Here is a 115,343-nt window from a genome sequence, read left to right as displayed (position 1 = left end):
TTCTACTAAATATGGAAACTTAAGGGAACTATGGATTTTTAGAAACAAAAATGGCAAGTGGATTAAGTGGATTAAAACAAATAATGTGACCCGTAAAAGCACTGGAGGGGAAGTAATAAGTGATACGCTTGAAGAAATTGAAATAAAAAATAATGTTTTAAGTATTCATTTTTATGGTGGTACTAACTGGAAATGGGTTTATACCGACAAATATAAATTTCAAAATAATCAATTTGAATTGATAGGTTATACCCATTCAAATTTTAAAACGTGTGATTACTGGGATTATTTAGACTTTAATCTTTTAACGGGTAAAATAATTTTGAAAACGGGATATGAAAATTGCGAAAAGCAAAATCAAAAAAGATATACAGAAGAAATTGAAACATTTTATCATAAAGGAGTTAAAGTTACCTTACAAAAACGAAAGGAGAAGGAAATTAAAATTGTATCCCCAAATGGAAAAACAATCTATTTATTCTAATAACGCTTAACACTACATTAAAAATGAAAAAGAATCGAAGAATTGCTAAAGTTATGGTCTTTATAATCGGTATTTTGATTATTTCCTGTTCCAAACCCAGTAAATTCGATTCTCACATGATATCTGTTTCGGAAAATGGTTATGGGGTTTTAGTTACTAAAATAATTCAACATAACACTCCAGAAGTTCCTGAACAAAAAATTAAGGATAGTGTATACGTTACGTCTTCGATTCCTGGAGCATATGATAATACTACTTCTTTGCGGTCATCTTTACAGATTCCCCAATCCAAACTTCCTAATTTTATAACTTTTGAGTATCAGTTTATGGATTTATCTGACTGTAGCTTTTCCAGAGATAGTAAAATTGTAAAGTTAATTTTCTTGAAAAATTACAGCCCTCATGAAAAGGGAGATATTATAGAGGCTAGTGAAGAAAAAGCTGATTTTTTCATTAAAAAAGGCAAAGGCAAGATTGCTACTTTAGCTTCTGTTGCCGGTAAAGGGCTAAATATAATTGAGACCATAGAGCAGTACCAAAAAGAATTAAAAACATCAAAATTATTCCAAATAAATAGCGGATGTAAAAAATGGACCGCTATTGATTCTTTAAAGTTTACAAAAACAATAGACTTAAGGCCATATACAAAGGCAAAGGAAATAAAAAGGTTTAGGGAGAGAAATAAAAATACTTCAGGAGGTTACTACGGAACACGAATTACGTATCAATTTTATGACAATGGTGATATAAGATTAGGATTAGAGAATTATACTACCAATACTTGGAAATAATTTTGAGGTACACGGGTATAATACATTTCTTCTGATTTATCTTTCGAAAAATCCCCGTACTAAGTTATAGCCTGTTATTTAATATTAAATTAGTTGCTCGCAGTGCATTCATATTTAAAACCGCCATCAAATATTACCCTGTTGTGAGAGATTTTTTTTCTGCTGAAGAAACTATCTTATTTAATTTCTTCAATCAAGTTTATCCGCTTAGTGAAAACGACTTTAGGCCTTTAGCCAAAGCAATAAAAAAGAAAAAATTAAAAAAAGGAGAAAATTTGCTCAATATTGGGCAAATAGAAACTAAAACTAGTTTTGTTTTAAAAGGTTTTATTCATCAATATGTAACTATTGAAGGTGAATTGTTTACAATTGATTTTGCATTGGAAGGCATGAGTTTTAATAATTTTACCAGCTATATGGAAAATTCACCTTCTAATCAGGTACAAGAAGCGCTAACGGATACTGAAATCTTGTATTTTGAAAAAGAAGATATTGAGCATCTTTTGTTGCAAAGTCATCCATTTTCATATAGCTACACAAAATTATTTGAACAAGTTCATTTAGAACGAGAAAAAAGGTCTTTGTTGCTACAACATAAGAACGCCTATAAAAAGTATGAACTTTTTTTGACCACAATACCAAAGGCCAAAATATTTTTAGAGCAAGTACCGCAAAAATTAATTGCAAACTACCTAGGCATCACGGCAGAAACCTACAGCCGGGTAAAAAAAGAATACTTGAAAAATAAAAATTAATGTCATTACTTATTTTAAAATAAGTATTGGGTTTTAAAACTTTAAGAGTTTTGTACAAACTTAAAGTTATGAAACTATCTTATTATTTATTGTTGCCCATTATTCTTTATGGTTGTTCTAAAAGCAATGATATTTCTGATATCAACGGTTCTATTCAAGAGTTTGTAATAGAATCCACAATCCTAAAAGACAGTTATCCTATTTATGTTTACCTACCATACAATTATTCTAATAACACCAACAATCAATTAATTATTGGTTTAGATGGTGAGACCAGATTTAATGAAATTGCTACATTAATTTCCGAAAAAATTCAACACGGAAAAATAGCTTCTTCTGTCTTTATTGCTATTGGCAATAACCAAAAAAGAAACAGAGATTATACCCCAACTGCTTATGCACATGGTTCAGGAGGTGCTAATAATTTTTATCAGTTCATTAAAAATGAGTTAATACCAGAGTTACAATCTAGATATGATATAGATCCATCAAATAATAAAACACTTATTGGGCATTCATTTGGAGGCTTATTTACACAATACGTAATGGCACAAGAAAGAACGTCAAATCCCTTTGATAAATTTATAGCCAGCGGTACATCATATTGGTATGACGCTGGGGTTATTTTTGAATATGAACAAGCGTATGCCAATGTAAATACTGATTTAGACGTAAGCCTCTACAATGGAATGGGCACTTTAGAAGGTGGTGTTATGTTAGCTTCTTTTGAAGAAATGAATAAACGTTTAGCTAGCAGGGGCTTTCCAAATTTTAGACATAAAAGCGAATTAATAACAGGTAGTGGTCATAGTGGTTCTGCCATAGAAATATTCAAAAAAGGATTAGATTATGTATTCAGTAACTAGATTGCTTGTAATTATTTGCCTAATATTTGGAAGCAGCTCGTTACACGCTCAAAACACAAATAACAATTCGTTAGAAATAGGACTTTTAGGAGCTGGTGATGAAGCACTGTATTATGGTGCCTACAGTAAATATATAATGCCATTATCACAAAAAAAACACCCTTTTACCTTGGCATTCTCTTTAGTTGCTTATTTTGACTTTAAAGGAGAGTCTGAACCCGATGCCTATTTAAAGAATGACATTGATATGCGTTTAATACCTACAATGAATATTGGATATGCATTAAATTTCAATAAAATACAATTACATTTTGAACTTCCCATAGGTGCTACTTTCGCTCTTACAAAAGGAACTTTGGTGAATGAAAGGGTAGGATTTGAAAGAGGCTTTTCCAATAAAGAAATATTTTTTAATTATGGTTTATCTTTTTCTCCAAAATATAGACTTAACAATTCTAACAGTTTAGGTCTTTATAGTTTTTTCCCTTTTACAAGTGATAAAGCGCAATCTGGATATCAAATCGGAATTGGATGGACAAAAACTTTTGTTAACAGCGTAGATAAAGAATAGCAGATGGTAAAGCGAGTTGAAAATTCTTATTTTTTAACTTCTTACATATTTATTTTAGTACGCTGAATATTTACAACTACAAATCTAAATTTTACACCGTTAGTAATCGTGAAAAACATCATCTACCTATTACCGATTTTGATTTTAACTAGTTGTAAGTCTACCAAACTGCCACTTAAAAACTATGAATCCGAAACGCTGAAAATTCAAAAATTATCTAATCACATTTACAGACATATTTCTTACTTGGAAACTGACAGCTATGGAAAAGTCTCTTGTAATGGAATGGTATATCTTAACGGAAATGATGCTTTGGTTTTTGACACGCCAACAAATAATAAAGCATCGTCTGAATTAATTGATTGGATTGGAAAAAGAAAAATCAAAGGTGTAGTAGTAACGCACTTTCATATTGATTGTTTAGGAGGACTCAAAGAATTTCACTTGAATGAGATTGAGTCCTACGCTTCAAAACTCACGATTGAGCTTGCTAAAAAAGACGGTCAAGAATTACCTAGGCAAAGTTTTGACGATAAAATAGCATTTGTAGTAGGAAAGAAAATTGCCTACGCCCAATTTTTTGGGCAAGGGCACACTAAAGACAATGTTGTAGGCTACGTTCCAAGTGAAAAAGCTTTGTTTGGTGGGTGTCTAATAAAAGCTCTAAATTCTGGAAAAGGAAATCTTGTAGATGCAAATACAAACCAATGGTCTACAACTGTTGAGAGAATAAAAAACAAGATAGATGGAATTGAAGTTGTAATACCTGGCCACGGAAAGAATGGTGGAATTGAACTATTAGACTTTACAATTCAATTATTTAAAGAAAAATAACTACTGCCTACAAAGAACGGAGGTAAAAAAAGCTTTTTTGGCGTTGGGTTTACCTATCTGTTATTAAATGGTTTAGCGTTAACCTTTTTGGTAAAAGAGCTGTAAAGACCTTTAGAGGCATCCTTATTTTTGTTTTTTAGATTCAAAAATTGTAAAAATGACGGTAATCGTAATTCTCATGGTCTCTGCAGCACTAATCGTTGGTGCTCTTTGGGGAATCTACGGTACGCTCTCCAAAAACCTAGAAGGTTTTTTGGTTGCCTTGGCGGGTGGGGCATTGCTGGTATCCGCTTTGTTAGAATTAATACATACCGCTGTAAAAAACTATTCGGTACCCATTGCACTAAGTGTGGTTTTTTTAGGTGCTATTGTTTTTACCGTCTTAGATTACCTAATCAAGAAAAAATGGAGTGCGCCTAGTGGTACAGGTTTATTGGCGGCCATAACGTTAGACGGAATCCCTGAAAATTTAGCCCTTGGGGTAGCCTTGATAGGAGCAACCCCTCTATCTGTAGCCGCATTATCTGGCTCCATATTATTATCTAATTTACCAGAGGCTGCAGGTGGAGCAAAAGAAATGGTAGCCAAGTACTCAAAAAGCAAAGTTTTTTTGTTGTGGCTGGCAACAGCTTTAATCCTTGCGGCTGCTGCTTTGGTGGGGCACTATGCATTAGCCAATGTTTCTAAAGAATATTTAAGTTACTTAAAGTGTTTTGCAGGAGGCGCTGTTGTGGCTTCTTTGGCCCTAGAAGTGTTTCCAAAGGCGTTTAAACAAGATCAATATTGGACGGGCCTTGCCACGGCAATTGGTTTGGTGTTGGCTTTGTATTTAAATACGTTGGGAGATTAGCGTATACGCTCTTGGTTTTTGGTTGGTACCTAACTCTTTGAAAAAACACGATAGAACGCATTAACTTTATTTCCTAGCTTTAGCCACCAGTAAAAGCAAATTATTAAGTAGAAATGGATTTTCATCTAACGGCGAAAAAGCACTTTATAAGTACCTTGTTTCTGTTTATTGGGTTAAATACATTTGGTCAAAAAGTTACCTACAATCATTTAGTAGATGCATCACACGGTCCCACCCAACAAATTATGGCGCTTTTTGAGAATTACATCGGTTCCAATCCGCAACTAAAAGCAGAGAATCCTTATTGGAATAGTGAAGAACAGGCTACGTACAAAAATTTCGATTTTTTAGAAGAAGAATTTGAACCCTCACTTTACATGGGTTTACCTGCACATGTTTTAAGTATCTCGTTTAAGGAAGATGTTGCTTTTATAAAAGTACAATTCTCCTATTGTAAGGCCGATGGTACCCCTTATGTGCTAGCCATCGTAAACTATTTGGCTAAAAAGGTAAAAGGGAAATACAGACTGTTTAATAGGCTACCGTTAAATAGGCAATCTTGGAATTGTACCACTGTGGGCAGAGTAGATTTTTATTACCCGGACTACCATGAATTCAATTACGAAAAAGCAGGTGAACTAAACGTCTTTATAAACAACCTCTGCGTAAATTTTGGGGTTAAGCCCAAACCGTTTGATTATTACATGGCTGCTAATTATGATGAGATTCAGGTTTTAAAAGGAATCGACTATTATCTGGGTATGGGCGGCGTGGATAGACCAAGTGGTAAAGCTGCCGAAAACAAGGTGTATTGCGGAGGTTTAGGAGAATTCTATGCGCATGAGGTGTTTCATGTGCAATTGGAAGAACATTTTCCAGAGATGCACTTTTGGGTTTCAGAAGGTATTGCTACTTTTTTGGGTGGTAGTAGAGGTCAAAGTTTGGATTGGCACCTTAAAAAAACCAATGATTTCCTAGCGCAGAACCCTAAGATTGATTTGAGTGAATTGCTTACTCTTAAAAACCTAGATTCAGAAACTGCCTATCACTACAGCCTAGGTGGGCTTATTGCCAGAAAGTTTTGGGAAACAGGTAAATACCCTTTGCTTAAAAAGATCATGGCAACCGTAAAAACAGATGCGGACTATTATAAGGCCATTGAAACCTATTTGGAAATACCTAAAGACAAACTAAACCATTATTTAAGAGATCAATTGGCACACTTTTAAATCGATACAAATTTTCATTTCAACAAAAGCAATTTAAAACGTTTTGAGTTCTCTAAATTTGTTGCGGTTTAATTGGATTATAGATAGACCTGGGAAAATAGTTGGCATTGACAAAAAACTCAAAATTAGTAATACTTCCTGCCTTGGATCAACATCCAATTCCGGCGCAATTGGATTATCCACATTTTTATAGACCTTGCGCCCTGGCAAAAGAAGCGGCGGCTCATCTTCAAAATCAATTGCAACAGAAATTACCGGGAATAGAAACAGAACCTAAAGGGCGTATGCTAGGGGTTCTAGTAGTAAAAACCCAAGACGGTAACCTTGGTTATCTGTCCGCTTATTCTGGAGAACTGCAACCAGTTATGGAAAAAGTACCCTTTGTGCCACCGGTGTATCAGTTACCTAAAGGAGAAGATTTTCCAGAAATGCTAGCCATAAACGCTATTGGAAAACAAATTAAAGCCTTAGAAAATAGTATAGCATTTAAAGCGGCAAAGCTTGCGGTGGAGCAAGCTAAAACTTCCGTAGCACAAAATATTAAAGCAGCAAAAGCAGCTGCAAAAGTAGCAAAGGCCAAAAGGGACCAACAAAGAAAAAAGGCAGAAGAACTTTCTGAGGAAGCGCGAAAAACTATATTGGCGAATTTGGCAAAAGAGGGGGCTGGTGCGGGTATGGACCTTAGGCGTTATGTACGTTCAGAAAACCTGCGATTAGAAAAAGCGGAAGCCGCGTTAGAGGTGTTGCGGCAGCAAATAGAAACACTTAAAACAGCGCGAAAAAATAAATCTGCAGCCTTGCAAGATGCTATTTTTAAGTCTTACCTTTTTTTAAATGCAGAAGGAAATAGTAAGGATGTAAAAACGGTTTTTCATGAAGCAGGGGTAGAGATACCACCTGCAGGAGCGGGAGAATGTGCCGCGCCCAAACTGTTTCAATATGCTTTTAAACATAAGCTAACGCCTGTAGCTTTAGCTGAGTTTTGGTGGGGTGCTGCACCAGACTCGGAAATTAGGGAACATGGTACATACTATCCTGCCTGTAAAGGTAAATGTAAACCCATTTTGGCCCATATGTTAAAAGGGTTGCCCGTAAAACCGAATCCGTTACTAGAGAATTTTGGAGCCAATAAGAAATTAGAAATACTTTTTGAAGACCAACATCTTGTGGTGGTTAATAAACCCTCTGGTATGTTGTCCGTTCCGGGTAAAACCATACAAGATTCGGTCAAAACTAGAATTTTATCTTTATACCCCAATGCCACTGGCCCAATTACCGTGCATAGATTAGACCAAGATACCTCTGGTATTCTATTGGTAGCATTGACCAAAGAAGCCCACAAGTTGTTGCAAAGGCAATTTTTAGACCGTACCATACATAAAACCTACGTTGCTATTTTAGACAGGGCAATTGCTGTGACCCAAGGCAAGATAGAACTGCCTTTGATCTTGGATATTTATAACCGGCCCATGCAAAAGGTAGATGCCCTATATGGTAAACATGCACTTACCCACTATGAGGTTTTAAAAACCACAAAGTCGCAAACCCTTATTAAACTGAACCCGGTAACAGGGCGATCCCATCAACTTAGGGTGCATTGTGCCCACAAATTAGGGCTGCATGCCCCAATAGCTGGTGATAATTTGTATGGTACACCATTAGACCGTTTGTACCTGCATGCGCAGCAAATAGAATTTAAGCATCCCATAAAACAAGATAAAATGGTGGTTACGGCACCAGCGCCATTTACTATTTAGATGATCAAAAAGTAGGGTAAAGCTAGCATTTGTTCTAGGTGTACGTGTCGTTATATCTATGCCATTTTAGTAAAATTAACACTAGGTTTAACAGTATATTTGGCACAAATAGTTCACCTTTGATGCAAACTTACCTATAGGGATAAGAATTAAGAATTCTTAATTAAAAGACATCCTTATTAAATTTTGTTTTGTATTTTCACAAAAACATTAAACAATATTGTTTGTATAGCTTAAAGTTTTAAGAAGTACTCTTTATCGTTTATAACCAAGTTAACACCACCAATTATGATTTCTTATTCTGTTTACTATCTTGATGACGATGAGGACGATACCTTATTATTTGAAGAGGCCGTGATGGCTATTGCTGAACAGCAACCTTTTAAAATACAGCTTCATATTTCTGAAAATGGAACTGGTTTTATTGAACATATTGAAAACGATCAATCAAATAGCAAGGTTGTATTTCTAGATATAAACATGCCCGTAAAAAGCGGCTTTGATTATTTAAGTGAACTACGTTCTAACCAAACTTTATCTAGTGTGCCGGTGGTTATGTATTCTACTAGTTCTAATGAAGATAATATTTTTAAAAGTCAGCAACTAGGAGCCAATTATTACGCCATTAAGCCCAATTCTTTTAATGATCTAAAAAAGATTATTCAAAAAGCAATTAGTATAGATTTTAAAAAAGAAACTGCTCCGCCCAACAATTTTTTATTTAACCAATTGGTAGGTTAAGACATGGAATTTAGGGATATAGTTAACAGGGATATTGTTAATCTAGAAAACTGTGAGGACGAGGCTATTCATATACCGGGTCTAATACAACCGCATGGTTTTTTAATTGCCGTGGACGTTAATACCAGTATAATCAATGTTTGTAGCGAAAATATAAGCGAATTCCTAGCTATAGACTATACGGCGGTTTTGGGCAAACCCATCAATTCAGTTTTTGAGTTTTCTTTAGATAGCCATTTAAAGGACATACAAGAAGATACCGGGGAGCAAAAAATAACCTTTAACGAGGTCTGTGCGGGAAAGCTACTCGCGTTTACCATACATAAATCTGATAATACCATTATCGTTGAAGGGGAGACTACCGAAAACCATCCTAATGAAGAAGCCAAACTTTACAATGCTAGCAAAAAGCTTCTAAGCTATATAGAAGACACCAATAGTTTAAAAGATTTATGTAATTCCGTGGCCCAGGCTATTAAAGAAATTACCGGTTACGATCGCGTAATGATTTATAAGTTTGACCAAGAATACAACGGCGAGGTATACGCCGAAGTCAAAGAAGAACATCTTGAGCCGTTTTTGGGTTTGCATTATCCACATACAGATATTCCGCCGCAAGCTAGGGCACTCTATATCAAAAATTTATTGCGAATTATAGGAGACGTCAATTACCAACCCGTAAAGTTGTTTACCTATGATAAAAGTAATTTGGAAACTTTGGATTTAGGTTTGTCCGTACTTAGGAGTGTTTCTCCCATACACGTACAGTATTTAAACAATATGGGCGTAGGTGCCACCTTAACGGTATCTTTGTTACATAAAGGAAAACTTTGGGGATTAATAGCCTGCCACCATTACGGTACTAAGTTTTTAAGCCAAGAAGTGCGTAATACCGTTAAGTTACATGGGCACTTTATTACCTCTCAAATAGATGTTAGGATCTTAAACGAACAATATGAGATTTCCAACCAGGCAAACCAGTGTGTAGATAAACTCACCGCAAAAGAACTACCTTTTGTAAGGGCTTCGGTACAAGAATTGTTCAATGACGATGCCATCTACAATTTATGCAATAGTAATGGTGTGGTGGCTTTTATAGGCAGTGAGTATTATACTAAGGGCAATGTTCCAGAAGAGAACAAATTGGCGTCCTACATAGATTTATTGGTTAAAGAAAAAAATCAAAATACCTTTATATCCTCTAACATGCCACAGCTACATCAGCTAGAAAACGGCGTGCTACAAGAATTTCCTGGCGTACTTTTTTATAGGTTAGACAATGTAAATTATATTGCCTGGTTTAGGGTGCCTACCATTAAAACAATTACTTGGGCAGGTGATCCAAGTAAAGCCATAGAAAAAGACAAAAATGGTTTATCGCCTAGAAAGTCATTTCAATCTTTTGAAGAAAGGGTAAAAGATACCAGTAAGCCTTGGCTTACCCCAGAAATAGAAGCTGCACAAAAATTTAGATTGTTTTTACAGTCCTTGGTAAGGTCTATACTTACCAATGAGGATAAAGAGCGACAACGAATTTTAAGTGAAAATCTAAAAGCCGTAAATACGGAGCTTGAAAACATTAGTTGGATCAGCACGCATGATCTACAAGAGCCTTTGCGTAAAATACGGATGATGGCCTCTACCTTGTTAGAAAACCCAGAGCAATACCAAGTAACGGATATTGTGGTTAAGCGAATTACCAGAATGGCCAAATCTGCGGAGCGTATGCAGAATTTGGTAAGGAATATCTTGGATTACAACAAAACAAGTGCAGAGCTTCAAGAACTAGAAGATATAGACTTCTATGCACTAATGGTGAAAATAGAAGAAGATATAAAAGAGAGTTTAAAAGAAGAAGGGGCAACCATGCAAGTGTCTAAAGACTTACCAACTATATCTGGTATCCCATTCTTAATTAAACAATGTGTACTCAACATAATTAGCAATGCCTTAAAATTTAAATTTCCAGAACGGGATGTTGTTATACAGGTATATACAGATGTAGCAGATGAAAAGTCAGATTTATACCACGTTGTGGCAATTAAGGACAATGGTATTGGATTTGATCAAGAACATAAGGATAAAATTTTCAAGATTTTCTCAAGATTACATTCCAAATCAGAATTTGAAGGTACAGGGATAGGCCTCGCATTTTGTAAAAAAATAATGCTTAAGCACAACGGTTTTATACGGGCAGACGGTGTTAAGGATGAAGGGGCTATTATTCGCTTATATTTTCCAAAATAGAAGTGAGCTCTAGCCATTCTTTTAAGGAAGAAAAGGTTTCATTAGCTCCTTTAAAAACCTCTTCTTTATCCAAATGGGTTTCGTATTGGGCAATACTATTTTTAAAGGAAAGCCACATATCCATGGTTTCATCACTATACGAATCAAAATAATAGGTGCTAGTGTTGGCGCCCAGCTGCTTTTTAAGCATTTTAGAAATAATTTGGCCGCCCATGGTAGACCCTTCCATAACATACAAAACACCAACCGCGTAAGCGGTAGAAGTTATTTGTTGTGTTTTACTTTCTGTGCTCGTGTTTACGGTATAATTCAGTGCTTTTAGGTCTTTTAAAATCCACTGGGTGTGTTTTCTTTTTTCAATATCTGGTAGTATAGCTTGGTCTATGTATTGGTGTACTTTGCTTTCCAAAGGGTTGTAGAACAAAAACAAGCGCTCCAAAAGTTTACCATAGTCTTCAAGGCTATTTATAGCCTTAAGCTCTTTTACCATTACTTTTTCTACCCTAACGTGAGCAGCTTTAGTATCGTTCTTTAAGTTGGTTAGAATAGACATAGGCTTAAATTAGCAAAGAGCTCATAAATATAAGTAGAATAAGAAGTATTCTACCATAGAATTTAAATTGAAAAGAAGTAGGTTTTCTAATTTTAGTATCTTAAACCAATCTATGGTATTCAAAAAAAGGGTTAATAAACGTAAATTATTTCTGTTCATGGTATTTCGTATCTGTTTATGGGTGTTGGTGCTACTTCCCTTATTTGGTACAAGTCAAACTTTTAAGGTGCCAACGGTCTATGCAGGTGTAGAAATGGTACATGATGCTTTAGACTTTAGTACCGGCCGTATGGATAACGTATTTTATTTTAGAACAGATGGTAGTTTTACGGAAACACTTTATGAGGAGAAATGGAAATCTATAAAAGATGGAAGTTATAAGTTAACCGGAAAACATGTAATTTTAGAGTATGTAGAAGATAGGGAAAAGGATACCTTGTTTTTGGATGCAGATGGCAAAACAGGAAAATATAGGTGTTGCGGCCTATCCTTGGGTTGGGCTACAATGGTAAAGATGAAAAGTGTTAAAGAAATTCCTGCGGGTTTCTATAGTTATGAAACAGCTTCTAGTTTAAGCGCTACTACAGATTTTGCGCAAACAAGGGTTTTCTCTAATGATGACATTTACTTTCTGGCGGATAAGCGGTTTACCAGGGATAAAAAAAGCATGGTAGCCTTAACCAGTGCAAATACGGTGCTAACCGCTACCGGCGATGATTCTTTAACAGGAAGCTACACCGTTACCGAAGGTGCTTTAACCCTAATGTACGATGATGGAGAAATAGAAAAGGGAAGTTTTTTTTTGGATTCTAGATTAATGGATGGTAGCAAAGAAAAAGCATATTTAATGGCCTTTAAAGGCGATGTATTTGTATATCTCCCCACTGCCAATTAAGGTAATAGATGTTGTATTGTGTTGGCGATAGTGTGCTTTTAGATATGTTAACTGTTAATTTATAGATAGAATGGTGGCAACAGGGTTAAAAATTAGTGTGAACAAACTTTTGATCATCGGTTTGTTATGCAGCGTAATAGGCGGTCTATTGCTATTCCTTAAGTTGAATTATTTTTTTTGGAAGTCGGGTTTAGACTATCTTATATACATAGGCATAGGATTACTCCTAGTTGCTGCTCTTTTTGTCTTACTTGCCTTAATAAGTTCAACAATACAATTGTATACATCTCAGAAATTTGAATGGAACTGGTTAATCTGCGTTTTTCTTACGCTACTAATTAGTGTGTTTACCTACTACTATGCTAATTAAGAAAATAAAACAACTCATTTTATATTAAATTTTTCTTCCAGTTTATTACAAGAAGAAAAAGCATTGATAGTTTCTTATAGTTATTCTGGAGCTAAGATTTAGTAGTTTTATACAAAAGTGTTGTACACAAGCATAAACTAACTAAACAAAATGAATTATGGGTGTTTATTTAACCTTTAGTAGAATCACTAAGTCAGATGAATACAAGGTAAGTGAATATAAAATGTATGACATAATTGAAGCTGACTATGAAAAATTAGCAACCTATAGAAATGAATCTGTAAGTTTTAGAGGCGGAGCTGTTTCTCTTGATTATTTGTACAACTATGAATGGCTATCTGATTTAGGGATATACTTTCAATCAGACTTTCTATTCCACATTCTTGTTGTTTCAATAGGCGACCAATCATTCAGGTATGAAAACGATAGATTAATAATTGCACTTTTTAAAGTCGAGAAGATTCTAAAAATAATTAAAGTGATTATTGACAACCCATATATCTTCAAAGAATCAAAAGCTGATGAGGATGAAATTCAAAATATGAAATTGCTTTTAGAACTTCTTGAAACGGCTAAGTCAAATGATGACTTGATTGAATGTACAATTGGATAACTAAATAGCCAGTGTACAACACGCTGTATATTTCATAGCTGGTTAGTGGTTTTCCAAGCTTTGGTTCTTCGTAGAAATCCCGTCAATCTGCAAGATTGGCTAGCTTCGGAGGACAAATTTAGCAAGTCAATCTTGCAGATTGACTCCGTGGTAAACCGAAATTTCACTAGCTTGAAGTCAGCCACGAAAACATACAGTTAACGTTGTGCGTCATATAATCAGAACATATATTTAATGAATAGAATTACAGTTTTTTGTGGTTCAAGTTTTGGAACTGATAACGAATTTGAACTTAAAGCTATAGAGCTTGGTAAAAAATTAGCTCATCAAAATATTGAGCTAGTTTACGGTGGAGCGAATGTTGGACTAATGGGAGCAGTAGCAAATGGGTCATTAAAAAATTCAGGAAGAGTAATAGGAGTTTTGCCCCGTTTTCTAAAATCAAAAGAAATTGCTCATAATGAATTAACTGAATTGATTTTAGTTAACTCAATGCACGAGAGAAAAACTAAAATGAATGAACTCTGCGATGGAGTTATTGCTCTTCCCGGAGGTTTTGGAACTATAGAAGAACTTTTCGAAATGCTGACTTGGGGACAATTAGGACTTCATAAAAAACCTATTGGAATCCTAAATATTAATGGATTTTATGACAATCTGATTGCATTTTTAGACGATATGGTTACAAAAGGACTTTTGAAGGAAATAAACAGAAAAATGGTTTTAATTAGTGACAATATTGATGAATTGATTATAAAAATGAAAGCATACCAAGCACCTACAATTGGAAAATGGATTACGAAAGAAACCTCTTGAAAATAAAATACGAACGCACAACACAGTGTATAGTTAATTGCGGGCGGAATTTCCAACTGGAAATTCCTGCAATCAATTATCTTTAAAGTCAGGCGGACATTTTCCGTTGAAAAAGTCCGCAACGAAATCATAGCCGAGAAGGATATCCATCATATTACGGATATTCAATGTTGGTATAATTTGAAAAAAAAAAAAATATGAAAGCAGCTGTATTTGAGGAGTTTAAAGGAAATATTCAAATTAATAATGTCCCTTATCCAACACCAAAAAGTCACGGGGTAGTAATAAAGATTAAAGCAACAGGTATGTGTTTAAGCGATTGGCACGCTTGGCAAGGACACGATAGTGATATCATATTACCCCACGTTCCGGGACACGAATTAGCAGGAGAAATTGTGGAAATTGGAAAGGATATTAAAAATTTTAAAATAGGTGACCGTGTTACAGTTCCTTTTGTAGGTGGATGTGGTAGTTGCTATCAATGTCATTCTGGAAACCACCAAGTTTGTGACAATCAATCACAGCCTGGATTTACACATTGGGGATCATTTGCAGAATATATGGCCTTAAATCACGCAGATTTAAACCTTGTAAAATTACCTGAAGAAATAACATATGAAACCGCCTGTATACTTGGATGCAGATTTATAACTTCATTTAGAGCTGTTGTTGAACAAGGTGGGCTAAAAGGGGGTGAATTTGTTGCAGTACACGGTTGTGGCGGTGTTGGCTTATCTGCTATTATGATAGCAAATGCTTTAGGTGCACAAGTAATTGCAGTAGATATAAATGATAAAACTTTAAAGCTGGCAAAGGAACTTGGTGCAATAGAAACTATCAATAGTAAAAATTCAAAAGATATAATTGGAGAAATAAAGGAATTAACTAAAGGAGGTGCCCACGTTTCGCTAGATGCTTTAGGTCATCAAGAAACTTGCTTTAACTCAATTTCTAATCTTCGAAAAAGAGGAAAACATATACAAGTTGGCTTAATGGCTGGTGCTCATAAACATCCACAAATACCAATGGATAAAGTAATCGCTGATGAGCTAGAAATATTAGGAAGTCACGGTATGCAAGCATACAAATACCACGAAATTTTAGAAATGATAAAAACAGGAAAACTAACTCCAGATAAACTTTTAGAGAAAACTATTTCACTTGAAGAAAGTATAGCGTTATTACCTGAAATGAATAAGTTTAAAAGTAGTGGTGTAACTGTAATTAACTCCTTCTAAGAATATAACTATATTGACCTTATTTCTCTATTTCGTTCTTTCTTGTTATTACATCAATTTTAAAAGAATTAAACTTAAGTTGACTATAATTCATTGTGGGCGGATTTCCTTAAAAGGAAATCCTTAACTTCAAGCCAAGGTTTGATTTCGGGCGGGATGTTCACTGCGTGAAATTCCACAACGAAATCATAGCCGAGAACGTTGTGTTTAATTACAGCACCCTCTTAACTAATCTGAAAAAAATAAATATGAAGACCAAAATATGGCGGACTTAGAGAAACCTTACAATGTTGCCTACCTAAATTTTAGTATAATTGACGAGCTTGACTATGTAATTGGCGGGTATGGTAAACCCAAGCAAGAATTTATTTTCTCTCTAAATAGTTTTATAGAAAGTTATGTGCTAAATGAAACCTTTCATTTTTCTGTACTCGAATGGTTTCATTTTACAAATACCAATAAAATCACTTTCAAAAATGGAAGGCCTATTTATAATATACTGTTTAACAAAGGAGACAAGATAATCTTCAGAGACTGGTTAGGTCCATTTTATGGTAAGTGTCTTTTTAGTAAGCCATTTATTGAAGGTAAAGATGAAAGTCAATTCCATATAGATGATTTCCAGAAAAATTCCTCAGAAGAAATAAAGACAGAATACTTCAAACCCATAGTATTTTTGGAACCAGACGAAAAGTTTCCATATCTCTGGAGAAATTTCGGATTTAATATTTTACCGAAAGAGCCTAATTACTTAATTGTAGCTATTGGTAGGTCTCAAAAAGATATGCTACAAGGTCTTTACAATGAGAATTCAGATATAAATTGTCATTCCTGTATGCCATATAGCGGAATGAAGGCTCAAAAGGAAGTCAACTATTCATTATTACCTTCAAATCAATCCTTCAAAATCTTATCTGAATTTCACAATCAAAAAATTGAAACCTTAACTAAATATACTGGATATAAAAAAATCCCTATTCCTCCGTTAGTATCCATAGTTCTATCCCAATGCAAAGAATTGTCAGATATTCCTATTAAATTAAGGCAACTAAGAGAAGACTTTACAGACTTAAGAAATTCGTTTGGACTACTTGAAAAAAGGATTGATGAAGCCGATAACATCAAAAGTCAAATCGAAGCTATTGATGAAATAAGGGATTTTTGGAATTCATTTTCAAAAAAATATAACAATAACAGTTCTAGAATTCTGCATCATTTTTGGGATATAAAAAAATCTTCAGGAGTGGATGGTGCATTAGAAAAAGTTATAGATAACCAGGATACCGCGGAGGAGTTTTTATCAAACCTTAATTATGTTAGTCTCGCGGGGAAAATAACAAGTAAAGCTTACTCGTTTTTTAAAGAGAAAAAATCATTGAATCGATTTCAAGGAATAATTGATTTATGGGAATTATCTCAAAATACACCAGCATTAAAACAACAAGCAAAAGATTACGAACGATTGTTCAAAGTTAAAATTGACCTCAAAGCCCTACAACAACTCTATCTCAATACAGTCTAACTTTTACCAACAAATAAAAGATAACTAAACACAACAAAACCTATAAACAATACGGGCTTCAGGCTTAATCGAAAGGATTGCGAGATTTTATAAAGACCGCAAAATCTTATGGATTTTGCTCTGTACAGGAAAAATTAAATCAAAACAAAAAGATTTCGCTATATGCGTGGCGGATGGCTAACACCAGTTTACTCCCGTACTGTTCATAGCTCAACCGTCCTAAGCAAGCTAAAAATCACGCTCTAATAAAATTATAAACACCTTTTCCTTCCGCTACCAATACATCCTCTTGAAATGCTTTCATTTTCGTCACCATTATTCGATTTCCCATTCTAACCAGTTTTCCTTCAAAAACTAAATCTTTTCCATCTGCAAATCTCAAATAATCTACTCTCAAGTCTATTGTAGACAGTTTATCTTCTGGCGAATTGAAATTGGCAATTCCTATAGCACCACCAACAGAATCTAAAATGGTAGCAATAATTCCACCATGCCAATGGTTGGTACGAATATCACCAACTAAATCATCTCTAAATGGCACTCGTACTTTAATGAAATCCTTTTCTATTGTTTCAACTTTTAAACCAAAATGTTTATGAATTGGGATTTCTTCTTCTGCCAATTTTATCAATCGTTCTTTTGTCTTTACATCCATATGTTAGATTTATAGTATTTCACCTCTAGCAGGATAGCCTGACTGTACGATATAATCTACCGCCTTTACAAAAGAAGGCAAATAGGGTCTTCCCCAAGGGTTACTGTTTATTGCAGAATAATAAACTTGATTGTTATTGTCTATTAAAAATAATCCGGGTTCACTAAACTTGTTGGGTTCACCATCTTTTACACCTGCACTTAAATACAAAGCCCAATCTCTGGCCGTTTCTTCTGCTAAGCCATAACCCAAAGTAAGATTAGACAATTCCCACTTTTGACGAGAAAGTCTAGCTCTATTTTCGGTATCCATACTTACGGCTACTACATTAACCCCTCTTTGCTCAAATTCGGGTAACAATTCTTGTAGTTGTTGCAAATACTTTTTGCATAGCGGACAATGTAATCCTCTATAAAAAACAACCAAGGTAAAATTGTTTGGATTTTGGTCTGCCAAACTCCATTGAATTCCATCTAATAATGGAAAATGTAAATCTGGTGCTGTATGTTTTGGTGTTGGTCTATTCATAATAAATACGTTAAAAGTTTGCCTTTAAGTGATTTTCAAAACGAATAAAATCATTCGCTATTTCTGGATTTTTCATTACATCATATGCCATAAATGTTGGTAATGGTTCAAAACCAAACCATTTAAAATTAAGATGCATTGGCCTTAAAAGTTCATCTTCGCTTAATCCTTTAAAAAAGGTTTCCTCTGGATTATTAAATGCTTCTTTTGGCGCATTAGCGGTTACAGACATCATATACTTTCCGTTTAACTTTCCGCCCAATCCGTAATTCTTCTTAGGTGCTTCTTTACTTCTGCCATCACCATCAGACATTTCGCCCATCATACCCATCGAGAATACTTCATCTATGTATTTTTTGAACGACCAACTTACTCCCATCCAGTTTAATGGTGTTTGAAAAAAGACCACGTCTGCCCATTTGAATTTTTCAATTTCTTCGTTTACATCATAGTTGTCTTGCATGGTAGTCTTCTTGATGTTATAGCCGTTGCTCTTAAAGTAGCTTTCTGCTTTCTCTGTTAAGGTTGCGTTTAATTTACCTTCAGAAAATGGATATTTCTGATGACCGTTGATGATAAAAATATTTTTCATTTTAAAATTTTAATTACATTTGTTTCACAAAGAAACTATTATAAGTTTAAAAAAGAAACCAATATGTGTTCATTTGGACAAATAGTGGTAACTAAAAAGTAACCAATGGCAAGAAAATATATAGACAACCCCAATGCTTGCTCCCTTGTACATACCATGAACATAATTGGCAATAAATGGAAACCTATTATTTTGTACTTATTATCCAATGGTTCTATGCGATTTGGTATGTTGAATACCTTAATCCCTACTATCTCAAAAAAGGTATTGACCAATCAGTTGAAAGAATTAGAAAATGATGGATTGCTTTTAAGACAGTCTTTTGCTGAAATTCCACCTAGGGTTGAATATTCTTTAACCGAAAAAGCGGTTGGACTTTTACCCGTTTTAAGAATGTTAAGTGATTGGGCAAATGATGCTTATCCCGAAATGGATTTTGAACAGTGTAGAATAGTAGAAAATGGAAAAAGCCAGCTTACAACCCAGAACTGAGATAAACAAATGTTCGTAAAATGCTCATTTCTTAGAGCTCACTAATTATAATACGGCCCTAACTTAATCTGGCGTAACAGTTATAAAATTGGGCCTTGGAATTAGAAGAAAATCAAAAAAAAGAATTCCTTAAATGTTGTTTTGGATAGTAATAGTACTATTTGTTCCTGCGCTACTAAATACAATATCTAGTATTCTAACAGACCGTAAAAAGATGAAAAGGGCCAGTAAGCGATGGAAGCAACTAAAAGAAGGCGAAAATAATAGTTCGTAAGCGTGCTAAAATAAGTGGTCATGGTTGCTAACCGTTCAAATTTAGCAGGGATATGAAAATGTTGGCCGTTGGTGTAAAAGCAATCGACATTTACAAAAAGGCGGTATTAGAACAAGAAGATTAAACAATGCCGATGTAGATTTATACAGGGAATGAACAGTAAATAATTATTATGATAACACGAGTTTGGGAAGGAAAAACCAGAATTGAGCATTCAGAAACATATACTAAAATTATTGAGAAACGCGATATTTCCGATTACAAAAAAACGGATGGGTTCATAAAATTATCCTTTCTAAAACGGAGCGACTATGAATTTACATATTTCAAGCTATTGACCTATTGGACAGATTTGAATGCCATTAAAAATTTTACAGGACCAAATTTTAAACAGGCAGTATCCTATAAAGAGGATCAACAATATTTAGTTGACTTTCCAGGGAATGTAATACATTATGATGTGTTTGCTGAATAAGCCAGCGTACAATACTGTATTCGAAATCAACCTCCTATTTGGTTACCAAACTTCATATACTAACCGTTAACAGTTAAAATAAAGGATTTTTTACTAGTCTAAGATTTAGTAGTTTTAAATAATAGAGATATCCGTAAGTTTATGGTTATTAAATTGTTGTGGCTAATTTGAATCAACCAAATGAAATTATTTAGAAGAATAAGACATAAGCTGATTTTGGACAATAAAAAAGCTCAATATCTTAAGTATGCTTTAGGAGAAGTTGTGTTGGTAGTAATTGGGATTTTGATTGCCTTGCAAATTAACAATTGGAATGAATCTAGAAAAGGTGATATGGCCTTGAAAGAATTTTTAGTAAAAATCAAATCAAATACCTTAGAAGATATCCACGAACTAGACTCTTTAACAACAGGAAGAAGACAAATAGCTGAACTATGTAAAAAGGCTCGAACAAGTATTTTAAATAAAACTGAAGAAGAAAACACCATGCTTTTTATGTCTAGTGGTTGGGCGTTTATAGATCTCTATTTTAGTCCTAGTATTGCCGGGTACGAAGCTTTAAAAAATTCAAATTACTATGGAAAAATCAACAATACTGCCTTAGATTCACTTTTAACAAGATACCATACCATTATTGGCGAGATTGCATTAAATGAAAAAAGTTATAATGAATATGCGAAAAGTCAAGAGGCATATCTTTCCACTCGATTTGACAGGTCTTTGGTTTTAGCATATGCCTTTGTACCACCCGATTCCCTTAATATCAGAGCCACCAAAGAAAGTGAATATTATACTGATTTTAAGAAGTACACTTCATTTCCTGCCTACAGAAACGTAATTAGTTTAGCTGCTTGGCAGTTTGATACGATGATTCATCGGTACACCGAATTAAAGGATGTAGGCTTAAGTATAATCAAAGAAATAGATACTATTATCGAAGATTAAAAAATGATAAAAAACAAAAAAGCCAAATGGATTGTAAGAGCATTCTTGTTTATTGGAACTGTAGTTTCATTATGTTTTGTTCCTTGGATTTTGGTAAAGGCTTGGATTTTACCGTTACCGAATAGCATTCAAGAACAAGTAGATGAAGCAATAGGTTACGGTTTTGATGGTATGATTGTTTACATAGACCAAGCAGGCAAACCACCAATATTTTTCACAGGTGGTTGGAAAGATAGAGAAAAGAAAATACCAGCCGAACCAAAATCTTTGTTCAAAATTGCTAGTATCAGTAAGCTGTATACAGCTGTGGCAGCTACGAAGTTGGTTAAAGAAAAGCGTCTGTCTTTTGATAAATCACTAACCGATTATCTCCCTGAGCTAAAAGAAAGAATAGAAAATGCCGATGAAATCACATTGAAAATGATGATCCAACACCGCTCTGGGATTCCAAACTTTACCGATAATCCGGCGTTTTGGGAAAACGAAGAAGAAAATGGCAAAAATGCTTTAGATTTTGCTTTGGACTTGCCTGCTAGTTTTAAACCAGACAAAGGATATGAATATTCGAACACGAATTATTTGTTGCTTCGTAGAATTCTTGATGCGGTTTTGGGATACAATCATAACGAGTATATCAAAGAAAAAATTTTGAAACCTCTTGAATTGAAAAACACATTTTTTTCGATTAACGAGGTTGATTTAGACGATGTAATGAGCGGATATTATGTAGGAATTGAAGAAGATTTTAAGGCCCGCGACTTTGGAATGTTAGCAACCGCAGCGGATGTTGGAATATTTTTAAGAGCTTTAAATGATGGTTCTGTATTTGAAGAAGGTGAGGAGGAAATATATCCTTACGAATATAATCACGGTGGTTTAGTCATTGGTTATCAAAGCTTGGCAGAATATCACAAAGATATAGATGCAGTTGTCGTTCAATTTATTAACACAACTGATTTTGAAGGTTATGAATGGAATTTATCGGAAATTATAATTAACCGAATTGTGAAAATTGTTAAAAAGGAAAACTAGGCGCAATAAAGCATAAATTGCATTGAAAGGCAGTTTAGCCATAGTTTTGATAGTTCAAAAAAAAGATTTTCTGTCGGTGTAAGATTTAGTAGTTTTATACAAAAGAGATATACGTCATATGACGGATATTCAATTGTTGCCCACAATTATGAAAAATCTTGTCTTAATCCTTTATTTTCTAACAATTCTCAGTGGATGTAAGGAATCCTCAAAAAATGAATTAGATTCCAATCGAGAAATAAAAGAGAAGATTTCGTTGGAATATGTTGATGAGTGGAATCAAATTGAACTTACACAGACAGATGATAAATACGGTGAATGGGGTGGTGATTCTGATATAATAACGATTTACTCAGACGGAAAAACTCTTTATGCTAATTATTCAAGATTTTTAGGTTCCTTAGCCCCTCCGCCTCCACCTGCCGAGAATGAAGAATCCAAAAAATGGTTTGAGTATAAAGAATTAGATTTCAAGATTGACAGTATAAAATTGGATAAAGAAAAAATCAAACTGGTTGAAAATGCTATTGTGGGACTTATAAAACAAAAAATTCAAAATCAATCATATATTTCTCACTCAGGAATTTATAATAGTGTAATTACTAGGGATTCGAGTTTGATAATTGATGATTTCCCTTCTGGAAAGTGGATAACTTTTCAAGAGTTGAAAGAAAGTATAATTAATAAATAACTGTGGGCAACATTGGCTATAATTCATTGTGGTTTTGTGCCAAATCAAAGTAAAAGTATAAATCAAACGGCTGGATTTCGGCGGAATAATCCTGCGGATGATTCCACAACGAAATCATAGCCGAGAACGTAGAAAGTTCAAATAAACTATTTTTTTCCATTCCAATATTTAGTCGTTTTAAACAACATAGATTCCCGTAATTTGGCGTTGTGTAGATTAGCTTAAATTAGCCGAATAAAAGATCGGACCAATGAACAAAACCGCTATTCTATATTTTCTTTTTGGTCTTTTAACCGTATCCTGTAACCAAAAAAAATCAACAACCCCAGAAAACAAAACCGAAGCGCTAACGGCTAAAGATTCATTGACGGCAAAATTAGATTCTATTCAAAAGAATGGAAATATTATAGGATTTGGAGTGGCAATGGTAAATGAGGATGGCGTGCTTTATGAGAAAGGTTTTGGATTTTCTAACATTGAGACCAAAGAAAAATATACAAAAAATACGGTTCAGCACATAGCGTCCGTCTCTAAAACATTGATTGGGATTAGCTTACTAAAAGCTCAAGAATTGGGTAAATTACAACTTGATGACCCGGTTAACAACTACCTTCCGTTCAAGGTAACCAATCCTAATCGCCCCAAAGAAACCATAACCATTAGACATTTAGCAACCCACACATCTGGAATCAATGATTCTGAAATTTACATGAACACCTCTTGGTACTTAACGGAGAACCAAGACTTGTCTAGTATAAGAACGGATTATCCAGCACAACAGTTAAACCCAAACAGCAGTAAAGTGCCAATGGAAGAATACGTAAGGGGATATTTAGAAGAAAATGGGGCGTACTACAACAACAATAATTATATAGTCTTTGATCCGGGAGAACGATACAATTATTCAAATATTGGGGCAACGCTCTGTGCACTTGTAATTGAAAAAGCAACGGGTAAACCATTTGATGTGTTTACAAAAGAACATATTCTAAAACCTTTAGGTATGAATGCTTCGGGTTGGTCGTTAGAAGCTATTGATGTGTCAAAACATTCAAGACTCTATAGGAACGACTATTCTGTATTGCCTTTTTACTCCGCAATGACCTATCCAGATGGTATGTTCATATCATCACCCACCGATATGGCGAAATATCTAGCAGAATTGATCAAAGGATATGCCGGAAAAGGAACACTTTTAAGTAAAGAAAGCTATAGCGAATTATTAACCGAACAACTCCAAGAAGATAATTTTGAGCATAGAAATACTTCTAATCCTTACAATGGAGATTATAGCCCTGCTTTGTTTATAGGTTACAGTGCCAAAGGTTATGTAGGGCACTCTGGAGGCGATGCAGGAGTTGGTACTTGGATGTATTTTGATACGGACAAAAAAACGGGCAGATACATAGTCATAAATACCGATATGGGAAATGACAATAGGGCAAAGGAATTAGAGTATTATGCCATCTGGGATTTAATGAATACGTATTTTGACAAATTGAAATAGTGCTTCAGAACAATCAAAAGAGTGGGTGAATACTAGCTACTATACCTATTTAGATTTGTTTTTTTGCTGAATCGTGTACGGTAGTTTTTAAGATAAAATCAACTTCCCGGTTCGCTAACTTTTGTCTTGGCTAGTAATTAGAATTACCTTGTTTTAGATAGGGTGTAAAGATTCCATATTCTAAAATTAAACTTTACTTAATACCCTACTTACCTAAAGTGGCTATCATTGCTCTAAACAGATTAGACCACTATGACTGCGCCAGATTTAGAATTGTTTCAATTGATTAAGAAAGACAATCAATTGGCGTTTAAGCAGTTGTATGACCGACACTGGAAAAAACAGTTTTACTTTGCTGTTGGCTTTTTAAAAGATGAAACATTGGCCAAGGATGTTGTACAAGAGGTCTTTTGTATACTCTGGGAGAAACGTGATCATTTGAATATTCAACATTTTGGTTCTTATTTACACAGTATAACAAGAAATAAATGTTTGGAGCATCTTAAGAAATCTGTTGTGTTTAAAGATGTTTTACTACACATGGATGCTTTAAATGCAGAAAACACCACAGAACAGCATATACACTATTTAGAAACCAAAGAAAAAATAGAAAAAGAGATAAACAGTTTGCCAAATAAAACCAAGCAGATTTTTAGGTTAAGTAGACATCAAGAATTATCTCATAAAGAAATTGCGAAAAAAATGAATGTATCTACCAAGACCGTAGAATATCATATTTCGCAATCAATCAAGAAGTTATCTGCTTCAATGGCATCTTACCTATTCTTTTTTTAAAAAAAATAGCTTTTTCATTTAGGGTGCTCGGTCATTTTTAACTCTTAGTAATAGAGAACCAAAAGATGACTGAAAAAGAGTTACAAATTTTAATAGAAAAATACACTGCAGGTAATTGCTCCCAAAAGGAAAAAGAACTTGTGGACCGTGTTTTAGCTTCATATGAAAATAAAGAAGTTACTCCTTTTGATGTTGAGAAGGAAAAAGCTATTGAAAAGGATATTTTTTCAGCAATACAGGGTAAAATCAAAGCTACGGATAACAAGAAGTCTTTTTCTATAGGTATAAGACAAGTATTTAAAGTTGCCGCTTCTTTAGTCTTATTAATTGGTTTGGGTTATATGGTGGTGAGTAAGGGCCAAGAATATAATAAGGCGAAGGTGGCTCAAGTAGAAATGTTGGCACAACAAACAGATTGGGGCAAAAGAGCAACCATAAATCTAAGTGATGGTACTAAAGTAACCCTTAATGCCGGTAGTAAACTTAACTTCCCAAAATCGTTTAAAGGGCAAAAACTAAGAGAGGTCTATTTAGAAGGCGAAGCTTTTTTTGAAGTAGCAGAAAATAAAGAACAACCTTTCGTTGTGCATTCCAATGCTATAGATACCCAAGTGTTAGGCACTTCTTTTAATGTAAATGCATATTCCTTTAACGAGGCTATCGCTGTTACCGTAAAAACCGGCAAGGTAAAGGTATTTAATACAAAAGCAGGGACCAACAATATTTTGGAATTGAACCCTATGGAGTTGGCCTATTTCAACAAATCGGCAAATACGCTATCCAAATCAAAAGTATCCAATGAGAATTTTCTGGATTGGAAAAATGGTATCATCAGATTTAATGATATCAGCTTTGCCGAAGCGGCTAATATGTTGAGCAGATGGTATGGAATTACTGTCCATTTTAAACACCAAGGTTTAAAGAATTGTCATGTTACTGCCAGATATGAAAAAGCAAATTTAAAGGTGGTTTTAGAAAGTATAAAGTTTGCCACCAAAGGATTTGATTATGAAATTAAAGAAGGTAACCAAGTATTATTTAAAGGCCTTTGCAAGGAATAAATCCAAACAACAAACTCTAAAAAAATACACTATGTAAACACTATTATTTAAAACAAAAGCAGCCTGCGAAACTTTGGCGAGGATCTACAGACTGCAAAGCTTTTTAACGATTAATAATTAACCATTAAACATTCTGTGAAGATATGAATTCACTAACTATTAAGCAATTTATAGCGTTAACAATGAAAGTCTATTTTATTTGTGTGATTGTGGCGCTCTTGAATCCGCTTTTGGCATCCAATGTCAAAGCCCAAAAGTTGGATCAAGTAACGGTAGACCTGCATCTAAAACAAGCAACCATAGAAGAGGTAATAACCGCTATAGAATACCAAACCGATTTTAATTTTGTATACGGTAGATCCATAACCGGCATAAAAAATAAATATAACCTTAGTTATAATAAGGTGTCCTTGCGTTCTGTGCTAGAATTATTGGCCAAAGATGCTGGCTTGGCTTTTAGAAGACTTAATTATAATATTTCTATAGACAAAAGACCCAAGGCTTCTAAAGCAATAGTAGAAAGCATATTTCAAGAGATAAAAGGAAAAGTGCTAGATGAAAATGGGCAGCCACTACCTGGGGCGTCCGTTGTGGAACAAGGTACAACCAACGGTACCGCTACTGATTTTGAGGGAAATTTTGTTCTAGAGGTTAACCCTGGAGCCGTTTTGGAGGTGTCTTATATTGGGTATAATATGGAGCTGGTTACCGTGGGTACTCAAATAGAATATAGCATTCAATTAAGTCTGGCGTCATCTAGTTTACAAGAAGTTGTTTTAATTGGTTACGGGCAACAGGCTAGGGCAAAGGTAGTGGGTTCCGTGGCGGAAATGAACAGTCAAGAACTGCAAAATGTTACCGCTGCCTCTGTAGACCAGCAATTGGCCGGTAAATTATCTGGGGTTATAATCAATCAATCCAACGGACAACCAGGTAACGATTCACAAATAATAATAAGAGGTACGGGAACATTGACTGCAGGTTCTAATCCACTTATTGTTGTGGACGGCTTTCCCTTAACAGAAGGGAGTACGTTAAGCTCCGTTAATCCAAATGATATTGAGGATATTAATATTTTAAAAGATGCGGCATCTGCATCAATTTATGGTTCTAGAGCGGCTAACGGTGTAATCTTAATTACCACAAAGGCGGGTAAATTTAACCAGAAAACAAGAATTACCCTAGAAACATATGGAGGTATACAACAACAAAGCTCCGGAGTAGAATTGGTAAATGCATATGAGCATGCCCAATTCTTAACAGAGGCTAGAAATTGGGGATATGTTTCTAAAGACCCTTTAAATAGAAGTGAGGCAGACCCAAATAGTGTTAGGGTTACTAAACTGATAGACGGAAAGCAAATAGATGGTCGCGAATTATTTTTGCCAGAACTAGAACCTTACCTAAATGGAGAACCAGGATTATTGAACACAGATTGGTTAAATGAGGGGTTTAGGAGTGCTCCAATATCCAATTATGCACTTTCTATTTCTGGCGGAAACGAGAAAACAACTTTCTTTACTTCTTTAGGTTATTTTGACCAAGAGGGGGTGGTAATTGGTACGGATTTTAAACGGTATTCTGCCTCTTTGAATTTGCAGACCAAGATTACGGACAAGATTAAATTTGGTGTGAATTTAAAACCAACGTACTCGGTAGAAAACTCCGTAGACCAAGGTAGTCGTAGTAATGGTGTTTTGGGTTTAATTCCATTAAGTTTTCCCATGTATAGCCCTTATAATGCAGATGGAAGTATCAACATTAGTGATCAATTGGTTAATGAACAACGCGAAATTGAAGGCGTTAGGGTAAATGGTACGCCTGTAGAGAATTTAGTGGCAACGGCTAATCTAATCACAGATGAAAAAAGCCGATTTAGAATTTTTGGTAATGCTTTTTTAGATGCGGAAATAATCAAGGGGTTAACCTATAGATTTTCTTTGGGTGGAGATTACGATACATATGTAAGGGATTACTATTATCCAATAGGAGTTGGTTCTTACAGAACACCTGCACCACGAGCAGATGCAAATGCGGAACAGCGTAAGCAAAATAAAGTGAACTATTTGCTAGAGAATACGCTAACCTTCGATAGAACTTTTGGTAAACATCATCTTAATGTATTGGCAGGGTATACGTTTCAAAAAGAGAAAATAGATTACACAAGGGTTGTAGGCACTGGTTTTGCAGATGATAACATACAGAATATAGGTGGTGCCAGTGCATTTACTGCTACTGCAGATGTGGGTATTTGGGCACTAGAGTCTTACTTAGGTCGTCTACAGTATGATTTTGATGATAAGTACCTAGTAACGGCGGCCTTACGTAGAGATGGATCATCGCGTTTTGGTGTAAATAACCGTTGGGGTAATTTTCCATCCATTGCCGGTGGCTGGGTATTTAGTAGAGAAACATTTTTTCCAGACTCAAACATCTTAAGTTTTGGTAAACTTTCGGCCAGTTGGGGGCAAACAGGGAATAACCAGATTGGTACTTATGCTTCCAAAGCCTTGGTAACCGATTCTAATTATGTATTTGGTAACGGTATTGCCCCAGGTTACATAACTACATCTGCTCCAAATCCAGATTTAGGTTGGGAGGTAGCTTCTTCTCTAAACATAGGATTGGATTTAGGGTTTTTCAATAATAAGTTGAATTTTAATATGGCTTATTATAAAACCAATACTAAAGACTTGTTGTTAGATGTACCGGTACCACAGCAAACCGGTTATGATAATGTACTGGCCAATATTGGTGAAATGGAAAACCAAGGCTGGGAATTTCAAATTTTTGGAAACGGTTTTAAGGCAGGAGACCTTGGTATTGGTTTTAATGCAAACCTTACTTCTTACAAGAACAAGGTATTGGCATTGGGTCCTGGCCAAGACAGGATAGCAACAGGTAGGGATCAATTGTTTGTAACACAAATTGGTAGGCCAATTGCAGAAATTTATGGGTACAAACTAGATGGTGTTTTTAAGACTCAAGAAGAAATAGACAACACCCCACATCTAGATGGCACCTTAACCGGAGATTTAAGGGTTGTAGATGTTAATGGTGATGGACAAATTACTGATGACGATAAGATTTCCAAAGGTACTTTTGCGCCAGACTTCACCTATGGTTTTGGAGCCAATTTAGATTACAAAGGATTCAATTTAAGCTTCAATTTTGTAGGTGTTGCCGGCAGAACATTATTAGATGGCGATTTAAGTTCTTTAACGGAATCCGGAGAAGGCTTTGCGATACCAACAAAATACTATTTCAACAATAGATATCACCCGGTAAATAATCCAGACGGTTTCTTGGGCCAGCCTAATTTTGGTAATTTCTCTAACTCAAGAAAAATCTTAAGAAGCTCCGTAACGGTAGATGAAAATAATGGCGATTATTTTAGGTTTAGAGATGTCCGTTTAGGGTATACTTTCCAAAAAAATATACTAGACAAGTTACAATTACAGGGATTACAAGTATACCTATCTGGTAATAATTTGTTTACGGCTACAGATTGGCGCGGGTGGAACCCAGATGGTACCACCAGTAATATTCTAACATCAGGGTACAACTCTGGTGGCAATTATCCAATTGCAAGAACCTATACCGTCGGATTAAAAATAACCTACTAAAAACCAATACAATGAAAAAGTTACTTTATATAACCAGTGTTGTAATGGCAGTTGGCCTTATAAGCTGTGAAAACGAATTGATACAAAACCCTACAACTACCAAGGTAGCAGATAATTTTTATGCTAACGAGGCAGAGATGGAAGAGGCCGTAAATGCTGTTTATGCGGCTTTACAATTTACAGGTAATTATGATACCGCCTTTCCTGCTGTGGGTGAACTGCCTGGAGAAGATGCATACGATGAAACTCCGGCTAACGACGGCGGTAATTATGGGATGTTAGATGATTATAATGTAATTCCACAAAGTAGCCTAATTGCCAATGTTTGGGAAGATGCATTTAAAGGAATACAACGTGCTAATATTGTATTAAATCGTATTAGCGATGTGGCATATACAGAGGAAGCAACAAAAAATGCTAGAATAGGGGAAATGTTGTTCATTAGGGCATTGCTTTATTTTAATTTGGTAAGAACGTTTGGGGATGTGCCATTGATTACGGACGAAGTTGTTAATCCACAAGAATATTTTGGGCAAGAACGCACAGCGGTAGCAGATGTATATGCGCAGATTATTGCAGATTTAGAAGAAGCAGAAGGCTACTTACCAGTTAGGACAGAAAGCAATAAAGGCCGTGTGGTAAAAACTGCGGCCCAAGCATTGCTGGGCAAGGTGTATTTAACAAGACAAGATTTCCAAGCAGCTAAAACTAGTTTAACTAAGGTTGTGGATGCCAACGTACATCAACTAGTTCCAGTATCCGAAGTGTTCTCTTTGGAGAACGAATTGAATGACGAATTAATTTTTGTGGTACAATTTGCTTCTGGTATCAATAGTAATAGCGAGGGGTCAGATGCTTACCGCATGTTTAACCCAACCGCAAGACAAGAAGGTAGTATGGCTGGTACAAAAGGTCATGGGGTATTAAAGCCAGAATTCTATGAGTTGTACACGGCCAATGATACCAGAAAAGATGTGTATGTGGGTACATTGGAATCAGGTTTGGCCTATACCAATAAAATAGCGGTACCTACCACAGTAGTTGGCGATTCTGCGAGTGATTGGGTAGTGCTTAGGTATGCAGATGTGCTATTAATGTTGGCAGAAACGGAAAATGAGCTTGGTAGCACCAGTAATGCGGTAGCCTATCTAAATCAGATACGAGAAAGAGCCGGTTTATCGGATTATGCCGGCGGGGAAGATAAGAATGCTATTTTCCAAGAAATAGACCTTCAAAGGCGATTAGAATTGGTTTGGGAGGGCCACAGGTGGTTCGATTTGTTGCGACAGGGTAGAGCACAAGAAGTATTGGGTGTCTCAGATGCAAACAAACTGTTATTGCCATTACCAGCAAGCCAGATTGCGGCAGACCCAGCATTAGTTCAAAATCCAGGATACTAAAAGGCCTATGAAAATCAATATAAAACTAGTTGTCAAGGTGGTATTCACCTTGATGACTAGTATATCTGTAGCTATAGCTCAAAATGGAGCTACCAGGGCAGAACAGATTTTACATCAATTTAAAAATCCTAATTCGGATTATATTTTGGCGGTTTCCCATAGGGGAGATTGGCGTTATGCACCAGAAAATTCGCTACTTGCGGTGCAAAGGTGTTTAGATCTGGGTATAGATATCATCGAACTCGATTTTAGACTTACCAAAGACGGCCATTTGGTGGCCATGCATGATGAGACTGTGGACAGGACTACCAATGGTAGTGGTAAGGTTAGTGAATTAACGCTAGACGAAATTAAAAAGTTACGTCTTAAGAATGCAGCTGGAGTAAGACATGCTAGACAACAGGTGCCTACCCTAAAAGAAGTAATGCTTTTGGTAAAAGGCAAAGCCATGGTGAACTTGGATAAAACGGAAAGTAAATGGGTAAGGGAGGCCTATGAAGTACTTAAGGAAACGGGTACCATTGATCATGCCATATTTAAAGGCAATGATGCGGTGCAACTAATGCGCAAAAAGTACGGCACTTTAATGGATAGTATTATTTACATGCCTAAACTATGGTACAAAAATGAACAAGTAGCCGAGTTATATAAGGATTATGAAGCAGATATAAATCCAACGTATTACGAAACTATTTTTGATAGTGAGACCGCCATTCCATTGCAATTAGCAAAAGAAAAATTTGAAGCGAATAAAGATGGTTTTATGGCTATAGCCCTGTGGGATGAGTTGTGTGCTGGCAGAACAGATGAGGTGGCTTTATTAGAAGGTGCAGATAAATCTTGGGGCTGGTTGCTGGATCAGGGTGCTAATGCTATTATGACGGATAGACCAGCAGAGTTAATTTCTTATTTACAGGACAAAGGATTAAGAAACTTACATGGTGATAGCGATAAGGTTGAACTGCTACGTGCCAATTTAGAAGATGCGCATAACAACCAGGTTATTGTGGTAGCGCATAGGGGCGATTGGCGTAATGCACCAGAAAATTCCCTGCAAGCGATACAAAATTGTATAGATATGGGGGTAGATATGGTGGAGTTGGATGTACGCAAAACCAAAGATGGTCAGTTAATTTTAATGCACGATCAAACTATAGACCGTACCACTAACGGTTCTGGAAAAGTAGAAGACCTTACTTGGGAGTATATACAAACGCTACATTTAAAAGATGGTATTGGGCATACAACAGCGCATAAAATACCCACGCTAGAAGAGGCTTTGATGGTGGCCAAAGAAAAGATTTTAGTGAACTTGGATAAGAGTTACAACATATTTGAAGAATGTTTTGCAATTGCTGAAAAAACAGGAACTACAAGACAAGTAGTTATCAAGGGAGCAATACCGTATAAGCAAGTAAAAAAGGAGTTTGGCCACTATTTGGACAAGGTTTTTTTTATGCCCATTGTTAGAACTAGTAAACCAGAAGCAGAACGTATGGTAGAAGCGTATCTAAACGAAGAAGTGCCCGTGGCTTTTGAATTTACGGTGCCAGACGACTCCGTTTCTTTGGTGGCTAAATTTCCAGAAATACGCAAGAAAGGAGCATCTGTTTGGGTAAACTCATTGTGGCCGCATCATAACAGCGGGCATGACGATGAAAAAGCAAATCTAGACCCTAGGGTGTACGATTGGTTTATTAACAACCATGTAGATATGATACAAACAGACCGTCCGCAATTATTATTACAGTATTTAAGAAAAAGAGGATTGCATAATTAGGTAAGTGTAGTTTAATTTTCATTCAGCAGAAACCCAGTAGTTATACTGGGTTTTTTATTTTAACAAATGTGTGAACCGGTATTTAAAACATTTAAAAGATGTGTTGTAACCAGCCACAATGTATTTTACAGCTAAAAGAAATAATATCAAAAATTAATTACTAAATATGCCACAAAGGTTTTAACCAATAAGTTGAATGGCGTAAACTTAGAACCAACTTAAAATTTCACAGTCTAATTCAAGATTCAATATGTTGGTATTTCAGTTGTGATTCTGCAACTTGATGAAACATAAGCTTAGTCTAAATTTGTAGACCAAAGATTGATTCTTGATTGAATTCCACCTTTACTTCTTCCAAACATTTCACTTAATTCGGTAATGCTAAAATCCTCATAGCAATTTTTTAATAGTGTTTCTTCTTCTTCTGTCCAAGGTTCGTAAGCCCTTTTGAATTTTTGTCTAGATTTTAATATTTGTTCATCATTTCTTTCAAAATTGATGGGAAGGTTGTGAATTTGTTGTTCAACATTTTTTTTCTGTTTCCACTTTATATTTTGACTATGGTTTTGTTCAATAGACTTTCCACATTCTGGGCAAAACTTGTAATGTTCTTCTATTTTAGTTTCACATTTTTTACAAAGAAAAACCCTATTGGTTCCATAATCAATTGCATTGGTCTCTAGAAGCGTAAATTCTTTAGGTATATCTTTTATAAATTCTGAAACCGCACCCTTTTTGCTTATTAAATACAGATAGTCTTTCGCTCTTGTAAGCGCTACATAAAATAGTCTACGTTCTTCTTCTATTAAAAGGTCATAATTACTAGGTTTTATTACCTGATAAATTTTATCCTGTAACCAGGGATCAGGGAAACCACCTTTATTAGAATGCAGTCCTAAAATAAAAACTACTTTTGCTTCTAATCCTTTAGCACCGTGAATGGTTTTAAATTGAATTTTATGACCGCTTGCATCTAAAGTCTTTTTTAGTTCAGAGGCCATAGCAGACCGTCTATAGAGCACCAAAATATCTTCTGGATTTATTCCGTCCTGTATATGTTTTTCAACGGTTTCCCAGATAAAGGAAATTTCTTGTCCTTCATTTTCTTCATAGAAGATATTTATTTTTTGGCCTCCACGCTTTACAGCCTTGATGTCTTTATGAATTTGAAATTCATTCTTTTTAATCGCTTCTGTGGATGCGCAAACAATTGGGTCTGTACTTCTATAATTTAAATTAAGCGTTACTAATTCTGAATTAGCAAAATGTTCTTTGAAATTTACGATATAACTTATTTCAGAACCTCGAAATCCATATATACTTTGCCAGTCATCACCAACACAAAATAACTGGGTTTCCTTTGTGGTTAATAAATTTAAAAGTTTGACTTGCAGATTGTTAACATCTTGAAATTCATCTACCAATATGTGGCTATAGCTATTTTGATACCTCTCACGAACTTTTGGATTGTTTTCTAGTAATTCAATGGTTTTTATCAATAGTCCATCAAAATCCATGTAAGATTTGTTAGTGCAATAGTCTTGAAAAGCTGTGATTATGGGGATAGCCAGTTCATAAAACACACGCACTCTTTCGTATTTGCTTGCAGCAGCTTCATCCATAATTTGCTGCAAGTCTTTTTCCGAATTCTCTATTTTGTTTCGAACCTCGTTTACTTCCCTATAAAAACGTTTTAACTCCTTTCTAAAAGGTGAAAATTCTTCGTCATAATTTAAAACGGTAGCAGAACTTAGATCTTCACTAATTCTGCCTTTGATAACACGGTCTAGAACGCTATTAAAAACAGCTGAGTTGTGCGTGGCATCATCATACGTTTTAATACATGTACAACCAGCAATTTTCATCTTAACCTCCTTCCAAAAGGAAGGATAACTTAGGTTACTAATATGTTCTAAATACACATTTCCTTGTGGTATAAAAAAATCTGGGTGAAATACTTTTTTATCCACTTTAACTTCTGGTTCATAAGTATATTCAATACTATTTCGGAATAACCAATCTGCAATAAATTGTTCTGATTTAGACCGAACTTTGTCTCCATTTAAAGAAGTAAAGTGTTTGCCTTCTGGTCTAAATTCTTCACTGGTCTTGTTGTCTGGAATATGGTCTACATAGTAATCTAATAGGAATCGCTTTAATTTTAAAATAAATGCTTTTTCCTCACAAAGCTCAATAGCTACTTTTTCAATAATTTCTTTGACCGTTTCTGTGGCAGTGTTTCCATGAAATTCATTTCCTATTTTTTGGTCAGCTACAATTTTAAATTGGTTGTCAAACACATGTACACCGTCTGTTTTTATAATTTGGTAACAGAGACTGTGAATGGTTTTGATAGTTAATTTTTTGAGCCAGGGAAATTTGTTGAGAAAACGGACACGTTCTCTATACTTGTCTTTAAAGGTAATGCCTTGAGTTTGTAGAAATTCCTTGTAATATCGAGTTTGGTCGGCAGCAAGAATCATTCTGTCTAGCATTTCATTGGCAGCATTTTTGGTAAAAGTCACCGCCAAAATAGTATTGGCATCTACCAGTTTATCCGTTACCAGATAATTTATTTTATGCAATAAAGTTTTGGTTTTACCGGAGCCGGCTCCCGCAAGGACTAGGAGTCTATTGGCTTCTGAAAGTACAGCTTTGCGTTGTTGGTCATTTAAAGCAGAAAGGTCAGTTCTGGTTTTGAGCGTTTTCATTGTCTATGGGTAAAGAACCTTTTTTTAAACCTATTTGGTCTTTAGGATTAAAATGTTGGTGTTGGTCTGTTTTTATAACTAACGGCTAGGGATACTAAAAATTTTATTTGGTTTAAAGATAAAGCTGTTCAAACGTCAAATGGAGTCTTTATGTTTTAACTCACGAACTGCGTCTACCAAACCGTAATAGATAAAAAAAAAGTCCCCATTTGAAGTGAATACAAATGGAATTTGAAGTATTTCTGAATACTCCAAGGCCTGCTGCATGCCATCACCAACTTTATGCCTATTGTCTTTAGCTTCGCTTATAGCAATGGGAATGTTGGGCTTATAATAAAGAATGTAATCTGCTCTTTTCTGTTTGCCCCGGGCGTATAATTTACCTTGAACTATGATACGGCCATCCGTAAAAGAAACTTCTTCTCTTACCTGAGAGCGCATATTCCAGCCCGCTTGCTGTATGGCGGGGTTGATGAATTTAGAGCATATATCTCTTTCCGACAATGATTTTTTATTCACGAAAAACAGCGTTTGCCTGGGGAGTGGTTATTATTTTGGTTATGGTCTTCTGCTTCATGTTTTGGTCATTTACTAAACCTAGTGCCTAAGATAGGAAAAAAGAGCAAAAGTATATTACTAGAAGAATTGCAAATGAATAGGCTATTTTACTTGTGTTGGATTTAGTAGTTTTATGTAAAAGCGATATTCGTTATTACGGGTATTTAATTGTTGTGTGCCATACAAAAAAAACAACTGACAATGAATAGCATCAAGTTAAATGACATTCTAAAATTGGATAATCTTGATAATACTAAAATCAGATTTAATCTAATGTTTGAGGGGAATTGGAACCCAATAGAGATGTTTAAGAATAATGAAATGGACACTATTCTTGGCGGACATTATTGGAATCACAACAAAATGAAGTCCTATAAAAACGGACAAACCACAATTGGATTTATTCGCATAAAAAACAATGAAAATCTTTGGCTTCTATTCCATATGGGCAGAGTAACAAAAGATTTGAACATCCAAAACGGGATTGGCTACGAATACGAAACGCTGACGGAATACGAAAAATATTTTGGACGGATAATAGTAAGATTTAAAAACAAATCGCAGAATATGGTGCGAAAAGCTACTTCGGTAATAGACGATTGCGAAATTGCTCAAATTTTGCCAGATGTTTTTGACAACGATATTTTTCCAGGCTATGACAAAGTAAATATATCTTGGAAAGAACTTTCAAGAGTGATTACAAAAGACACTTGGAAAACAGCTCTACAAAACCAAAAAGGCGTTTATCTAATTACGGATGTTTCCAACGGAAAAATGTATGTTGGTTCCGCATATGGTGATGAAATGATTTTAAATCGTTGGAAATCTTACGTTAAAACTGGCAATGGTGGAAATAAAGAACTCAAAACTTTAGAATTTGACCACATAAAACAAAACTTCCGATTTTCAATTTTAGATATATTCAAGTCAACAACTGAAAGTGAAGTAATAATTGAACGAGAAAGTTGGTGGAAAGAAACATTGTTAAGTCGCAAATTTGGATATAATGCAAATTAAACGTGTGAAAGTACTGCACACAACATAGCACTGAGGTAATCAAAAGCTCAAAAAAAGGGATTTTCTGCCCGTCTAAGATTTAGTAGTTTTATACAAAAGAGATATCCGTTATAACGGATATTTAATTGTTGCCACATATTTGAGAGATGATTACAAAAGACCTTTTAAATTCAGTTACAAATGACTTTTTTAGTCGTTATTGGAACCCAAAAATCGGAGAAAATCCTACTTGGGAAAAATCTGAATGGAATTTTAACGGAACTATACCTAATCACGATAAACAAGGATGTTATGCGCTCTTAAAGAATGACGAAGTAATTTATATTGGTGTTGGTATTAGTAAAGGTTCAGGAATTTATAAAAACCACGGTTTGGGTTTTCGTCTAAAAAGATATTTTAAAGTCAACAAAAATCTTCAACTAAATCCTAACAAATATTTACCAACAGAAAAATGGCAGGAATTAACTGGTATTTTAACCATTGGCTTCCCTAATGAGCATTTTTGTCTTGCTTCTGCTTTAGAAATTTATCTAATTAATAATCTTAACCCATCACGAAATAAAAGCTTTAATAAATGAAAGGATTTCTCAGATAAAGTTCAAGATAAGGATCATTGTGGGACCTAACGCTTTATTTTACTAAAATGAATGCAACTAAATTTAGAAAACTCGTAAATAAGCATTTCTCACCAAAAATGAAGGAATTGGGTTGGACTGGAAACGGCTTCGATTACAGAAGAATAGAGGAAAATCATTTGGTGAAATTATTTGGGATGTACGGTAGTTGGATGGGAGGATGTATTTATTGTGAAACAGGAATCCATTTCGATTTTTTACCACTTTATGAGCACGACAAACCAATTGAAAAAAAGAAGGTAACTGAATGTTTTTTTAGGGAACGACTATCAGTTGGGACATGGGAATTTTATACAGAGGAGGAAAGGAATGTGAAGCAGGTCCAAAACATTTTGGAAACTTTTCTAAACGTTAGTCCGCAATTTTACTCAGATTTTGAAAATTTTCCAGACCCTTTTGACAAAATCTCTGTTGAAGATGTTATAGAAAATCAAGATTACAAATTACTGGGCAAATATGAGATTTTCAATAGTCGTAGATTTGCATTACTAATGAAAGATATTAACTTATATATCGGAAATCTTGAGGTGGCAAGAGATTTTTCACAGTATGGAATTGCAAAGTCAAAAGCACTAGCAGAGAAGATGCTAGTAGGACGGAAGACGAAGACGTATCGTTTGATGGAAGAGTCTTTCAAGATTGAAATGGAAAACCTTCGAATCAAATGATGTTTTAATTTAAAAGTTCAAAAAAAGGATTAACACAATGTCGAAGTGTGGGATTTAAAAAGTTCAAATTGGAGCTACTTCCTAGTTCTCGTATAATAATACCCTGGTCCGTCGCAGGGTAAATATCCACCATTGTAAATTTCTGATTCGCTAAGAATACGCAAGTATTCAACCATGGAATTTCCACAGGTTTGGATAAGGTAACTATCTTTGGAATATTTCAACTTAAGATAATCATTTCCATCCGAAATAAACGAACCGTATTTACCCGAGGCAGTGGAAGTGCTATCTTGATATACTCTTTGCTTGATAAAGGTACTATCGGGGAAAAATTCGATAGACTCTCGAAAATCCAATTCTTCTTTCTCCAATATTTTCCCAGACATTCCGGAATTCAAAGAAGTGAGTTCATAATACAGTTCCATTCCAAAATCGTTCGATTCGCTGGAACTTGAACATGAACACCAAATAGTTGTAATGACGAGTAATAATAGTAACCTTCTCATTATTGTTTCTATATTAGATGAACAAATTACAGTAAGGTTGCCTATGAAAATTTGTAAAAAGGTGCTATTTGATATAAAGTTCAAAAAAAGGGATTTTCTGCCCGTCTAAGATTTAGTAGTTTTATACCAAAGAGATATTCGTTATTACGGATATCCAATTGTTGGCAATAATTAAAACTGAATAGAGATGACTAAAAAACTTAAAACTCTACTCTATATTTCATTCGGAATATTTTTCACTTTTGTAGTTTTCTATTCTTATTATAATGATTACCTATTTTTTTCATCATTTACTAGAGTATTGTTTGGATTATCCTTTGTTTTCTTTTTAATTAATTTGGTTAAAGAGATAAAAGAATACAGTCAAATAAAAAAACTGAAAAAATTACAAAACTCAATTATTGGAGTATTTTTTTTATTCTTAATTACATCAATCTATCTTATTCAAGAAAAATTTAATAATAACGGCAATCCACTTTTAATAGTTGAAACTCCTTATTCCATTGCTGGCGGACCTGAATATTATCTTTCAATAAGTTTTGGAGAAAGTGGAAAATATTTAATCGTCGAAAACACTCTAGAAAGTTATGGAAATAACTACTATAGAGGTAAATATACATATGCCGATTCGATATTTTACCTTGATAAAATAAAAGGTAAAATATTAAAGTCTAATATGTTAGGATTTAGATACTCAAAAATTAGTGCTGACAGTAAGAATCCGAACAAAATGACTAAACGTTTTTATTTAGCGAATATAAATTCTGAAAAAAAAGAAATTGGAGATGTTTTTTTATCAATTGTGACCAATAAATTAAATAAATAACTATTGCCAACAACGCCTATAAGTAATGCGGGCTGTTTTTTAAGACGAAAGTGATTTTCTTACAACAACGCTCACAATTTGGTAAATTGGTAAACAACAAAAAACAAATTTAAAAATGGTTCGCTTGGGTTCGTACCAAATTGAAAACTAGCGCTTTTCAATCCCGCACTACTCATAGCCTGAGCGTTATGTTCAATTGAAAAAATGAATTTAGACAGAAGTTATTTATGTGATATGAATCTTGCTACAGAGGTATCCTCTGGACGTTCTTTTTTTGAGGAAAAACTAGTCGAACTTAGAGATTCTGTTTTATCTAATGGGATTGAATATAACGGTCAAAAAATAAATGACTTAACAGAATTAGATTTTTTCTTGTCTGAGAATTTGAATGCTTTTAAAGGAAGTGTCTACGAGGAACTTAAAAGAGATGTCCTAAATGTTGAAAATGAATTAAGTATTTCAATGCCTGATAAAGGAGTTACATTTTTCACAGAAAATGCTACACTAGAAGGGAAGCTAGAAATGCTTAATTGGTATTGTAATCCTAAAATATCAATTCAAAAGCAAATTACAGTTGTTGAGTGTGTGAATATGCCTTATAATGAAGTTCCTTTGAATATAACTTTCAAATGGAATTATCAAAAGGTAGAAGAAATTTTGATTTCTTTTAATGATGAGGAAAAGGCTACGAAGTATCTAACTTATATAAAATCCAATGAGAAACTACTCCATGATTCTTGGCTTACAAGACAAATCGGAATAAAACGTCATTTTAATTGGGGAATAATAACGACTTGTGAGAAAGGAATTAAATTTAAAATAAAAAGAACATAACAATGTGTGACAAATCATAGCACCCTGCGGGAAGCTACGCTTGTTACACTAGACGTTGAAAGTTCAAAAAAAGGATTTTCTACCAATCCTAACTTATTATGGACTATCCATTACTATTGTTTTCATTTTTTATTCAGTTATAATAATCAGTGGGTAGAATGAATGGTTTAAGGTAAAGTACTACATTACTCGGCGTATATTTAGAAAGTCCGTTAAATCTTTAAATTTATTTTTCAGAAAGTTTTAATTTGATTTAAATTCTAGCAGTGGTACTCAGGGCAAACTTAAAGGCTTGTATCTTTTCACGGTTTGGGTACCACTAATTTATCATCATCAGAAACTATAAAAAAGACATAAATGAGGAAAAAAATAGTATTCTTATTAAGCTTATTGCTATTAAACACAATCCTTTATGGTCAAAATACTGATCAAGCTTTAAGGGTGGGCATCATAGGCTTAACACATACCCACGTGCATTGGATTTTTGGTAGTGAGCCGCGTGGCGACATTGAAATTGTTGGTATAGTAGAGCCCAATAAGGAGCTTGCTCAACGTTACGCGGATGAACATAATTTTTCAATGGATTTGGTGTATACTTCTTTAGACGAAATGCTGGATAAAGTAAAACCAGAAGCGGTAACCGCATTTGGTACTATTTACGAACATTTACAGGTGGTTGAGGCGGCTGCGCCAAGAGGCATCCATGTAATGGTAGAGAAACCATTAGCGGTTAGTATAGATCATGCTACAAAAATGAAGGCCTTGGCAGAAGAATACAAAATTCACCTTTTAACCAATTATGAAACAACTTGGTACCCCACAACTCATAAAGCGTATGAAATAGTTAAGAACAAAAATAAAATTGGTGCTATTAGAAAGATAATGGTTCATGACGGTCATAAAGGACCAAAAAAGATTGGTGTTAACGAGGAATTTTTAGATTGGTTAACAGATCCCATTCAAAATGGTGGTGGTGCAGAAGTGGATTTTGGTTGTTATGGGGTTAATATTTTATCGTGGTTTATGGACGGTAAACGGCCTAATAGCGTAACCGCTATCTCTCAACAACTGCAACCCGAAAATAACCCCAAAGTAAATGATGAATCTATTATACTGTTACAGTATGATGATGCGGTAGCGGTAATACAAGGCTCTTGGAATTGGCCTATCGGAAGAAAAGACATGGAGATTTATGGAACGGTTGGAGCGGTATATGCAGATAATAGGCATGACCTGCGCTTGAGAATTTCTGAAGGTTACGATGGTTACCAAGAAGAGGTGATGAAACTAGAAGAAAGAAAAGCGCCTTATGATGACCCTTTTTCACTACTGGCAGCAGTTATAAGAGAAGAAATTACACTGAATGAATTTGATCTAAACTCGCTTGAAAACAATATGCTAGTTGTGGAAATACTAGATGCAGCTAAAAAAAGTGCAGAAACGAAAAAAACCATTTTCCTTAAATAATTGGTAGAAGATATGTTGTTATAAAAAATAAAATGTTACTACGTAATCTTTTATTATTTAATAGCGAATCAAATGTCCAAAGTTAGCGTTTAAAGAGGTCCAATGGATTTTCCGAAACATCTTACATAAAAGTTCAAAAAAGGGATTTGCTAAACCGCCTTGAAATATTTTGGATATAAATACCATAACGTCTGTGCTTCAATAGAATTTTCTTCAGCTTTTTCTTTGTTTTCGCTTTGGAAGTATTTTGCACAAAATTGGTCTTAACATATCCCTTATCAGCACAATAAGATTCAAAGGCCCTTAAATCATTTTGGCGTTTTAGTTTCTTGGTTTTTGGGTCTCTTTAGGACCAATCGATGTACCATTCCTTTTTTAGAGCGGCGGATTTTTCTATCAAGGATAGATCTTCCCATTTGAAAAAATCTTCGCCACCAGTAAATATTTTTGGTTGGCTAAAGTCTTTCTTTATTGTGGAATCGTGTACGAAATCGTGTACGGCAGCTAAAAATTCGGAAATTTAAGGCATAAAAAAACGGCTCGTTTTGGACGAACCGTTGTTTCTGTTGGCCTTAGCCTTAGTAGCGGGGACTGGACTCGAACCAGCGACCTTCGGGTTATGAGCCCGACGAGCTACCTACTGCTCTACCCCGCGATGTATGTTTAATGTTGCTCGCGTAGAAACCAAATTGTCAGTTCAAATCGATTCAAGAACGTATCTTTTTGCGAATCGGTTGGCAAATATACAACCCTTTTTAGATTACACCAAATTAACTTTAACCCTTTTTGAAAATTTCAATATTACAAGGGTCAAATTCTGCTTTCTAAGTTTACGATTTCTGCACTATCTCCTGTGTAGTAAAGTCCTCTCCAGTAGAGTTGGTTAAAACCTTCATATTTCCATACCACCTCTAAATTGGGTGTAACTTCCCAATAGCCATAATCGCCCTCACATATTAAAGTGTTCCCATTGGGCAAACGTACGGCACCGCTTACCCTTCCGTAAAATAAATCTGGATGGGTAAAATCAAAAATTAAAGTAGGTGGTAAATCTAGATTGGTGCCGTCTAATTCCGGTAAACTAAATTCCATTGCTCTGGATTGCTCTTCTCTATTGTTGTTATTATAGATTAAAAGGCTTAGTTCATTACCTTTTTTTATAAAACTTGGATGGTGGTTAAAATTCAATGTAGATGTGGCGTTATTATCGCCATATACTTTTTGATTGCCAAAACGATAAAGTAAACTACCACCTTTGTTAAATTGCCCTCCTTCCTCTGTAGCAGCTTCCACGCTTGTGGTGCTATGGTCTATAAACCAAACTTCGCTGTAAAAGTTAGCACTTAAGGCGATTATGTCTTGCTCTGGGTAATAGGCTATTCCATTAAAATGAATTAAGTCGCCCTGGGCTACAAACTCATGAACATTAGTATTGGCGTAACCAATGTTGATTTTGTTTTTATTGGCTTCTGGTACACCAAAATTGGGTAAACTAGCATTAAAGTCTTGCACAATATGGTCCCAACTTTTCCACTCCCAGACAACATTGTTGTTTTCTTTATTAATTTCTACCACTTTCTCCATAAAAACGTCACCGTCATTGTTTAGGCCAACTGCCTTGGCATCTGCGTTAGAAACCCTATACCAAACCAAGACCAATAAATTTCCATTGGGTAATTGGGTAAAATCATGATGGGCAATTTCATTGTCATTGGCAATGGTATACTCCCAAATAACGGTTCCGTCTGGTTCTATTTCCCTTAAAATACCACTTTGCCCTCCAAAACTTACCGGACTATTTTCTCCCCTAAACAAACCTATTAGGTTGCCGTTGGCCGTTAATTCTGCATCTTGTCCTAAAGATAAATCAAAATTCCATTCGTGTTTTAATTGTCCATAACGGTCCATTAAGAAACAACGTTTGCCACCATTTTCAATAGCAAATACGTAGCCAGATGTATCAATTAGGTCTTCATTTATTAATACAATATTGTCAGAAATTTCAGGGTTGTTGTCAATTGCCCTAAAAGTAGCGGTGACCTCAGAATCCTGGTTAAGGATTAGGGAATATTCCGGGTCAGTACCGCTTGCATCTCCTGTCCAAGAATCAAACGCATACCCTTGATCAGCGGTAGCAATTAATTTAAGCGTACTGCCAGCCTTAAATGTTCCCGATTTTAGGTTCACCGTTCCACCATCAGAACTAAAAACGGTCAATGTATATGTTAGTTCTTGTGGGCTGTCATCGTCTTTTTTGCAAGATAGAGTGCAACAAATACACGTAAGAATACAGAAAAAGGGTATTAGGCGCATGTCTGGTTTTTGTTAAAGTGAGTTTTTTAGGCAATATGGCTAGTAAGTAGTTAGAATTTTGAAATACTTACAAAATTGCTAATAATGCTTACCTTCACGCCCTATGAATAAACTTAATGAATTTCTAGCAGAAGCCATATCCTTTACGGAATGGCCCATGTTTGTATTATTGATAGGAGGAGGTCTCTTTCTAGTTATTTATTCTCGTTTTTTACCCTATCGTTATTTTAAACATGCTTTGGATATTACCAAGGGTAAGTATGATGACAAGCATGCCCAAGGCGATGTAAGTTCCTTACAAGCCTTATCTGCTGCCGTAGCTGCAACAGTTGGTTTGGGCAATATTTCTGGAGTAGCCATTGCCATACATGACGGTGGGCCGGGGGTCGTTTTTTGGATTTGGGTCACCGCTATAATAGGTATGTGTATTAAGTTCTATTCTTGTAGTCTTTCTATTATGTTTAGGGGGCGAGATTCTGATGGTAATCTTCAGGGGGGACCAATGTTTTATATCACACAAGGTTTGGGCACAAAAGCTAAACCCTTAGCTGTGTTTTTTAGTGTTGCCGGCCTATTTGGTTTTCTTGGTGTGTTCACGGCAAATCAATTTACAGAAACATTCATGAGCGTGGTAATGCCTAATGAGACAATTGCAGCATTGGGCGATTTTAACTGGAAATTAGGTGTAGGATTCACTTTGGCTATTGTTTCTTCTTTTGTCATTTTTGGAGGCTTAAAGAACATTGCTAAAGTGGCAACGGCCATTGTTCCATTCATGGTAATGGTTTACTTATTAGCTGTTATAGGTGTTATGGTAACCAATGCAGGGCAAATTCTCCCTTCTTTAAAATTAATTTTGGTCGAGGCTTGGAATGTTAAAACAGTCGTGACCGGTGGTTTTTGGGGGCTTATAATTTTAGGGGTTCGCCGGGCAATGTTTTCCAACGAAGCTGGTCTAGGAAGTGCGCCTATGTACCACGGCCAATCTAAGAATGATGAGCCTATACGAGAGGGGCTCGTGGCCATGTTGGGGCCATTTATAGATACCATATTGGTATGTACGTTTACCGCTGTAGTTCTAATTTTGAGTGGGGCCTACTTGCAAGAGGGTAGTGGTATAGTAATGACGTTGAACGCTTTTAACGCAGCCTTGGGTAGTTGGGGCGGTGTATTGTTGATGGTAATCGTATCGGCCTTTGCTATTTCAACATTGTTTACCTATTCTTACTATGGGGTAAAGAGTTTATCGTATTTAACCAATGCTAAAATTGGCAAATGGTACAATGTTTACTTTGTGGTAATGATTGTCTTTGCGGCAGTAGCATCCTTGGATTTGGTTAAAAACTTAATAGACCTTTCCTATGCATTAATGGTAATACCCAATATGATTGCCGTACTTTTGTTGGCGCCTAAAGTAAATAAAGAGGCCAAAATCTATTTTCAGAAGTTAAGGAGTGAGCACGGATAATTTTGAGCACGAATTTTTTGGTATTGGCATCCAGAATGGAAAAACGCCAGAAAACTTGGGTGTTCTATGGCGAACAGCACAAAATTTAGGGGCAAGTTTTATTTTTACAATTGGTAATAGATATGCCAAACAGGCTTGTGATACCCACCATGCGGTAAAGGCCATGCCTTATTTTCATTACGATACTTTTGAAGATTTTTATAAGAATCTGCCAAAAGGGGCAGAATTGGTTGGGGTAGAAATGAAGGAAAATGCTGTGGCTTTAGAGACCTTTACGCATCCAAGAAGGTGTGTTTACCTTTTGGGTGCAGAAGACCACGGATTAAGTAGGGTGGCGTGTGATAAGGCACACCATTTAGTGCAATTTAAGTCGATTAAAAGTTTGAATGTAGCCGTTGCGGGGAGTATAGTAATGTACGATAGAAACTTACCTAAACCCCGTATGCACAAAAAGTAAAAACTATGGGAACACATAAATCTGGTTTTGTAAATATAATAGGAAACCCCAATGTAGGTAAGTCTACTTTAATGAATGCTTTTGTAGGTGAAAAATTATCTATAATCACCTCTAAAGCACAGACTACGCGTCACCGTATTTTTGGTATTGTTAATGGGGATGATTTTCAAGTAGTGATATCAGATACACCAGGAATTATTAAACCAGCCTACGAGCTGCAAACCAGCATGATGGATTTTGTAAAATCCGCCTTTGAAGATGCAGACGTATTGTTGTATTTGGTAGAGATTGGCGAAAAGGGACTTAAAGACGAGGCGTTTTTTCAAAAAATACAAAATAGTAAGATTCCTGTATTATTGCTATTGAACAAGATTGATACTTCTGAGCAAAGTGTTTTGGAAGAACAGATTCAATATTGGCAAGATTTACTGCCAAGAGCAGAAATTCATCCAATTTCTGCCCTTCAGAATTTCAATGTTCGTGAAGTATTTGAACGTATATTGGAATTATTGCCAGAAGGACCGGCCTACTATCCAAAAGACCAAATAACGGACAAACCAGAACGTTTTTTTGTAAACGAAACCATTAGGGAAAAAATCTTATTGAATTATAAAAAGGAAATTCCTTATGCCGTGGAAGTAGAAACCGAGGAGTTTCTGGAAGATGATGATATCATACGAATCCGTTCCATTATTATGGTAGAGCGCGATAGTCAAAAAGGTATTATTATTGGGCACAAAGGAAGCGCCTTGAAAAAAGTTGGGGTTGAAGCCAGAAAAGATTTAGAACTGTTTTTTGATAAACAAGTCCATATCGAAATCTACGTAAAGGTGAATAAAAATTGGCGTAGTAATAGTAACCAATTAAGGCGTTTTGGTTACCAACAAAAATAAAACGAGCCGGTAAAAACTCACCGGCCCGTTTCAATCAACATCAATCAAAAAACGATTATTTTACAGGAGTAAACTCAATTTTTTGTCCACCCACTGAGGCATCTGCCATTAAACCTGCTTTTGGTAAAGCAAATACGGCTACACCATCTTTATATTTTGCGTTATAGGCAATTCCAGACTTTACGGCTACAGCAGAGGCTTCTGCTGCAAACTGAAAATTATCTTCCTTAAATTCTGCCAAATCTTCTTCTGTTTCAAAAAAGATAACTTCAATAATAGCTTGTCCGCCCGCTTGTAGGCCAATATTTAGTTTTTTTAGATTGGCATAACCTGCAATCGCATCATTTTCATAAACCACGCCATTACCAGAAGCGCCTCCAATGATAAAACCACCTTTGCCTACGTTTGGGAATAGTACATAGCCAGCAGCGCTTTCAAAAAACGCTTCTAACCCTTGGTCTTGTTTTAGCAACGCTTGTTTAGCCTTATGTGCATCTACTATTAGTTTCTCTTCTTTTTTGCTTTGTGCGGAAATAGCAGCAGTACTTAGTAAAACTACCACTAAAACTATTGATCTTAAGATTTTCATAGGTTCTATTTTATTTAATAGATATACGTTGAGCAATTGCCGCATAGTCGTTAAAACCCTGTTAGATTTAGCTAAGATTTTGTTATAACTTAGGTAAGTTTCATTTCAGTAATATTATCGTTATTTAATTGGCCAAGATGTTTTCTATGGTTTGTAGCTCCTCGTTTTTAAACGTTAAATTATCTAATGCCTTTACATTGTCTTTTAATTGTTCTGGTTTGCTAACACCAACCAAAACAGAAGTAACTTGTGGTTTTTGTAACAACCAAGCAATGGCCATTTGCGCCAAACTTTGATTCCTATTTTTAGCCAAATCATTTAACGCGCTAATTTTGTTCAGAAGGTCTTGCGTAATTTGTCCGGTATCTAAATACCTTGCATCGCGTACCGCTCTAGAATCTTCTGGAAATCCATTGAGGTACTTGTCTGTTAGCAGACCTTGGGCAAGGGGTGAGAAAACAATACCACCTACCTTTTTATCATCTAACACGTTTAATAGACCATCTTCTACCCATCTCTCGAACATGCTATATTTTGGTTGATGAGTGAGTAATGGTGTCCCCATTTCTTTTAAAATGTCATAGGCTTTTTTAGTAAGTTCCGCAGAATAATTGGAAATGCCAACGTATAATGCTTTCCCTTGCTGTACAATTTGATGCAAGGCGGCCATGGTTTCTTCCAATGGGGTTTCTGGGTCCGGTCTATGGTGGTAAAAGATGTCTACATAATCCAATCCCATACGTTTTAAACTTTGGTCCAAACTGGCGATTAAGTATTTTTTAGAACCATAATTACCATAAGGCCCCGGCCACATATCAAAACCAGCCTTACTAGAAATTATAAGTTCATCACGGTAGTTTTTAAAATCTTGATGAAACAATTTCCCAAAATTGGTCTCTGCGGCACCGTAAGGAGGCCCGTAATTATTAGCTAGGTCAAAGTGTGTAATGCCAAGGTCAAAAGCCGTTCTTAAGATGCGCCTCGCTTTAATTAAGTTGTCCGTATCACCAAAGTTATGCCATAACCCTAAGGATAACCTTGGTAGTAAAAGGCCAGAATTTCCACATCTTTTGTATTGCATCTTTTTGTACCGTTCTGGGTTGGCCACGTAACCCATCATGTTTTGTGTATCGTTAATTTCCATATCTAGTCTTTTAAATTATCAATTGATTAAAGAAAGGTACAACAACCATTTATAAGAAGTGTTTGTAAATTTTAGGCAGCCATATCATATATAAATTTTGTAAAAAGAAGTGCAAAAAATCGGTTTCTTCAATAAACTATTTTTAGTACAAATCACTAAGAAATAGCAGCCTATGAAAATTAATGGTACTTTTGCCAAAAATTTCAAGGGATGGGCGCTATTGTTGCTATTGTAGGGAGACCTAATGTTGGTAAATCCACTTTTTTTAACCGTTTAATTCAACGTAGAGAGGCTATTGTGGATGCGGTTAGTGGGGTTACTCGTGATCGTCATTATGGTAAGAGTGATTGGAATGGAAAGGAATTTTCTCTAATAGATACCGGTGGTTACGTTATTGGTAGTGAGGATATTTTTGAGCAAGAAATAGATAAGCAAGTAGAATTGGCCATAGACGAAGCAGATGCCATCATTTTTATGGTGGATGTAGAATCTGGTGTAACCGGTATGGACGAGGATGTTGCTAATTTGCTTAGAAAGGTAGATAAGCCCGTTTTTTTGGCAGTAAATAAAGTGGATAATGCCCAGCGCGAAGCAGATGCAGTGGAGTTTTATGCACTTGGTTTGGGCGAATATTTTACTATTTCAAGTATTAACGGAAGTGGATCTGGGGAATTATTGGATGCTTTGGTAGAAGTACTGCCAGAGACCGAAGAAATAGAAGACGAACTACCTCGGTTCGCAGTAGTAGGCAGACCCAATGCTGGTAAGTCCTCTTTCATAAATGCATTAATAGGAGAAGATAGGTACATTGTTACCGATATAGCCGGTACCACTAGAGACAGTATAGACACTAAATACAACCGTTTTGGATTTGAATTTAATCTGGTAGATACCGCAGGTATACGAAGAAAGGCAAAGGTTAGGGAAGACTTAGAATTTTACTCCGTAATGCGTTCTGTTAGGGCAATAGAACACTGTGATGTTTGTATTTTAATGTTAGATGCAACCCGTGGTTTTGATGGCCAGGTACAGAATATTTTCTGGCTGGCGCAACGCAACAATAAAGGGATTGTTATTTTAGTGAACAAGTGGGATAAGGTAGATAAAGAAACCAATTCGGTTAGAGATTATACCAAAGCTATTAAAAAGCAATTAGAGCCGTTTGTAGATGTTCCAGTTCTTTTTATTTCTGTTTTGAACAAACAACGTATCTATAAAGCAATAGAAACTGCCGTAGAGGTTTACCAAAATAGGTCTAAACGAATTCCTACACGCAAGTTGAATGATATTATGTTGCCAATAATAGAAAACAGACCGCCACCATCTACAAAGGGTAAATATGTTAAAATTAAATTTTGCACCCAACTACCAACTCCTTATCCGCAATTTGCATTTTTCTGTAATTTGCCCCAGTACGTAAGAGACCCCTATAAGCGCTTCCTTGAAAATCAAATTCGTGAAAACTTTGATTTTACGGGTGTTCCAATTACGGTATTTATGCGTAAAAAATAACTTTACCTAGCGTTTCTGCTAAAGTAACGTTAAACCATAAAACTACTTTCTTAGGTTTGGGTATTTTGTTGGCTAAACAGAACTAGACCAATAAAATACCAGACCAATTTTGAAAACTAAACCACTAGTATGGTTGCTATTCTTGGTAACCATAAACTCGCTATTTGCACAAGATTTTAAGATTACGGGAACCGTTAAAGATAAAGCAGACAATTCTATTCTAGAAGCGGCTACGGTACATGTAGAAACAGTCAAAGATAGTACGCTGGTTACCTATTCTATTACGGACCAAAATGGTTTTTTTGAGATAGAGGGTAAATCTGCAAGAAAGGAATTAAGGATCGTATTTACCTACAATAGTTATAAACAGCTTTCTAAAATAGTTACTAGAAAGCAGTTGGTAGAATTAGGGGTGGTGGGTATGGAGATAAATGCCCAACAGTTACAGGGTGTCAACGTAGTTGCAGACCGCGTACCTATTACCGTTAAAAAAGATACGTTAGAGTTTAATGCTGACTCTTTTAAGGTAAGACCAGATGCTTCTGTGGAAGATGTGCTAAAAAAGTTGCCAGGAGTAGAGGTTGGCACGGATGGTAAAATTACGGTCAATGGTAAAGAGGTTAATCAGGTGTTGGTAAACGGTCAGGTATTTTTTAGCAGTGACCCTACGGTAGCCACAAAAAGTCTTCCCAAGGATATTATAAGTAAAATACAAATCACGGATTCAAAGACCAAAGAACAGGAGTTTACGGGCGAAGCTGGTGATGGGCAAACCAAAACCATCAACCTAACACTTAAAGAAGATAAAAACAAAGGCTATATGGGCCGTGTTTCTGGTGGGTATGGTTCAGACGAAAGGTACCAGGGTAACGGTTTACTTAACTACTTTAACAAGACCAAGCGATTAAGTTTATTGGCCAGTTCCAATAACATCAATAATGCGGGTTTTTCTTTTGATGAGATTTATGAAATGGTAGGTAATTCTAGAGGTAGTGGCTTTAATTTTAATGAGAATGCAGGGGTTTCCCTAGGTCAATTGCCTTCAGGTTTTGGTAGCGGTATAGTAACCTCTAGCACCTTGGGTGGTAGCTTTGCAGACCAAAAGAAAAATGAGTATGAGATAGATGCAAATTATTTTTTTGCATACAGTGATTCTTACAACAACGAAGTAATTTCTAGAGAAAACATACTGCCTACGGGTAATTTCTTTACCAATACAGAACGTAATTTTGCAGGTAATACCAATTCTAATCGGGGTTCTGCAAATCTGGAATTTGATATAGACCCTACCTTTAGAATTACTGTTGAACCTACATTAAGTGTTAATAGGTATAACTCGCTAAACCAAAACACAACGGAAAGCTCAGATGCTTTTGGCGATTTAATAAACAGGAATAGTACGACTACAAGAGAGGACGGTTTTAATAGTGGTTTTAACAATACAACAAGTATTATGAAACGGCTAGATACACTTGGTAAATATATACGTATACGTATTAGAAATACCAATAATAGAACAGAGAATACGGCAAATCTTAATGCCTTAAGTGAAGTTTTTACTGGGGATGAACAAACAGCATTAGACCAACAAACCCTGGTTGATCGTAAAGAAGATAATTATACCCTAAGCGCTAGGTTTAGACAGCCATTAAAGAAAGATGTTTATTTAAATTTTGGTTACACCTATGAAAGCGAACAAGAGAAAAACAATAGAACGGTTTTTAATTTGGAGGAAACAACAGCTTCGTACACGGATTTTAATGAGTTACTAAGTTCGGATTTTGAATTCCATGTAACCCGAAACATTCCTTCTATAGGTTTTCAAATGAACAATAAAAAAATGCGTTTTGGGGTTAATGCAGACTGGAATATCCTAAGCTTAGAAAATGCTGATTTTTTACAAGGAACCCAATTTAACAAAGAGTATCGCATTTTTACAACGGAGGGTTGGTTCAATTATACCTTTGGCAAAAACACGCGCTTGTACCTAAACTATAATAATAACATTAGGTTGCCAAACGTAAGTCAGTTACAACCTGTTGCAGATGTAAGCAATCCGTTGAATATTATACAAGGAAATCCGGACTTGGAACCTATACGTTCCAAGGATATCTATTTAAATTTTAACAATTACAATTGGAAAGAACGTACAGGACTTTTTGCCTACGCCAGTATAGGTTTTGTAGACGACCAAATTGTACCCGTAACTACAACGGACGATAACTTGATAAGAACAACCACCTACACCAATATTTCTGGTAATTACCAGGGTTGGGCAGGAATCAATTATTCCAAGAATATTAAAAAAGATACCTTGTATACCTTAGGTTTTCGTATTAATCCTGGTTTTAACTATAGCAAACAAAAAAGCTTTAGCAATGGCCAATTATTAGAAGCAAAAAGATTTAGTGTTAGTCCAAGAGTGTCGGCTACTTTAAATGTAAAAGAGCTATTAGAAGTAGAGCCATCTTACCGTTTTAACTACAATCAGACCCAATACAATTTAGACCGTTTGGACGATGTTTCTTTTGTTACCCATAACATAGGCTTAAGAACAACGAGTTATTGGCCACGCAACTGGGTTTTTGGCAATGATATTACTTACAGTTATAACAGCAATGTTGGACCGGGTTTTGATAAGGACGCGCTTTTTTGGAACATGAGTCTTGGAGTGCAACTGTTTAAGAAAAAAGCAACCCTAAAAGTATTGGCTTATGATTTATTAAACCAGAACATTAATACGCGGCGAACTACTGGTGATGATTTTATACAAGACTTTCAGGGTACCGTACTGCGAAGGTATTTCATGGGAAGCCTTACTATTAAGTTTGATTCCTTTGGTGGTAATGGCGCTCCTAAACGGCAAGGAGGCAGGCGTTTCTATAGAATGTAAATCACCTTTCCATGCCTGTGGTTATTACCCTCAGGTTTTGGGTTATTAGATTTCCGTTGTCGTCCATTACACTTAATTTATAAGACATAGGTTTTAGGGGTAATAAGAGCTCATGAAATTGAGTAGTTGTTCCCACGTAGCCTTCATCTAAATACCAATGTACGGGTAAGTCTTCTAGTTTATGGGCAACTTTAACCAGCACTTCTTGCGTTTGGTTGCCAAGGTCTTTGGGTAATACAAGTGTTTCTCCTTTTCTAGGGTATAAGAATACCAACTCCTGTTGATTAAATTCACCACAATTGCTTAAAAATGGAGGAGGGCTTTTATATTCCGAGCTTTGTTTTTCATAATAAAATGCCATGGTGGCAGGTAAGACAAACCAAGGTTTGGTAACTATATTTTCAATAGGATAGCAGTTGGCATTAACTTGAAATGCGCCTGTTTCGTCTAAGGACAATTGCTGGTGATATGGACAATTAAGCCCTTTTTTGGCAGCCAATGGAACATATGTTTTATTCGTTTTCTCACATAAGGGCGAAGCTTCAAATCCGCTTTTATCACATATTGGCAGTTCCATTAAATCATCATAAGGTGTAGCAAACCAACCAGATTGCGGTAATTGCTGTAACGCTTTAAAAAGCAAAGGTGCTGCGGCAGTAATTCCGGTTAGTCCCGGCCTGCCCTCTCCATCTGCATTTCCGGCCCATACGCCAATGGCGTATTTTGGAGTTACCCCAATGGCCCAAGCGTCTTTAAAACCAAAAGACGTACCCGTTTTCCAAGCCAATGGTTGTGAATCGCTAAAAAAATGCCAGTTTTCCTCACCCTTTGGTCTGTTAACCTTACGTAAGGCCTGTAAGGTTTCAAAGATGGCTCCTGCACTGTACACAGTTGCATCTTCTTGGTCATTGCCAAAGTTATAGGTTTGGTTGGCCAAGTAATTGGGAGGCTTAAACTCATGTACCCTATAGGTACTACTATTTTTGGAAAAATGGTTTACAACAGAAGCCATATTGGCATAAGCAGCGGTAAGTTCCCAAAGGGTAGCTTCTGCACCACCCAAAATTAATGGTAGTCCATAATGCGAAGCGGGCTTGTTTAAAGATGGTAATTGTACCTGTTGTAATTTATTATAGAATTTTTGCAAGCCATATGCTTGCAGCAATCGTACGGCTGGTATGTTTAAAGAACGGGCCAAGGCATTGGACGCTGGCACGGCCCCGGCATAGGTGTTGGTAAAATTTTCAGGTTGATACCCGTTTATTACCGTTGGTATATCTTTTACCAAGGTGTTGGGTAATATTTGGCCTTCGTCCATTAACGCAGCAAATAAAAGTGGTTTTAAGGTGCTACCTGTACTTCTTTTTTTATTGATGATATCTACAAAATAGGCCTCTGTATCTGTATTGGGGGCATTCCCCACATAGGCTAAAACATTCCGGGTGGTAACATCTAATACCAATATGGCCAAATTATTAATTTCATTTTTGGCAAGGGATTGATGATGCGCCTTGGCTAAACGATTGAGCCTTTTTTGCAAGGTGGCATCTATTGTAGTTCTTATTTGTTTTCCAGTATGTTCATGCTGTATCCGTTCCGTTAGATGTGGGGAAAAATTGGGAAGTGGCAATGGCTTTTGGGGTAAAGGTTCTAGCAAGGCCAATTCTAATTCCGTAGCATCCAGAATTTTTTTATCGTGTAACTTTTGCAGCAAACGGTTTCTTTTTTTTAGTAAGGCGTTATCGTTTTTGCCAGGAAATATAAGTGCGGGAGCGTTGGGTAAAACGGCCAAGGTCGCAGTTTGTCCCCAACTTAAATCTTTTGCACTTATACCAAAATAACGCCAAGCCGCAGTTTCCAAACCTACAACGTTTCCACCGTAAGGGGTATGGCTAGCATACAAGCGTAAAATTTCGTTTTTAGAAAAACGTGCTTCCAGACGGGTGGCCTGTACCAGTTCTATTAACTTTTCGGCATAATTTCTTTTTCTGTGCCCCCTACTTAACCGGATTACTTGTTGGGTAATTGTACTACCACCTCTACGGCTCTTCTTGGTAATATTGTGGTGTATAGCTTTTAAGATAGAAATGGGATTAAAACCCGGATGTTGGTAAAAGTATTCATCCTCAAAGAGCAAAATACATTGCTCGTATTTGTATGGAATGGTGTCCATTGCAGGAAACCGCCATTGCCCATCCTTTGCTATTCTTGCCCCCATTAACTGGCCATTGGCAGATAGGGCAACCGTAGAAGTAGGCTGATTAAATAGTGCGTTGGGTAAGCAAAACAACCAAACAATAAATAGGGTTAAGGCAATGCCCAATTTAAGTTTGTGTTTTTTAAGTAATACACTTAGTATAGGCATAAAGCTTATTGGCTAATGGTTACCCAATTTCCTTTGTTCCTAGCTTGGTAGGTATGATCGTACATAGCTTCTACTTGTGTTCCTGGTAAGTAGTAGCTGCCTAAATAAGATGCGTTTAGTTTTATATAGAACGTTTTGGATTGTTTCGCTTCTAAATCAAAATATATATAGGAACGGTCATCACGTATATCCATATAATCTACACCTTGATTCCTATTTGTGGCTGCAGCAAAAGAGGTGTCTACAATCTCCCATCCGCTTGGAATAATATGCGTTAGAGCCATATTGGAAACGCCATCATTGGTTAGATTATTTACGGTGAGTTTTGCCGTAAATACAGTGCCCTGTTTTAAATTGTCTACAGACGTGGTACTGCCATTTGGGAAGGTGTATGTTGCGGTTATTTTTAATTTGCTTTGTTGTGCCAATTCTTCTCCAACGGGTAACTTCCCTTTTTGGTTTAACGTAACATACAATACATTGCCTTTGTTGTTTTTTACGGTGATAGTTTCAGAATTGCCAATAATAGGAAGTTCTCTATTTGCAATTGCTTTTTCCGTTTTTACAGTAACACTTTTGCCATTGTAAACGTAAGAGACGTCTATAGATTTACCACCGTTTTTTTCTGCCATTTTTGCCAACGCGATTAATCCAAACGCTGTTTCTTGAGTACTGTACCATTCTTGTGAAGCTAAATTCTTAGCCAAGGACAAGGCAAATTCCCGCTGTTCGTCTAGCGCCAACAATACCATAGTCTCCAAAGCCATGGCTCTATTTCTAAATACAGAACCATAGGTGTAATAATCGTAATTACTGGATTTGGTCTCTATATTGGCACTATCTACTAAGTTTTTGGCAATGCTTTCTTTGCCTACTAAGGCATAGGCGGCCGCCAACCTAAGTTTGGCTTCGTTGCTTAATTTAGAACTTTCCCTTAGGCGATTCATTGCCGCGAGCTCTGGCTGTTGGGCCAACGCCAAGGTGTATAAACGGTAAGCTTGGTTCAAATCTGTGTTGTATCGCTGTTGTTGTCTACTCCATTGTCTAGCAGTGGTACTTTGGTATTTTAGCCAGTTACTAAGAAAGGTGAGCGGTAACTGATAGCCTTTTCTCTTTGCCTCTAACATAAAATGACCAGCATATGTGGTGCCCCAGTCATCTACGGAACCATATCCAGGCCAATAGCTTAAGCCTCCTTCCGGCGATTGAAAGTCGCTTAATTTTCGAATAGCCGCTTTAATATTTTTATCGGTTTCTTTTTGCTTTTCAAAGGTTACATCTACCACATCATTTAAGTACAATTGAGGAAAAACGGCAGAAGTAGTCTGTTCTACGCATCCGTGCGGGTATTGTATTAAATATGCCAAACGTTTAGAAAAATCCATTGGCGGAAGGGTAGAGAATTCAAGGCTGGCCGCATTTGTGCCAGATGTACCAAAAGGCGAGATAGTAATCGCTTCCGTTGCATTTCCATCTAATTGATAAAGGGTGCTCTTAGTTGTAATTGGATTGGGATTAACAATCTGTACTTCTGTTGTTGTACTTGCTTTTTTACCATGGCCATTTACCTTAACGGTTAAGGTTTGGTGGTTCGGGTGGGCTTTGACTTTGAATTTAAAGTTCACAATTTTATCGCCTACAGCGTCAAAAGTTAAGCTTTTATGTGTTCCTTCTAGGGCTTCTAAAGCCTCAGAGGTAGAAATATCCACCGAAACGTTACGTATACCTTTTTCCATGGCAAATACGGTAACGGGAACGGTAAGGGTTTCACCGGCCGTAAGCTTTCTTGGAACGGAACTTAAAACCATGAGGGGTTGCCTAACCGGAACATTTTTTTCTACCATACCATAGGCACCAGTATTGTTGCCGGCTATTAGCATAGTTCTTACGGCACCTACATAATTGGGCATGTCTATAGTGTGGGTTGCCTTTTCCCCAGCTTTTAAATAAAAGGGTCCTAAATAGGTTACCACGGGTTTAAAACGTTGTGCTTTTCTATTTTTGGCATCGTCTGCCATACCACCGCCCCCAATGGCATAAATGTTATCTACGCTTACCGAATAGGCACCCATAACATCGTCAAAAATATCAAAGGTTTTTACCCCTAATGCTTGTCTGCTATAAAAGGCGCTATGTATGTCTGGTGTTTTAAACCTAGTTAAATCTAAAAGCCCTTGATCTACTACGGCCAAAGTGTAGGTCATGGGTTTTGCATTACTCTCGTTAACCTTTACCGTATAACTAGATTTTGGTTTTAAAACCTCTGGCATCTCTAGTATAGGTTTTAAAATGGTCTCTGGATTTTCTACCCTTAACGGAACAATGCCGTAAAGCCGTATTGGCATATCGTTTTTTACCTGTCCGTGGGGTTGTAACAAGGATATGTTTACATAAATATTTGGTGCCATTTCTGGGGTAATGGCAAAAGAAGTTTTGGTTTCTTTGGCTGTTGTGCTAATCCATTGTTGCAATAGTACCTCACTGCCATTTTCAATACTTAATAATGCCTTGTTCCCAGCTTCTGATGGAAAAGAAATAGTAGCAGTTTCTCCTGTTTTGTAGGAGTCTTTTTCTGCAGTGAATAGTAGAATTTTTGAGCTTTCCGAATCCGCATTATTAGGGCGTTGCCACCAATTCTTATAAAAATAAGCCACCCTGCCAGTTGCATGGCCCGACTTTTTATCGAGTACCCGGATTAAGAACCTACCGCCATCTTCATCTGGAATATTAAAATTAAAATTCCCTTTTCCAGAACCATTTGTTTTAATGGACATGTTTTTATAAGGTCTATGAATGGTTGCGTTTTCGTAGCGCGATAAGTTATCGTAACCCCGGTTCCACCACCATCTCCATTCTATTTTAAACAATTGCACCTCTAATTCCCTATTGGCTATTACTTTTCCAGAATCGTCTACGGATAGTACCTCAAAGGTGTTGTTTTCATCTGTATAAAAGGAACCGTATTCTTTGGCTTTAGGCGACTTTAATCCCACAAAATGGGAATAGGGAGCTACTTTTTTGGAAAATACATCTAAACTGTAGTCTCCACCTCCTTCAAAAGCTAAAGTGGTAAAGGTAGCTTTTAACATTCCGGGCGCCTTCCCATTAACGGCTATTTCTTTGTTTAATTTTAGTTCTCCTTGGTTATCTACCGTTCCTTCTAAAAATTGAATTTCGGAACTGGAATAGTCTCTAACCGGGTCTGTAAATTCGTAGTCTTTATAATTTGTAAACGGATTGTTTTCGGTTTCGAGTACCGCATTTACCGCCACTTTTAGATTTCTTCCAGGGGCACCATGCAACCAATTTACATTAAGGGTACCTGCATTGGGCGTGTTGGCTCGTAAAATTTCATTCTCAAAGGCAAGTGCTACTTTTAAACGATTTGGTTTTACTGTGGCAATTCGTAAGGTTTTTGAAAATTGTGCGCCCCCTACCTTAATGGTTGCCAACCAACTTCCTGTTGGTGCATCTTCTTGGGTGGGTATGGGAAAATAATAGAAGTTATTGGTTTTTTTGGCAAATAGGCTATCGTTAACGGTAACGGGCTCATCTTTTAGAACATTACGTTGTACCAATTTTCCATTTACATCGGTTACCTCCAAAACTACAGGATGGTTCTTGGGTAAAGGGTTGGCACTATCGTCTAAAACAAAGGTTAGGTGTGCTATATCTCCAGGGCGGTGAACACCCCTTTCTAAATAGGTAAAACCTTGCAATCCTTTTTGTAGGGTTTCTCCAGATACATCAAACTTGCTTAACGAAAGGGAGTTTCCATCCATTAGTTTGGCATAGGCAAAATTGCCGTTGTTTTCTGCAATGGCAAAAGTTACTGTTTTAGCTCCATCATAAATGGCAAAACCTTCTCCATCCGTTTTTATAGAAGCAATTTTTTGTTGTTGAAAATTGTATAGGCCTATACTAGTGTTTGGTTCGGGTTGTGCCGTTAATAGATTGGTAGTTGCAAAATGATAGGTTTTATTGTTTCCCTTTTTTACAATTAGACCCAAATCACTACCCAATAAATTGGTAAAAGCAAAGCGGTCTTGGTTATAAAAAGCAGGGTGGCAAGGATTATTCCGTTCTTCCCAATTATAGTTTTGGTCTCGCCAATAATAAATTTCGTTGTCCCAGTAGCGCTCTTCCGCTTCGGCAGAATCATTATAGGAAGTAGTAGTGAATAATGTTTCGGTATCCAGGTTGGAAGCCCCACAATCATAAACAATATGGTCATGGTTAAAACTGAACTCGACTCTATACATGGCACCTGGGTCTACTTGTATCAATTTAGAAAGGTCTAATGCATGGGCGGTCCATGCACCGGTTGTAGCCTGGTTTTTCTCTAAATCCAATAGCTTATAAGCAACCTTTCTGCCCACTGGGCGCAAATCTGAGCTATAGGTCTGGTATAGATTACCGTATTGTAAAAATTGAAGCATGTTGCTTTGGTATACCTTAATTACCCTTACTTCAACTTTAGAAAGGTTTACGGTTTCAAAATAGATGGGTGTGGCGCTAGAATTAGGTAAAATGGTACCCTTGGATAGCATGCGAACGCCCGGTTTAAGTTGTTCAAAAGAAACGAATTCTGAAAAGGTATTTTTTAAGGTATAACCATAGATACTCTTAATGCCCTCAAAAACTTTTACGTTTACCGTTCCCGTTATTTTATTGGAAGGATAAACCCTAAGCAAGTTGCCGCTTACCTCATATCTCAATGCTTCTGCACCTTCAATTTGTACCAAACCATTTAGGTTCTGATTGGCCTCTAGGGGTTCTGAAAAATTTACGGTTAGAATGGCATTGGGTGATGCGGAGGTTTTAACATTAGTTATTACCAATTTGTTGCGCCCTGGAATTGTATATTCTGTTGTTCCGTTGTTTGCCACGCCAACAGCTTTGCCGTTCCATGAAACTTCTATTTTGCTGTCCTTTTCTTTTCTGGTGATACTATCTATGGTAAAGGAATAGAATAGGCTAGGCCTATTGGCCTCGTTCCATTTTACGGAGAGTGGTTTGCCGTTTTGCGTAACCGAGAGTAGGGAATTTAAATCTTGAAAGGGTAACAAGTCGTTGGCCTCTAGGGTGCCACTTATATATTGTAGGTCTTTGGTGTAAGATTGTAATTGGTCAAGGTTAATTTTAAAATTGGGTTCCAGTGTTTGAAATTCAAACCTATAGGTTTTAAATGCTGTTGGAACTTTTGGTAATAACTTATTCAGCTTTAAACTAACCGAATATGTGGTATTGGGTTGTAGTAATTCTGTGGGTACAAAAATTAATTTTTGACCGTTCTCTACAGTTAAGACGCCTTCCGTTTTAGGACTTATGCTTAGGATATCTTTACTTAGTTCTTGGCTAATTTCAAAATCGGTTAAAACTTGATTAAGGCCAATAGTAATGGGGGTACCTATACTTTGTCTACCCATGGTATGGTAACCAATGTATTCTTTGAATTTGAAAAGATTATCGGTTTGTTGGTTTGCGTCTTGTTTTTTACAGGCACCTACAAGTAATAAGGCTGTTAAAACGAATAGTTTGCTAATGTTTTTCATGGGTTAGGTTTACCGCTAGTAATCTAACGCAATTTACGGTTAAAACGTACGTGTAATTACCCTGAAAACAGTGAAGTTAGCGATGAGGTAGGTTTACCAACCACCAGAGGCGCCACCACCACCAAAACCACCGCCTCCGAAGCCGCCGCCAAAGCCACCACCTCCAAAGCTGCCGCCACCGCCAAATCCGCCAGAGGAACCACCGCCACGGCCCATATTGCTAAGGATAATCATGTCCCAAATATCCAAACCACGGCCGCCTTTTCCTCCCCGATTGTTTCTTCCGCCTCCATTGCGTTTGCTGCTACTGATAATAACAAAAAGGATGATGATGAAAATGATAAATGGTAGGGCGTCTTTAAAAAACGGTTGCTTATTAAAATTGCGGTCTTCTGTAAACTGTCCGTTTAATACTTGAAAGATAGCGTCTGCCCCCTTGTCTAACCCTGCGTAGTAGTTATCTTGTTTAAATTGGGGAATAATAACCTGTTCTATAATACGCCTACTCATAAAATCCGTTAAGAATTCTTCTACGCCATAGCCGGTATTAATGGCTATTCTTCGGTCGTTTCTGGCCAAGAGTATTAGTATTCCATTATCTTCCTTAGCTTGGCCAATTCCCCATTTTTGACCCCATTGGGCCCCTAAATAATTAATATTCTCCCCTTCGGTAGAATTTATAATGGCTATTACTATTTGGGTAGAAGTGCTATCTGAGTAACGAATTAATTTTTGTTCTAGCTGATTTTTCTGAGATGGAGACAGAAGATTAACGTAGTCGTAAACACTGGTTTCTACTTTAGGTTTTTCTGGAATGTTAAATTGCCCCCAAGCTAGTTGTAAGCTAAAAATGCTGAGCGTAACGCCTATAAGATACTTTATACCCAGTGTTTTGGTCATGTTATCTACCCTTTAGAAATGGTATCGCTCAATTCATTAACATCTCCATGATGCCAAGGAAAATGTGTTTGTAATTCTTCACCAGCTTTTAACACGCCCGCTACGATCCCCTCTTTAAAAGCCCCCCTTTTAAAATGCTGGGCAATTACTTCTTTGGTAGATTCCCAAAACCCTTTGGGTACGGCTTGATCTATACCACGGTCACCGTAGATAACAAAGCGTTTGTCTTGTACGGCAACATACAGCAATACGCCATTTTCATCTTTGGTATTATCCATTTTTAAAAAATGAAACACTTGTTGTGCCCTGCTAAAATGGTCCAATTGCGTTGTGGCTTCTATATGTACTCGTATTTCTCCAGAAGTGTTTTTTTCCGCCTCAATAATGGCCGTTACTATTTCTTGTTCTTCTTCTGCAGTTAAAAAGGCTTCTACCTTAGCGTTCATTAGTCAAAATTAAAATCAACATCAGGAGCTTTTTCCGCTCCAGCTTCTGCTTTAAAGTATGCCAATTCATCAAAACCAAACCAACCTGCTAAAACAGAATTGGGGAACGTTTTAATGTGGGTATTGTAAGGTCTAATAGCTTCATTAAAACGGTCTCTGGCGACGTTAATTCGGTTTTCCGTACCTTCTAATTGCGATTGTAGTTCTAAGAAATTCTGATTGGCTTTTAAATCTGGGTAGCGTTCTACTGTAACCAATAAGCGAGATAAAGCAGAGCTTAATCCACCTTGTGCTTGGTTAAATGCCTGTAGTTGCTCTGGGGTAATATTTGCAGGGTCTATAGTGGTAGCTGTTGCTTTGGCGCGCGCTTCTATAACATCTGTTAAGGTGCCTCTTTCAAAGTCTGCCGCCCCTTGTACGGTTTTAACCAGATTACCAATAAGATCGTTACGTCTTTGGTAAGAACTTTCTACCTTGCCCCAGGCTTCTGTGGTTGTTTCTTTTAGTTTTACCGCAGTATTATTAAAACCTACGGCCCAAGAATAGATTGCAATTGCTATCACCGCTATGATAGCAACCGGAATTAACCATTTTTTCATCTTCTAGTGTTTATTAGTGTTATAGTTGTTCTTTAATTTTTATTAATTCGGCTTTAACCCGTTGTAATTTTTCAATTACTTCAAAACGAGAAAGGGTTTTGTGTTTTTCTTCTTTTAAATGAATTTTTGCTCCTTCTAAAGTAAATCCACGCTCTTTAACCAAGTGGAAAATCAATTTAAGATTTTTAATATCCTCAGGAGTAAATTTTCTATTGCCCTTTGCATTTTTTTTAGGTTGAAGGATGTCGAATTCTTTTTCCCAAAAACGAATCAATGAGGTGTTGACACCAAATGCATCGGCGACTTCTCCAATACCGTAATAACGTTTTTCTGGTAGGTCTATATGCATTAGTCTAGCGATTGGTTTTCTTGGGTGGCAAACTTCAACATGCTTTCGAACTCTTCTGGAGATAAACTTCCGTAGTAGAAGTTTATGGGGTTTATACGTTCGCCATCTTTCCACACCTCATAATGTAAATGGGGTGCTTCTGAACGGCCTGTATTGCCAACAAACCCTATTAAATCACCACGTTTTACCTTTTGGCCAGGTGTAACATTGTATTTGCTTAAGTGGGCATATAGGCTCATGTAGCCATGGCCATGTTCTATTCTTATGTGCTTACCGTACCCAGAAGAGTTATTGTCTGCACGTGAAATTTTACCATCGCCACTAGCAAATATGGGTGTTCCACGTGGGGCCGTAAAATCCATTCCCCAATGTTTTTTACGTGTTTTTAAAAAGGGGTCCGTTCTCCAGCCAAAACCAGAAGCCATACGGGTCAAATCTTCGTTTCGTACTGGTTGTATGGCGGGTATGGCCGCCAATAGTTTTTCTTTTTCTTCTGCCAAGAGGGTAATTTCATCTAAAGACTTGGATTGGATAACCATTTGTTTCTGGATTATATCTAACCGTTTGGTGGTATTTACGATCATCTCAGAATTATTATAACCCTCTAAGGATTTATAGCGATTTACCCCGCCAAAACCAGCTTTTCGCTGCTCTTCTGGAATTGGGTTGGCCTCAAAGTACAACCGATAGATGTTGTTGTCCCTATCTTCTATATTGGCAAGGACCTGTTCCATTTGGTCCATTTTTTTATTTAAAATCTCGTACTGTAGTTCGTAATTCTGAACCTCCCTTTCCAAGGAGAGTTCTTTAGGTGTATTTACCAAATTGGTATTCAATAGAACGGTAAGCCCCAGAAAACCAAACAGTGCCGCAGCTGCCAAAAACAAAAATACATTCCGGTATCGTTTAGATTTTTTAGGCTCTATTTTTCGGTAAGAAAGGGTATCTGGATCGTAATAGTACTTTACTTTACTCATGAAGGTAATTTATCCTATTTTTGGGCTTTCAATTTATGGTAACAAACAAATATAAAAATTGTTTTGTTTGTTGAGTTAAAAATAATTTAAAGTAGCACTCTCCATATGACATCCCAAAAGGTTAGAGAACAGTTTTTAAACTTTTTTAAGAATAAGGAGCACAAGATAGTTCCTTCTGCCCCAATGGTTATGAAAAATGACCCAACCTTGCTGTTTACCAATGCGGGGATGAACCAGTTTAAAGAGTATTTTCTTGGTAACACCAAACCTACATTTAAACGCGCATCGGACACCCAAAAATGTTTGCGTGTTAGTGGTAAGCATAACGATTTGGAAGAGGTGGGTAAAGATACCTACCACCATACCATGTTCGAAATGTTGGGGAACTGGAGCTTTGGCGATTATTTTAAAAAAGAAGCCATTGCATGGGCTTGGGAGTTGTTGACCGAAGTCTATAAAATTGATAAAGACTGTTTGTATGTTACCGTGTTTGAAGGGAGTGAAGATGCAGACCAGTTAGCCATGGATAAGGAAGCGTACGATTTCTGGAAAGCTATTGTGCCAGAAGAACGCATCTTAATGGGTAACAAAAAAGATAACTTTTGGGAAATGGGTGATCAAGGACCTTGTGGACCTTGTTCAGAAATCCATGTAGATATCCGCTCTGCGGAAGAAAAAGCCAAAACACCAGGTGCGGAATTGGTAAATATGGACCATCCACAAGTGGTGGAAATTTGGAATTTGGTATTTATTCAATACAACAGAAAAGCAAACGGCCAACTGGAGAATTTACCAGAAAAGCATGTAGATACCGGTATGGGCTTTGAGCGTTTGTGTATGGTTTTACAGGGCGTACAAAGTAATTACGATACCGATGTGTTTACCCCTTTAATTCGCGAAATTGAAGCCATAACCGAAAGCAAATACGGTAAAAATGAGGAAACCGACATTGCTATCCGTGTAATTGCGGATCACGTAAGAGCGGTAGCCTTTGCTATTGCAGATGGGCAATTACCCAGCAATACTGGAGCTGGATATGTTATCCGTAGAATTTTAAGAAGAGCAATCCGCTACGGATTTACGTTTTTAGATACCAAAGAGCCGTTTATTTATCGTTTGGTGAATACGCTAGCCTCACAAATGGGTGCGGCATTTCCAGAGTTGAAGAACCAACAGCAACTGATAGAGAACGTGATTAAAGAAGAAGAAAACTCGTTCTTATCTACCTTAGAACAAGGATTGGTATTGTTAGATTCGGTGATGAAATCTGCCAAGGATAAAAAAGTCGATGGCGATAAGGCGTTTGAACTATATGATACCTTTGGTTTCCCTATAGATTTAACAGCCTTGATTCTAGAAGAAAAAGGTTTTGCTCTAGATACGGAAGGATTTGAACAGGCATTGCAAGCGCAAAAAGCACGTTCTAGAGCCGCTTCTGAAATAAGTAAAGGCGATTGGACGGTATTGGAACAAGATACTGAACAAGAATTTATTGGGTACGATGCCTTAGAAGCACAGGTTAAAGTGGTAAAATACCGTAAGGTAACCACTAAGAAGGAAGGAGACCGTTACCAATTGGTTTTTAACCCAACCCCCTTCTATGCTGAAGGTGGTGGCCAAGTAGGGGATAAAGGCTATTTAGAAGCAGCTAATGGCGATGTAACCTATATTTTAGATACAAAAAAAGAGAATAACGAAATTGTACATTTTGCGGAAAACTTGCCAGCAGATTTAGCGGGCACGTTCAAAGCAGTGGTAGATAAAAAACAACGTCAACGCACGGCTAGTAACCATACGGCAACACACTTGCTACATCAAGCATTAAGGGAAATCTTAGGAACCCATGTAGAGCAGAAAGGTTCTGCGGTTCATTCCAAGCATTTACGTTTTGATTTTAGTCATTTTGCTAAAGTTACTCCAGAGGAATTAGAAGCGGTAGAACAATTTGTAAACGCCCGTATTGCAGGCCAGATTCCCTTAGAAGAAAATAGAAACGTTCCTGTAAAACAAGCGTTAGAAGCAGGGGCAATGGCATTGTTTGGAGAAAAGTATGGCGATACCGTACGTACCATTAAATTTGGAAATTCTATTGAATTGTGTGGCGGTACGCACGTGCAAAATACCAGTGAAATATGGCACTTTAAAATAACCTCAGAAGGCGCAGTGGCCGCAGGTATCCGAAGAATAGAGGCGATTACCTCTGATGCCGTAAAAGCGTTTTACCAAGAGAACGATGCTACTTTATCCGATATTAAAGGTCTTTTGAATAAAGCGAAAGACCCTGTAAAAGCGGTGGCAGATTTGCAAGACGAAAATGCCCAATTGCGCAAACAAGTAGAGCAATTGCTTAAAGAGAAAGCAAAAGGGTTAAAGTCAGAATTGTTGAATGAAGTTACCAACGTAAACGGGGTAGATTTCTTAGCCAAACAAGTAGATTTGGATGCTACGGGTATCAAAGATTTGTTGTTTGAGATGGGAGCCAATAAAGACAATTTGTTTGTGCTGTTGGCTGCGGATAAAGACGGCAAAGCATTGTTGAGTTGCTATATCTCTAAAGAGCTGGCTAAAGCCAAAGAATTAAATGCGGGCCAAATAGTTAGAGAGCTGGGTAAATACATTCAAGGCGGTGGCGGTGGCCAACCCTTCTTTGCAACAGCAGGAGGTAAAAATCCAGCCGGTATACCAGAAGCACTGGACAAGGTTAAGGAATACCTGAATTAAACAGCAATGAAAAAAGTCCTTGCAGGAATCATAGTCGCTTTGGCAGTGGTGTTCATTTACAATAGTTATAGGAATACCCAAAAGGAGCGCTCCATCCTAAAGGAAAATTCCATGCTCATTGAGCAGCAAATTGCTCAGGTTTCTAAGTTGATAGTAACCGAAGGTCATTTTGCGGAAGTTTATAATTATAAGGATAGCAAGGAATTATTTGGACCATTGGTAACCGCAGAAAAAAAAGCGTTGGTGGTGGTTAATGCTGATGTAGAGGTGGTATTTGACCTTAAACAAGTTTCATTTGCAGTAGATGAGGAAACTAAAACGGTGCAGATAACCCACATTCCAGAGCCAGAAATAAAACTACATCCAGACTTTGAGTACTACGATGTTACTCAGGATTATTTAAATCCATTTGCAGCAGCCGATTACAATAAAATAAAGAAAAACGTAAAGGCTTCACTTTTAAAAAAAGTTGAAGCCTCTACTTTATATACCAATGCCAATGACCGATTGGTAAGTGAATTGTCTAAATTGTTGGTGCTAACCAATTCTATGGGTTGGACGCTTATTTATCAAAACCAAACCGTTGCAGAACTTAGCGACCTAGAACAACAGTTGAAGGATTAGTCAAAATTTTATTAACTCAAGGAGATTTCTCACCTTTTATTCTTCAAGGATTCGAAAAGACTTTAATAATCTACTTTTTATTAGGTTTAAGCATCAATTTTAAGGCCTTGGTCCACTAAAGCCAAACCATCATCAATAAGGTGACCTACTTTAGGGCGGTCCAGTTTTAGTTGTTCCAAATGTGCTTTTATTTCTGTGGCTAATACAGTTCTGTTTCCTTTTACAGCAAGCTCATATAACTCTACAGGTAGCAGCCAGTCTTTTGGAAAACGGCTTATAAATTCTTGAAACAGTTTGCCCCTAGAAATAATGGTGTTTTTTCCCTCTCTATAATCACGCACACGTTGATAAAATTCCTCAAGGGCTAATTTATTATCGTCTCTGTTCTTTTTTACGGTAGTATCACTCAACGCATGAGAAACCAAATTAAAGCTTTTTAAATCTGCCGGTCCGTTATATCCGCTACTTACTTTTCTACCCACAGCCATATGGTAAAGACCCCAATCGGGTTTAAATAGCACCTCGTCTTGGTAGGTTACCGTACAATTTTGGAAGGTGATTAAGATGATTTTACCCTGTAAATTACGGGTGCCTGTTATAATTTCTCCAGAGACGGTAACGCCACCAACAAATTCCAGTTCTACTTTTTCGCCTTCAAAAATATTATACGCTTTTAAATCTCGTGGACTCATATCTTCTATGGCTAGATTTATGCCTTTGAGCTTTCCAACGGGAGAACCAAAACCCTCTGGATGCTGTGTGGTGCCATGATTTACCAATTCTTTGTCATGATAGGCCAAGGCCGTGGCGCCTTTTGTAGTAAAATAGATAGGCAGGCCATCGTGACTTAACACACGTTCAAAATAACCAGACACTTGTAATCCCGTACTTAGTTCCAGTGTGCCCAAGGCTTGGGAGTCAATTAATTTTTGAACAGCAGATAAACCGCCCGTACGCAGCGCCATAGTATTGGCAAAATCTTCTAAAACCTGACTTAAATGAGCAAAGTTTGGCGTTACAAAAAGCTGTGGTTGGGGTTTGGTAATATCAAAATCGGTCGTGGCACTATTTAAGGTATAGGGGAGTTTTTTAACATTATCCGTCATGCACCACGCGCTTTCCCCAATAGACGAGAGCAAACCTGCACCGTATATCTTTGGGTTTTCTAGAGTACCTATTAGCCCGTATTCTACGGTCCACCAGTGTAGGTTCCGCAATAGGGCCATTTCACTAGGTTTCCCCATGTTTTGTTGTAACGCTTCAATACGTTTTTCTGCCTTTTCAATAGCCTCGAGAGGCGTTCCTTCGGCTTCCTTTATGATGGATAAATGCCGTACGGCATCATATAGTTCGTAATCTTTTCCACTAGAAATGGCTTTAGCGCCAATTTCTCCAAATCGCCTTAAATATTCTGAATATTCTGGATTGGCAATAATTGGAGCATGGCCGGCACCTTCGTGAATTATATCTGGAGCCGGCGTGTATTCTATGTTTTCCAATTGTCTAATATCCGAAGCAATCACCAATACGTTATATGCTTGAAACTCCATAAATGCAGAAGGCGGTATAAACCCGTCTACTGCCACTGCCGCCCAGCCAATTTCCTTTAAAATCCTATTCATTCCATACATATTGGGAATGGCATCTATGGAAATGCCTGTTTTTTGCAAGCCATCTACGTAAGATTTGTGTGCCACTTTACTCAGGTAGTCCACATTTTTACGCATCACATAGCGCCACACGGCTTGGTCTACGGGAGTATATTCCTCGTAATTCTGCGGTTTTATATATTGTCTTAAATGTTCTGGTAATTTATCCAGAACAGGATTGCTTTCGTACAGCTGTTCTTTCATGAGTTTCAGTTTGTTGTTTTAGTCAATTGCAGTTCCTTTAAAATTAAAATAAAGTGGCTTTATAAAGTGTTATAAGAATTATAAACAGAAATAATTCCTGATAATGTTTATATTAGAAGGAAAAAGTGTTAAATCCAATCGATTTTATTTGATAAAAAAGGAATGTATGCAATTAGATACTATTGATAAACAGATATTGAAACTTTTAGAACAAGATGGTAAAATGGTGGCCAAGACCATTGCGGAGCAACTGGGACTTACAAAAACTCCTGTTTACGACCGTATTAGGCGATTGGAGAAGGAAGGTTTTATAAAAAGGTACGCCGCTATTTTGGATAAAGAAAAGATTGCTGAAAGTATCACCGTATTCAGTTTTGTGTCTTTGGAAGTGCAAAAAGCAGAGTTTATGGACCAGTTTATTGCTCAGATACAAGATTTTCCAGAAGTGGTAGAGTGTTTTGTGGTAGGAGGGGAGTTCGATTTTTTACTAAAAGTGATGGTAAAAGATTTGGATGCCTACTACACTTTTGCAAAGCAACGTGTGGCTACTTTGCCCAATATAGGTGCTGTAAAAAGTGCCTTCGGACTTAAAGAAGCGAAGCAGGATTATCGGTTTCCGCTGCTTTGACCAAATAGCTACGCTAAATAAATAAACCTATTGAAGTTTGATTTTTTGTTTTTTTCCAATAGTAAAATAGAGCACAGCTCCCAATAGGTTAAAAAATAGAACAACAAGTGTCCAAATTAACTTGTTGTTTCCTTCAAACTTATTTCTTAAAATATCAATTAAAGCAATCAAAGTCGGTATAATACCTAATAGGCAAATTAGTATTAAAATAATTTGCCATGGACCTATCATTCCTAAAAAGTTCGTAGAAAGCATACTTAATATTTTAACGGTTAAGTATAAATGTATTAAAACTTACGTTACTGGCAATAAAAAAGCGAAGCACCTACCTAAAACCGCACTGATGAACACTCAAACTTGCGGTAGATGCTTCGCCTAACTATTTTTTAGCCTATTACTTAGCTGCTACTATCTGCATAGGTGGATATTCCTTTAAAATTTGCGCAACAAACTCACGAATTCGTTCTTCTTTTTTGGCTATATCTTTGGTGTTATTCAATGTGCCAACGCCACGTCCTTGCCAAACCAATTCTTTATCCTTGGCATCTATAAGGTCTATATATAAAGAGCCTTCTGTGCGTGCGCTAACGTTGGGGCCAAAACCGCCGCCCCAGCCCCAGCCCCAGCCAGGACCCCAGGCCCAAGGGCTGTAAAAGCCGCCCCAGCCCCAGCCTACGTTGTTGTAGACATCTACACGCTCACGTTCTTTTGTAAAAATACTTACTAAAATATCTGGATCCTGAGATTTTACAAAACCTCTATTTGCCATTTCGGTTTCAATGGCTTTTAAAATTCGTTTTTTGTCTAAATCAGAAATCTGTGCTTTATCAATTCCTGTTTTGTAAAACGCATAACTTTTATATTCTTTAAAATCGGCCTGCCTATCATAATCCGTAATTACGTTTACGGTGGCACAAGAACTTAAGAAAACTACCGTAAGAAGAGGTAGTACTATCCACTTAAACTTTTTCATATTAATTTTTTTATCATGTTAAAAATGAGCTTGCTAACAAAAATTAAGCATCAATTATTATGCCGAAATTAGAGTTAGTCTTGTTTGTTGGTTTTTCTATTATAGCCGTAAGGGCAATGCCTACAGCCGCTCTCACAACAATAGCCTCTTTTTAAGTGGTATTGTGCTGTAAAAACCTTGTAACCTTCTGGGCTTAAATAAAAATCACCCTCTTCTAAAGGTAGTATTTTTCGCATGGATTTATTCTTGCTTTAATTCAAAATTAACTGGGGTTCTTTAGTTTTAAAAATGTTTTAACGCATTTATCGAAATAAACCCGTTGTTAAACTGGGAAATAGATTTCATTGGTCATTAAAAATTATCTTTGGAGGTTCCGGGGAAACCTAGTCTGAATTTTGTTATAATGATATTGGTATTTCGACACTTTTTTAGAAAAAACTATGTGGGCCTAACACTTTGGCCGTTTATTATTGTTAAGGAGCATTGTTATAAAGAAGATACTATTTTAATTAATCATGAACGGATTCATTTACGCCAACAAAAAGAACTTTTAGTGTTCTTCTTTTACATCTGGTATATCATTGAATGGCTGTTAAGAACGGTTTTGTATTTAGATAGTTACCGTGCCTATCAAAATATTAGTTTTGAACGTGAGGCTTATGCAAGTGAAAATGATTTAGGGTATCTTGCAAGACGAAAACCGTATAGCTTTATAAATTTTCTTTTTCGCCCGTAAACTTGTCTTCTTACAATCAACAAATACAACATCCACTTTTAAAACAACAACAAGTAGCACTTTGGATAAAGCGAGAAGACCTGCTACACCCTATAATAAGTGGCAATAAGTTTAGAAAACTTAAATACAACATAAAAGACGCTCTAGCGCTAGGGCAAAAAACAATACTTACTTTTGGCGGTGCCTACAGTAACCATATTGTGGCTACTGCTTGTGCGGCAAAAGAGGCAGGGTTAAAAGCTATTGGGGTTATTAGGGGAGAGGAGTTGAAGGAAAAATGGAAAACGAACCCTACTTTGGAGCAAGCAGCTGCTTATGGGATGCAATTTTTATTTGTAACTCGAGAAGCCTATCGTCTTAAAACGGAAGCCGACTACATATTGAAACTAAAAAATGAATTTGGTGATTTTTACCTTATTCCAGAAGGTGGAACTAACGCATTAGCCGTAAAGGGTTGCGAAGAAATTTTAACAAAAGAAGACGAGAGGTTTAATTTCGTTGCATGTGCCGTAGGGACAGGCGGTACCGTGGCCGGTATCATCAATAGTTTAACAGAAAATCAACATGTTTTGGCATATCCGGCGCTTAAGGGTAATTTTCTGAAAGCTGAAATTGATAAATTTGCAACCAATGAGCAGTGGCAATTGGTAACCGACTATCATTTTGGTGGTTATGCTAAAGTAACGGAACCTTTGGTACAGTTCATCAATGAATTTAAACGAGACACGGGCATTCCTTTAGACCCTATTTACACTGGCAAGATGCTATTTGGAATATGGAAAAGTATAATTCAAGGCAATTTTACTAAAGGCACTAAAATTTTGGCCATTCATACGGGTGGTTTGCAAGGAATAAAAGGAATGAACCAACAATTAAGACGGAGAAATTTACCGGTATTGGATTTATGATAAGAAAATGGATTGCCCTGATAACGGTGGCGTTGCTTTTGGCCAGCTGTGGTGCTAAGAAAAAAAGAACCAACTCTAGTAGACCAATTAGTGCCAAAACAACAACAACAAAGAATGGAATATACAAACCAAATGATGGTTTGGAGGGAACTAAGTTCAATAAGTCAGAATTGTATCCGCTGCCAGAAGACCCAGGATATTTTAAGAAATTTCCCGTTGCAAATACAACTGAGTATATAGCGGAGTTTCATGAAATGGCACAGTATGAAATGCGTGCTTTTGGCATACCGGCAAGTATTACCTTGGCCCAAGGTATTTTAGAAAGTGGGTCTGGTAAAGGGGAATTAACGCTAAAAACAAACAATCACTTTGGTATCAAATGCCATACGGGGTGGCAAGGCGAGTTTGATTTTCATGATGATGATGCCAAAGGGGAGTGTTTTAGAAAATACAATCACCCTATGTTTAGTTTTAGGGACCATAGTATTTTTCTTGCATCCCGTTCTCGCTATCGTTTTCTTTTTAATTACGCTAAAGACGATTACAAAAAGTGGGCTTACGGACTTAAAAAAGCGGGTTATGCTACAGATCCAAAATACCCCAATAAATTAATCTACCTCATAGACAAATACAACTTACATCAATATGATGAAGAAGTGGTAGAGAAAGGCTTGGAAACGGTTAGAAAACCAAAACAATACGACGTTTTTACGCATGTGGTGGCTAAAGGGGATACCTTGTACGCATTGTCTAGAATGTATGCCATTAGCGTAGACGAATTAATGCGATTGAATAATTTAAGAGATACAACCTTGTCTATTGGGCAAGTATTAAATATTAGAAAGGCGAGAGCCAATTAATAGTAAAATAAAATTACATGCGTTACCAAAGAAGCAGTGCATTATTTACCGAAGCAAAAAAATACATTCCAGGCGGTGTAAACTCACCTGTGAGAGCTTTTAAAGCAGTGGGCGGGGAACCTATTTTTATAAAACATGCCAAAGGAGCTTATTTAACAGATGAAGATGACAATGAGTACATTGATTATATTGCCTCATGGGGTCCTTTATTGTTTGGCCACGCCTATGCACCTGTGCTGAATGCGGTAATAGAAAAAGCTAAGAAAGGAACCTCTTTTGGTATTCCTACAGAAATAGAAACCAAATTGGCACAATTAGCGGTGAAAATGGTGCCCAACATAGACAAGATACGTTTTGTTAATTCTGGTACAGAGGCATGTATGAGTGCGGTACGCTTGGCTAGAGGATATACTGGTAGGGATAAAATCATAAAATTTGCTGGGTGCTATCATGGTCACTCAGATTCGTTTTTAATACAAGCGGGTAGTGGAGCGGTAACCTTTGGAAGTCCAAACAGTCCTGGTGTTACCCAAGGAACCGCAAAAGATACCTTGTTGGCCAATTATAACGATTTGGCAGGAGTAAAACAGTTGGTAGCAGCTAACAAAGGCGAAATTGCTGCTATAATTTTAGAGCCAGTTGCTGGTAATATGGGATGTATAATTCCTAAGGACGATTTTATCCACGGTTTACGTGAACTGTGTACCCAAGAAGGTATTTTATTGTTGTTTGATGAGGTAATGACCGGTTTTAGGTTGGCCGCTGGTGGTGCCCAAGAAGCCTTGGGGATAGATGCAGATATTGTTATGTTCGGTAAAGTTATTGGTGGTGGCTTGCCCGTAGGTGCTTTTGCTGCACGAGCAGAAATTATGGCTCATTTGGCTCCAGAAGGTCCTGTTTACCAGGCAGGTACGTTAAGCGGTAACCCATTGGCTATGAGTGCTGGTTTGGCTATGCTTACAGAAATAGATGAGAAACCAGAAGTGTTTACCAGTTTAGCAGCAAAAACGGAATACCTTCATAAAGGAATTGAATCTGTATTGACAAAACGTGGGATTACTCACCAAATAAATAGATTTGGCAGTATGATTTCGGTTCATTTTTGCGACCAACCGGTAACGGATTTTGCTTCTTCCGCGTTAGGTAATAACGACCGTTTTAAAGCCTATTTTCATGGCTTGTTAGACCAAGGAGTCTATTTGCCACCCTCGGCATTTGAAAGTTATTTTTTAAATGATGCTATTTCTTATCAAGACTTGGATAAGACTATAGAGGCGGTAGAAAAATGCAAACTTTAAGAAAACCCCGGATACCATAAAAAAGAAAAGCCTGCTTATAGCAGGCTTTTGCGTTTGTGTTTAAGTTTATTAAGGTAGTACCCCCAATTGTGCTACCAGAATAATTTGTGGTTAATGTTAACACGCTGCAAATTAATTCCTTATTTCCATTAGATATTGCATAAAAACCACAAAAAAACTATGGTTTTTGTGTATTCCTATATTTTTTATCGAAAATAATCGCATTTGTGATATTTTTTTAGGACAATTGGACTATAAGATAAGTGTACCCTAGGCCACACAGAATAGCCAAGCCAAAACTCAGTAGTGTTCCTATGAGAACGTATTCTGTAAGTTTTCTATTATTTCCTTTGTTCAAGTCTCCAAATCTGAAGACAGATTTAGCCGCGATTAATAACCCAATTGCTGCCCATTGATTGGCAATAATAAATCCAAAAACAAACAACCTTTCCAAGATTCCAATATACAGCCCAGCATTGGGTAGTGGTTCTCCTTCTGTAGATTGGTCTGTTTTGCCTTCATCCAAGTTTAATAGATTTATATAGGGCGTAAGAAACATTTTAATAAGTATTGCAGAAACAAAAGTGGCAAGGACTATGAACAATAACAATAGGTAAAATTGTACATCAAAATAATTGGACCAGGATATAGAAAATGGTTCTATAATGTAGTAAGCTAGAATTAGTATTAAGAGGTGTGCTAATTGATCTACAAGAAATAGTACACGACTGTTTTTTGGCGTACTGAACGCAAGTTTTCCCCAGTCTATGAGAAAATGTGTTACACCAATAAAAACCACTGTCCAAGTGTGTTTAAAACCCAAAAACAGCAACAATAACATCGCATGTACGCCAATATGTGCATACAAATATTTGGATTTGACTTTGTGTTTTTCTTTATGAACAACCCATTTCTTGGGCTGTAAAACAAAATCTCCTATAAAATGAGCAGCTAAAAGCTTAAGTAGTAAAAGTATCATTGTTTGTTATGTTTTTTGCATAATACGCCAGTAATTGACTTATTTCATCAAATCCGGCCCGTAATAGGGCCTCGCTTATCGTACTTTGTGATTTTCCCAATTGTTTGGCTAAATCTTTTTGTTGTGCTAAGGGGTTCGTCAGCGCCACCATAACTGTCTGCGCAGTTGCAGGTTGCCAATTATCCATAGTCAAAAGGCCAAGTTTTAGCATTAAATTAAGCGTTTCATTTAGTTTTGGTTGGGCTGTATTAATTACCAAAGTTTGTTTTTTCATTTCATGGAAAGCCTCTCCTGAACGAATAAAGGCAACACCGTTAGATTCCGTAATTTTTTCTGCATTATATTCCTTTGGCCCAATTCCTATTGAAATTCTAACATCTAGGTTTTTATGTTGTTTAAGGGCAGCTTTAATTAATATTGCAGTTTCTAGTGCCTTTACTGGTGTAACTTCTAATTGAAAACTGTCTCCTCGATAAATTTCCCATTGCTTTGGGGTATCGCCGTATAGATTTAGGATAGCTTTTAATTGGGTTAACCAATCTTGTGTTGCTATAGATCTAGAATTGATAATATCTCCTGTTAAAATTGCTACGTGATTATTCATACGGTAAATATCGTATAAATATCCGATATTTTTACATATCGTTTAAATAAACGAATAATAAATATATCGCTTAAAAAAGCGAAACGCATAAAAAGGAAGTAGCATTAAAAAAGAAAATCCCTTGTATTTACTTAAAAATACAAGGGATAAAAAACATCAACAAAAAAAACATTATCTACTGTGCCGTTCACCTTCTCTCAACATCTTATGCCTTTTACTGCCGTGATGCCTTCTAATTTTTTTCCAGTTTTCAAACTGTTCTTCAGAGAGTATTTTTTTAACTTCTTTTTGAAAAGCTATTCTCTGGTCTAGTCTAGCATTTTGCATAGCATAACGCTCCTCTTCAGTTAGCTTTGTTCTGTCTTCTTCCTCTCTAGACTTGCGTAAAGTATGCTGTTTCTCCCTAAGTTTTGCATGTTCTAAATGCAAACTCATAAACTGTTCGGCCTGTTTATCTGAAAGGTCTAGCGCTAGGGTTAACCGTTTTGTTTGTAAAGTGGCAATTTGTTCTGGCGTATAGTTGTTTCGCTTCTCTTTATTCCCATCTTTATGTCTGGGTTGTGCAAATACCATTGTTCCTGTAACAAGAAACGCCACTAAAAATGTTCTTAACTTCCTCATCATTATAATAGTTTTGATTTACTATTAAGACGATGGATTGAATGAAAGGTTTAAACGAGATATTAATTTTAGAATACTTTAACTGAACAAAATTAATTTAGTTCTTTCTCAAAAGTTTCTGTATCTAATTCCGCTTGCGGTAAATCTTCTGCTTGCGTTTCAACTACGGTAGAAGTTGTTATTTTTTCTTGGAAAGTATCTTGTTGCTCAAGATTATAATACATAACCGCTGCAGCAACAAAACCAGCAAAGTACAGTAAGCTTTTAATTTTATATGCTTTCATTTGTAAGAATTTGGGACTTCTAAAGTAGTAAAAGGTTCTGCTCCAAATTCAAATTTGTTGTGAATGGCAATTTACTGTAGGTGAAGTGTACAAAACTATAGACAAAAAAAAGACCTGTAAGAAAAACAGGCCTTTTTATGTAAGTTGTATGCTTATCTAATTGCTGGGGTCTAGTATTTGTTCAATACGGTACAGAGCATCTTGGTAATGATATCTAGACATTTGGTCACTAGTTCTAGCCAAACCATTTCTAATATCCCTTTTGAGGTTGGTTAACTCCCCCCTAGCTACCGATCTAATATCTGACTGACTAGTATTTACAGCGGTAGATTTACGGTAACCTCCAAAATCTGGAAGTTTTCTTTGATTTTCGGCCGTCATTAAATACGCTAATTGATCAATATGTGCTTTTTGCAAATTTCTACGGTAGGTATCTAGAGTTTTACCCGTTCTCGTTTCTGACCAAAGTCCCTTTCTTAGGTCAGACATTATAGCTGTAATGGTATATGCTTCTTTACCGTTTAAGGCTTCATTTTCTATAGCCCTGGCAAGTTTACCCAATCCTAAGACTGTTTTTAGCCTACTTTCTTGTAATGCTCTTATACGTTCAACAACCCCAGAGTATTGTGTTCTTCTAATAATGTCTTCGTCTAGCATCCATTCTGGCGTTGTAAATAACTCGGCCTGTAAAAAGTCCATACATTTTTTCTGATGTTCTTTGGATACATGTATGTAAACGGCGCCTTCTTGGTCCGCAGTTTTGTGGTATTCATATACACCGCCAATATTATTGGCTACATGGCCGGTATATCTATTAAACTGTGCTAATACTTGGCCGTACATGGTTTCTAACTCATCATAATTTTCACCTTCTTTGGTAGTCCATTTGATTAAGTTGGGTACTATGCGCTTAAGATTGGCTATGCCATACAAGCTAGCTTTTACCGCATCGTCACCTAAATCTTCCGTCTGGGAACTTGGGTCATGTATATCCCCTACCTGTTGGTGCCCAAAACGATATAAGGGATCGCCTTCGTGCGCCAAAATCCATTTATTCAAAACTGGTTTTTCTTCTTCTGCGGATTTATCCAATATAGGGCGATAACCCCATTCAATTGCATATTTATCATAAACCCCAATATCTGGCATAAGCGCAACACCCTCATCACCAGGCTGCGCCACATAATTAAAACGCGCATAATCCATAATGGAAGGGGCGGTACCGTATTTTTTAGTGAACGATGCAGAGCGTAAAGAGTCTACCGGATAGGCAACACTACTGCCCATGTTATGGGGTAAACCCAAGGTGTGGCCCACTTCATGAGAGGAAACAAATCGAATAAGACGCCCCATGATTTCGTCTTTAAACTCGGTTGACTGTGCTTCAGGATTGATTGCGGCAGTTTGTACAAAATACCAATTGCGTAACAATGTCATTACGTTATGGTACCAATTAATGTCAGATTCCAAAATTTCACCGCTTCTTGGGTCACTTACGTGGGGTCCGTTGGCATTGGGTATAGGAGAGGCTAAATATCTTACAACAGAATATCTAACGTCTTCTGGGCTCCATTCTGGGTCTTCTTCTTTAGAAGGTGGGTCCTTGGCTATTATGGCATCTTTAAAACCTGCCGCTTCAAAAGCTACTTGCCAATCTTCTATACCTTGTTTTATAAAAGGAATCCATTTTTTTGGAGTGGCCCTATCTATGTAATAAACAATTTGTTTTTTAGGTACTACCAATTCACCTCTTTTAAATTTTTCGATGTCCTCGTCTTTAACTTCTAAGCGCCATCTGTCTAAGTAAGTGATTGTTTTACTTTCTTGCGCGTCCAGACCGTAGTCTACCTGTCCGCGGGCAAACCAACCAACTCTTTCATCAAAATACCTACGTTTCATAGGTTCTTTAGGTAAAAGAATCATAGAGTTGTTTATTTCCAAAGAAATAGAGCCAAGGCTACTATTGCTAGGAGCACTACTCGCAAAATACGTTTTAACGTGCCTAGCCTCTATGTTTAATGGATAACTTTTTACACTTTCAATATAGCTTCTATCACCATCTAATCTACTAACCTTGTATCTTTTTCTGTAGCCAGATGGTAGCCCCAATGCGTTAACGTCTTTGGTAAATAATGGGTCTATTTCTATAACCGTAGCCGGGTTTATAGAATCCTTTTTATTAAAGGCCTTAATATCAAAAGAGTAAAGTACAGGTTCAAAATTAGAGTTTACTACAGCTTCGTGGATGGGTAAAGAATCGGCTGCAAAATTTTCATAAGAAACAACGCGTAATAATACTTTTTTAGGCTTTTTTTCCCAACGCATTACTTGGGTATTGATCTTTCCACCACCAAAACCAATTCCGGTAGCAGTCTTGGATATTCTGCTAACCATAAGCATTTCTCTATTAAATAGAGAATCTGGAATTTCGTAGTAATGCTTGTCATCCAAGGTATGTACCTTAAACAAGCCATCGTCTGTTTTAGCTTCTTTAGTGATTACCTTGGAATAAGGTTGAATGTCTCCCTTTTTAGGTTTAGGAGCAGAATTCTGTTCTGTTTTTTTCTTCTTTTTTTTAAATAATTGTGCCGAGGAAGGAGTTACGAGCCCCATGCACAACACCAAAAGCAGTGCTTTTGGAAGTAATTTTTGAATCATTTTAGTCACTTTGGATTAGTCAATACTTTCAAAGAACCTAAAAATTAATTCGTAATGGTGTTAAAAGAATATTAATGCTGAATATTTTAAGCATATTGTCTAACCTTTGGGAGTCCTGCCTTTTGTTGGTGTTATGGCTTGTAATGTGCATTATAGTTGGGATAAGGGGAGTATTGAAAAAATGTTAAAATGAAAATGCTGCTGTAACAAAACTTAAAAATAGCGGTCTTATTTGCAAAGACATCAATCATCAAATCAATCAAAAAATGTACAAATTAGTAATGATTTATGGAGCGCTATTTTTAGGAAATAGTCCCATGCCAGAGACACAGCAAGTAGAAAATGTTGAAGTGCTTAAAAATGAAGTTTTAGTTCAAGACCAACTAGCTTCTATAGAAGCAAAATCAAGAGAATTAGAGGTAACCACCTTTTTATCCAAGCCAATTTCTGAAGATAAAACTACCTATTTAACGGTAGAGGATATTGAGTATATAGACCTAGAGGACTTGGAAGAGTTAGATTTTAATACAAAAGATTACCTTCCGGAAAACTTTGATCCTTACAAATACTATGCAAATTTAAATGATATGGTATATGACGAAATTGAGGAGGGGAATGACTTGGGGTTTGACACCAAAGACTACTTACCTTCTAATTTTGATGCCTATGCCGCACCAGCGAACATTATGAATGTAAGTTATACAGAAATAGAAGAGGAGATAGATTTTGACTCAAAAAAGTATTTGCCAGAAGGTTTTGATCCGTATAGCTTTTATTTTGATATCAGCAGTGTGAATTATATTGAAATTGAAGCTTTAGAGGAAGTGGAGCTAGGTTTTGATACCGTTGATTATTTGCCAGAAAATTTTGACCCATACAGCGTGGGCAACGTATTGCAGAATGTAAATTATATAGACATTAAGGATATGGAAAACGTACAAACAGATGTATCTCTATTACCTGTTAATTTTAATGCGTACGCAAAATAAAGAAACGATAAGATGTTTCATTTTATCAAATTTTGAGTTAGTTAGTTAGTTGAAATAGCCCAATTCTAGAATTGGGCTATTTTATTGTAGTTCATCGAAAAAAAAGACCCTTTTATCTATCCGTTGGAGATTTTTGCTATTTTGACAACAAATAGATATGAATTGGCCACTTTTTTTTGTGCAGTCTATTGATCTATCTCAAATTTGTTTTACCAAATCTTTATACCATGAAATTTACAAAGTACATCTTAGCCTTTATTTGTTTGGGTGCCACTTTTGGTAGCTTAAACGCGCAGGAAGTAAGTGATAGGGAAATTATTGCATTACTAGAATTAAGGGCTAGGACTAATGGAGAAAATTGGACTCACAAATGGGACCAAACTAAACCAGTTCGTACTTGGTACGGAATTACGGTAGAGGATGGTAAGGTTGTAGGTTTAGAACTTTCTAATAATAACCTTGTGGGTAATTTACCGCTAACAATTGGTAACCTAAGAAATTTAAGGGTATTGGATTTATCCAACAATAAACTAGAAGGTAGAATACCAGTTGAGTTAAGAAAGTTTAACCATCTTTTGGTTGCAGATTTAAGTGGTAATCATTTCAAGGGTAAAATACCGTCTACCATTAATAGGTTAAAAAAATTAAAGGAATTTAATTTGGCCAATAACCAACTAAGCGGCGAGTTGCCCAATTCTTTGACTGAATTGCAGCAATTAGAAAATTTGGTTTTAACAAACAATAAATTGGAAGGTAAAATGCCTTTAGGAATGGAGCAACTAAAGAACCTTAAAGGACTTTATTTGGCCAATAACAATTTTAATGATTTAAATAATCTAAAGACACTGGCAAGTCAACAAATTATCTTAACGGATATTGCCATAGAAAAAAATGGTTTTAAGCAAATAGACTTTTCTAAGACAGAGTCTAGGGCTGCAAAACTTAAGTTTTCTGACTTGGAATAAACATTTATAATTTTGAATTAGATATATTAAGGCTCTGGTTATCCAGAGCTTTTTTTATTAAAATAGCATAGGTACCACAAACTGAAAAACCAGAATAAGTAAACCTACTGCTATTAGGTTTAGCAAAACCCCAACTTTGGCCATTTGTGATACTTTAACATGGCCGCTAGCAAAGACTATTGCATTGGGAGGGGTTGCCATAGGTAACATAAAGGCGCAACTACTGGCAATGGTTACGGGTATCAATAAATGTAAAATAGGTATTTCTAAACCTATGGCTATACCGGCAACTACTGGAGCTAAAACGGCAACTAAAGCAACATTGCTCATTACCTCTGTCATAAAAAGCATTAATAAAATTAAAAACGAGGCCATAAGTATTATACTAATATCACTAGTAGCAATGTAATTGGCAACCAAATCTACAATTCCACTTACAGACATGCCTTTTGCTAAAGCCAACCCACCACCAAAAAGAATTAGGATGCCCCAGGCTAATTTGGAGGTGTCTTGCCATTTAATAATAAAATCGGCTTTTTTGGTATTGTAGGGAATAGCAAACAAGGCCAAGGCAGCAAAAATACTAATCATTGTGTCCGATAGACCTAAACTTGGGAAAATAGAATTGATCAATGTCCTGAATATCCATAGAAATACAGTAACTCCGAAGATAATAAGTACTTGCTTTTCCTTTCCAGACATAGGGCCAAGCTTGTTTAGTTCGTTTTGGATTACGGAGCTTGATGCGTTAAACGAAAGCCCCTTTGTTGGAAACATTAATTTTACCAAAACTACATAGGTGATACCTATCATGATTATGGAAAACGGTAACCCCATGACCATCCATTTAAGAAAAGAAATTTGAATGTTATATTCATTTTCTAGCAATCCTATCATGACCGAATTGGGCGGGGTACCTATTACAGTAGCAATACCACCGGCATTTGCAGAAAAAGCGATGCCCAACATAACGCTAAGGGCAAAATGTTTATCCTTTTTAGTAAAACCGTCATCATCATGAATTAAAAGATTAATTACGGAAAGGGCTATCGGGAGCATAACCACGGTACTAGCGGTATTACTGATCCACATGCTTAGAGTGGCAGTTGCGATCATAAAGCCTAATACAACTTTGTTAGGCGTTGTTCCTGTGATTCTAATAATATTTAGGGCTATGCGCCTGTGTAAGTTCACTTTTTCTAAAGCAAGAGCCATTACAAACCCTCCAAAAAACAGAAAAACAATTGGGCTGCCATAATTTGCGCCTACCTCTGCAATGGGCAGAATATCCAACAATGGAAAAAGAAGCAAAGGCAATAAAGCGGTTACTGAAATTGAGGTAGCCTCCGTAATCCACCAAACAAGCATCCAAAGGGCAACCGCTATTACGGCATCACCTTTAGGATTCACCATATCAAAAGGTAGAAGAAGAACGGCTAAAAATAGTAAGGGGGCTATAATAAGTCCTAATCGTTTACTCAAATCCATAGTTGGCGGTATAAGTCCCCTAAACTAGTTTTTTTCTCTTTCTTATAAAAGCCTGATTTTTAATAGATGATGGAATCCGATGGAATAGGGGGTAACTCGTACCCTCCGTAATCCAGAATAAGTTGCCCATCTTTTAATGATTTTGGTCCTTTTTTATCCACCTTGGTTTTAAAGAGATAGACTTTTTCTAAACTTTTAAAGGAGCTAAAAATATCCACCGGTTGGTCAAATAAACTTCCTGACAAGTTGATTGTATGTAGGTATTCTAAATTTTTCAAAGCATCTATGCCATTGCCTGTCAGGCCAGTATTGTCCAGTTTAAGGGTTGAAAGGTTAGGAAATTGTGTCAATTTTTCAAAGATGGCGTCCGTTACCTGTGTACCTCCCAAATCGAGCTGGGCGATCTGTTCCCTAACAGGTCTAAGCTTATCAAAATCATCATCCTTAAAATTAGGCTTGTTAATGCAGGATACACTTAAAAAATGGGTAGACTCACTGATGGGGTCAAGATAGATTCCGTATTTTTCAATGCTCTTAATGCTGTCTTGTGATGCTTCAGGAACCTCTAGTTCCGGATGGCTTTTATAGCTTGTACTAGGAAAAAAGGAAATGAAAAGGTCCTTTTTTAGTCCGATTTCTTTAACGGTACCTTCAAACGGATGCCCGGCATCCATCCACGCAGAAATCAATTTAATTTCCTCTTTTGAGGGTTGTTTTTTCCCCTCAGGCGGCATATGGTCATCATCCTCCATGGGTAATACCATACGGGCGTACAGTTCACTCTCTTTGCTATGCGATGCCAAAACAGCACCACTTTCTCCGCCTTTCAGAATACCTTCTTTTGAATGCAACAGTAAGGCGCCCTTGTCTTTTTTAGGGTTGTGGCAGCTAACGCATTTACTGTTTAAAATAGGTTGAATGACTTCTTCATAAACGAGGGCGTCCTCCCAATTTTCTTCGGTCAGTGCCAATTCCTTTTCTTCGATTATTTCAAAGCCCAATAGCGATTTTACCGAGTTGGGCAATGGTTCTATCAAATATGCTTCGCCATGGGTAATGTTGCCCCCTTGATGCCCCGTAAATGAAATCAGGACAAATGCAATAACGCTTAGGATAGAAATGGGTGCTTTCACTAAAAAACTAACGGTTTTCTTAGGACTTATTTTTAGGTACATGGCAAAGCAGAAAACGGCGGTTATAATTCCCAACCATAAATGCCATTTTACGGAATCATAGGAATATCCTTCGCCTTGATATTGTAAATACCCGGTAATACATGCTAATACGGCCGTAATACCTGCCCAGAAATAGACAATGGCAATAACCTTATGCCATTCATTCGCTTTTCTGTCATACCATTGCAGAAGCAGTACCAAAATTAGAAAGCCAATGGGTAGGTGTACGATTAAGGGGTGCAAACGCCCGAGTAATTGTTGCATTATTTCCATTTACTAATTACTCCAAATTTAAACGTTGTTTTAGGGCTTGCATCATGTACACATTGGCCTTCCACTGGTCGGTTACCGGTAAATGAGAGTAGGGTAGGGTTGGCATATAGTCTGGCGGTCCAAATTCTGTGGTTACCGTAAAAGTATCTTGGCTTTTCCATTTACTGCGAATGATTTTCTCCCAAATATCCAGATGCCTATCCACCGCTTTTCTCCATTCCGGGGCTTGTGGGTCACTAACTTGTGGGCCTTCTGCATGGCCAACTCTGGCATGAATGTGATGCGTGCGCTCTATTACTTCTTCGAGTTTATCTTCCTGAGCGGTTAAAAGGGATTCATGTACTACCATCCAGTGGCTAATGTCAAGGTTTAATTTTAGTTCTGGGATGGATTTTAAGTACTTTTTGGTGTCTACCATGTTAAAACTGAATCTACCTCTGTGGGTCTCATGGTAGACAGGCACACCATATTTCTTTGCGGCCTTGTTGGCAGCATCAATAAAGGCCTGGTTTTCTTCAAAAGAATAAAAATCGTTGCCCGTATGGCAATTGATGTAGGCAGGTTTCCAAGCCGCAATTTTTTCGAAGTTGTTCGTGTACGCTGCTAAGCTCTCTTCAAAAGGAATGGACTTATTGGTTCCGTTTAGAAAACCAACCAACAGGTCATATTTTTTTAAAGCGGCTTTTAACTCTTTTTGGTCTTTTTCGTTGTTGGGAAACCATGTTTCTAGTCCGTCATAACCAGAGGCTTTTGTTCTTTCGCAAAAGACATCCCAAGAAACGGAACGACCCCAATCCGTTTGAAAAAAAAGTACTTTTTTTGTGGACTGTGCCATCCCCAAAAGGGTAAAAAACGACAGAGCAAAAGCTGTCAAAATCTTCTTAAGTATCATGTGTTGGTTGGTTTAGTAGATGGTTTATGCCAGTATTTCTTTAATAATTTCCCCTTCCACATCGGTTAATCTAAAGGGTCTCCCTTGAAAATCGAAAGTAAACTCTTCATGGTTAAAACCGAGTAAATGTAGAATGGTTGCATGTACATCATGAACCGAAACCCTGCCTTCTATTCCAGAAAAGCCAATATCGTCCGTTGCACCCTGCGAAGCACCTTTTTTGATACCTCCACCGGCCATCCACATGGTAAAAGCATCACCATGATGGTCTCTGCCTTTATAGGCCATTTCTTTGTTGCCCCGGTTCTCTTGCATTGGCGTACGCCCAAATTCGCCGCCCCAAACAATAAGGGTGTCTTCTAAAAGTCCCCGTTGCTTCAAATCCATAATCAAAGCTGTCATAGGGCGGTCAATTTCACGGCATTTGTTACGCAACCCCAGGTCAATAGAACCCTCACGGACGTTACCGTGGGTATCCCATCCCCAGTCGAAAAGCTGCACGAAGCGTACCCCATCTTCCACCAGTTTTCTGGCCAATAAACAGTTGTTGGCAAAAGATTCTTTGCCGGGTTCTACGCCGTACATTTGTTTAATATGCTCCGGTTCGTTGTTGATGTTCATGACCTCTGGTACCGCAATTTGCATGCGGTAGGCCATTTCATATTGGTTAATACGCGCTAAAATTTCAGGATCGGCATATTTTGCATATTCCTCTTTATTGATTTTATTGATGGCATCTATGGTGCTTTTCTTCAAGTTTCTTGAAATACCATCTGGGTCTTCAATATACAGCACGGGGTCGCCTTTGGAGCGACATTGTACACCTTGATAAACGGACGGTAGAAAACCACTGCCCCAAACACTTTTACCGGCATCAGGGGTGTTTCCGCCGGATGTCAACACCACAAAACCGGGTAGATTTTGGTTTTCAGAACCCAAACCGTATGTTGCCCAAGCGCCAATACTAGGCCTGCCCAATCGTGGACTACCCGTATGCATGAACAACTGGGCGGGACCATGATTAAATTGGTCCGTGTGTACTGCTTTTAAAAATGCTACCTCATCAACCACCTTTTTAAAATGCGGTAGAAAGTTAGACACCCAATTTCCCGACTCCCCTTCTTGTTTGAATTCGGCTTGAGGCCCCATTAATTTGGGGGTTCCCTTGATAAAAGCGAATTTTTTCCCTTCTAATAACGATTGCGGACAATCTTGCCCATGGTATTTCTGAAGTTGCGGTTTGTAATCGAACATTTCTAGTTGCGAAGGAGCCCCGGCCATGTGTAAATAGATAACCGATTTTACTTTGGGTCCGTAATGCGGGGCTAAGGTAGCTAACGGGTTCAAATCCCTTTCGGTGAAACTGTTTTGGGCAATTGCTTTTGGTTTTTGCAGCGGATCGCAACCCATAAAAATGGAACTCAATGCCAAGCCGCCCATTCCTTGGGCACAACTTTTTATAAAGTGTCTTCTGGTCTTGGCTTGGGTCTCTCTTTCTAGTTTTTCCCGCAATAATCTATTGACGATATCGGTATGATGTTTCACTTTTTTGGTTTTAGGCTTTGGTTAAAAATTCATCCAAATTCATAATGGCATTGGCCACAACGGTAAGCGCGCTAAGTTCCGGGCTTGGTTGTTCCTCAAAATGTAAAAAGAGTTCGTATGCCTTAGGGTCTTTTTTAAATTCCGTGAGGGAACTATCATAAAGCTTCATTAAGGCCTCTAGTTTTTTACTATCTATTTTGGAAAGGGTCGCTTTTGAGTAGGCTTTACCTATACTTTTTTCTATATCGGAAACATTAAAACTGTTTTTGGCCAAATGGTAGGAAGCCTCTAAATACACAGGGTCGTTAAGAGTAACCAATGCTTGTAAAGGCGTATTGGTTACCGTTCTTCTAATTGTGCAAACTTCTCGTGAGCCTGCATCAAAGGTAAGAAAGGAAGGGTAGGGGCTTGTCCGTTTTAAATAAGTGTATACCCCTCTTCTATAACGGTCTTCCCCTTTACTTTCCACCCATTTGGCGCCATTGTAAACCGTTTGCCAAACGCCATCGGGTTGAGGGGGCATAACTCCTGGACCATACATTTTAGTACTTAAAATTCCGGCTACGGCCAATGCTTGATCCCTAATTTGTTCCGCCCCTAGGCGAATTCTAGGTCCACGCGCGTACAGCTCATTTTCAGGATCCAAACGGTACATTTTTGGACTGCTTTCAGAACTTTGGCGATATGTACCGGACATTACAATTTCTTTAATAAGCGCTTTAAGGCTCCAATTCATTTCGTTCATAAAACGGAGAGATAGCCAATCTAAAAGAGCAGGATGGGACGGCGGTTCTGATTGCGAACCTATATCTTCTACCGTAGACACTATCCCTCGACCATAAATTTGATGCCAAACACGGTTTACCAGCGTTCTTGCCGTTAACGGATTTTTTTTATCTACCATCCATTTAGAAAGCCCCAATCGGTTATCAGGCCAATCATTGTTCCAGGCGTTTAAACTTGCAGGTACACCAGGTTCTACGGTATCGGTCTTGGTAAGCCAACTTCCACGGTCAAACAACTGTGTGGTTCGCTTCATATAATCTGGGTTCTCGGCCATAATAGGCACGGTAAGGGAGTTTGTATTCAAGAGTTCTAGGAAATCTGAATTGATTTTGTTCCATCCAGATTCATTTTTTCCCGGTATGTCAGGAACAAAACCCACCCAATAGAGGTTTAGGATATTCACTTCTTTGGCAACCGAGTTATTTTGCGTTTCAATGTAGATATTCGTTTTTTCGGATATCGGTTTAATGGGAAATCGGGAGGTGGTATTGTTTTTTGATTTATTAATGGTAAACTGGCCTAAAATAGGCCCGTTGGCATCTCCTTTTCTAATCGTCATTTTAGTGCCATCATAGTGGGAGCGATAATTTAGATATACAAAACTAGCTTCTTCGGTATAGGCATTTTCAATAATGGAGCTGCCATCATCCCAATAAACCACTGATGCATGGTCATCATACACACTGTTTTTGAATTCTTTGAAGAAATGCGATTTGTAAACGGGTTCGGTAAACTGTAAAAAATCCTTTGTTTTTTTCACCGTAGCTTTATCGCCATATTCAGTAACCCAGTCAACTACCTTATGCATTTGTTCTTGCTGCTCTGGCGTATACATTTTTAGAACAGGAGATTCATTAGGAACATCCTCATCCCTGGTATTGTTGAAGAATGCCATTAGGTTATAATACTCCTTATGCACAAAGGGGTCGTAAGGGTGGCTGTGGCATTGAACACACTCCATAGTAGTGCTCTGCCAAACCGAAAAGGTTGTGTTTACACGGTCTATTACAGCGGCTACCCTAAATTCCTCATCGTCCGTGCCGCCTTCGTCATTATTCATGGTGTTTCTATGAAAAGCAGTTGCGATCAATTGATCTACCGAAGGGTCTGGCAAAAGGTCGCCCGCAAGTTGCTCAATGGTAAACTGGTCATAAGGCATATCTTGGTTTAAGGCATCGATGACCCAATCACGATATTTCCAGATTTCTCTTCCCCGGTCCTTTTCATAACCCTTAGAGTCTGCATATCTTGCCAAATCTAACCACCAAGTTGCCCATTTTTCGCCATAGGCGGGGTTGTTTAATAGCGAATCTATTAAGGTTTCGTACGTGATTTTGCCCGTGTCAAAATCTAGCAGTTGTTTCTCTGATGGAGGAATCCCGATAATATCCAGAGCCGCCCTTCTAGCAATAATATTTTTAGGAGCCGGACCATTGGGAATAATTTCTTTATCGTTTAGTTTGGCCAAAATGAAATGGTCGATGTCATTTTTGATAAAATCGGATGCATCCTTAGGAACAAAACTAGCCTCTGCAGTAATAGCAGGTACCGCTACTTTTTCGGGAAGCGAGTACGCCCAATGTTCGCCCCATTCCGCACCTTGGTCTATCCACTTGGTCAATAGTTCAATTTCTTCATCAGGTAGCTTTTTAGCCTCGTAGGGCATACGAACCTCGAGATCATCTGAATGTAATCTTTTAATAAACTCACTAGCGGCTGCATCTCCTTTGATGATTGCCGGTTTTCCCGATTCGGTAGCTGCAAAGGCCTCCTCCTCGAACAAGACACTAAACCCTCCACTTTTTTTGACCCCACCATGGCAAGAAATACATCTTTTATTTAGGATGGGCTTAATTTGTGTATTAAAATTTACACGCCTATCTGGTTTACACGCTACACTAAAAAATGCAAATAGTATTACTTTAAAAATATAGTTTCTAGTTTTCAATAATGCAGTATTATTAATTTACTCAGTGATAGGATGATACTACCTATCTGATTTTAAAATTAATAGGATACGTACTTATAAAAATGGACTATATTACTATAAGTATGGATAATACACTTTAAACGTTTTAATTGGCTTTTCTGTAAGCTAAAGGTGAGCAGCCAATGTTTTTTTTGAAAAGGCGAGTAAAATAAAATGGGTCTTGAAACCCTAATTTAAAACTGATTTCTTTTATACTTAAATCAGTGAATTTTAGATATTCACAGGCTTTTTGTGTTTTTTTTAAATTAAAAAACTGGATTAGCGAGTAGCCCGTTTGCTTTTTAAAGGTGTTTAATACGTAGCTATTTGAATAATTAAAACGTTCAGCAACATCTTTGGTTTTTAAGGTTTTGTCAAGGTTTTGACTTAGATAACCTTTGATTTTTTCTACAAGTGTAGTGGCATGGACAGGATTATTCTTTTCAATATCTGCATATAACAAAGAGGTAATAAAATTTAGCCCTAAAAGATTGGCATATTCTAAATAGGATAGGGCATGTTCATTTTTAATTAACCTGTAAACCTGATTGAATTGGCTAATTCTATATTCTGTATAGACTACTTCTGGATTTTTGTTAGATAAACCTTGAAACTTTTTAAATATACCATGGGCCAAGTCGCCATTAAAATGCATCCAATATATGCTCCAAGGTTGTTTTGAATGGGCCTCATAGATGTGCGCTATATTTTTTGGTAAGACGCAATAGGTGTTAGCACTTAATTGTGTTTTAAAATTCATATATTCAATGCTACCAAAACCGTCTGTGCAATAGATTAAGATATATTCTTCCGCACCATTTTCTCTATGAACATAATGGCCATGTGCCTTTGGATAATATCCAATGTCTGTAATGTAAAAGCTCTTTGAAAGTGCATTTTCTTTTAGTTGTTCCTGTATAGGTTTTGGAAGAACTATCATTTTTTGACCTAGAAAGCCATGGTTAGATGTTTTTTTGGTGTTTATCAATTTAAAATACGGTTATTAGCAATTGGCCTAATTTGTACCTAAACAATTTTCTGTTAATCTAAGTTATTTAATATAGACCAAAAAGAAAAGGACAGCATTGCTGTCCTTTTCTTAATTAAATAGTAAATAATTATTTTTAGCCGGTATACTTAACCAGAAGTGTATCAGCTATTTTTTCTATTTTAATTTGCCCTAATTTAGATAGGTTTTTGGTGCTCTTATCCCATTTTTTACCGCTTAAACCGGCAGCGGCTTTAAGATCTGCCAATGGCATTTCTCCCTGTGGTTTTAGAATATCTATTAAAGCTTTCTCTTCTTCAGTTAGTTCTACCTTTTTCTTTTCTGGTCGCATTTGCGGGAAGAAAAGTACTTCTTGTATGGAAGAGTTATTGGTCATTAACATTACCAAGCGATCTATACCTATACCAATACCAGAAGTTGGAGGCATACCATATTCCAAGGCGCGTAAAAAGTCTTGGTCTATAAACATGGCCTCGTCGTCACCTTTTTCAGAAAGTTTTAATTGGTCTTCAAAACGTTCTCTTTGATCAATAGGATCGTTTAGCTCTGAGTACGCATTAGCCAATTCTTTACCGTTTACCATCAACTCAAAACGCTCAGTTAATCCTGGTTTGCTTCTGTGTGCTTTGGTTAACGGACTCATTTCTTTTGGGTAATCTGTAATAAATGTAGGTTGTATGTAATGGTGCTCACATTTTTCACCAAAAATCTCATCAATTAACTTACCAACGCCCATAGTATCATCCACTTCCAAGCCTAAGTTTTTGGCAGTTTCTCTTAGTTGCCCTTCATCCATACCAGAAACATCAATTCCTGTATGTTCTTTAATAGCATCTAAAATTGGTACTCGTGCGTAGGGTGCTTTGAATTCAATTTCATTTTTTCCTACGGTTACTTTTGTGCTTCCATTCGCATCCAAAGCAATTTTTTCCAACAATTGCTCGGTGGTATCCATCATCCAATTGTAATCCTTGTAGGCAACGTATAATTCCATTACCGTAAATTCCGGATTATGGGTGCGGTCCATTCCTTCGTTTCTAAAATCCTTAGCAAACTCGTAAACCCCATCAAAACCACCAACAATCAATCGTTTTAGGTATAATTCGTTAGCAATTCTTAGGTATAGTGGAATATTTAATGCGTTATGATGCGTTAAAAACGGTCTTGCCGCTGCACCACCTGGAATGGGTTGTAAAATTGGGGTCTCTACCTCTAGATACCCTTTTGCATTATAAAATTCACGTATACTATTGGTAATTTTTGTTCTTTTGATAAAGGTCTCTTTAACCTTTGGGTTTACCACTAAATCTACGTACCTCTGACGGTAACGCATTTCGGGGTCGTTAAACTCGTCATATACATTTCCTTCTGCATCGGCTTTTGGTAAAGGTAATGGCCTTAAGGCTTTGCTAAGTAGGGTAAAGTTTTTAACCATTACGGTTTTTTCGCCTACTTGGGTGGTGAATAACTCACCCTCAACACCAATAATATCGCCTATATCTAAAAGTTTTTTATAAACTTCGTTGTATAGGTTTTTGTCTTCGCCAGGACAAATTTCGTCACGGTTAAAATAAACTTGAATTCTGCCAGCACTATCTTGCAGTTCTGCAAATGAAGCTTTCCCTTGAATTCTTCTACTCATTAGACGTCCGGAAATAACCACTTTTTTACCTTCTTGGTAATTTTCCTTGACCTGTTTAGAGGTGTGGTCTACAGGATATAGCGCAGCTGGATAGGGGTCTATGCCTAAAGCTCTAAGTTTGCCTAATTTTTCTCTACGTACTAATTCTTGCTCTGACAGTTGCATGGGCTAAAAAAAATTAAAGCGCAAAATTACACTTTTGCGCTTTAATATCATGAACTTATTCTATTCTGTTTGTGGTATAGTTGGGAACATATTTTTGTTGGTTTAAAATGGCTAATAGGTCTGCTTCCCAAGAAATAATGGGTGTTTCTACAATGCGATTCAATTCTTTATTGTTTTCTAGGACAATTAGCGTGGGTACTCTTTTAAGATTAAAGGTGGTTGCTTTACCATCAGGACTTGTTTTATAAAATTCCTTTCTGCCGTCTACCGCTATAATCTCTAATTGGTTGTTTGGAAAATTTAGTTGCTGTAATAATTTCAAAATTGTGGGAACTTCTCTTTTACTGTCCCCACACCAAGTACCCATGAACAGCAAGATTTTTTTATGGGTAATTTTTTCTGCCAATGGTGTAATTAGGTTTTGGTCTATGGTGGCCTTTTCAAAATTAGGAGCAAACCAGTTTTTGTAGGGAGGTTCTTCTAAATGTTCTTGGGCTATTTCTCCCAATAAAAATGGCGCCCCGCTTTTAAATTGTAGTTCGGTTTGGGCGTTTAGGTTGTAAATAAAGAGTAATGTAAAACTTGTAAGAATTAGATTTTTCATGATGTTTTGGATTTTTTGGCCAAAATCATTCTAAATCATTTTTGTTTCAATTTTTGTGGGGTTGAGATTGGGTCTAGACCCCGGGTTGAAATTTAATCGGATAGGTGTTTGCTTAGCATTTCTCTGTCCGTAATTCCCAGTTTTTTATAGATGTTGTTTATGTGGGTTTTTACAGTACTTAGACTAATGAATAACTCTTTTGCTATCTCCTTATTGGTTTTTTGAGCCGCGATTGCTTTGGCAATTTTAAGTTCTTGCGGGGTTAATATCGCTGTTAGTTTTGCCTTGGAAGAAGTTCTTTTACCAATGCGATACAAAACAAAGACGACCATTAGCACGCCAACAATACTAAGTGCAATCCAAAAACCATTTAATGTAGAATTGACATCTACGGCAACTAGACCAAGCGAAGCTAATTTTTGGTTGACTTGTGCTCTAAAATTGGGGTTTAAATTGGTGGGGTTAGATGTGCTAAATATTGGATTCTGATTATGTAGTTCAGCTATAAAAGTCTTGTAGTCATCATATGTTTCTGCGGTAGGGTTACCCAAATAGAATAGAAGATAAGCTTCTAAAAGCGGTTCGTTTTGGGTTTGTGCAAACTCATGAAATTGGGTAAACCACTGGTTAAATTTTAATTGTTTCTCAGCAGAAGTTTCTTTGCCCGTAAAATCATGTATAAACGCATCTTTTATTAACGCTAAATCTAGAAAGCCTTTAGCAATAGGATTGGTGCCTTCTATGCTGCAAAAAGCTTCGCCAAAATCAGACATCGGAAAATATAGACTGTCCGTATTTTTTGCTAGAAATAATATGGATTTAGTGTCTTCACAAGTTTGCATAAAGTGCTGGTTGCTTATAGTATCGGAACAAGTGTCTATATGCAATCTTAACAGGCTGTTGTTGGTGGGTAATTGCTCACCTTCAAATAGAAAATAACCTAGGCTATCCGTTGTGGTCTGCTGAATTATTTGGTCTTGGTAAACGCGTTCTGTCTTGTTCAAATCGTTTATAAGCGATAGGAATATGGGTTTGTTTTTTAGTTCATCGGTGACTGAACCCTTAAATTGATATTGCCCTATGCAAATCATCGGTATAAGCAAAAAAAAGCGTAGTAATTGGTGCACCCTAACTATTTTTGTAACAAAGAACCCTAAAATACGTCCAATAGATACATCAATCAAAATAAATCATGAGTTTAATTAGAGTATTATTGGCCATTTTATTTCCACCTTTAGCCGTAATTGGTAAAGGATGCGGGTCTTTTTTAATTGTATTGTTATTAACCTTTTGTGGTTGGGTGCCAGGGGTAATCGCGGCACTCGTTATATTAAATAATCCAAACTAAATACCAATGAAAATAGCTAAATCAATTTTGGCTTTAATGCTAACAGTGCTAATTGTAGCCTGTAATTTTACAGAAGAAATTTACCTTAATGCGGATGGCTCTGGAAAGCTGAATATAGGATTTGATGGGAGCGAAATGATGAGTATGATACCCTCAGATTCCGCAAGAACGGGAGAGGTTATGGATTCTACCATTGTATTTAAGGATTTAATAAGAGAGAAAAAAGATAGTATTGCAACGCTGAGCCCTAAAGAACGGGAAGAATTAATGCGTTTGGAGCCTTTTAGTTTACGAATGCAAATGAACGATGCCGAAGGTCTGATGAAGTTTGATATGTTTGGGGATTTTCAAAAAATTTCTCAGATGAACGATGCTTTTAATGCGTTCCAGAATGCTAGTACCGTTGGCCCTACGGCAGGATCCAAACCCATGCCCAAACAAGCTGATGGTAGCGCAACAAAGGTGGACTATTCTTTTAATAGAAATACGTTTAAAAGAACAGCTAAAATAGTAGACCAAGCATTATTTAACCAAAGTGTAGATAGTTTGGCAAGTGCAGAGATGTTTTTAGGGGGTTCTACGTATACCTTTAAATATCATTTTCCAAGACGTATAAAGCGAACTAATTTGAATGAGGCCACCTTTTCTATGGATGGAAAAACCTTAATCTACGAAGCTAATTTTCTAGAAATGCTAAAAGACCCAGAATCTATACAGATAGAGGTAGAACTAGAAGACTAGATTGCCCTATTTTGTATCTTTGCTATATGAATAAAAAGGTGCATTTAGAGGATTTAGGGCAGAAGGATTACAAAGAAACTTGGGATTATCAGGAATCGTTATTTAAAAATATTGTAGACGTAAAGATTAGAAATAGAAGGGAAGATGCGAGTTTAGAAACTCCAAACCATTTTCTATTTGTAGAGCATCCGCATGTGTATACTTTGGGCAAAAGTGGAAATATGGCCAATCTTCTGGTAGACGATAAAGTGCTGGAAGAAAAAGGCGCTACATTCTATAAAATAAATAGGGGTGGAGATATTACCTATCACGGTCCTGGACAAGTGGTGGGTTATCCCATTTTAGACCTTGATAATTTCTTCACCGATATACACAAATACCTACGTTTTTTAGAGGAAATGGTCATTTTGACCCTGTCAGAATATGGTTTGAAGGCAGAACGTTCCGAGGGTGAAACGGGTGTTTGGTTAGATGTAGGAACCCCTTTTGCTCGAAAAATTTGTGCCATGGGCGTACGTGCCAGCCGTTGGGTAACCATGCACGGGTTCGCTTTGAACGTCAATGCAGATTTAGGCTATTTTGATTTAATGATTCCCTGTGGGATTAAAGACAAGGCCGTTACCTCTTTAAATGTAGAGTTAGGGAAGAAAGAGGTGGACATAGATGAGGTGAAGCAAAAATTATTAAAGCATTTCACAACGCTTTTTGAGGCAGAAATGATAAAAGAAAAAGCCTCGATATAATACCGAGGCCTTCCGTTTTTTGATTGGGTCTATTTACATTTCTAAACTGGTAAGCACGGTAGAGCCCATAAGCTTCCCATTTTTATTATAGGTTTCTTGCTTAACCAATCCTACACCTTCTGCCAACCACAGTCTAGACGGAAAAGTTTGGTTGGTCATCATCATTTTACTTTTGATTTCGCTATAGATAACATAGCAGTCAAAAGTGCCTGCACTAGTGGTTATGGTTTCTTTTTTCTCTACTTTTCGGTTTACGGTATCTACATTCATTTTCATATTCATGCCACTCATGTTAATGGATACGGCCACATTCGCGTCTGCTAAATCTTGTCCTACGTTTAGGTTATTGGGTAATTCCACGTCTGTCCCCGTAATTTCCATCTCCATGTCTTTGAATTGTTCTAACATCTTTGTGTTCATTAAAGATTGGTAGTCAATCCGTACCACATCGCCATCACAGGTAAATGAATAATCTGAGGAAAAAGACTCTTTTCCCTTAGCATCTGTAAGTTTTACCTCCATGGTTGCGGTGGTAATGCCCCCAGCGGTGCTTACATCGCTTACTTTGTAATGGGTAATTCCGTCAGATTTACCTTTTTTATTGAGGTTGTCATAAGTAAAAGTGGTTCCTTTTTCTAACGGATAATACCTACTACATTGCGCGGAGGCCATGTAGGTAAAACAACTTAAAGTTAGCAGGATTATAAGATTTTTCATGATGTTTTTATAGTTTGATGAATTCTACACGTCTGTTTTGGGTCTTTCCTTCTATTGAGGTATTGTCCGCTATGGGTTCAAGTTCACCTTTACCTTCTGTGGTAAGTCTATTGGCGGCAACCCCATATACATCTGTCAAAGCTTTTTTTACAGATTGTGCTCTGGCATCACTCAATTTAAGATTTGTAGTATCATCTCCATCTGCATCTGTGTGACCAACAATTTTAAGTTTGATAGAAGAATCTTGCTGTAGTACTTGGTAGATTTGGCGAATAATACCCATAGATTCTGGTTTGATGTTGGCAGAACCTGAATCAAATAAAATACCATTGGTAGAGATTTTACCTTCGGCGATAAGTTTTCTTCTTAAGTCGACACCACCTTCATTGAGTTTGATATTTGTTAGGAAAACACGCTCTTTTCCTTCTTTCAAATTATTTAGATGAAATTTTAGCGTGTTCAAAACAGCATTTGGTGCTACTAGTTTTGGTATGTCTATATGTTTGGTTTCATTTACCCAAAGTCTAAATCTTTCTTTATTAACGGCAATAGAAATGTGCGGTACATTTAGAATTTCGTCTCGAATATCTGCTTCAACGGTGCTATAAATTTCACGAGAACCGTTAATCCTATTTTCTGCTGTAATACCAATTGGAGTGTACTGGCACAATGGAATATGCCCTTGAACAAAGTTTTGGCCTTCCTTAAATTTATCATCATCACTCAAGTCTACCCTTAAATAGGCTTGTGATGAAGTTTTTTTATCCACACCAACCGTTCTTATATCAAATTCAATAGTATAGTCTTCTGGTAGTTTAGGAGAGTTTGGAATAAAATATATATTGTATCCAGATTTAAGTTCAAGCCATTTTTCAGAAGAGTCAGAAAAATTTACGACCTCCCCGCCGGCGTTTGTATTCCATTTTGCAGGAAAGTCACCAATAAAGTCGTTAGAAAAATCGTCAAAGAACAATGGCGTATCTCCAGGAACAAAATCAAATTTGCTGTATACTTCTAAGCTGGGTTCTTCTTTTGCCTTGTTGTTGTTTGTGTTTTTTGTAGCGCCATTATCATTAGTGGTATCCGTATCTAACGTATCATCATCTTGGTTAGGAGGATGGGGTAAGCTTTTTGGTTCTGGTTTTTTACTGCTGGGCTCCAAAATACTATCTAAAGTTTGGTCTGTTTTTTTTGAAGTTTCACGTTCAACACGGCGTTCAACCGTGCGTTCTGCAGCTTCTTTAGCCTTTTTACCTAATTTTTTTAAGAATTGACTCTGTACAGGAGCCGTGAACAGGAATAAGAACGCCATTAGGCCAACTGTTCTCAAGGGAAATTTCATTTTCAAGATTTTTGTGTTCTAAAAGTGTTTTACCACAAATTAGTAAACTGAAAATGAGTATGTTTCTAAATCTGTATAATTGGTATTACTAGCTGTATAAAAGGTTAGTTAAGCTTGTACACTATGATTGAGTTTTCTTGGTCTTTGCTTACCACCTCTAATTTATCATCTTTGTCCATATCTATCAAATCTATGCTAGAGGAGCCATATACAGGAAAGTTGGCAATGGATTTGGATTGGCTATCAAACAAATAAATTTTTTGATTCTGGATGTCCGTTACGGAAATATATAATTTGTTATCGATATAAAAGATTTTGGGCTTTTCATAGACGCCAAGCTCTAATTCTGTTTTCTTACCTCTAATACTAAGCATGTTATCATCCATGTATACTAAGGTTTTACTAGTTGCATCCAATCCATGATTAGGTCCAAGCTTAAGATTACTAGCAGCAAGCTTTCCTTTGCTGTCTATAAGGTGTAGTACCCCTTCTTTATTGGTAGTAATAAATTTATCTTTGTAGAGGTAAACTTCATTACTAGAAAAGTCAATTTTCTCTTCAAGTTTAATTCTATCTTGGCCTGCTCTGTGTTTAATTTTTAGGCTGCCATTTGCCAATTGAAACACCAAATAATCCTTGTTTCCAATCCTAAAATGTTTTGGCGCTTGTAAAATAGGACTTTCGGCCTTGGTGTAGGTAAAACCTTTAACCAAGCTAGCGCTACTGTTGTACATGTAAATTGCAGTGCCTTGGGTAACTAAGAATCTGTAATTTCTATTATTTTCATAATCAAATACGGCCAACGGGTTTAGGTTGCCTCCTTCAAACTTAAAATTGAAATTGGATACCTGTTCTCCATTTCGGTCTAAAATCAAAAATTGATTATTGGTAGTAAATGCCAATTGTAGCTTTCCGTTTTTATATAAATCTACCTGCTGAATTTTCCCTTGAATCTTTCCGTCTAACTTCTTTTTCCAAAGCACTTTTCCTTCAGAAGAAATCAAGTATAGGTTGTTGTCTGTATCTTGAACAACAATTTCATATGAATTATTTCTATGATTTTTAACAAACTGCGGATTTGTGGCTAAATCGTTACTAAGTTCTAAAGTGAATAGTGGACTTACAGATGTTGTTGTGGTTGTTATAGTAGATTTTTTAATTACTAGATTGGCATGGTAAAAATTAGCATCCGCGGTTACCTGGGCGGCAAGCACCGTAGAATTGTCTAAATGGGAAATGCTTTCTGTTAAAACATCTAGCCCATGTAGTTCAGAAAGGCGTAAAAGTCCATTTTTAGTGGCGTAGAATTGAATGCTACTTTCATTGGACAATAAGTCTTTGGTTGTATTATAAGCATGGTCATTGCTTAAGGTATTGCCACTTTTAATATTGGCGATAATTGTTTGAAGACCAGATTCCGTTTCTGAGAATATATATGTATTTTCAAAAACCGTGCAAAAATTAGATTCAAAATCTTTTACTAAAGGATTAAAACGATTGCTTATAAAATTAGAGTTGTTCAGTTTTATTAAAGTAGTTCCTTGATAAGTATTCTCTTCAATTTTTATGCTTTCAATTAAACCCAATAGGGCTTCCGAGTCAAAAGTAGTGAGCATTACTGCTTTGTCTGATTTAAGTTGCAAAATACTTAGCTGTTCTACTCCCTTAATACCGGTATCCAGGGGTTCTTTTGCGTCCAAATAAATTTTTTGATTTCGCAAGAAAGTCTCATAGTTGTTAAAAGTATAATCGGTTACAATGTCAATGTTTTTTGGGGTATAAGATGTAAATGAACTTGTAACCGGGGTGGTGTTGCTTAACAGGCTGGTGTAGTTTTTTATAGAGTCTTTAGCTAGTATTATTCCATTAAGAAACAATTCGTCTGGTTTACCGTTAAACTCTATGGCCAGCCAATCTGCAAAATGCTTCACGGAAGCAGATTTGGATTCCTTTAATGCGGATTTAAAAATATTTTGACTTGTTTTTAGGTTTATGAAAATGCTTGCGCTAGTGTTTTTGCTACTGGTATTATATAATTTTTCAAGAACAGGATTTAATTTATTTTCCTTTCCGGTTCTAACCACATTTTCTATAAGCAGTTTTGATGAAGCCACTACCCATAAATCCTCTAACTTATACAAATAGAAAACTTGGTTGGTAATGGTTATACGGGATAGTTCTTTATTTTCATATGTTAAGGTTTCTATTTTTTTGTTGGTCACTTTATCAAGGTCAGCATCAAGCAGGTTTGCTTTTGTTGTAAAAATAAATTCGAATTTATTTTTACCTACCTCGTAAAACCCTAAAACACCACCCTCATTAATTGCTATATGATTTAGATAGGCTGTTTTTGCAAGAATATCGTCGTAGTATTTTGTTTTTTGAATTTGTTGTAAAACCGTATTGTTTTTAAGTTCACTACTAAAGTTGGCAAGCTTGTTTATTTTTAGAAATAAAGCCGCATCTTGGGGTAGTACATCTAGTAGGGTCTCCTTTACCACCGGTTTTGGTTTACATGAAAAAACTAGTAGAAGAATTGGAAGTAGGAACTTGTAGTTCATTTAGTGGCCTTTTGCAGCAAAGTTAAAAGGTTTGGTTATAAGTCAAAACTAAGTTGTTCAGGTAATAACTTAAAAGTTTTACGGTGGTATTTGCAAGGCCCATGTTTAAGTATTGCTGCTCTATGCTCTCTTGTTGGGTAACCTTTGTTTTTAGCCCAGTTATATACAGGAAATTCTTCATGTATTTTCAACATATAATCATCTCTATAGGTCTTTGCTAAAACAGAGGCCGCCGCAATAGATAAGAATCTAGAGTCTCCCTTTATAAAGCAGGTATGTGGTATTTGTTTGTAGGGTTTAAACTTATTGCCGTCCACAAGTATGTGTTCGGGTATTTGTTTTAATTGATCTAAAGCCCGATGCATGCCTAGGATGGAGGCATTCAAAATATTAATTTTGTCTATTTCTTTCTCGGAAATGTGTACTACACCATATTCAGTACATTCTTCTTCTAGAATAACTCTTAAACGGTTTCTTTGGATTTTTGTTAATTGTTTTGAATCGTTAAGAATTTCATTTTCAAAACTTTTGGGTAGTATAATCGCTGCAGCCGTGACGGGTCCAGCTAAACAACCTCTTCCTGCCTCGTCTGTTCCGGCTTCGTTAAAGGACTTATAAAAACTGTTAATCATATCTTAACAACTGCAATATTTAACAAAAAACATAAATAGAAATTAGAGAAACAAACTGAACGTTGAATAAAATGCATTGGAAACGTCTTTATTGATGCTTTATTGTAAAAATTGAACATATTTTAACAACATAGGGGTTCGATTGTGTGATATTTTTGGAATATTAACGATTAATTATCATTTTTGGAACTGACTAATTCAAAAATTTTTTAAATGAAATCAATGTTAACGTGGATGTTGACGCCTTTATTGGTGTTGACTTTTTCATTTTCTTTTGCACAAGAGAAAACGATTTCAGGTAATGTAACGGACCAAGATGGTCTGCCATTGCCTGGTGTCTCCATTGTAGTTGTTGGTACATCCAATGGAACGCAAACAGATTTTGATGGTAACTATTCAATAGGTGCTAGTCAAGGTCAAGTGTTGCGTTTTAGCTACTTGGGGCAAAAAACTGAAGAAAGAACAGTTGGTGCATCAAGCACCATCAATGTTCAAATGGATCAAGATGCTCAAGCATTAGAAGAAGTTGTTGTCGTAGGTTATGGTACAACAACCAAAAAAGCATACGCAGGTACCGCTTCTGTAGTTGCTGCCGAGAATATTGAGGCAAAGAGTTTCTCTAACGTTACTCAAGCCTTAGCGGGTGAGGTTGCTGGTGTTACCGTAATCAATACTTCTGGTCAGCCAGGTACAGTTGGTACTATACGTATTAGGGGTTATGGTTCGCCAAACGGTAACAGAGCCCCATTGTATGTTGTAGATGGTGTTGCATTTGCGGGTACTTTTGATTTGAACTCTATTAACCCTGCAGATATTGCTAGTACTACCGTACTTAAAGATGCAACCGCAACCGCTATTTATGGATCTAGAGGAGCAAACGGTGTGGTTTTAATTACTACTAAAAGTGGTAAAGCTGAGAACGCTTACATTGAAGTTGACATGAAAACAGGTGTTAACAAGCAAATTATACCTAGATATCAAGTATTGTCTTCTCCTGAAGAATACATTGGTTTAGTTTGGGAAGGTTTGTACAATAGAGGTGTGGTTACTGGTGATGCAGATCCAGTTGCATTTGCTAATAATACCTTGTTAGGAGATAATGGTATTGGAGCCGGGTATAATATGTGGGCGGTAGATAATGCGGCAGATTTAATAGACCCTGCTACAAGGTCTGTAAGACCTGGTGTTCAGCGTTTGTTTGATCCTGAAAGTTATGCGGATGAGGCATTTGGAACGGGAATTAGAACTGAAGCTAACCTTAGAATGGGCGGTGGCTCGGAAAAAGGAAATTATTTTGCTTCTGTTGGTTACTTGAACGATGGGGGGTACTCTGTTAATTCAGATTACAAAAGGTATACTGCACGTTTAAACGTAGATTCAAACGTGAAGTCTTGGTTGAAAATTGGAGCCAATTTAGGATACACCCAGTCTGAAAGTACAAATAATGGTCAGATAGAAGGTTCTGAAAACCTATTCGAATTTGCGGATAAAATGGCACCTATCTATCCGGTTTTTGCAAGATTTCCTGGTACTGGGCAGCTTATTCCGGACCCAGTTTACGGTGGTGCGCAATACGATTACGGTAGTCCAACTGGTGATTTAAATGGATTTACAAGGAGTAGACCAAATGCAAACTTGTTGAATCCCATAGGTTCTGCCTTATATGATTTTGATGGTAGAACTACCAATGCGGTTAATGGTAATATTTACGCTAACTTTAAGCTAAATGATTACTTGGACTTTGAAATGAAGTATGGTGGACAGTACTCTTTTGAAAGAAGGAATAATATGTCCAACAACGTTTACGGTACTGGGGCAAACCCAAATGGAACCTTGAACGTAAGGGATAGGATTAGATTTTCAGAAACTTTCTTGCAGTTGCTACGTTTCAACAAATCTTGGGGTAACCATACCTTGGAGGTTTTAGCCGCTCACGAAACGTTTGAAAGAGGTTTCAGTCAATCACAACAATTTAAAGAAAATGTTATTGTGCCTGGGTTGTATAATCTGTCTAATTATTCTTTGAGTACTAGCCCTGCCACAGGTTATGCAGATAACTCTGGTATTGAATCCTACTTCGGTCAGTTAAATTATAACTTTGCCAATAAATACTTCCTTACAGGTTCCTTAAGAACGGACGGTTCATCTCGTTTTGTTAACGAAAAGTGGGGTACTTTTGGTTCTGTTGGTCTGGCTTGGGTATTGTCGGAAGAAAGTTTCTTACAGAATAGCTTCTTTAGCTTCTTAAAAGCGAAAGCTAGTTATGGTACTACCGGTGATCAAGATGGTGCAGATACGTTTGATGGATTTACAATTTTTAATGCAAATTTTGTTGGAGGATTAGCCTTATCTGAAAATGTTCCTGGTGATCCTGATTTGACTTGGGAAACCTCAAGACAAATCCAGGCTGGTTTAGAAATGTCTTTATGGAATAAGGTAGATGTAAACTTGGATTACTATCGCAAGAATACGGATAATCTATTTTTTAATAGACGTGTAGGTCCTTCAGCTGGTTTCTCTTCTATCTTGGTTAATGATGGTGAAGTATTAAATTCTGGTTTTGAATTTGATGTTAACGCGAATATTGTAAATAATGATAGTTTTAAGTTGAGCCTTGGATTTAATGGGGAATTATTGAATAACGAAATGGTTACGTTACCAATAGATCCTTCTACAGGTGTAGAAAAGATTATAGATACAGAATCAAGCACGGATAGTGGATTCTTCGCATTTGCAGAAGGACGTTCTATTTTTGATTTCTATACACGTGAATGGGCAGGTGTTGATTCATCTGATGGAGCTCCAATGTGGTACCAATATTATGATGACAGAAATGATAATGGCGTATTGGACGCAGGTGAAGGGGATTTTTCTCAGTTACCTAACGGTGAAGCCTCAACTACCAATACATTATTTGAATATCGAAAATTGGTGTCAGATGCGAATATAAAGAAAACAGTGACCAAAACATATTCAGAGGGAACACAGGTGTTTATTAATAAATCATTTATTCCTGATGTAAGAGGTGCGTTTAGAATTAACGCCACTATATTTAAAAACATTGATATCTCAACTCAGTTTACTTATAGTTTAGGTGGTTACGCATATGATGCACAATATGCAGAATTAATGAGTGATCGTTTTGGGGCAGCAGGTAACAACTTCCACCAAGACATTAGAAACAGATGGCAACAACCTGGCGATATCACTAACGTGCCCTTGTTGTCTGATAATGCGGTTGTGAATAGTACTTCCGGATCTTCTAGGTTTATAACTAGTACAGATTATTTAGCCTTAAATAATGCTAGAATTGGTTATACATTCAATGATCGTTTCTTGGATAGTACTGGTTTAACTGGGCTTAGCTTCTGGGTTTCTGGGGACAATTTGTTTATAGAAACGGCTAGAAAAGGTTTCAATCCTTCCATTAGAGAGTTCGGTAGCTCAGCAAGAAGAATTTATGCGCCAGCAACTACCATTACTTTAGGTGTAAGAGCTAAATTTTAAAAAAAAACTATGAAAACAAATTTTTTACAAATAGTCTTATCGGCTACGGTTGTACTTTTTGCGACTAGTTGTAGTGACGATTTATTGAACAATAGTGGGGTGTCTGGAGAAAGTCAGCCTACACAGGAGTTGACTTCTGCTCAGTTGGCAGAAGGCTCATTGGAGAATCCAGATATTCCAGCTGCCTTTATTGGAGGACTGTATGCACAGATGGTAGAGTTTAATTCTGGTGGAAGCGGAGGTCAACATACGGATTTTGGTCATAAATCTTATGATGTATTCAGTGATATGCTCTGTGGAGATATGGCGCTATCTGTGAGTACTTATGGTTGGTACCGTGCTTCTATAACAGAGTTACAGGCTCCGCAGGATTTTACGTTAGGCGAAAATAGAATGCCTTGGAGATATTACTATAGAATTGTACGTTCTGCCAACACGGTTATTGCGAATTTAGGTGGTAATGATGCAATTCCAGAAACACCAGAGAATATATATGCAATGGGCCAAGCAAAAGCAATGCGTGCACATTCATATTTTTATTTAACTCAGTTTTTCCAGAAAGAGTATGATGCTAGTGAGGAGATTTTACCTCTTTATTTAGAGCCAGGCGGATCAAACGAGCCAAAATCAACTGCAGGTGTTATTTACGACCAAATGGAGAAAGATTTAAACGAAGCAATTACCTTATTGGAGGGCTTCCAAAGAGCTCAGAAAAACGAGGTAAACCAAGATGTTGCTCGTATGATATTAGCTTACGTTTTAGGTGCTAAAGGAGGTAGAGATGCCGAGGTTGCTGCCTTAACACAACAGGTTATCAATTCTGGTGCCTATACAATGTTGGCGGCCAACGAGGTTACCACTACGGGCTTTGCGGATGTAAATACTCCAAGTTGGATGTGGGGTATTGATTTAACTGAAAATCTTGGGTTAGGATTGGTTTCTTGGTGGGGTCAAGTGGATGCCTATTCTTATAGTTATGCATGGGCTGGTGATTATAAAGTAATCGATCAAGATTTATATGATGCGATACCAGCCGATGATGTAAGAAAAGCCCAATTTAACCAAGATGCAAGCAGTGGCAGGTACCTACAGCCTTTGCAAAAATTCTATGCGTCTGATGCAATTGGAGGTGTATCCCAAACCGTAACTGCAGATTACGTTTACATGAGAATTGAAGAAGCCTACCTTTTAAATGCGGAAGCCAACGCTAAAGCTGGGAACGAACCAGCAGCAAGAACAAGCCTTAAGGCGTTGTTGGATCGTAGAGTTTCAAGTTCAGCTTACGTAGATGCATTGAGTGGTCAGGCGTTATTGGATGAGATTTATTTGCAAACTAGAATTGAACTTTGGGGAGAGGGTAAAAGTTATTTGGCTATGAAACGTAACAAAGCCACGGTAACAAGAGGTGCCAACCACTTGTCATTGGTAGGAGAACCAATTCCTTATAATGATGAGCGTTTTCAATTTGAGATTCCTCAAGATGAGATTCAAAACAATCCTTTTGTTAATAATCAAAATAACTAACGGTTAATTTTAAAGCAATGAAAAAACTAGTATACATATGTATTGTTGCTATTGCTGCAATATTTTATAATTGTGAAGACGCACCTTCTTTAACCGTTCCACCAGCAGATTATGTATCATTTGAAACAAATGAGGCTACTGCCTTGGTTGCTTTAGATGGTACTGGTGAAATTACTCTTAATGTATATGCAACTAGAGTGCAAGGTTCTGACTTGGTATTAGGATTACAAGTTTCTGAAGCTTCTTCTGCAAGTGCTGCCTCATATTCCATACCAACAAGCATTACCATTCCTTCTGGAAGTAACGAAGCGGCGTTTACTGTTTCTTTAATTGATGAGGAGATTAGTAACGCAGGTGAGTCTTTAATCTTAAATATGGTTAATGATTCTGATAACGGTACCTTAGTGGGGGAGCCAATTGAGATTTCTTTAATTAGAGATTGTCCTTCTGAATTGGAAGGTGATTGGGTTTATACTGATGGTAACCAAAAATCTGTTACAATTGAAAAAACAGGTTCAACTACTTATACCGTAAGTGGTGATAATTTTTTTGGTACCGATTATGCCTTCAATATTTCAGATACTTGTAATGAAATTACAGTGACAGGCGGTGAGATTGCTGATAGTTTTGGTTTGGCAGTTTCTGGTAATGGTACTTATGATTCAACAACTGGCGAGTTAACTATATTCTACACGGTTGAAGGTAACTTAGACAATAGAGAAATGACATTGGTAAGACAATAGAATTTTTCAAAATCTTTACATATTAAGGCTCCTTAACAAGGAGCCTTTTTTTTGGTTTGTATTATATAAATTTTATGAAGGAATTAAAACCTACGTGTTAATCGAGTCTTTATTAAGTTGTTTAGTAATTTTTATTCCTTAAAACTCTCTAAGCTTGTTTTATTTTAATGATTGTAAATTGAGGAAAATACCAATAGTATAGCTTAATAAAAAAGGTCCTAACATTAAAAATGTTGGACCTTTCATTCAGTGATTATTATTATTATTTACAATACCTTAAATTCAAATATGGGGGATATGGAAGAATTACTTTGGGTGTCTTTTGTAATTATTCTCCAATAATAAGTGTTCCCGCTACTAACGTTTACATTATTTAAAAAGGAGTCATTAGTCTCTGAAACCACATCTACTGGTGGATTTTCGTTACCAAAGAGCACTTCAAAGCTTACGATGTCTTCATCTAAGTCTGAGGCTTCCCAGATTAAATTAACCTCGGAAGTGTTGTTCATTAGGTTAATTCCATTTTCTGGTGAAATTACTTCTGCAGGAAAAGGCGCGTAGTTTTCTATTCCAAATCCTTCGTTAAAAAATCTAAATGTACTACTTGTGGCTTCCTCATTGCTAAAATCTGATTTTGATGTTACAGACCATTCATAGGGAACACCACGGAGTAAGGTTAATCTCAATTCGGTATCCCTAACTGTAGGGGTGATGGTGTTATTGGTATTGAGATTTGTTAGGCTTAATTCGTATGAATCCGTATTCTCTGAAGCATTCCATACAAAGGTTACCCTGCTCTCTTGTTCGTTTACTATTTCTCCGGTATTGCATTCTGTATTGTCTTCCGGAAATACGAGGATTGCTGCTGTTGGACTTGGAGTTGGCTCAACGTCGTCTGTACTGCTACCTCCACTACTATCTGATCCACCACAACTGGCGATTAGTAAGCCAGTTAATAGAGTATATAAATATTTATTCATTTAGTTATTTTTTCATGATTTTAAATGTTCTTGTATTGTTTTGATTGTCCACATTTAAGATGTACAAACCTGGAGCAATAGCGCTCAAATCTAATTCTGGCTTCTTGCTATTATGTTGTTTATGGTAAACCTGTTTTCCGCTGATACTGAATAGTTTTATTTCGGTTATACCTGACCAACCTTCATTTAATAAAATATTTAGTTTATCCTTGGTCACGGGATTTGGGTAAACCATAATTTCGGTATTAGTAAATATGGTTTGCTCAAATCTACCTTGACAGTCTAAATCGGTTCGTACCAATAGGTTATTTACAACTTCATTAAGCGGAAGGGTTATACTAGATTTACTTGTTTCATAAGTTTTTCCATTTAATAATATAGTATATACTTTTCCACCAGTAAGTTCTAAATCTAAGGTAGAAGCAATACTGTTCACCTTTGAATTCACTCCGAGTGTTTCAGGTTCTTCTATTACAATACTAAAACATTGTTCATAAGATTCATTGGCAATTTCCACACATAAATCATATGATCCAGCTGTAATATCAGAAATTTCTAGAACTTCATTAAAAGCAAATGTAAGTGTTGTTCCATTCCCTAATAGTGTTGCAGTATAGTCTAAATTGGTTGCTGCGCTAATGGTGATAGAACCATTATTGTTATTTGCACAGGTTTCATCCTTTGTTAATACCGTGAAATTATTTTGCGGCAAGGTAAAAATTTCGCAACCATCAACATTTACAGTAGAATCAGTTGGTGTATCGGGGCATAAATCAAATTCGTTGGGCACGCCGTCATTGTCTAGATCATCATCACAACTATTTCCAATACCATCATTGTCATCATCATCTTGTCCGGGGTTTGCTACCTTCGGGCAATTGTCTTCTAGGTCCAATATGCCATCATTATCATCGTCTTCATCACAGACATCTCCTATTCCGTCACCATCTGTATCTAATTGATTTGCATTGGCAATTAAAGGGCAATTGTCTTGATTATCTAAAACTCCGTCATTGTCATCATCTTCGTCATCTATCAATCCGCTAACTTGAAAATCATCAATGATCACTCCTTCTTGGTTCACAGATGGGTCTGAATGAAAAACTATTCTAAAAATTATATTGTTTGCTAAAGTTAGGTCTACCTCTCCATTATTTGCGTTTAGATTAAAATCATAAGCATATTCTGTCATGGTTGTATTAGTACCGGTCCATTGTGCACCCGGACAGTTTTGACAATCATCTGAATTGCCTGAAGAAGCATTGGTCCTGTCGCTATTGTACCAGTTAGGTTTGCTATTAATTGAGCCTAAATTAGACCAAGTATTTCCATTGTCTATTGTGTATTGTACATATAGAATATCAAAATTAACTTCTAAATCGTAAGCCATGGAAAACTTTAAGGTAGGTGAGATTAGGGAGGTAAAATCATAGCAGCCACTATAAATATAGGAAAGGGTGGCATCTGGGTGATTTCCATTTAAATTTGTTCCTATTACTTGTGAACCAGATGTGGTGCTATTGAGTAGTGTACCGTTGGGTGCACCTATTTCCCAAACACTTGTGGAGCTGTTATCATCTACAGTATAAAGACTGGTTTCCGTTGTTTCAAAATCAAAATTTGTGTTTTCTAGCGCATTTGCGGTAAGTATAAATTGTGAATCAGCCCCATTGTTGTCCGCAAATGCATCATTAATGGTATTTACACTAATATTCAAATTATTCTGTCCTATGTTTAATCCAGATAACTCATCCAGAATAATGGAGAGTGTTTCTTCGCTCGCTAAATTACCGCTCCAATTTATTGATGCTGATGAACCTCCGTTTACACTATATTCAATAGTAATATTTTCTACGGTACTTAAACCTTTATTTTCAATTACGGCAGTAGGTATTATAGCCCCACAAAATATGTTATTGTTGTCTGGGGTTATAGCGGCCAATCTAATATCAGTATTAGGCTTAGTAACCGGAATAGGTGATTTAAAGGTACCACGACCATACGTTGAGGCGATGATTACTTCATCTTCTAAACTAATTTCAAGATCGCTCACCGCTACATTGGGTAGATCGCTACTATAATCCTCCCATTCGGTAAGTGTATCATCAATACGGTATACGCCTAAATTTGTTCCTACGTAAATTGGATTGTCCTCATTTCTTCCTTGGTGTGCAATAGATAAATATGCTTGGTCTGTAGGAATATCATAAGATATATCTTGAATTTCGCCACTGCTACCGTCTTGGTTTACAGGTATCTTGTAAATTCCCCGACTAGCTGGTTGAGATGCTATTGGTGTTCCAACCCTATTTGAAGTTGTAATATAGATTGTAGAGCCATCTTGCTGGTTAACTGCTAAATCAGAAATATTGCCTGGAACAAAAGTAAATTGGTTAAAAGTCTCACCTCCATCATCACTTCTATAAATGAAATTTTGGTCTACTGCGTACATAATGAGTGGATTAGTAGGGTCGATTTCTAAATCTTCTAGATAATTCGATCCAAATGAATCTGACCATTCTTCCCATACATTCCCAACAAGTTTGAAAATCCTTTGGTTGAATCCACCAAATACGTTGCCTTCGCTATCAATTGCCAAAGGTGTAATCCAATTAGTAGAAGCGTTATTGTTATTGCTTTCGGTGGGCCTGCCAATTACTCCTACAGATTGTCCTGCGTTAGTAGTTATGAATAGATTATCACCAAATTGAGTAAATCCATAAACAATTTCTTTATTGGTTGGGTCAACCTCATAGTCCATGCCATCACCAGCGGTAAATACGTTCCAATTATTGTTAGTGGCTACGTATCCGGCATTGTCCTGAGAGCCACCAGCAATTCTAGATATGTCATTTTTTCCAATAGAAATTCTATAAAGTTGGGTTATCTCCATATTTCCCGTGCGATCTATAAAGTTTAATCCATTGTCGCTAGAAGTAAATAGGCCACCATCCGTTCCTGTAAAAAGTATTTTATTATAAAATTTTATAGTGTGTATGTCTGCATGTGTATAGGCTTGGTTATTTACTGCCCAGTTGTTTAATCTACTAAACGTATTTCCACCATTTTCACTTTTCCAAATATTGAGACAGCCAACATAAACTTCATCTGCATTTTCAGGATTCACAGAAATTGCCAGGTCAAACCAAGCTTGATTAGACTCCATTATATTTTGCGTGTTCGGTGATTCTGTAAAGGTTAAGCCGCTATCCGTAGATTTGTAAAGACCTTGATATTCAAAGTCCGGACCATTTTCAGCGGTTAAAATGTAAAGTATATCTGGATTATTGGCAGAAACATCTAAAACCCTTCTACCGGAAGATTGTGGTAGAATACCCGTAATTTCCGTGAAATTATCACCGTCCTCCGAACGATAATATGCATTGTCTGTAATTGCATAAACTATATTGCTGTTTCCTGGTTTCAGTCTAAAATCAGTTATGTTGCCTGCTTGTTTCCTGTTCCAAGTTAATCCAGCATCTTCAGATTTATATAAGCCAAAAGAGGTTGCAACCCATACATTCTTACTATTGGTAGGGTCAATTTGGATTTCACTCATAAGTCTACCTGTAGACCAATTAGAATCATTTTCTGCACTCAAGCTCGTGGCCGCCCAGTTAAGTCCTCCATCTTCAGATTTGTAAACCCCAATACTGTAAGAATCCGCTGCGTCATCGTCCCCTGTGGCTATGAAAATTATATCTGAGTTGTTAGGGTCTATGGCAATACCAGACACGCCAATTTGAAGAAATTCATCAAACAAGTTAGTCCAATTTTCTCCTGAATCCGTAGATTTCCAAATACCACCTGCAGGTGCTCCTGCATACCAAATGGCACTATTGTTTGGGTCTACCGCAATACTGTTAATTCGTCCTGTTCCAGGTAAACTTCCAGAGTAAGTGCCAGGTCTATTTGGCCCAATTGAAGTCCAAGTGCTTGTAAGATTTTGAGTTATTGAACCAAATCTTTTTTTATTTTTAAAACTATTTAATATTGCTTTGGCATTTGGAACTTCTCCATTACTGTTTAATTGATGTTTCCAATAGTTTTCCCAACGTTTGTAAGGTTTATATCCACTTCCCTTTTTCTTGTAATTTTTTCCTTGCCAGTATGTGTTGAAAGCTTTAGTGAGCTCGGAAAGTGCTTTAGTATCGTTTGACAGCGTACTGCTCTTTGATTTGGAAATGTCGGTAGATGATTTTAAGTTTTTCATCCAAGGAGCACTCTCATTAAATTGTGCATTTGCTAGACCTGTCAATAATACGAATAGCAGGAGTAACTTTCTTCTCATAATTTTTTATTAAAACGGAGAACAAAATACTTAAAACTTATCATATATTTTGTTAAGAATGTAAAACACTCGTTCTATTGCATGTTTTTTGATGCTTGATATTTTAGCTTTTTATTAGAACCGAAAAAATTACCTTTGAAATCCAATTCAGAAGGATGAAGTATAACCTTATTGTTTTTATGGCATTTTTATTGATTTCTAATTTTAATTGGTCTCAAACAAAATTGCCCGAAAAGAAAGAGCCGCTAGATAAGAAGGGAGATTTAAATCTTAATCGTTCCAAAAAAGATAGCGTAAACGGAAAGAAAAAAGATAAAGAGGTACAAGATGTTACTATAGCCAACTATAAGATAATCAACTTTGAGAGAGATACCATCATTTTAGATACCACGCTAAACATTAATAAAGAGTATAAATTTAATTATTTAAGGAAAGATGATTTCGAACTAATGCCTTTTGCTAATTTAGGGCATGCCTATAATAGATTAAGTAGGTCAGAAAATCCATATCACTTTTTTCCACGTATTGGTGCTTCGGCTAGAAATATAGCTTATTTTGAACTTGAGGATATCAATTATTATAACGTTGCAACACCACTTACAGAGTTGTTTTTTAAGACTACAATGGAACGTGGTCAACTATTAGATGCCCTGTTAACCTTAAATACTTCAAAAAGGTTTAATGCTTCAGTTGCCTATACAGGATTACGTTCTTTAGGTAAATATGATTATGAGCAAACCCAAGCGGGTAGGTTTAGGGCAACCTTTAATTACAGAACACTAAATAATAGGTATTGGGTAAGGGGGCATTTTGCTGCTCAAGATTTAGAAGGGGAAGAAAGTGGTGGTCTCGCGGATAAGGTTTTACAATTTGAAAGTGGTGATGAGAATTTACTCGATAGAGGTAGAATAGACCTTAGGTATACCAACGCTGATAATAAAATCGTTGGTAAGCGTTATTTTTTAGACCATCAATTTAATTTGGTAAGACCTAAAAGGGATAGTATCAAGAGTAGGTCAACTTTGTTGGCAATTGGTCATCAATTTAACTACGAAACCAAATATTATCAATTTCTTCAAAGCGCAAGGGTAGATGAGTTGGGTGAAGCACTTTTTGTTTCGCCAATAGACGATAAATCTACCTTAAGGACAACTTATAATCAATTAACAGCAAATTTTAGCAACAAAAATCTTGGTAATCTCAATGCTGGAATCAGTCTATATAATTATGATTATGCTTTTGGGAGTTTGGTTATTAAGGATGAAGGGGTAATTCCGAGTCAATTAAAAGGAGAAGAAATTGGAGTTGTTGCGAGTTACAAAAATAAATTAGGTGGCTTGGAAGTTGATGGTAAATTAAGGTATACGGTGTCTGGAGAGTTAACAGGTAATATGTTAGATGCTCAGGTAGGTTATCAAATTAACAACAACCATCGTATATATGGTAAGTTATTTTTAAGTTCTAAACTTCCAGATTTTAATTACCTATTATATCAAAGTGATTATACTAACTACAATTGGTACAATAAAGAAAGTTTCGAAAACGAACAGGTTAAAACCTTGTCAGGTGGTTTTGCATCTAAATGGTTTGGTAACCTTAATATAGATTATTCTTTGTTAGATAATTACACTTACTTTGGTCTTGCACCAGATATTACCCAAGAAGCCATAGATGCCGGTTATCAAGATAGTTTTGTGAGGCCTTTTCAGGATAGTGGTACTATTAACTATCTTAAGGTTAAGTATCAAAAGGAAATTAAATACAAAAAATGGGCGCTTAATAATACATTTATGTATCAAGAAGTAAACCAAGATGCAGAAGTTCTAAATGTTCCGCAATTGGTTACTAGAAACACATTATACTTTAGTAGTGATGTGTTTGATAAGGCAATGTTTCTACAAACGGGGGTAACTTTTAAATATTTTAGTACATATAAGATGGATGGTTATAATCCATTACTTGCAGAGTTCTACACGCAAACCTTGGAAGATAATGGCGCCTATCCTTTAATAGACTTGTTTATTAATGCAAAAGTTAGGCAAACAAGGATTTTTTTAAAGGCAGAACATCTAAATACTATTTGGACCAAAGAGTATAATTATTATGCTGCTCCTAACTACCCTTATCGCGATTTTGTAATTCGATTTGGCTTAGTATGGAACTTCTTTTCATAAAAGAGAAAAAAATACAAGGGCTAACTATTAGGTTATCAGCGGTTTCTAAATTTCCACAAAAAAACCTGTAAAAAGTTTGTTGATTAATTGGGAAATGGTGTTACATTTGCAGCCCGAAAAACAA

General features: G+C 36.7%; 93 protein-coding genes, 1 tRNA gene and 1 pseudogene (1 of these 95 running past the window's edge). 54 read left to right on the top strand and 41 right to left on the bottom strand.

The genetic code is table 11. From position 1 onward, the window contains the following. From BUL40_RS13755 to BUL40_RS13705, 11 genes are all read left to right on the top strand, one after another. A protein-coding gene (locus BUL40_RS13755; RefSeq protein ID WP_141239679.1) for a hypothetical protein crosses the window boundary here: on the top strand, positions 1-484 show its 3' portion. The gene continues 158 nt to the left of window position 1, outside the view; 484 of the gene's 642 nt are visible here — the last part of the coding sequence; the start codon falls outside the window, past its left edge; it ends in the stop codon at positions 482-484. Positions 485-507: 23 nt separating this feature from the next. Next, positions 508-1,275, top strand: a complete 768-nt coding sequence (locus BUL40_RS13750) for a hypothetical protein (protein WP_141239678.1) — start codon at positions 508-510, stop codon at positions 1,273-1,275. 143 nt (positions 1,276-1,418) lie between these two features. Next, entirely contained in the window at positions 1,419-2,030 is a 612-nt protein-coding gene (locus tag BUL40_RS13745) for a Crp/Fnr family transcriptional regulator (RefSeq protein ID WP_010516970.1), read from the top strand. A 68-nt stretch (positions 2,031-2,098) separates the two neighbouring features. Next, on the top strand, positions 2,099-2,896 hold the full coding sequence (locus tag BUL40_RS13740; protein ID WP_176465490.1) for an alpha/beta hydrolase: 798 nt from the start codon (positions 2,099-2,101) through the stop codon (positions 2,894-2,896). Continuing rightward, complete coding sequence (locus tag BUL40_RS13735) at positions 2,880-3,467, top strand: hypothetical protein (RefSeq protein ID WP_080319717.1); 588 nt, start codon at positions 2,880-2,882, stop codon at positions 3,465-3,467. The genes BUL40_RS13740 and BUL40_RS13735 overlap by 17 nt, the downstream gene beginning before the upstream one ends. Before the next feature lie 108 nt (positions 3,468-3,575). Then, on the top strand, positions 3,576-4,301 hold the full coding sequence (bla, locus tag BUL40_RS13730) for a subclass B1 metallo-beta-lactamase (protein WP_080319716.1): 726 nt from the start codon (positions 3,576-3,578) through the stop codon (positions 4,299-4,301). Between the two features lie 157 nt (positions 4,302-4,458). Beyond that, entirely contained in the window at positions 4,459-5,151 is a 693-nt protein-coding gene (locus tag BUL40_RS13725) for a ZIP family metal transporter (RefSeq protein WP_080319715.1), read from the top strand. A gap of 113 nt (positions 5,152-5,264) precedes the next feature. Continuing rightward, positions 5,265-6,380 carry a hypothetical protein gene (locus BUL40_RS13720; RefSeq protein WP_080319714.1) on the top strand — a complete coding sequence of 372 codons (1,116 nt, stop codon included), beginning with the start codon at positions 5,265-5,267 and terminating at the stop codon, positions 6,378-6,380. Positions 6,381-6,481: 101 nt separating this feature from the next. Continuing rightward, the gene (locus tag BUL40_RS13715) at positions 6,482-8,137 is read left to right on the top strand and encodes an RluA family pseudouridine synthase (protein WP_141239677.1); all 1,656 of its coding nucleotides are present in this window, start codon (positions 6,482-6,484) and stop codon (positions 8,135-8,137) included. Between the two features lie 288 nt (positions 8,138-8,425). Continuing rightward, positions 8,426-8,878 carry a response regulator gene (locus tag BUL40_RS13710; protein ID WP_010516959.1) on the top strand — a complete coding sequence of 151 codons (453 nt, stop codon included), beginning with the start codon at positions 8,426-8,428 and terminating at the stop codon, positions 8,876-8,878. 3 nt (positions 8,879-8,881) lie between these two features. Beyond that, positions 8,882-11,125, top strand: a complete 2,244-nt coding sequence (locus BUL40_RS13705) for an ATP-binding protein (protein WP_080319712.1) — start codon at positions 8,882-8,884, stop codon at positions 11,123-11,125. On the opposite strand, the gene BUL40_RS13700 is transcribed toward BUL40_RS13705, so the two are convergent. Then, positions 11,100-11,678: a biliverdin-producing heme oxygenase gene (locus tag BUL40_RS13700; protein ID WP_080319711.1), complete on the bottom strand. Its 579-nt coding sequence runs from the start codon at positions 11,676-11,678 to the stop codon at positions 11,100-11,102. The two genes, BUL40_RS13705 and BUL40_RS13700, sit on opposite strands and share 26 nt — an antisense overlap. Positions 11,679-11,790: 112 nt before the next feature. On the opposite strand from BUL40_RS13700, the gene BUL40_RS13695 reads away from it, so the two are divergent. From BUL40_RS13695 to BUL40_RS13670, 5 genes are all read left to right on the top strand, one after another. After that, the gene (locus BUL40_RS13695) at positions 11,791-12,573 is read left to right on the top strand and encodes a hypothetical protein (RefSeq protein WP_080319710.1); all 783 of its coding nucleotides are present in this window, start codon (positions 11,791-11,793) and stop codon (positions 12,571-12,573) included. Between the two features lie 527 nt (positions 12,574-13,100). After that, positions 13,101-13,556 carry a hypothetical protein gene (locus BUL40_RS13685; RefSeq protein ID WP_080319708.1) on the top strand — a complete coding sequence of 152 codons (456 nt, stop codon included), beginning with the start codon at positions 13,101-13,103 and terminating at the stop codon, positions 13,554-13,556. Between the two features lie 234 nt (positions 13,557-13,790). Further along, positions 13,791-14,372: an LOG family protein gene (locus BUL40_RS13680; protein WP_010516940.1), complete on the top strand. Its 582-nt coding sequence runs from the start codon at positions 13,791-13,793 to the stop codon at positions 14,370-14,372. 197 nt (positions 14,373-14,569) lie between these two features. Further along, a complete protein-coding gene (locus BUL40_RS13675) occupies positions 14,570-15,610 on the top strand; it encodes a zinc-dependent alcohol dehydrogenase family protein (RefSeq protein WP_080319707.1) in 1,041 nt (346 codons plus the stop codon). A gap of 262 nt (positions 15,611-15,872) precedes the next feature. Then, positions 15,873-17,132 carry a hypothetical protein gene (locus BUL40_RS13670; RefSeq protein WP_080319706.1) on the top strand — a complete coding sequence of 420 codons (1,260 nt, stop codon included), beginning with the start codon at positions 15,873-15,875 and terminating at the stop codon, positions 17,130-17,132. 235 nt (positions 17,133-17,367) lie between these two features. On the opposite strand, the gene BUL40_RS13665 is transcribed toward BUL40_RS13670, so the two are convergent. From BUL40_RS13665 to BUL40_RS13655, 3 genes are read right to left on the bottom strand one after another with little or no spacing between them, the layout of a single operon-like run. Beyond that, positions 17,368-17,787 carry a hotdog fold thioesterase gene (locus BUL40_RS13665; RefSeq protein ID WP_080319705.1) on the bottom strand — a complete coding sequence of 140 codons (420 nt, stop codon included), beginning with the start codon at positions 17,785-17,787 and terminating at the stop codon, positions 17,368-17,370. Positions 17,788-17,796: 9 nt separating this feature from the next. Then, a complete protein-coding gene (locus BUL40_RS13660; RefSeq protein ID WP_080319704.1) occupies positions 17,797-18,315 on the bottom strand; it encodes a peroxiredoxin-like family protein in 519 nt (172 codons plus the stop codon). 10 nt (positions 18,316-18,325) lie between these two features. Continuing rightward, positions 18,326-18,907 (bottom strand): NAD(P)H-dependent oxidoreductase, encoded by a 582-nt coding sequence (locus BUL40_RS13655; RefSeq protein WP_080319703.1) that lies wholly within the window; start codon positions 18,905-18,907, stop codon positions 18,326-18,328. Positions 18,908-19,012: 105 nt separating this feature from the next. Between BUL40_RS13655 and BUL40_RS13650 the strand changes: the two genes are divergently transcribed. From BUL40_RS13650 to BUL40_RS13600, 11 genes are all read left to right on the top strand, one after another. Further along, complete coding sequence (locus tag BUL40_RS13650) at positions 19,013-19,399, top strand: winged helix-turn-helix transcriptional regulator (RefSeq protein ID WP_080319702.1); 387 nt, start codon at positions 19,013-19,015, stop codon at positions 19,397-19,399. A 446-nt stretch (positions 19,400-19,845) separates the two neighbouring features. Then, positions 19,846-20,148, top strand: coding sequence for an antibiotic biosynthesis monooxygenase family protein (locus tag BUL40_RS13645; RefSeq protein ID WP_080319701.1), 303 nt, complete (start codon positions 19,846-19,848; stop codon positions 20,146-20,148). 180 nt (positions 20,149-20,328) lie between these two features. After that, positions 20,329-21,093: a DUF6090 family protein gene (locus BUL40_RS13640; RefSeq protein WP_080319700.1), complete on the top strand. Its 765-nt coding sequence runs from the start codon at positions 20,329-20,331 to the stop codon at positions 21,091-21,093. 3 nt (positions 21,094-21,096) lie between these two features. Then, positions 21,097-22,125, top strand: a complete 1,029-nt coding sequence (locus BUL40_RS13635) for a serine hydrolase domain-containing protein (RefSeq protein WP_080319699.1) — start codon at positions 21,097-21,099, stop codon at positions 22,123-22,125. Positions 22,126-22,273: 148 nt separating this feature from the next. Beyond that, positions 22,274-22,816: a hypothetical protein gene (locus tag BUL40_RS13630; RefSeq protein ID WP_176465489.1), complete on the top strand. Its 543-nt coding sequence runs from the start codon at positions 22,274-22,276 to the stop codon at positions 22,814-22,816. A gap of 250 nt (positions 22,817-23,066) precedes the next feature. Next, positions 23,067-24,323 carry a serine hydrolase domain-containing protein gene (locus BUL40_RS13625; RefSeq protein ID WP_080319697.1) on the top strand — a complete coding sequence of 419 codons (1,257 nt, stop codon included), beginning with the start codon at positions 23,067-23,069 and terminating at the stop codon, positions 24,321-24,323. A gap of 252 nt (positions 24,324-24,575) precedes the next feature. After that, positions 24,576-25,118: an RNA polymerase sigma-70 factor gene (locus tag BUL40_RS13620; RefSeq protein ID WP_080319696.1), complete on the top strand. Its 543-nt coding sequence runs from the start codon at positions 24,576-24,578 to the stop codon at positions 25,116-25,118. 65 nt (positions 25,119-25,183) lie between these two features. Continuing rightward, positions 25,184-26,179 carry a FecR family protein gene (locus BUL40_RS13615; RefSeq protein ID WP_080319695.1) on the top strand — a complete coding sequence of 332 codons (996 nt, stop codon included), beginning with the start codon at positions 25,184-25,186 and terminating at the stop codon, positions 26,177-26,179. Positions 26,180-26,322: 143 nt separating this feature from the next. Continuing rightward, on the top strand, positions 26,323-29,805 hold the full coding sequence (locus BUL40_RS13610; RefSeq protein WP_080319694.1) for a SusC/RagA family TonB-linked outer membrane protein: 3,483 nt from the start codon (positions 26,323-26,325) through the stop codon (positions 29,803-29,805). A gap of 11 nt (positions 29,806-29,816) precedes the next feature. Next, positions 29,817-31,205, top strand: a complete 1,389-nt coding sequence (locus tag BUL40_RS13605) for a RagB/SusD family nutrient uptake outer membrane protein (RefSeq protein WP_080319693.1) — start codon at positions 29,817-29,819, stop codon at positions 31,203-31,205. Between the two features lie 7 nt (positions 31,206-31,212). Next, positions 31,213-32,985 (top strand): glycerophosphodiester phosphodiesterase family protein, encoded by a 1,773-nt coding sequence (locus BUL40_RS13600; protein WP_080319692.1) that lies wholly within the window; start codon positions 31,213-31,215, stop codon positions 32,983-32,985. A gap of 296 nt (positions 32,986-33,281) precedes the next feature. On the opposite strand, the gene BUL40_RS13595 is transcribed toward BUL40_RS13600, so the two are convergent. Together BUL40_RS13595 and BUL40_RS13590 are read right to left on the bottom strand one after the other, a co-directional pair. Continuing rightward, entirely contained in the window at positions 33,282-35,696 is a 2,415-nt protein-coding gene (locus tag BUL40_RS13595; RefSeq protein WP_080319691.1) for a UvrD-helicase domain-containing protein, read from the bottom strand. Between the two features lie 186 nt (positions 35,697-35,882). After that, a pseudogene (locus BUL40_RS13590) lies at positions 35,883-36,215 on the bottom strand (type I restriction endonuclease); the annotation flags it as partial. Positions 36,216-36,455: 240 nt separating this feature from the next. Between BUL40_RS13590 and BUL40_RS13585 the strand changes: the two are divergent. The 6 genes from BUL40_RS13585 to BUL40_RS13555 all read left to right on the top strand — a co-directional run bounded on the left by BUL40_RS13585 (position 36,456) and on the right by BUL40_RS13555 (position 42,207). Beyond that, positions 36,456-37,271 carry a GIY-YIG nuclease family protein gene (locus BUL40_RS13585; protein WP_080319690.1) on the top strand — a complete coding sequence of 272 codons (816 nt, stop codon included), beginning with the start codon at positions 36,456-36,458 and terminating at the stop codon, positions 37,269-37,271. Positions 37,272-37,417: 146 nt separating this feature from the next. Continuing rightward, a complete protein-coding gene (locus BUL40_RS13580; RefSeq protein WP_080319689.1) occupies positions 37,418-37,849 on the top strand; it encodes a hypothetical protein in 432 nt (143 codons plus the stop codon). A gap of 65 nt (positions 37,850-37,914) precedes the next feature. Further along, a complete protein-coding gene (locus tag BUL40_RS13575; protein WP_080319688.1) occupies positions 37,915-38,574 on the top strand; it encodes a DUF4304 domain-containing protein in 660 nt (219 codons plus the stop codon). 693 nt (positions 38,575-39,267) lie between these two features. Further along, positions 39,268-39,906, top strand: coding sequence for a hypothetical protein (locus BUL40_RS13565; RefSeq protein ID WP_080319686.1), 639 nt, complete (start codon positions 39,268-39,270; stop codon positions 39,904-39,906). A 204-nt stretch (positions 39,907-40,110) separates the two neighbouring features. Beyond that, positions 40,111-40,740, top strand: coding sequence for a hypothetical protein (locus BUL40_RS13560; RefSeq protein WP_141239676.1), 630 nt, complete (start codon positions 40,111-40,113; stop codon positions 40,738-40,740). Between the two features lie 357 nt (positions 40,741-41,097). Continuing rightward, a complete protein-coding gene (locus BUL40_RS13555; RefSeq protein ID WP_080319684.1) occupies positions 41,098-42,207 on the top strand; it encodes a Gfo/Idh/MocA family protein in 1,110 nt (369 codons plus the stop codon). A 582-nt stretch (positions 42,208-42,789) separates the two neighbouring features. Here the strand turns inward: BUL40_RS13555 and BUL40_RS13550 are convergent. Together BUL40_RS13550 and BUL40_RS13545 are read right to left on the bottom strand one after the other, a co-directional pair. After that, a tRNA-Met gene (locus BUL40_RS13550) sits at positions 42,790-42,862 on the bottom strand. 155 nt (positions 42,863-43,017) lie between these two features. Then, a complete protein-coding gene (locus tag BUL40_RS13545; RefSeq protein WP_176465488.1) occupies positions 43,018-44,424 on the bottom strand; it encodes an aryl-sulfate sulfotransferase in 1,407 nt (468 codons plus the stop codon). A gap of 199 nt (positions 44,425-44,623) precedes the next feature. On the opposite strand from BUL40_RS13545, the gene BUL40_RS13540 reads away from it, so the two are divergent. From BUL40_RS13540 to era, 3 genes are read left to right on the top strand one after another with little or no spacing between them, the layout of a single operon-like run. Next, positions 44,624-45,988, top strand: coding sequence for an alanine/glycine:cation symporter family protein (locus BUL40_RS13540; protein ID WP_080319682.1), 1,365 nt, complete (start codon positions 44,624-44,626; stop codon positions 45,986-45,988). Continuing rightward, the gene (locus BUL40_RS13535; RefSeq protein ID WP_010516891.1) at positions 45,975-46,445 is read left to right on the top strand and encodes an RNA methyltransferase; all 471 of its coding nucleotides are present in this window, start codon (positions 45,975-45,977) and stop codon (positions 46,443-46,445) included. The genes BUL40_RS13540 and BUL40_RS13535 overlap by 14 nt, the downstream gene beginning before the upstream one ends. Before the next feature lie 5 nt (positions 46,446-46,450). Continuing rightward, positions 46,451-47,338: a GTPase Era gene (gene era, locus BUL40_RS13530; protein WP_080319681.1), complete on the top strand. Its 888-nt coding sequence runs from the start codon at positions 46,451-46,453 to the stop codon at positions 47,336-47,338. A gap of 55 nt (positions 47,339-47,393) precedes the next feature. On the opposite strand, the gene BUL40_RS13525 is transcribed toward era, so the two are convergent. Next, positions 47,394-47,927, bottom strand: coding sequence for a lipid-binding SYLF domain-containing protein (locus tag BUL40_RS13525; protein ID WP_080319750.1), 534 nt, complete (start codon positions 47,925-47,927; stop codon positions 47,394-47,396). A 124-nt stretch (positions 47,928-48,051) separates the two neighbouring features. Beyond that, positions 48,052-49,071 (bottom strand): L-glyceraldehyde 3-phosphate reductase, encoded by a 1,020-nt coding sequence (mgrA, locus tag BUL40_RS13520; protein WP_080319680.1) that lies wholly within the window; start codon positions 49,069-49,071, stop codon positions 48,052-48,054. A gap of 210 nt (positions 49,072-49,281) precedes the next feature. On the opposite strand from mgrA, the gene der reads away from it, so the two are divergent. Both der and BUL40_RS13510 read left to right on the top strand, forming a co-directional pair. Then, positions 49,282-50,583: a ribosome biogenesis GTPase Der gene (gene der, locus BUL40_RS13515; RefSeq protein WP_080319679.1), complete on the top strand. Its 1,302-nt coding sequence runs from the start codon at positions 49,282-49,284 to the stop codon at positions 50,581-50,583. A 109-nt stretch (positions 50,584-50,692) separates the two neighbouring features. Then, a complete protein-coding gene (locus BUL40_RS13510) occupies positions 50,693-53,476 on the top strand; it encodes an outer membrane beta-barrel protein (protein ID WP_080319678.1) in 2,784 nt (927 codons plus the stop codon). Between the two features lies 1 nt (position 53,477). Here the strand turns inward: BUL40_RS13510 and pbpC are convergent, their stop codons facing one another. The 7 genes from pbpC to BUL40_RS13475 all read right to left on the bottom strand — a co-directional run bounded on the left by pbpC (position 53,478) and on the right by BUL40_RS13475 (position 64,667). Further along, positions 53,478-55,841, bottom strand: coding sequence for a penicillin-binding protein 1C (pbpC, locus tag BUL40_RS13505; protein WP_080319677.1), 2,364 nt, complete (start codon positions 55,839-55,841; stop codon positions 53,478-53,480). 5 nt (positions 55,842-55,846) lie between these two features. Beyond that, complete coding sequence (locus BUL40_RS13500) at positions 55,847-61,396, bottom strand: alpha-2-macroglobulin family protein (RefSeq protein ID WP_080319676.1); 5,550 nt, start codon at positions 61,394-61,396, stop codon at positions 55,847-55,849. A gap of 93 nt (positions 61,397-61,489) precedes the next feature. After that, a complete protein-coding gene (locus tag BUL40_RS13495; RefSeq protein WP_080319675.1) occupies positions 61,490-62,296 on the bottom strand; it encodes a TPM domain-containing protein in 807 nt (268 codons plus the stop codon). Positions 62,297-62,301: 5 nt separating this feature from the next. Continuing rightward, positions 62,302-62,742, bottom strand: a complete 441-nt coding sequence (locus tag BUL40_RS13490; RefSeq protein WP_080319674.1) for a TPM domain-containing protein — start codon at positions 62,740-62,742, stop codon at positions 62,302-62,304. Continuing rightward, positions 62,742-63,341, bottom strand: coding sequence for a LemA family protein (locus BUL40_RS13485; protein ID WP_080319673.1), 600 nt, complete (start codon positions 63,339-63,341; stop codon positions 62,742-62,744). The genes BUL40_RS13490 and BUL40_RS13485 overlap by 1 nt, the downstream gene beginning before the upstream one ends. A gap of 19 nt (positions 63,342-63,360) precedes the next feature. After that, positions 63,361-63,690, bottom strand: coding sequence for a MerR family transcriptional regulator (locus tag BUL40_RS13480; protein ID WP_010518520.1), 330 nt, complete (start codon positions 63,688-63,690; stop codon positions 63,361-63,363). Continuing rightward, positions 63,690-64,667, bottom strand: a complete 978-nt coding sequence (locus tag BUL40_RS13475) for a M23 family metallopeptidase (protein WP_010518521.1) — start codon at positions 64,665-64,667, stop codon at positions 63,690-63,692. The genes BUL40_RS13480 and BUL40_RS13475 overlap by 1 nt, the downstream gene beginning before the upstream one ends. 105 nt (positions 64,668-64,772) lie before the next feature. Between BUL40_RS13475 and alaS the strand changes: the two genes are divergently transcribed. Next, positions 64,773-67,388: an alanine--tRNA ligase gene (gene alaS / locus BUL40_RS13470; protein ID WP_080319672.1), complete on the top strand. Its 2,616-nt coding sequence runs from the start codon at positions 64,773-64,775 to the stop codon at positions 67,386-67,388. A 6-nt stretch (positions 67,389-67,394) separates the two neighbouring features. Further along, positions 67,395-68,012, top strand: coding sequence for a DUF4230 domain-containing protein (locus BUL40_RS13465; protein ID WP_080319671.1), 618 nt, complete (start codon positions 67,395-67,397; stop codon positions 68,010-68,012). 86 nt (positions 68,013-68,098) lie between these two features. On the opposite strand, the gene BUL40_RS13460 is transcribed toward BUL40_RS13465, so the two are convergent. Next, positions 68,099-69,865: an aromatic amino acid hydroxylase gene (locus BUL40_RS13460; RefSeq protein WP_080319670.1), complete on the bottom strand. Its 1,767-nt coding sequence runs from the start codon at positions 69,863-69,865 to the stop codon at positions 68,099-68,101. Positions 69,866-70,031: 166 nt separating this feature from the next. Between BUL40_RS13460 and BUL40_RS13455 the strand changes: the two genes are divergently transcribed. Next, on the top strand, positions 70,032-70,493 hold the full coding sequence (locus tag BUL40_RS13455) for an Lrp/AsnC family transcriptional regulator (protein WP_244901877.1): 462 nt from the start codon (positions 70,032-70,034) through the stop codon (positions 70,491-70,493). A 27-nt stretch (positions 70,494-70,520) separates the two neighbouring features. Here the strand turns inward: BUL40_RS13455 and BUL40_RS13450 are convergent, their stop codons facing one another. The 3 genes from BUL40_RS13450 to BUL40_RS15775 all read right to left on the bottom strand — a co-directional run bounded on the left by BUL40_RS13450 (position 70,521) and on the right by BUL40_RS15775 (position 71,702). Next, positions 70,521-70,724, bottom strand: a complete 204-nt coding sequence (locus BUL40_RS13450) for a PLD nuclease N-terminal domain-containing protein (RefSeq protein ID WP_240729832.1) — start codon at positions 70,722-70,724, stop codon at positions 70,521-70,523. A 163-nt stretch (positions 70,725-70,887) separates the two neighbouring features. Then, entirely contained in the window at positions 70,888-71,466 is a 579-nt protein-coding gene (locus tag BUL40_RS13445) for a DUF4136 domain-containing protein (protein WP_010518527.1), read from the bottom strand. A gap of 74 nt (positions 71,467-71,540) precedes the next feature. Continuing rightward, a complete protein-coding gene (locus BUL40_RS15775; protein ID WP_010518528.1) occupies positions 71,541-71,702 on the bottom strand; it encodes a DUF5522 domain-containing protein in 162 nt (53 codons plus the stop codon). Between the two features lie 167 nt (positions 71,703-71,869). Here BUL40_RS15775 and BUL40_RS13440 point away from each other — a divergent pair, with 167 nt between their 5' ends. From BUL40_RS13440 to hemL, 4 genes are read left to right on the top strand one after another with little or no spacing between them, the layout of a single operon-like run. Then, on the top strand, positions 71,870-72,202 hold the full coding sequence (locus BUL40_RS13440; RefSeq protein WP_080319667.1) for a hypothetical protein: 333 nt from the start codon (positions 71,870-71,872) through the stop codon (positions 72,200-72,202). Positions 72,203-72,204: 2 nt separating this feature from the next. Next, a complete protein-coding gene (locus BUL40_RS13435; RefSeq protein ID WP_080319666.1) occupies positions 72,205-73,110 on the top strand; it encodes a 1-aminocyclopropane-1-carboxylate deaminase/D-cysteine desulfhydrase in 906 nt (301 codons plus the stop codon). Further along, complete coding sequence (locus BUL40_RS13430; RefSeq protein WP_080319665.1) at positions 73,107-73,970, top strand: glucosaminidase domain-containing protein; 864 nt, start codon at positions 73,107-73,109, stop codon at positions 73,968-73,970. The genes BUL40_RS13435 and BUL40_RS13430 overlap by 4 nt, the downstream gene beginning before the upstream one ends. A 17-nt stretch (positions 73,971-73,987) precedes the next feature. Further along, positions 73,988-75,268, top strand: coding sequence for a glutamate-1-semialdehyde 2,1-aminomutase (hemL, locus tag BUL40_RS13425; RefSeq protein WP_080319664.1), 1,281 nt, complete (start codon positions 73,988-73,990; stop codon positions 75,266-75,268). Positions 75,269-75,506: 238 nt separating this feature from the next. Here the strand turns inward: hemL and BUL40_RS13420 are convergent, their stop codons facing one another. From BUL40_RS13420 to BUL40_RS13400, 5 genes are all read right to left on the bottom strand, one after another. Then, positions 75,507-76,247, bottom strand: coding sequence for a DUF3307 domain-containing protein (locus BUL40_RS13420; protein WP_080319663.1), 741 nt, complete (start codon positions 76,245-76,247; stop codon positions 75,507-75,509). Beyond that, entirely contained in the window at positions 76,228-76,851 is a 624-nt protein-coding gene (locus tag BUL40_RS13415) for a transcriptional regulator (RefSeq protein WP_080319662.1), read from the bottom strand. Before BUL40_RS13415 ends, BUL40_RS13420 begins: the two co-directional genes overlap by 20 nt. A gap of 171 nt (positions 76,852-77,022) precedes the next feature. Further along, positions 77,023-77,475 (bottom strand): hypothetical protein, encoded by a 453-nt coding sequence (locus tag BUL40_RS13410; protein ID WP_141239675.1) that lies wholly within the window; start codon positions 77,473-77,475, stop codon positions 77,023-77,025. 89 nt (positions 77,476-77,564) lie between these two features. Next, a complete protein-coding gene (locus BUL40_RS13405; protein WP_010518536.1) occupies positions 77,565-77,756 on the bottom strand; it encodes a hypothetical protein in 192 nt (63 codons plus the stop codon). A 156-nt stretch (positions 77,757-77,912) separates the two neighbouring features. Beyond that, positions 77,913-80,414: a zinc-dependent metalloprotease gene (locus BUL40_RS13400; RefSeq protein ID WP_080319661.1), complete on the bottom strand. Its 2,502-nt coding sequence runs from the start codon at positions 80,412-80,414 to the stop codon at positions 77,913-77,915. Positions 80,415-80,680: 266 nt separating this feature from the next. Between BUL40_RS13400 and BUL40_RS13395 the strand changes: the two genes are divergently transcribed. After that, positions 80,681-81,403, top strand: a complete 723-nt coding sequence (locus BUL40_RS13395; protein WP_080319660.1) for a hypothetical protein — start codon at positions 80,681-80,683, stop codon at positions 81,401-81,403. Between the two features lie 227 nt (positions 81,404-81,630). Beyond that, on the top strand, positions 81,631-82,368 hold the full coding sequence (locus tag BUL40_RS13390) for a hypothetical protein (RefSeq protein ID WP_080319659.1): 738 nt from the start codon (positions 81,631-81,633) through the stop codon (positions 82,366-82,368). Positions 82,369-82,425: 57 nt separating this feature from the next. Here the strand turns inward: BUL40_RS13390 and BUL40_RS13385 are convergent, their stop codons facing one another. The 9 genes from BUL40_RS13385 to BUL40_RS15925 all read right to left on the bottom strand — a co-directional run bounded on the left by BUL40_RS13385 (position 82,426) and on the right by BUL40_RS15925 (position 95,007). Beyond that, positions 82,426-83,856, bottom strand: a complete 1,431-nt coding sequence (locus tag BUL40_RS13385) for an SLC13 family permease (RefSeq protein ID WP_080319658.1) — start codon at positions 83,854-83,856, stop codon at positions 82,426-82,428. Positions 83,857-83,915: 59 nt separating this feature from the next. Beyond that, the gene (locus BUL40_RS13380) at positions 83,916-85,295 is read right to left on the bottom strand and encodes a c-type cytochrome domain-containing protein (RefSeq protein ID WP_244901876.1); all 1,380 of its coding nucleotides are present in this window, start codon (positions 85,293-85,295) and stop codon (positions 83,916-83,918) included. 16 nt (positions 85,296-85,311) lie between these two features. Further along, positions 85,312-86,196: a sugar phosphate isomerase/epimerase family protein gene (locus tag BUL40_RS13375; protein WP_080319656.1), complete on the bottom strand. Its 885-nt coding sequence runs from the start codon at positions 86,194-86,196 to the stop codon at positions 85,312-85,314. Positions 86,197-86,220: 24 nt separating this feature from the next. Further along, positions 86,221-87,741 (bottom strand): DUF1501 domain-containing protein, encoded by a 1,521-nt coding sequence (locus BUL40_RS13370; RefSeq protein WP_244901875.1) that lies wholly within the window; start codon positions 87,739-87,741, stop codon positions 86,221-86,223. A 10-nt stretch (positions 87,742-87,751) separates the two neighbouring features. Beyond that, positions 87,752-90,475 (bottom strand): PSD1 and planctomycete cytochrome C domain-containing protein, encoded by a 2,724-nt coding sequence (locus tag BUL40_RS13365; protein WP_080319655.1) that lies wholly within the window; start codon positions 90,473-90,475, stop codon positions 87,752-87,754. A 127-nt stretch (positions 90,476-90,602) separates the two neighbouring features. Then, on the bottom strand, positions 90,603-91,436 hold the full coding sequence (locus BUL40_RS13360) for an AraC family transcriptional regulator (protein WP_141239674.1): 834 nt from the start codon (positions 91,434-91,436) through the stop codon (positions 90,603-90,605). 184 nt (positions 91,437-91,620) lie between these two features. Continuing rightward, the gene (gene lysS, locus BUL40_RS13355; protein WP_080319653.1) at positions 91,621-93,312 is read right to left on the bottom strand and encodes a lysine--tRNA ligase; all 1,692 of its coding nucleotides are present in this window, start codon (positions 93,310-93,312) and stop codon (positions 91,621-91,623) included. 55 nt (positions 93,313-93,367) lie between these two features. Further along, positions 93,368-93,916 carry a TlpA family protein disulfide reductase gene (locus tag BUL40_RS13350; RefSeq protein WP_080319652.1) on the bottom strand — a complete coding sequence of 183 codons (549 nt, stop codon included), beginning with the start codon at positions 93,914-93,916 and terminating at the stop codon, positions 93,368-93,370. Between the two features lie 92 nt (positions 93,917-94,008). Continuing rightward, positions 94,009-95,007 carry a response regulator transcription factor gene (locus BUL40_RS15925; RefSeq protein ID WP_080319651.1) on the bottom strand — a complete coding sequence of 333 codons (999 nt, stop codon included), beginning with the start codon at positions 95,005-95,007 and terminating at the stop codon, positions 94,009-94,011. 101 nt (positions 95,008-95,108) lie between these two features. Between BUL40_RS15925 and BUL40_RS13340 the strand changes: the two genes are divergently transcribed. The 3 genes from BUL40_RS13340 to lipB are packed head-to-tail and all read left to right on the top strand — an operon-like array spanning position 95,109 to position 96,748. Continuing rightward, positions 95,109-95,264, top strand: coding sequence for a YqaE/Pmp3 family membrane protein (locus BUL40_RS13340; protein ID WP_010518549.1), 156 nt, complete (start codon positions 95,109-95,111; stop codon positions 95,262-95,264). 6 nt (positions 95,265-95,270) lie between these two features. Further along, a complete protein-coding gene (locus BUL40_RS13335; RefSeq protein ID WP_244901874.1) occupies positions 95,271-96,005 on the top strand; it encodes a hypothetical protein in 735 nt (244 codons plus the stop codon). Positions 96,006-96,031: 26 nt separating this feature from the next. Further along, complete coding sequence (lipB, locus tag BUL40_RS13330; protein ID WP_080319650.1) at positions 96,032-96,748, top strand: lipoyl(octanoyl) transferase LipB; 717 nt, start codon at positions 96,032-96,034, stop codon at positions 96,746-96,748. A 33-nt stretch (positions 96,749-96,781) separates the two neighbouring features. On the opposite strand, the gene BUL40_RS13325 is transcribed toward lipB, so the two are convergent. From BUL40_RS13325 to BUL40_RS13310, 4 genes are all read right to left on the bottom strand, one after another. Beyond that, positions 96,782-97,465, bottom strand: a complete 684-nt coding sequence (locus tag BUL40_RS13325) for a TapB family protein (RefSeq protein ID WP_010518552.1) — start codon at positions 97,463-97,465, stop codon at positions 96,782-96,784. A 7-nt stretch (positions 97,466-97,472) separates the two neighbouring features. After that, positions 97,473-98,807 (bottom strand): OmpA family protein, encoded by a 1,335-nt coding sequence (locus BUL40_RS13320; protein WP_080319649.1) that lies wholly within the window; start codon positions 98,805-98,807, stop codon positions 97,473-97,475. A gap of 104 nt (positions 98,808-98,911) precedes the next feature. Further along, positions 98,912-101,368 carry a hypothetical protein gene (locus BUL40_RS13315; RefSeq protein WP_080319648.1) on the bottom strand — a complete coding sequence of 819 codons (2,457 nt, stop codon included), beginning with the start codon at positions 101,366-101,368 and terminating at the stop codon, positions 98,912-98,914. 35 nt (positions 101,369-101,403) lie between these two features. Next, positions 101,404-102,000, bottom strand: a complete 597-nt coding sequence (locus BUL40_RS13310) for a ribonuclease HII (protein ID WP_080319647.1) — start codon at positions 101,998-102,000, stop codon at positions 101,404-101,406. A gap of 213 nt (positions 102,001-102,213) precedes the next feature. On the opposite strand from BUL40_RS13310, the gene BUL40_RS13305 reads away from it, so the two are divergent. The 3 genes from BUL40_RS13305 to BUL40_RS13295 are packed head-to-tail and all read left to right on the top strand — an operon-like array spanning position 102,214 to position 107,774. Further along, positions 102,214-105,507, top strand: a complete 3,294-nt coding sequence (locus BUL40_RS13305; RefSeq protein WP_176465487.1) for a SusC/RagA family TonB-linked outer membrane protein — start codon at positions 102,214-102,216, stop codon at positions 105,505-105,507. A 9-nt stretch (positions 105,508-105,516) separates the two neighbouring features. Next, on the top strand, positions 105,517-107,031 hold the full coding sequence (locus tag BUL40_RS13300; protein WP_010518557.1) for a RagB/SusD family nutrient uptake outer membrane protein: 1,515 nt from the start codon (positions 105,517-105,519) through the stop codon (positions 107,029-107,031). A gap of 17 nt (positions 107,032-107,048) precedes the next feature. After that, positions 107,049-107,774: a hypothetical protein gene (locus BUL40_RS13295; protein WP_080319646.1), complete on the top strand. Its 726-nt coding sequence runs from the start codon at positions 107,049-107,051 to the stop codon at positions 107,772-107,774. A gap of 266 nt (positions 107,775-108,040) precedes the next feature. Here the strand turns inward: BUL40_RS13295 and BUL40_RS13290 are convergent, their stop codons facing one another. Beyond that, positions 108,041-108,754 (bottom strand): hypothetical protein, encoded by a 714-nt coding sequence (locus tag BUL40_RS13290; protein WP_010518559.1) that lies wholly within the window; start codon positions 108,752-108,754, stop codon positions 108,041-108,043. Between the two features lie 4 nt (positions 108,755-108,758). Next, entirely contained in the window at positions 108,759-113,045 is a 4,287-nt protein-coding gene (locus BUL40_RS13285) for a thrombospondin type 3 repeat-containing protein (RefSeq protein ID WP_080319645.1), read from the bottom strand. A 155-nt stretch (positions 113,046-113,200) separates the two neighbouring features. Between BUL40_RS13285 and BUL40_RS13280 the strand changes: the two genes are divergently transcribed. Continuing rightward, complete coding sequence (locus tag BUL40_RS13280) at positions 113,201-115,219, top strand: putative porin (RefSeq protein WP_080319644.1); 2,019 nt, start codon at positions 113,201-113,203, stop codon at positions 115,217-115,219. Positions 115,220-115,343 lie beyond the last annotated feature (124 nt).

Origin of the sequence: Croceivirga radicis, from assembly GCF_002072105.2 — a bacterium.
In the GTDB taxonomy this organism is placed as follows: domain Bacteria; phylum Bacteroidota; class Bacteroidia; order Flavobacteriales; family Flavobacteriaceae; genus Croceivirga; species Croceivirga radicis.
The sequence above is the reverse complement of the archived record's forward strand: the minus strand, read 5'-3'. Positions and strand labels throughout refer to the sequence as shown.

Coding starts and splice junctions, on each gene's coding strand:
- BUL40_RS13395 (WP_080319660.1), top strand. CDS start 80,681: ATGTACAAATTAGTAATGATTTATGGAGCGCTATTTTTAGGAAATAGT.
- BUL40_RS13305 (WP_176465487.1), top strand. CDS start 102,214: ATGAAATCAATGTTAACGTGGATGTTGACGCCTTTATTGGTGTTGACT.
- BUL40_RS13455 (WP_244901877.1), top strand. CDS start 70,032: ATGCAATTAGATACTATTGATAAACAGATATTGAAACTTTTAGAACAA.
- lipB (WP_080319650.1), top strand. CDS start 96,032: ATGAATAAAAAGGTGCATTTAGAGGATTTAGGGCAGAAGGATTACAAA.
- BUL40_RS13630 (WP_176465489.1), top strand. CDS start 22,274: ATGAAAAATCTTGTCTTAATCCTTTATTTTCTAACAATTCTCAGTGGA.
- BUL40_RS13430 (WP_080319665.1), top strand. CDS start 73,107: ATGATAAGAAAATGGATTGCCCTGATAACGGTGGCGTTGCTTTTGGCC.
- BUL40_RS13410 (WP_141239675.1), bottom strand. CDS start 77,475: ATGATGAGGAAGTTAAGAACATTTTTAGTGGCGTTTCTTGTTACAGGA.
- BUL40_RS13565 (WP_080319686.1), top strand. CDS start 39,268: ATGACTAAAAAACTTAAAACTCTACTCTATATTTCATTCGGAATATTT.
- BUL40_RS13740 (WP_176465490.1), top strand. CDS start 2,099: ATGAAACTATCTTATTATTTATTGTTGCCCATTATTCTTTATGGTTGT.
- BUL40_RS13440 (WP_080319667.1), top strand. CDS start 71,870: ATGATATTGGTATTTCGACACTTTTTTAGAAAAAACTATGTGGGCCTA.
- BUL40_RS13465 (WP_080319671.1), top strand. CDS start 67,395: ATGAAAAAAGTCCTTGCAGGAATCATAGTCGCTTTGGCAGTGGTGTTC.
- BUL40_RS13390 (WP_080319659.1), top strand. CDS start 81,631: ATGAAATTTACAAAGTACATCTTAGCCTTTATTTGTTTGGGTGCCACT.
- alaS (WP_080319672.1), top strand. CDS start 64,773: ATGACATCCCAAAAGGTTAGAGAACAGTTTTTAAACTTTTTTAAGAAT.
- BUL40_RS13610 (WP_080319694.1), top strand. CDS start 26,323: ATGAATTCACTAACTATTAAGCAATTTATAGCGTTAACAATGAAAGTC.
- BUL40_RS13700 (WP_080319711.1), bottom strand. CDS start 11,678: ATGTCTATTCTAACCAACTTAAAGAACGATACTAAAGCTGCTCACGTT.
- BUL40_RS13295 (WP_080319646.1), top strand. CDS start 107,049: ATGAAAAAACTAGTATACATATGTATTGTTGCTATTGCTGCAATATTT.
- BUL40_RS13460 (WP_080319670.1), bottom strand. CDS start 69,865: ATGAAAGAACAGCTGTACGAAAGCAATCCTGTTCTGGATAAATTACCA.
- BUL40_RS13560 (WP_141239676.1), top strand. CDS start 40,111: ATGAATTTAGACAGAAGTTATTTATGTGATATGAATCTTGCTACAGAG.
- BUL40_RS13695 (WP_080319710.1), top strand. CDS start 11,791: ATGGTATTCAAAAAAAGGGTTAATAAACGTAAATTATTTCTGTTCATG.
- BUL40_RS13315 (WP_080319648.1), bottom strand. CDS start 101,368: ATGAACTACAAGTTCCTACTTCCAATTCTTCTACTAGTTTTTTCATGT.
- BUL40_RS13640 (WP_080319700.1), top strand. CDS start 20,329: ATGAAATTATTTAGAAGAATAAGACATAAGCTGATTTTGGACAATAAA.
- BUL40_RS13660 (WP_080319704.1), bottom strand. CDS start 18,315: ATGAATAGACCAACACCAAAACATACAGCACCAGATTTACATTTTCCA.
- era (WP_080319681.1), top strand. CDS start 46,451: ATGGGAACACATAAATCTGGTTTTGTAAATATAATAGGAAACCCCAAT.
- BUL40_RS13575 (WP_080319688.1), top strand. CDS start 37,915: ATGAATGCAACTAAATTTAGAAAACTCGTAAATAAGCATTTCTCACCA.
- BUL40_RS13490 (WP_080319674.1), bottom strand. CDS start 62,742: ATGAACGCTAAGGTAGAAGCCTTTTTAACTGCAGAAGAAGAACAAGAA.
- BUL40_RS13335 (WP_244901874.1), top strand. CDS start 95,271: ATGAAAATAGCTAAATCAATTTTGGCTTTAATGCTAACAGTGCTAATT.
- BUL40_RS15925 (WP_080319651.1), bottom strand. CDS start 95,007: ATGATTTGCATAGGGCAATATCAATTTAAGGGTTCAGTCACCGATGAA.
- BUL40_RS13580 (WP_080319689.1), top strand. CDS start 37,418: ATGATTACAAAAGACCTTTTAAATTCAGTTACAAATGACTTTTTTAGT.
- BUL40_RS13485 (WP_080319673.1), bottom strand. CDS start 63,341: ATGAAAAAATGGTTAATTCCGGTTGCTATCATAGCGGTGATAGCAATT.
- BUL40_RS13665 (WP_080319705.1), bottom strand. CDS start 17,787: ATGGATGTAAAGACAAAAGAACGATTGATAAAATTGGCAGAAGAAGAA.
- BUL40_RS13585 (WP_080319690.1), top strand. CDS start 36,456: ATGAATAGCATCAAGTTAAATGACATTCTAAAATTGGATAATCTTGAT.
- BUL40_RS13615 (WP_080319695.1), top strand. CDS start 25,184: ATGACTGAAAAAGAGTTACAAATTTTAATAGAAAAATACACTGCAGGT.
- BUL40_RS13480 (WP_010518520.1), bottom strand. CDS start 63,690: ATGCATATAGACCTACCAGAAAAACGTTATTACGGTATTGGAGAAGTC.
- BUL40_RS13380 (WP_244901876.1), bottom strand. CDS start 85,295: ATGCAACAATTACTCGGGCGTTTGCACCCCTTAATCGTACACCTACCC.
- BUL40_RS13620 (WP_080319696.1), top strand. CDS start 24,576: ATGACTGCGCCAGATTTAGAATTGTTTCAATTGATTAAGAAAGACAAT.
- BUL40_RS13450 (WP_240729832.1), bottom strand. CDS start 70,724: ATGATAGGTCCATGGCAAATTATTTTAATACTAATTTGCCTATTAGGT.
- BUL40_RS13325 (WP_010518552.1), bottom strand. CDS start 97,465: ATGAAAAATCTTATAATCCTGCTAACTTTAAGTTGTTTTACCTACATG.
- BUL40_RS13670 (WP_080319706.1), top strand. CDS start 15,873: ATGGCGGACTTAGAGAAACCTTACAATGTTGCCTACCTAAATTTTAGT.
- BUL40_RS13320 (WP_080319649.1), bottom strand. CDS start 98,807: ATGAAATTTCCCTTGAGAACAGTTGGCCTAATGGCGTTCTTATTCCTG.
- lysS (WP_080319653.1), bottom strand. CDS start 93,312: ATGCAACTGTCAGAGCAAGAATTAGTACGTAGAGAAAAATTAGGCAAA.
- BUL40_RS13400 (WP_080319661.1), bottom strand. CDS start 80,414: ATGATTCAAAAATTACTTCCAAAAGCACTGCTTTTGGTGTTGTGCATG.
- BUL40_RS13710 (WP_010516959.1), top strand. CDS start 8,426: ATGATTTCTTATTCTGTTTACTATCTTGATGACGATGAGGACGATACC.
- BUL40_RS13705 (WP_080319712.1), top strand. CDS start 8,882: ATGGAATTTAGGGATATAGTTAACAGGGATATTGTTAATCTAGAAAAC.
- BUL40_RS13375 (WP_080319656.1), bottom strand. CDS start 86,196: ATGATACTTAAGAAGATTTTGACAGCTTTTGCTCTGTCGTTTTTTACC.
- BUL40_RS13445 (WP_010518527.1), bottom strand. CDS start 71,466: ATGAAAAAGTTTAAGTGGATAGTACTACCTCTTCTTACGGTAGTTTTC.
- BUL40_RS13500 (WP_080319676.1), bottom strand. CDS start 61,396: ATGAAAAACATTAGCAAACTATTCGTTTTAACAGCCTTATTACTTGTA.
- BUL40_RS13540 (WP_080319682.1), top strand. CDS start 44,624: ATGAATAAACTTAATGAATTTCTAGCAGAAGCCATATCCTTTACGGAA.
- mgrA (WP_080319680.1), bottom strand. CDS start 49,071: ATGGAAATTAACGATACACAAAACATGATGGGTTACGTGGCCAACCCA.
- BUL40_RS15775 (WP_010518528.1), bottom strand. CDS start 71,702: ATGCGAAAAATACTACCTTTAGAAGAGGGTGATTTTTATTTAAGCCCA.
- BUL40_RS13750 (WP_141239678.1), top strand. CDS start 508: ATGAAAAAGAATCGAAGAATTGCTAAAGTTATGGTCTTTATAATCGGT.
- BUL40_RS13735 (WP_080319717.1), top strand. CDS start 2,880: ATGTATTCAGTAACTAGATTGCTTGTAATTATTTGCCTAATATTTGGA.
- BUL40_RS13555 (WP_080319684.1), top strand. CDS start 41,098: ATGAGGAAAAAAATAGTATTCTTATTAAGCTTATTGCTATTAAACACA.
- BUL40_RS13290 (WP_010518559.1), bottom strand. CDS start 108,754: ATGAATAAATATTTATATACTCTATTAACTGGCTTACTAATCGCCAGT.
- BUL40_RS13600 (WP_080319692.1), top strand. CDS start 31,213: ATGAAAATCAATATAAAACTAGTTGTCAAGGTGGTATTCACCTTGATG.
- BUL40_RS13475 (WP_010518521.1), bottom strand. CDS start 64,667: ATGAGTAAAGTAAAGTACTATTACGATCCAGATACCCTTTCTTACCGA.
- hemL (WP_080319664.1), top strand. CDS start 73,988: ATGCGTTACCAAAGAAGCAGTGCATTATTTACCGAAGCAAAAAAATAC.
- BUL40_RS13350 (WP_080319652.1), bottom strand. CDS start 93,916: ATGAAAAATCTAATTCTTACAAGTTTTACATTACTCTTTATTTACAAC.
- BUL40_RS13635 (WP_080319699.1), top strand. CDS start 21,097: ATGATAAAAAACAAAAAAGCCAAATGGATTGTAAGAGCATTCTTGTTT.
- BUL40_RS13360 (WP_141239674.1), bottom strand. CDS start 91,436: ATGATAGTTCTTCCAAAACCTATACAGGAACAACTAAAAGAAAATGCA.
- BUL40_RS13725 (WP_080319715.1), top strand. CDS start 4,459: ATGACGGTAATCGTAATTCTCATGGTCTCTGCAGCACTAATCGTTGGT.
- BUL40_RS13285 (WP_080319645.1), bottom strand. CDS start 113,045: ATGAGAAGAAAGTTACTCCTGCTATTCGTATTATTGACAGGTCTAGCA.
- der (WP_080319679.1), top strand. CDS start 49,282: ATGGGCGCTATTGTTGCTATTGTAGGGAGACCTAATGTTGGTAAATCC.
- BUL40_RS13415 (WP_080319662.1), bottom strand. CDS start 76,851: ATGAATAATCACGTAGCAATTTTAACAGGAGATATTATCAATTCTAGA.
- pbpC (WP_080319677.1), bottom strand. CDS start 55,841: ATGCCTATACTAAGTGTATTACTTAAAAAACACAAACTTAAATTGGGC.
- BUL40_RS13525 (WP_080319750.1), bottom strand. CDS start 47,927: ATGAAAATCTTAAGATCAATAGTTTTAGTGGTAGTTTTACTAAGTACT.
- BUL40_RS13645 (WP_080319701.1), top strand. CDS start 19,846: ATGATAACACGAGTTTGGGAAGGAAAAACCAGAATTGAGCATTCAGAA.
- BUL40_RS13385 (WP_080319658.1), bottom strand. CDS start 83,856: ATGGATTTGAGTAAACGATTAGGACTTATTATAGCCCCCTTACTATTT.
- BUL40_RS13685 (WP_080319708.1), top strand. CDS start 13,101: ATGGGTGTTTATTTAACCTTTAGTAGAATCACTAAGTCAGATGAATAC.
- BUL40_RS13405 (WP_010518536.1), bottom strand. CDS start 77,756: ATGAAAGCATATAAAATTAAAAGCTTACTGTACTTTGCTGGTTTTGTT.
- BUL40_RS13300 (WP_010518557.1), top strand. CDS start 105,517: ATGAAAACAAATTTTTTACAAATAGTCTTATCGGCTACGGTTGTACTT.
- BUL40_RS13655 (WP_080319703.1), bottom strand. CDS start 18,907: ATGAAAAATATTTTTATCATCAACGGTCATCAGAAATATCCATTTTCT.
- BUL40_RS13495 (WP_080319675.1), bottom strand. CDS start 62,296: ATGACCAAAACACTGGGTATAAAGTATCTTATAGGCGTTACGCTCAGC.
- BUL40_RS13625 (WP_080319697.1), top strand. CDS start 23,067: ATGAACAAAACCGCTATTCTATATTTTCTTTTTGGTCTTTTAACCGTA.
- BUL40_RS13280 (WP_080319644.1), top strand. CDS start 113,201: ATGAAGTATAACCTTATTGTTTTTATGGCATTTTTATTGATTTCTAAT.
- BUL40_RS13595 (WP_080319691.1), bottom strand. CDS start 35,696: ATGAAAACGCTCAAAACCAGAACTGACCTTTCTGCTTTAAATGACCAA.
- BUL40_RS13650 (WP_080319702.1), top strand. CDS start 19,013: ATGGCAAGAAAATATATAGACAACCCCAATGCTTGCTCCCTTGTACAT.
- BUL40_RS13340 (WP_010518549.1), top strand. CDS start 95,109: ATGAGTTTAATTAGAGTATTATTGGCCATTTTATTTCCACCTTTAGCC.
- BUL40_RS13420 (WP_080319663.1), bottom strand. CDS start 76,247: ATGATACTTTTACTACTTAAGCTTTTAGCTGCTCATTTTATAGGAGAT.
- BUL40_RS13675 (WP_080319707.1), top strand. CDS start 14,570: ATGAAAGCAGCTGTATTTGAGGAGTTTAAAGGAAATATTCAAATTAAT.
- BUL40_RS13720 (WP_080319714.1), top strand. CDS start 5,265: ATGGATTTTCATCTAACGGCGAAAAAGCACTTTATAAGTACCTTGTTT.
- BUL40_RS13680 (WP_010516940.1), top strand. CDS start 13,791: ATGAATAGAATTACAGTTTTTTGTGGTTCAAGTTTTGGAACTGATAAC.
- BUL40_RS13310 (WP_080319647.1), bottom strand. CDS start 102,000: ATGATTAACAGTTTTTATAAGTCCTTTAACGAAGCCGGAACAGACGAG.
- BUL40_RS13605 (WP_080319693.1), top strand. CDS start 29,817: ATGAAAAAGTTACTTTATATAACCAGTGTTGTAATGGCAGTTGGCCTT.